The following is a 115343-nucleotide window of genomic DNA, read 5'->3' on the forward strand; positions in this document are numbered from 1 at the left end:
GCGCTGCCAACCCAGGCCAGCCCGGCGGCGATCACACCGCCGTGGAGAATTTTTTGCAACGCATTGCCGACCAATCGCTCCTGACGATCAAACACCAAAATGGCATGGTCGGCTTCAAACTCACGCAGTTCAAGCCCCAGTTCCCGGTTGAAGGGCATCTGATAAATAAATATGTCGCTGACGCGTTGGCGAACGCTCTCCTGAGGCAGCATGGCATCAGGGGGAAGCGAGTCATCCTGCTGGACAAGCGGTAATGACATAGCGGGCGGCCCCCAGTAACGATCGGAACAGAGAATAAGAATAGTTTAACGTTAAATTTTTGTTTGTTTTATGAGGCGTTTCTGTTTCTTTTGAGAAAAACATGAATAACTAGGAAGTGGATGATTCAAGTACAGATTATGAAGCTAGAATAATAACGAGCGTGTCTATCATTTTTCCTTACTTTCATGTTGGTCGGAGATACCGTATGCGCAAAATTGCGGGTGTAGTGGCGCTCTTGTTGGCGGCACAAGTTCAGGCAGAAGAAGCAAAAGTTCAAGTTGTACACGACAGGCCCGCAGTGCGTGGCAGCATTATTGCCAATTTGCTGCAAGACCATGATAACCCTTTTATCCTTTATCCTTTATCCTTACGAAAGCAAATATCTGCTTTATACCTACACCACCAACATCAATAAACAAGCGATCAGCAGTTACGACTGGGCCAAAGAAGCGCGTAAAGATGAAGTGAATTTCCAGTTGAGTCTGGCCTTCCCCATCTGGCGCGGCATCATGGGCGACAATTCGCTGTTGGGAGTCTCTTATACCCAGCAATCCTGGTGGCAGATGTCGAATGCCGATGAATCCTCACCGTTTCGTGAAACTAACTATGAACCACAGATATTTCTTGGCTGGGCGACCGATTACAGTTTGGGCGGATGGACATTGCGCGATGTGGAAGTGGGGCTGAATCATCAATCTAACGGCAAGGCAGATCCAACTTCGCGCAGTTGGGATCGCGTCTATATGCGCCTGATGGCGCAAAACGGCAACTGGAAGGTGGATCTTAAACCCTGGTTCCTGATCCCCGACCGCAAGGATGACAACCCGGATATCACCAAGTATCTGGGGTATTATCGAGTTCGTGTTGGCTACGTCTGGGGCGACAGTATTTTCAGCGTCGCAGGGCATTACAACTGGAACAGCGGTTACGGCAACGCAGAGTTGGGGTGGAGCTATCCGATAACCAGGCATGTACGCTTCTATACCAAGGTGTTTAGCGGCTACGGCGAATCGATGATCGACTACAACCATCGGCAGACGCGTTACGGTGTCGGTGTGATGTTGAACGATATCTTTTGAGGCGCGTTTTCAGAAAAAATAATTCTCGTGGTCAAAAGATTGCAGTTTTTATCACAGGCGCTGAAAATAGCGCCTGTTTGATTTTATCGGCCACGGGCTGATGTGATGCAAAGAGGATCGGGGAACGCGTGTCTACGGCGGAAGTGTTAAATAAGGAAGCGTTAGCGGCTCAGGTTCTACGCGATACGTTCGGTTATCAGCAATTCCGTCCCGGTCAGGATGCGGTCATTCGGGCTGCGGTCAACGGTCAGGATTGTCTGGTGATCATGCCGACCGGGGGCGGGAAATCGCTGTGCTACCAGATCCCCGCATTGGTGCTGGATGGCCTGACGTTGGTGGTGTCTCCGCTGATCTCTTTGATGAAAGACCAGGTGGATCAGCTTCTTGCCTACGGCGTGACTGCCGCCTGCCTGAACTCGACCCAGACTCGTGAGCAGCAGTGGGACGTGATGACCCGCTGTCGCAGCGGTGAAATCAAGCTGCTGTATATCGCGCCGGAGCGTTTAACCACGGACAGCTTCTTTGACCAGCTTGCTCGGTGGAATCCGGCACTGATTGCCATCGACGAAGCGCACTGTATCTCCCAGTGGGGGCATGATTTCCGCCCGGAATACCGCGCCCTTGGGCAAATCAAGCAGCGTTTCCCCACGCTGCCAGTGGTTGCCTTGACGGCCACCGCCGACGACGCTACGCGCAGTGATATTGTGCGCCTGCTCGATCTGCACGAACCGCATATTCACCTGAGCAGCTTCGACAGGCCCAATATCCGCTATACGCTGGTGGAGAAATTTAAACCGCTCGATCAACTGTGGATGTTTGTGCAGGGTCAGCGCGGTAAAAGCGGCATCATTTATTGCAACAGCCGGGCGAAGGTAGAGGATATCAGTGCGCGTCTGCAAAATCGTGGCCTCAGCGTGGCGGCCTATCATGCTGGCTTGGACAACGAACGGCGTGCGCAGGTACAGGAAGCGTTTCTACGTGACGATTTGCAAGTGGTGGTAGCCACCGTCGCCTTTGGCATGGGTATTAACAAACCCAACGTGCGCTTTGTGGTGCACTTTGATATCCCACGCACGATCGAATCCTACTATCAGGAGACCGGGCGTGCCGGGCGAGATGGCCTGCCTGCGGAAGCCGCGCTCTTTTACGATCCGGCTGACATGGCGTGGTTGCGCCGCTGCCTTGAGGAAAAAACGCCGGGCCAGCAGCAAGAAATTGAACGACACAAGTTGAACGCGATGGGGGCGTTCGCGGAGGCGCAAACCTGCCGCCGTCTGGTGTTGCTTAACTATTTTGGTGAAGGGCGGCATGCCCCTTGCGGTAACTGTGATATCTGCCTCGATCCACCTAAGCGCTATGATGGCCTGGTGGATGCGCAAAAGGCGCTCTCCTGCGTATATCGGGTGGGGCAGCGCTTTGGCCTGGGCTATGTGGTGGAAGTGCTGCGCGGGGCTAATAACCAGCGTATTCGCGAATGGGGACACAACAAGCTGCCTGTGTACGGCATTGGCCGTGAGCAATCGCATGAGCATTGGGTCAGCGTGCTGCGCCAACTGATTAACCTGGGGTTCCTCACGCAAAATATTGCATTGCACTCAGCGGTACAACTGATCGAATCGGCCCGTCCGGTGCTGCGCGGTGAGATACCTTTGCAGTTGGCGGTACCTCGCGTGGTTAACCTGAAGCCGAAAGCGAACCAAAAATCGTACACCGGGCTTTACGATCGCAAGCTGTTTGCCAAACTACGCAAAGTCATTGCTGATGAGGGCGATATCCCGCCTTATGTGGTGTTCAGTGATGCCACGCTGCTGGAAATGGCCGATCGCTTGCCGTCACCGGCAAGCGAATTGCTGACGATTAACGGCGTCGGGCAGCGTAAACTGGAGCGATTCGGTACGCAATTTATGTCGCTGATCCGTGAACATCTGGACGATGGTGACGATGTGCTCTGATCGGACTTGAATTTCTAGACTCTGTGGTAAAAAAGGAAAATATCATGATGTTGTTTTTGACCGTGGCGATGGTGCACTTCGTGGCATTGATGAGCCCGGGACCGGATTTCTTTTTTTGTTTCCCAGACGGCGGCGGGTCGCTCGCGCAAAGAAGCCATGATGGGCGTTCTGGGGATTTCTCTGGGGGTAATGGTGTGGGAGGCCATTGCGTTGATGGGGTTGCACCTGTTACTGCAAAAAATGGCGTGGTTGCACGATGCTATTACCATCGGCGGTGGATTGTATCTGTGCTGGATGGGATGGCAGATGTTGCGCGCAGCGCGTCGCAAAGGGGAGCTGCAAACGGTTGAAACGGTAGAGCTGCCTTCGAAAGGGAAAACCTTTATGCGCGGTTTGCTGACCAACCTCGCCAACCCGAAAGCGCTTATCTATTTCGGCAGCGTATTCTCTCTGTTTGTGGGCGACAGCGTTGGCACCAGTGCGCGCTGGGGGCTGTTTGCATTAATCTCTCTGGAAACGCTGCTGTGGTTTAGCCTGGTGGCAATGGTGTTTGCCTTGCCTGCAATGCGCCGCGGCTATCAGCGTTTGGCTAAATGGATTGATGGTCTGGCGGGGGTGCTGTTTACCGGCTTTGGGCTGCATCTGATTATTTCGCGCTAAGCGAGCATGGCGTAGCACTCCCGCTGTTTTGTCCTCGCCGCCGGTTGGCGGCGAGTGACGGATTACACCTTACGCGCCGTTGCCAGTAGCGCGCCGACCAGCATAAACAACGAGCCAAACAGCCGGTTGAGCAGGCGGATTTGGCGCGGCCCTTTCAGCCATACAGCAATGCGAGTGGCGAGCTTGGCGTAACCGACCATCACCACAATATCGACCGCCACAGTGGTCACCCCCAAAATCAGATACTGAGCAACCTGCGGCTGATGCGGCACGATAAACTGTGGGAACAGCGCCACCAGAAAAACGATGCTTTTCGGGTTGGTAAGGTTGACCAGAACGGCACGACGAAACAGCTGGCGGCGGGGCAGGGTGCCCGCCAGCGCATGCAGATCGAGTGAACCAGCCGCGCGCCACTGCTGGATACCGAGCCAGATCAGATAAGCGGCACCGAGCCATTTCAGAATGTCAAAAGCCAGCAGCGATTGCGATAGCAGCGCGCCAAGACCGATACCTACCAATACGATATGGATAGCCGGCCCGACTTGCAGACCGGCGATGGATGCCGCCGCACCGCGATAGTCGTGACTGATGGCAGTGCTCATGGTATTGGTAGCACCGGACCCCGGAGAAAGGCTGAGAATAAGCGTTGTGAGAAGATAGGTTAACCACCAGTCGAGGGTCATAGCTGCTTCCTGATTGCATGTTGTTGCATTGGCATTGTTTGCGATCGCCGCAACGGAGACTGAAGGGTTTACCGATGCGTTACGTGGTTAAACATTGCGACCGAATGTGCCACAATACGCCATTGCTGATTGTTGTGCCAGCGATCACAAAACTCTCTGGTAGTCCCCGCGTGGCAGGGGGCTAGCGCGGTGCCGTGCAGCAAGGAGAAACGTGATGTCACCCGAAATTTCCGGCCTATTATTAAGAGAAAAACAGTTTTCTGCCTTTTTCACCGGGACGCTGTTGGATTTCTGGCGTCAGCGTGAAGAGGGGGAATTTCCCGGCGTTGATGATGTGCCGATCCGCTTTGTACGCTTTACCGCTCCAGAGCACACGCGTTTGGTGGTGGTGTTTTCCGGCCGCATCGAAAGCTATGTAAAGTATGGTGAAGTCGCCTACGATTTGTTCCAGGCGGGTTATGATGTGCTGATCATGGATCATCGCGGCCAAGGGTGCTCCGGGCGTCCGTTCGCTGGTGGCAAGCGACTATGATCCGAGCTGGCGCAGCGTAAGTCGCGGCATCGTGTTGCTTGACCATGCCAGTCGCGACGGGTTGGAAGGGTTTGTCACCATTACCGGCGGCAAATTAATGACGTACCGCCTGATGGCGGAGAGGGTCACCGACAAGGTGTGTGAAAAGCTGGGGCACAGTGCGCGCTGCACCACAGCGGAACGACCACTGCCGGGCTCCTCCAGCGCGTCTACGCAACAACCTGCTGCCGCAACGTCTGGCACGCGCGCATTTTCTGCACCGCTGCGCGGGTCCGCGATTTACCGCCACGGCGATCGCGCCGCGCGCGTGTTGTCTGGCGAGTATGCCGACAGCAGTCTGGTGTGCGAATGCGAAGCGGGGACGGCGGGGGAAGTTCGCTATGCCGTGTAAGCACTAAAGGTTAACAACCTGATTGATCTGCGGCGGCGTACCCGTGTCGGGATGGGAACCTGCCAAGGCGAGCTTTGTGCGTGCCGTGCCGCCGGATTACTGTGCAAGCTGGGGCAATCGACACCGCCGCAAGCGTTGGCGCAGTTAAGTCAGTTTTTAAATGAGCGCTGGAAAGGCAGTTCGCCCCATCGCATGGGGTAACGCGTTGCGTGAAAGCGAATTCACCAGTTGGGTGTATCAGGGCTTGTGTGGGCTGAGTATTGAGGATCAGCAGGAGGAACAACATGCGGTATGACGTCGTCATTATCGGTGGCGGGTTAGCCGGGCTCACCTGCGGTATTCGTTTGGCGGAGCAAGGAAAACACTGCGCCATTGTCAGCTCATGACAAAGCGCTTTGCATTTCTCTTCGGGATCGCTGGATCTGCTGTCCTTTCTGCCCGATGGTGAGCCGGTTCACCATCCCCTTGAGGCGCTGTCAGCGCTGGCAAGTCAGGCTCCCGAGCATCCCTATTCGCTGATGGGTGAGGCCGCTGTACGCCGTTGGGTGCCAGAAGCCGAAGCCTTATTGGCGCGCTGTGGCGCGACCATGACGGGCAGCCATCAACAAAACCACCTGCGTTTGACGCCGCTCGGAAAATATCGCCCGTGCTGGCTGAGTCCACCGGAAATTGTCACGCGGGAACAGGGCAAACCGCTGGCATGGCGTGCTCCGCTGATTGTGGGCATTGAAGGCTTTCTGGATTTCCAGGCCTCTATCGTGGCTGATGCGCTGCAAACGCAGGGCATTGCGGCAAAGAGTGCCGATTTACGTCTACCCGCGTTGGATCGTCTGCGCGGTAACCCCAGCGAGTTCCGTGCGGTAAATATTGCTCGCGTGCTGGATCTGCCGGAAAACGCCAGCGCATTGCTGGCGGAATTGACGCGGTTGAGCGCTCATCACGATGCCGTCATTTTACCGGCTTGCCTGGGACTGGATACGCCGGATGCCGTGGCTATGCTGCAAAGTGCCTTGGGCAAACCTGTCAGTCTATTGCCGACACTTCCTCCGTCGTTACCAGGGGTTCGCTTGCATCAGGCGATAGTGCGCCGTTTCCGCCAATTGGGCGGCATGGTGATGCCGGGCGATAAAGTCGAGCGTGCCGTCCTGGGGGCAACAGAAAAGGCGCTTTATACCCGTAATCATGTCGAGATCCCGTTGCGGGCTCAGCAGGTGGTGCTTGCCAGCGGTAGCTTCTTTAACAACGTGCTGGTGGCAGAGTGTGATCGCGTTGTGGAGCCGGTGTTTGGTTTTGATGTGCACTATGCCGCACTGCGTAGCGACTGGAGCCGGAAACAGGTACTGGCACCTCAGCCGTATCGCCTGTTCGGTGTGAAAACCGACGAGAAGCTGCGCCCGCGTATCAAGGGCATCACGGTGCCCGGCGTCTATGCGATTGGCGCAGTATTGGCAGGGTTTGATCCTCTGGCGCAGGGCTGTGGCGCGGGGGTATCTTTATTGAGCGCGTTGTCGGTTGCCGATACGTTGCTGCAAGGGGAGGTTGCATGAGCCTGCTCAATGACACCAGTTTTGATGGACGGTGAACGCCTGCGTCTGAAAGATCCGGCGCTGTATGACGAGGCGCTGAAATATTGCACCAACTGCAAACGCTGCGAAGTGGCCTGCCCGTCGGATGTCAAAATTGGTGATATCATTCAGAGCGCCAAAGCACGCTATAACCCGCATCGTCCTTCACTGCGTGACACCATCCTCAGTCATACCGACCTGATGGGAACGGTATCCACGCCGTTTGCGCCATTAGTGAACGCGGCGACCGGGCAGAAACCGGTGCGCCAGTTGCTGGATAAAGCACTGAAAATTGACCATCGACGTCAGTTGCCTAAATACTCATTCGGCACTTTCCGCCGCTGGTATCGTCAACAAGCCGAAGCGCAAAAACAGTTTAGCGAGCAAATCGTATACTTCCACGGCTGCTACGTTAATTACAGCCATCCGCAGTTGGGCAAAGACCTGATCCGCATCTTCAATGCGATGGGGATTGGTGTGCAACTGCTGGAAAAAGAGAAGTGCTGCGGTGTACCGCTGATTGCTAACGGTTTTCATACCAAGGCCAGAAAGCAGGCGCAACAAAACGTGGGCTATCTGGAAGGCGCGGTTCAGGGTAAAAATCTTACCGTGGTAGCGACGTCATCAAGCTGTACGGCAACGCTGCGTGACGAATACCCGCATTTGCTGGGGGTCGATAACCATGCGGTACGCGATAGCATCACGCTGGTGACACGTGAGCTGTATCGCCTGTTAGAGCAAGGCAAAACGCTGCCGCTACGCGTGGCTTATCACACGCCGTGCCATATGGAGAAAATGGGGTGGACGTCCTACACACTGGATTTATTGCGCCGTATTTCCGGGCTGGAACTGGTAGTGCTGGAATCCCAGTGCTGCGGTATCGCCGGAACTTACGGTTTTAAAAAGGAAAATTACACTACCTCGCAGGGCATTGGCGCGCCGCTGTTCCGCCAAATAGAGGAGAGTGGAGTGGATATGGTGATCACGGACTGTGAAACCTGCAAATGGCAGGTAGAGATGTCGACCAGTAAACCTTGTGAGCACCCGATCACGTTATTAGCACGCGCACTGGCGACGGAAAAATAATCCTTTACAGACGCGAATGATAATGATTATTATTGTTATGCATTCCAGAGAGACGCACGCATGTCTTTTCATGCGTTGACGACCCCGCTGTGAAGGCACGACATTGCTCACATTGCTTCCAGTGTTTATTTAGCCAGCTCGGGTGCTGGCTTTTTTTGCCTATCCTCCCCGCCTCTTTTAAATTTTTTGAATTGAGCGATGAGTTTTTTACACTTTCTTATTCGCCACCTCCCGGTAGACTTAACATAACGACAACATTTGTGGGGGCGATATGATTTATTTATGACAGGCTTAGGAGCGTGGTCATGCGAACCACGGTTGGCTGGATAGCTGGCACAGTTGCTCCTTTGCAGACTACTACGATCCCAATATGGGGTTCTCTGCGTTACGTGTGATCAACGAGGACCGCATTGAAAGTGGGCAAGGGTTTGGCACCCACCCGCACAAAGACATGGAAATCCTGACTTATGTGCTGTCCGGCACGGTGGAACATCAGGACATTATGGGGAAACAAGGAGCAGATTCCGGCGGGTGAATTTCAGATCATGAGTGCAGGCACCGGGATTCGCCATTCGGAATACAATGCCAGTCAGGATGAGCTGTTGCATTTGTATCAGATTTGGATCATTCCGGAAAAAGCTGGTATCACTCCGCGTTATGAACAACGACGCTTTGACACACCGCAGGGCCGTCAAAGCGTCGTTGTCACCGGATGCACGTGAAGGTTCGCTGAAGGTGTATCAGGACATGACGCTGTCGCGTTGGGCGCTGAAAGCCCAAGAGCAGTCGGTATATCAGGTGCCGGCAGGCCGTCGCGTGTGGATTCAGGTGGTACGGGGAGAGGTGGAAATCAATGGTCAGGCAGCAGGCGAAAGCGATGCGCTGGCGATATGGGATGAAGAAACCCTCTCAATTCATGCCACGCAACAGAGTGAAATCTTGTTGTTTGATCTGCCGCCGGTGTAACCAAGAACGGTGCGTACCTGTGACGCACCGTTTTTTGCTTTTCTCAGGGAACCTCTGCGGGAAGCAGCGTGCAAAGTGCTGCACTGTCGGTCAACACCGCATCGACATCTTCATAGGATTGCGTGGTGATGACACTTTTCTCTTCATGCCAGGTATAGAGTGGCACGCCGGGATCGTCGTGGCTTTCCTGCAGCACGTAACGTTGCAGTTTAACCGGTTGCGCATCAGTTAAATCCTCTCCCACCTTCTCTGCGGTGATTAAACGCACCCCTTGCGTATAGCGCACCAGTTGAACATCGAAAATCTTCTGCCGCGATGCGGCAATACGATAATCAAACCAGATAAACGCATCGCTGTTGGGGATGGGGACGAGTGAATAACCATCCGGGGTTTTGATGTAAAAGCTCAAGCCTCGGTGAGGGTGTGAGGTGTTGTTTTCGAAGGTGGCAAGCACCGCGAAATCCTCTGAGGTCGAGTGTGCCAGCGCCAGATTATTCACACCCGGTTGCAGCTGTACCAGACTCAAACCCGTGGGGCTCGAAACCGCCGCACTCTGGCAGGCGGCTATCGTCGTACCGCTGTAAAACAGCAGGGCGGCGATGATGCGCCGAGCGTTGGTAAGCAAAAACATAGCGGTGATTATCCCTTTCATGCCCACGCTGGGCGAAAACCGGTCAGTAACCGTCTCATTTCATCAAGTAAGTACGGATGCCATCGAGGAACATCTGGGTCGAAAGCATGACCAGAATCAGCCCCATCAGTCGCTCCAGCGCGGCAACGCCTTTCTCACCCAGTAAGCGCAAAAAGAGATCGGACATCAACAGGATGATAAATGAAATCTCCCAGGCGATGCAGAGTGCGAGCGTTAAATGCGGCAACTGATCCGGATATTGATGCGATAACAGCATCAGCGCGGCCAGAATAGACGGTCCGGCGACCAGCGTGATTGCCATCGGTACCAGAAATGGTTCTTCCCCAGCTGGCAACCCGCTGCTGTTGCTTTACTGCGATGGGAATATCATGCGGATAGCGATTAAAAACAGCACAATGCCGCTCGAAATCGACACGGTTTCGGTACGCAGATTTAGAAACGCCAGAATACGTTCGCCCGCAAACAGAAAAATCAGCATCAGCCCAAGGGCGATCACCATCTCACGAATCAGCACCACCCGTCGGCGTTTCGGGTCCAGATGTTTTAGTACCGACATAAAAATGGGCAAATTGCCCAACGGATCCATAATTAACAGCAACAGAATGGTTGCTGAGATCATTTCGCTCATGATGGTGGTGGACTCCTGTTATCCCTTTAATGATGGCACCGCATTAGCCACATTGCTGAAAAAGCCGGTGTCATCGAATAAATTCACTTGCGACTTCTGATACATTTTGTAAGATTGATAGTCATCACTTTATGTAATATTTGCTGAGTTTGGTGATAAACCGATTTTTATTACCCCTCGCTCTGCCGTCATGATAGTCCTGCCGCCACGGTTTTCGCGCGTTTGCGTGTGGTAAACCTATTGTTCTGCAAGACATTCACCTGACGAGAACAGGGTAACAGAGTGTGTGTCGGCCGTCAGTACTGCCTGTGTGGCAGTCCAAATTCTTTATGTCATCCCAAGGCAGGATTGTTACCATGAAAAATGTTGGTTTTATCGGCTGGCGCGGTATGGTGGGTTCCGTTCTGATGCAGCGTATGCAGGAAGAGCGTGATTTTGACCTGATTCGTCCGGTGTTCTTTTCCACGTCACAACACGGTCAGGCTGCTCCGGTACTGAGTGGACAGCAGGGCACGTTGCAAGACGCTTACAATCTGGATGCACTGCGCGCGCTGGATATCATCATAACCTGCCAGGGCGGTGATTACACCAATGAGGTTTACCCCAAGCTGCGTGAAAGCGGCTGGCAGGGGTATTGGATCGATGCGGCCTCCTCGCTGCGTATGTGCGATGACGCCATCATCATCCTCGATCCAGTCAACCATGCTGTGATCAAACAGGGCCTGGATAACGGCATTAAAACTTTCGTTGGCGGCAACTGTACCGTCAGCCTGATGCTGATGTCGCTGGGTGGCCTGTTTGCGCACGATCTGGTGGAATGGGCCTCTGTGGCGACCTATCAGGCGGCATCTGGCGGCGGTGCGCGCCATATGCGCGAATTGCTGGTTCAAATGGGTCTGCTGCACAATGATGTGGCGAAAGATTTGCAGGACCCTGCCTTTGCCATTCTGGATATCGAACGCAAAGTCACCGCGCTGACGCGCAGTGGCACGCTGCCGACCGACAATTTCTGTGTACCGTTGGCTGGCAGCTTGATCCCGTGGATCGACAAACAGCTGGATAATGGCCAGAGCCGTGAAGAGTGGAAAGGTCAGGCAGAAACCAACAAAATTCTCGGCACCCAGTCCGTAATCCCAGTGGATGGTTTGTGCGTACGCATCGGGGCGCTGCGTTGCCACAGCCAGGCGTTCACACTGAAACTGAAGAAAGATGTTCCAGTGTCTGAAATCGAACAACTGCTGGCAACCCATAACGATTGGGTGAAAGTGATGCCAAACGATCGCGAGATCTCCATGCGTGAATTGACGCCAGCTGCGGTAACCGGCACGCTTTCCACGCCAGTGGGGCGTCTGCGTAAACTGAACATGGGGCCGCAGTATCTCTCCGCCTTTACAGTGGGTGACCAACTGTTGTGGGGCGCGGCAGAACCGCTGCGCTGTATGCTGCGCATCCTGCTGTAGTCCCCTCTGGATTGAATGCCCCGCGTTATGCTGGGCATGTTCTCTCTCACTTCCTGCCGTTGCTTTCTTTGTTCTACTATCGCTTGCCATGCTCTCCACCTTTTTAGCGGCATGCAGCATCAATACCGTTGATCTTTTCAGTGACATTTTCCCTGAGCAGGTTTTCGATACGTTGGGCAAAGGTATTTAGTGTCAGCCACTGTCGTGTGAGCGCCTGGCGATTTCCTGCCATGAGCTGTATGCGCAGTGCCTCTTCTTCTTGTGTCAGCCGGGAGGCATGTTCAAGCAGGGAGGAGGCGAAGCCACAGTCGGAAAAATAAGCGATCGCCTCGTTCCGGTTAGCGGGGTAATGGAGGCTTTGCCATTGCTGCAAGGGGCGGAGACAGCCGTGATCGGCCAGCTTTACCATAAGGCTTAATTGGTAATGTGCGCGCTGACCATAGCATCCGCTTACCAGATAGCCGCGTGCAACCTGGCGGATGGTATAGAGATTATTCAAAATGGCGTTCACGTTGTCTGACGGGCCGCCGGTCTGTGCAAAACAGAAGGGGCCAGCGAGGTGGCGAGTGCCGTTGAGCAAACCATAGCGGCGAAATGTGGGGTATTGTCGGATATTGTTGAGGCTATAGACGGAGAGCGAGAGTTTTTCGAAGCGGTGCTGTATGCGTCGAACCTGCTCCAACGTGGGATGGTCGACATTGTCGAACACCGCCATAAGGTCAATATCCGAATCCGGTCTCATATCGCAGTGTGCAGCGCTGCCATAGAGATAAAGCGATAGCAGGCGGTCACCGAAGGCGGCGTTGAGTGCACCGACGATCGGTGCCGTCATAGCGTGAATCGTTGCAGGGCGCGGTTTCAGCGCGTTGGGCGATGAGCTGCTGCCCATCAACGAACATCCGTTTGACGGTAGCTGGGGTTATCAGCCGCTCGGCCTGTATGCGCCGACGCGACGTTTTGGTACGCCGCAGGATTTCCGCTGTTTTGTCGACACCCTGCACGAGGCGGGCATTAACGTGCTGCTGTATTGGGTGCCGGGGCATTTCCCGACCGATGCCTATGGTTTGGCGCAGTTTGATGGCACCGCCTTGTACGAATATTCCGACCCGAAAGAGGGTTTTCATCAAGATTGGAACACCCTGATTTATAACTACGGTCGCCATGAGGTGCGTAACTATCTGGCGGGTAATGCGTTGTTCTGGATGGAACATTACGGTATTGATGGTCTGCGTGTGGATGCGGTCGCCTCAATGATTTATCGCGACTACAGCCGGGCACAGGGCGAATGGGTGCCCAATTATTACGGTGGCAAAGAGAATCTCTAAGCCATCGCCTTTCTGCGTTACACCAACAACATGCTGGGACATGCGTGTCCCGATGCCATCACCGTGGCCGAAGAATCCACCGACTATCCGGGGGTGACGTTGCCACCGGGCTGCAACGGCTTAGGTTTCCATTACAAGTGGAGCATGGGCTGGATGCACGACACGCTGAGCTATATGCAGCAGGATCCGGTGCATCGCAAGTATCACCACGACAAGATGACGTTTGGCATGCTCTACGCTTACAGCGAGAATTTTATTCTACCGCTGTCACTCGATGAGGTGGTGCACGGCAAGCGTTCACTGCTCGATCGTATGCCGGGCGATGTGTGGAAAAATTTGCCAATCTGCGCGCTTATTACGGCTTTATGTGGGCATTTCCCGGTAAAAAACTGCTGTTTATGGGCGGAGAGTTTGCGCAGGGGCGGGAGTGGAATCACGATACCAGCCTGGACTGGCATCTGCTGGATGAACCGGAAGGATGGCACCGTGGTGTACAGCAGTTGGTGAAGGATTTGAATCACTGCTACCGCGCTCAGCCGCCGCTTTATCAACTGGATTTTCAACCGGAAGGTTTCGAATGGCTGGTGGTGGATGATCGGGAAAACTCGGTATTCGCCTTTGTGCGCCGCGACAGGCGAGGCAATGAAGTGCTGGTGGTCAGTAATTTTACCCCGGTGCCACGCCAAGGTTACCGCATCGGTATCAATCAGCCGGGGCGTTGGTGCGAAATTCTCAACACCGATTCCTGGCATTATCACGGTAGTAATCTGGGTAACGGCGGTGGGCTGGAGAGCGAGGCCATCGGCAGCCACGGCCGAGCCCATTCGCTGATATTGACGCTGCCGCCGCTCGCGACGCTCTATCTGGCGAAGGAGGTGCCGTGATCGCACTACTGCCGGGCAAGCCCGCGCCATTGGGTGCCAGCGTCGATCAACAGGGCATTAATTTTGCGCTGTTTTCCGCCCATGCCGAGAGGGTAGAACTGTGTCTGTTTGATGCCCATCAGCAAGAACACCGCTTCACTCTGCCGTCCCGTACGGGAGATATCTGGCACGGCTATTTGCCACTAACAGAGCAGGAGCCCACTGCGCGCCACGGACTGCGGTATGGCTACCGCGTCTATGGCCCCTTTGCGCCGCAACATGGTCATCGCTTTAACCTGAATAAACTACTGCTCGATCCATGTGCCCGTCAGTTAGATGGCTGGGTGGTTGATGACGAGAGTCTACATGGGGTGATACGTCAGACGAGCGCGACAGCGCTCAGGTGATGCCAAAACCGTGGTGGTGGATGAAAGCTACGACTTGGACGATGACGCTCCGCCAGCCACCCCGTGGGGCGAGAGCGTGATCTATGAGGCTCACGTGCGTGGCTTGACTCAGCTACATCCCGAGATCCCCGCCGAATTATGTGGGACCTACAGTGGTGTGGCACATCCGGTCATGATCAACTACCTGAAAAATCTGGGTATCACCGCTATTGAACTACTGCCCGTGCAGCAGCACTCCGATGAGCCGCGCTTGCAGAAACTCGGGCTGCGTAACTACTGGGGCTACAACGTGCTGTTGCTGTTTGCCGTTGAAACCAGCCTGGCGGCGCGTGATGACGCGCTTAATGAATTCCGCGATATGGTCAAGGCGCCGCACCGTGCGGGTATCGAAGTGATCCTTGATGTGGTGTTTAACCATTCGGCGAAGCTGGATGTTGAAGGGCCGACGCTGTCGCTGCGCGGCATCGACAACCAGAGCTATTACTGGCTGACCGAACAGGGCGAATACCACAACTGGACCGGCTGCGGTAACGCGCTGCGTCTCAATCATCCTGCGGTGATTGACTGGGTGATGCAGTCCCTGATTTTTTGGCGCGGAGTATGTCATGTGGATGGCTTCCGTTTCGATCTGGCTACCGTTTTGGGCAGAACACCGGCATTTGATCCCGCCGAGCCTTGGGATATCGGCGGCGGTGGCTATCAACTCGGGCGTTTCCCCGCCCCCTTTGCCGAATGGAGCGATCGCTACCGCGACGATATGCGCCGCTTCTGGCTGTGCGGCGATGTTTCTCTGGGCGGCTTCGCCCGCCGCTTTGCCGCGTCGAGGGATATCTTTCAGCACCCTCCACGTTTACCGCATGCGTCGGTAAACAAGCTCACCGCGCACGACGGCTTCACGCTGCGCGATCTGGTCAGCTTCAACCACAAGCACAACCACGCCAACGGGGAAGATAACCGCGACGGCACAGACAGCAATTTCAGCAACAACCACGGCACCGAAGGGTTGGAAGCGGATAAGGCTACGCTGGCGCGTCGTGCCGCCAGCCAACGTGCATTGTTGACGACATTGCTGCTGTCGCAGGGCACGCCCATGCTGCTGGCGGGGGATGGACAGGGGCACAGCCAGCAGGGGAATAACAACGCCTACTGTCAGGATAACGATCTGACCTGGCTTAACTGGGAAACAGCGGATAACGCCTTGAGTGCTTTTACCGCCGGGCTGATTCGGCTGCGACGCGCCATCCCGGCGTTACAGCAGGATGCCTGGTGGCAAGATGGAGATGGCCGTGTACAGTGGCTGAACGAACGGGCGCAGCCGCTCACGCCGTCGGCCTGGGAGCAGGGAGAGCGCCGTTTACAAATCGTCCTGTCGTCTGATTGGTTACTGCTGATTAATGCGAGTGCGTCGCCGTGCGAGATGTCGCTGCCCGCAGGAGATTGGCTGGTGTCGCCGCCGTTCGAGGCCTCGAAAGCGCTGCGCGGCGGGTTTTGGCAAGGGAATGCCCAATCGGTGTGTCTCTGTACACGCCGCAGTAAGGAGTAGGCCATGGTAAATAATGAGAAGCATGATCCCTTGATGCTCGCACGGCAGCTTCCACTGAAATCAGTGGCGCTGATTCTGGCAGGCGGGCGCGGCTCGCGCCTGAAAGACCTGACCGCGCGGCGCGCCAAGCCCGCCGTCCATTTTGGCGGCAAATTCCGTATCATCGATTTCGCCCTCTCGAACTGTCTGAATTCGGGGATTCGCCGCATTGGCGTGATCACCCAATATCAATCCCACACGCTGGTGCAGCACATTCAGCGTGGCTGGTCTTTCCTCAATGCTGAAATGAATTTGTCGATCTTCTGCCAGCGCAACAGCGACAGGAGACCGACCACTGGTATCGCGGCACGGCGGATGCCGTCTGTCAAAACCTCGACATTCTTCGACGCTATCGTGCGGAATACGTGGTGATTCTGGCGGGCGATCACATCTACAAAAGATGTGGGAACGCTTGAGGCCTATTGGCGGGCTAACCTCGATTTGGCCTCAGTCACGCCAGAGTTGGATATGTACGACAGAAACTGGCCAATACGTTCCGCCATGGATCAACTGCCACCGGCCAAGTTCGTACAGGACCGCTCTGGCAGCCACGGTATGACCATGAATTCGCTGGTATCCGGCGGTTGTATCGTGTCGGGATCGGTGGTGACGCATTCGGTGCTGTTTCCCCGCGTGCGGGTGAACTCATTTTGCAGCATCGATTCGTCCGTGTTGCTGCCGGATGTGAACGTGGGGCGTTCGTGCCGCCTGCTGCGCTGCGTCATCGACCGTGCGTGTGTTCTGCCGGAGGGGACGGTGATCGGTGAAAATGCCGCAGAAGACAGCCGCCGTTTTTACCGTTCGGAAGAGGGGATTGTGCTGGTGACACGCGCCATGTTGGCGAAGCTGTGGTTCAAGAAGCTGTATTTAAGAGGCTGTCGTTCACGATGATGTGGTGCATGACATCGCAGGTGAGGGGAACGTGGGAGTAAGAATGCGGGTATTACATGTATGTTCAGAGCTGTTTCCGCTGCTGAAAACCGGCGGATTAGCGGACGTTGCTGGGGCGTTGCCAGCAGCGCAAATCGAAGCCGGGCTGGATGTGTGTGTTATTCTGCCCGCCTTTCCCGATCTGAAAAAAGGTGTAGGCAACCTGCAAACAGTGTGTGAGCTGGATACCTTTGCTGGACGCATGGCGCTGCTTTACGGCCACTTCAACGACGTAGGCATTTATCTGATCTATTTGCCGGAACTGTATGAACGTGCTGGCAGTCCATACCACGATCCAGCGCTGTATGCCTATGCGGACAATTACCTGCGTTTCGCTCTGCTGGGATGGGTGGGGTGTGAAATGGCCTGCGGACTCGATCCCTACTGGCGGCCCGAGGTGGTACACGCTCATGACTGGCACGCGGGGTTAACCTGCGCCTATCTAGAGGCGCGCCATCGTCCGGCGAAATCGGTATTTACCGTGCACAATCTGGCGTTTCAGGGTTTGTTCCATGCCCGTCATATGGCATATATTCAACTGCCGGGTGATTTCTTCCAGGTGTACGGCCTGGAGTTTTACGGGCAGATCTCCTACCTCAAGGCCGGGTTGTATTAGGGGTCCGCTTGGAAAACGGAAAATATCCCACGCTAAGACTATTTTTTAAACAGTAGGTATTTGCTGTTTTACTTTAACTCTCAGAATCGTTTGCCGTGTGGTTCTGAATTCCCGGGCAATAGCACTTATACTTACACCAGACTGAATTCGTTCGAGTACCCTTTGTTTTTGTTCTTCATTTAACACCGGTGGGCGCCCAAAGCGTTTTCCTGCATCCCGTGCTCTTGCTATCCCCGAATAGGTGCGCTCGAGTAAAAGGTCTCGTTCAAATTCAGCAACCGCTGAAATCACCTGCATCGTCGGACTGGTCAAATCAACGCCACCCAATGCACCCGAATACCTGATCCGGCCAGTTGCCCCACTGTTTTCCTGATATCCATCGCATTACGACCAAGACGATCCAATTTTGTGACAATCAATACATCGCCATTTTCCAGTCGGTCAAGCAACCGGTTAAAACCAGGACGTTCACCGGCCGCTACCGAACCACTGATTTGTTCTTCGATTATTCGCTGGGGTTTGACGCTAAAACCAGCGGTTTCGATTTCCCGACGTTGATTTTCGGTAGTCTGTTCCAGAGTAGAGACCCGACAATAGGCAAAAATTCGTGACATAATGAAATTTTCTGTACGAAATGGGTGTAAATATTATAATGCGTATCCGAAATTAATTTCACTGACTTTCGTACATATTTGTCAGGTAGTGTACGAAACCGACCGGTTAAATGCCATTGAGTCGCTGGCATTGCCTGACGGCATTGCGCTTTCCGTTCACCAGAACCGTTTACTGAAACTGGCACGCGAAGGCAGGAAAATGAGTAGCCGGGATCTGGCTAAATTCACGGATATCCGCCGTTATGCCTCGCTGGTTTGTATAATATCAGAGGCCAGGGCCACCCTGACTGACGAAGTTATTGATCTGCACGAGCGTATTCTGGGTAGCCTGTTCAACAGGGCAAAACGCACGCAGGCCGAACGGCTCCAGCAAACGGGAAAGCTTATTCAGAGCAAGCTGAAGCAGTTCATTACCGTCGGGCAGGCGTTACTTAACGCCAGAGAATCCGGCGAAGATCCCTGGGCCGCAATAGAAGACGTCATTCCCTGGCAGGAATTCATCAACAGCGTGGAGGAAACGCGGTTTCTGTCACGTAAGGACAACTTTGACCCGCTTCATCTGATCACTGAAAAATACAGCACGCTGCGTAAGTATGCCCCCGGATGCTTTCCGCGTTGCAGTTCAGGGCTGCGCCAGCCGCGATACAGCTTAGTGACGCGCTGGATACCGTCAGAGAGATGTATCGGAAACAACTCCGAAAAGTCCCGTCATCCGCGCCAATCGGGTTCATCCCAGAAAGCTGGCGAAAGGTAGTGATCACTCCCTCCGGTATTGACCGCAAATATTACGAATTTTGCGTACTTAATGAGTTGAAGGGGGCATTACGTTCTGGCGATATCTGGGTAAAGGGATCGCGCCGCTACAGGAATTTCGATGACTATCTGATCCCGTCTGACGATTTTGAAAAATCACTCCGGGATAATCAGCTATCCCTTGCCATTCTGACCGATTGCCATGAGTACAACCGTATGACGCTTCTGGCATCGCGCCTGGAAGAAGTGAATACGATGGCGCTGGCCGGTGATTTGCCTGATGTTGATATATCGGATAAAGGCGTGAAAATTACCCCGCTGGATAATAGTGTCCCTTCAGCAGCATCCCCTTTTGCCGATCTGGTTTATGGCATGTTGTCTCACCCTAAAATTACTGAAATGCTGGATGAAGTGGACGGCTGGACCGGTTTTACCCGCCATTTCACGCATCTTAAAAATAATCACGTCAGACCAAAAGACAGAAAGTTGTTACTGACCACCATCCTGGCCGATGGCATCAATCTGGGGCTGACAAAAATGGCCGAATCCTGTCCGGGAACAACAAAGTTGTCACTGGAGGGCATTCAGGCCTGGTACATCAGGGATGAAACCTATTCAGCCGCGCTGGCTGAGCTGGTTAATGCTCAGAAAAAGCGGCATCTGTCGGCATTCTGGGGCGATGGTACAACGTCGTCGTCTGACGGACAGAACTTTCTGGTGGGTAGTCACGGGCGTTATGCGGGTCAGGTCAATCTGAAATACGGGCAGGAGCCAGGCGTGCAGATTTACACGCATATATCGGATCAATACAGCCCGTTTTACACCAAAGTGATCAGCCGTGTGCGTGACTCCACGCATGTACTTGATGGTCTGCTGTATCACGAAAGTGATCTGGAAATTACAGAGCATTACACTGATACCGCTGGTTTTACGGAGCATGTTTTCGCGCTGATGCATCTGCTTGGATTCGCTTTTGCGCCAAGGATCCGGGATCTTCATGACAAGCGGATTTTTATTCATAGAAAGGCTGAGCGATATCCGGGACTTCAATCTGTGATATCCACAACCCAACTGAATCTTAAAGATATTGAGACGCACTGGAATGAGGTACTTCGCCTCGCAAGCTCGATAAAACAGGGGACAGTTACCGCATCGCTGATGATGAAAAAACTTGCAAGTTATCCTAAACAGAATGGCCTTGTAAAGGCATTGAGGGAAATCGGACGCATCGAGCGGACACTGTTTATGCTGGACTAGTTCCGAGATCCATCACTGCGCCGACGCGTACAGGCGGGGCTGAATAAAGGTGAAGCCCGGAATGCGCTTGCACGAGCGGTCTTTATGCACCGGTTGGGGGAGGTCAGAGATCTGGGGCCGGAGAATCAGAACTACTGGGCTAGTGGTTTGACGTTGCTGACTGCGGTGATCTCCCTGTGGAATACGGTATATATAGAAAGAGCCATAGATTCCCTGAGACGAAAAGGGCTCCCTATTAATGAACAACTTATTTCTCATTTGTCCCCGCTGGGATGGGAGCACATCAATCTGAGTGGGGATTACGTTTGGCGGACAAACCTTAAGCTGGGACAGGGTAAATACCGTTCGTTACGCTCAGTAGATAGTGGTCTGTACAAAAAATAGGCTTAGCGTAGGATATTTTCCGTTTTCCAAGCGGACCACTTTTATGCCGATTATGTCACCACCGTCAGTCCGACCTATGCTCATGAAATCACCTTGCCTGAATTTGGCTACGGGATGGAAGGGCTGCTGCGGACGCGGGAAGAGGAGGGACGGTTATCGGGCATTCTTAATGGTGTTGATGATGCCATCTGGAGTCCGGCGCACGATGCGCTGCTGTCGCATCCTTACGCCCGTGAAACGCTGGTCAATAAGGCGCATAACAAGCGCCAACTGCAAATCTCCATGGGATTGAGCGTGGGTGAGAAAATTCCGGTGTTTGCCATCGTCAGCCGCCTGACGCATCAAAAAGGGTTGGATTTGGTGCTGGAGGCGGTGCCGGAGCTGTTGGAGCACGGGGCTCAATTGGTGGTACTGGGCGCAGGTGATGCTGATTTGCAGGAATGGTTCCTGGCAGCGGCGGCAGAATATCCCGGCCAGGTTGGAGTCCTAATCGGCTATCACGAAGCGTTTTCGCACCGCATTATTGGCGGTGCTGATGTCATCATGGTGCCCAGCCGTTTTGAGCCCTGTGGGCTAACGCAGTTGTATGGGTTGAAGTACGGTACGCTGCCGCTGGTGCGTCATACCGGCGGTTTTGCGGATACCGTTGCGGATTGCTCGCTGGAGAATCTGGCCGATGGTCTTGCCACTGGTTTTTCCTTCAGCGATTGCAATGTCGGCGCGCTTTCCCGAGCGATTCGCCGAGTGTTTGTGTTGTGGTCTCGTCCCACGCTGTGGCGTTATGTGCAACGTCAGGCGATGGCGATGGACTTTAGCTGGCGGGTAGCTGCGCAGGCATATCGTGCACTTTACCAGCGCTTATGACCCTAAATACTTCGAGTTGCGGGAAGGTGGCAAGTGACGGAATCCCGATGAGCTTACACCGGTAAGTGATTCGGGTGAGAGAACGCAGCCAACGCACCTGCAACTTGAAGTATTTAGGGTATAGCCGTGCGTTGCATGGTGAGGACAACGTGCAGGGGCGTTAGCGATCTCGGTCAAACAACGCTTGTCGTAACACTCATGATTGGGAATAAACGTAATGAACTCTCCGTTTATCTACAACTCACCCACGCTCAGCGTGGACGCGCTAAAGCATTCCATTGCCTATAAGTTGATGTTCAGCATAGGTAAAGATCCCTCTATCGCCAACAAGCACGAGTGGCTGAACGCCACGCTGCTCGCGGTGCGCGACCGCATGGTGGAGCGCTGGCTACGCTCCAACCGAGCGCAGCTCTCGCAGGATGTGCGACAGGTTTACTATCTCTCGATGGAGTTCCTGCTGGGCCGAACGCTGTCGAATGCGCTGCTGGAGATGGGGCTGTACGAGGATCTAAAGCAGGCTCTGGACGACATGTGGCTGGATCTGGATGAGCTGATCGAGGAAGAGAACGATCCCGGGCTGGGTAACGGTGGCCTCGGGCTTTTGGCGGCCTGCTTCCTTGATTCGCTGGCGACGATGGCACTACCCGGCCGTGGTTATGGCATTCGCTATGAATACGGCATGTTTGCGCAAAAGATTGTCAACGGTCAGCAGGCTGAATCCCCGGACTATTGGCTGGAATACGGTAACGCCTGGGAATTCCCGCGTCACAGTACGCGCTATACGGTGCGTTTTGGCGGGCGTGTACAGCAGGAAGGGAGTAAGGCGCGCTGGGTGGAAACCGAAGAGATCATTGCCAGTGCCTATGACCAGATAATCCCTGGCTACGACACGGATGCGACCAACACGCTGCGGGTGCGCAGGCCAGCAGTGAAATCAATCTGGGCAAGTTCAATCAGGGTGACTACTTTGCTGCGGTGGAGGACAAAAACCACTCGGAGAACGTGTCGCTGGTGCTTTATCCCGATGATTCAACCTACTCCGGGCGCGAGTTGCGCCTGCGTCAGGAATATTTTCTGGTGTCTGCCACGGTGCAGGATATCCTCAGCCGTCACTGGATGATGCACAACACCTATGACAACCTGGCGGATAAATTTGCCATTCACCTCAACGATACCCATCCGGTGTTGGCGATCCCCGAACTGATGCGCTTGCTGATCGATGAACACAAATTCAAATGGCTGGATGCCTGGCAGGTGGTGACGAGTGTCTTCTCTTACACTAACCACACGCTGATGCAGGAAGCGCTGGAAACCTGGCCGGTGGACATGCTGGGCAAGATTTTGCTGCGCCATCTGCAACTGATTTTTGAAATCAACGAGCACTTTCTCGAAGAAGTGCAAAAGAAATTCCCGAAAGATAACGATCTGCTGGCGCGCGTTTCCATCATTGATGAAACCAACGGTCGCCGGGTGCGCATGGCCTGGTTGGCGCTGGCGAACCCGTCGTTGTCGAAAGTGCTGGATGACGCGATTGGTAAAAATTGGCGTACCAACCTCATCCAGTTGGAAGATATCAAGCCGCAGGCGGGTTTGTGCAGAAGGTGCGTAAGGCGAAGCTGGCGAACAAGCAACGTCTGGCGGAGTACGTGGCCGAGCATCTGGATGTGGTGATCGATCCTGAAGCGTTGTTCGATGTGCAGATCAAGCGCATTCATGAGTACAAACGGCAACTGCTCAATCTATTGCACATTATCACGCTGTATAACCGCATCAAGGATGAACCCAAGGCCAAGCGTGTGCCGCGCGTGGCGATTTTCGCGGGTAAAGCGGCGTCGGCGTACTACATGGCGAAGCACATCATCAACCTGATCAACGATGTTGCGGCGGTGATCAACCATGATCCTGACATGCATGACAAGCTGAGGTGGTGTTTATTCCCAACTACAGTGTCAGTCTGGCGCAGATCATCATTCCTGCGGCCGATCTGTCTGAGCAGATCTCGCTGGCGGGGACCGAAGCCTCCGGTACCAGTAACATGAAATTTGCGCTCAATGGGGCACTGACCATCGGTACGCTCGATGGGGCCAACGTGGAAATGTTGGAGCACATTGGTGAAGAGAACATGTTTATTTTTGGCAACACCACGGAACAGGTAGAGGCACTGCGCAAGAACGGCTATAACCCGCGTGAAATTTACGAGAAGGACGAGGAGCTACGCCGGGTGCTGACGCAGATTGCCACCGGGGTTTTCAGCCCGAACGATCCAAGACGCTACGGCGATTTGTTCGATTCGTTGGTGAATTTTGGCGACCATTGGCAACTGTTGGCGGATTATCGCAGCTATGTCGATACTCATGACAGAGTGGATGACCTCTATCGCACACCGGAAGAATGGACGCGCAGAAGCATCCTCAATATCGCCAATATGGGTAACTTCTCATCTGACCGCACTATTCAGGAGTATGCCGACGATATCTGGGATATCAAACCGATACGGCTGTAACGGTGGTGGGGGAGTACTGAAATGGTGCTTTCCCACACATCGTCTTCGGCTTCCCCCACGTCATCCTCGGCGAAAGCCGGGGATCTCTGGCAGAAGGAACACGTTTCCCCTGTAGGAGATTCCCGCTTTCGCGGGAATGACAGGTAGAGTGCGGGATTACCCGTGTGATTACTCCTCGGTACCGTAATACAGTTTCCCGATTTTAATCAGCGGTCTGCCCTGCGATTTGCGGTGCAGATTGCTGTCGCGCAGGGAATAAACGCAACCGCAGTATTCTTGCTGATAAAATTGCTCCCGCTTGCTGATCTCTATCATGCGCGCAGAGCCGCCCCCTTTACGCCAGTTGTAACCCCAGTACACCATACCAGGATAATGTGAGGCGGCCCGCTGGCCGCAGTCATTAATTTGCTGCATGTTTTTCCAGCGCAAGATGCCGAGCGAACTGCTGATCACCGTAAAGCCATTTTCCGCGGCATAGAGTGCGGTGCGTTCGAAGCGCATATCAAAGCACATGGTGCAGCGAACGCCGCGCTCCGGTTCCCACTCCATTCCTTTTGCCCGTTCGAACCAGTTATCCATGTCGTAATCGGCATCGATAAAGGGCACCCCATGCTTCTGGGCGAAGCGAATATTCTCTTCCTTGCGGATGAGATACTCCTTCTGCGGATGAATATTGAGGTTGTAGAAGAAAATGGTGTAGTGAAGCCCGGAGGCCTGAATGGCTTCCATCACTTCCCCTGAACACGGCGCGCAGCACGAATGCAGCAGGAGTTTGTCCGCCCCGTTGGGGAGCGTAAGAATCGGGCGTTTCAATGCAGTGCTGGTCATATATTCTGTTATGTGGCTGGCTATATTTACCTGAAGTGTAGCATTGCAAACGCGCAGGCTGGCTAACGACCTCACCCGGTGTGTTTTCTTGCAACGTTGGTGCGCGTTTTTTGCGCAGAACCATTTTCATGATCTGTCTCATTTCCTGTGTAAATGCCCCCCTTTTTCTGGGGAAATCGGTAGAATTTCCGGCCCTGATAACCCCCTGTGTTGAAGAGTTGACCGTGTCCACAAGCCTGATTGTTCCTGAACGCCATCTGTTTTCTTACCCACGCTACTGGGCTGAGTGCTACGGCACGGCGCCATTTTTGCCCATGAGCCGCGCAGAGATGGATGAACTGGGCTGGGACAGCTGCGACATTGTGCTGGTGACAGGGGATGCCTATGTGGACCATCCCAGATTCGGCATGGCGATCGTTGGCAGGATGCTGGAGTCGCAGGGGTTTCTGGTTGGGATTATTGCCCGGCCGGACTGGACGCAGAAGAACGACTTTATGCGTCTGGGCAAGCTGAACCTGTTTTACGGCGTGACGGCGGGCAATATGGACTCGATGATCAACCATTACACCGCCGATCGCAAAGCGCGCCATGATGATGCGTATACGCCAGATAATATTGCCGGTAAGCGTCCGGATCGCGCCACACTGGTTTATACCCAGCGCTGCAAGGAAGCCTTTAGCGATGTGCCGGTTGTGCTGGGTGGCATTGAGGCTAGCCTGCGCCGCATCGCCCATTACGACTATTGGTCAGACAAGGTGCGTCGTTCGGTGCTGGTGGATGCCAAAGCCGATTTGTTGATCTACGGCAACGGTGAGCGGCCGCTGGTGGAAGTTGCACACCGCCTGGCGGCGGGAGAGCCCATTAGTTCGATTGTGGATGTGCGCAATACCGCCGTGCTGCGTAAAACTGCGCTGCCCGGTTGGACATGGGTGGATTCCACGCGTCTGGATAGCCCCGGTCGCATCGAACCTATTCTTAATCCCTACGGCGAAGACTTGCCCTGCGTCGCGAATACGGTAAAGGGTTCCACCAGTGGCAAGCCCATCACCGTGCGGGCACACAAGCCAAAGCCGTGGGAAAAAACCTATGTGTTGTTGCCCTCGTTTTAGAAGGTGAAAAACGACAAGGCCATGTACGCGCATGCTTCGCGTATCCTGCACCACGAAACCAACCCGGGCAGTGCGCGTGCGCTGATGCAAAAACACGGTGACTGCTATGTGTGGATTAATCCACCGGCCATTCCGTTGCAAACGGATGAGATGGACGCGGTCTACGCCTTGCCGTATCAACGGGTGCCGCACCCCTCCTATGGCACATCGCGCATCCCGGCCTACGATATGATTCGCTTTTCCATCAACATCATGCGTGGCTGTTTTGGCGGATGTGCGTTCTGCTCGATCACCGAGCACGAAGGACGCATCATTCAAAGCCGTTCGCAAGAGTCGATTGTGCAGGAGATTGAAGCGATCCGTGATGAAGTGCCAGAATTTACCGGCATTATCTCCGATCTGGGCGGACCCACGACCAACATGTACATGCTGCGCTGCCAGTCACTCAAAGCGGAGCAAACCTGTCGCCGTGCTTCTTGCGTCTACCCAGAAATTTGCGCACACATGGATACCAACCATGAGCCGACAATCCAGCTATATCGCCGTGCCCGTGCCATGAAAGGTGTCAAGAAGGTGCTGATCACTTCTGGGGTACGCTACGATTTGGCGGTGGAAGATCCACGCTATATCAAGGAATTGGCCGAACACCACGTGGGCGGTTACTTGAAGATTGCGCCAGAACACACGGAGCAGGGGCCATTATCGAAGACGATGAAACCCGGCATGAGCAGCTACCACCGTTTCAAAGAGCTGTTTGACACCTATTCGCGTCAGGCGGGCAAAGAGCAGTATCTGATCCCGTACTTTATTTCTGCTCACCCTGGTAAGCACGATGAGGATATGGTCAATCTGGCGCTGTGGCTGAAAAAGAACCGCTTCCGGTTGGATCAGGTGCAAAATTTCTATACTTCACCTCTCGCCAGTTCTACCACCATGTATTACAGCGGTAAGAATCCGCTCAGCAAGGTGGATTATCACAGTGAAGAGGTGGTGGTGCCGCGTGGCGATCGCCAGCGCCGTTTGCATAAGGTGCTGCTGCGCTATCACGATCCGGCTAACTGGGCGCTGATTCGTGAGGCGTTAACTGCGATGGGCATGAAGCACCTAATCGGTAATCGCCGCGAATGTCTGGTGCCGGTAGCGACGGTCGATGAACGCCGCAATGCCAAGCCCTATCACAAGAGAGACACGGCGCAGGATAAAACCGCGCAGCCTGAGCTCACCCGCTTTATGGGGGAAGGGCGGCGGCCAGCGGCGAAGAAAAATGTTGGAAAAGCAAGCAATAAGCAGGGGCAGTCCGGCAAGCGATGAGTGAGCGGTCGCCTCACGCTTGTGTCACGGCCTGATAAAGCCACTGTAACCGGACGCGCAGAAACTGTACGGACTGGTGCTTACGTAACAGCAAAGTTTCCACAGGGACGCCGGTCTCCTGCGCCAGTTGTTTGAAGCTGTAGACCTGCAACTCGGTTTTCTCAAAGGCTTCTCGTTGCAGCGCTGCCGCCAGCTCTTCCCACACCAGTTGGTACAGATAGGCATCTTCTGTGCTATCCGGCGGGCTGAACAGAATATCGGCCAATTCATCGCCTTCCGGCCAGCTCTCCGTTGCCATTTCCGTGAGCGATATGTCGTGCTGCTTGCGCGAGCGATCGACCAACTCGTTGCGAGCAGCGCGAAATAGCCAGGCAGAAACATGCTCTATCGGATCGAGGTAGCTGTCGGCTTTGAGCTGCCGATAGCTGATTTCCTGAAAGATATCTTCCGCTTCAGCCGTGCTGCGCGTACGTCGAGAGATAAACGCACGCAGTCGTCGTTGACAGGCTTCAAGCGCAGTGAGCAGAACGTTTTGCCTTTGCATGGCGTCAGCCATTACTCCGTTTTTCCGCTTTGGTCGGCGGGTTTGTCGCTTGGCACCGGTGCGTCATACTGACTGTCATGACACGCCTGATGCCTACCACGACGGTGCGCGAAAGGGCCGTGATGAAAACGGTGACCGCAGCGCTCCCCGTGTGGGTCAAATCCCCGCTGGTGAAAAAAAGCGTCACGCTGTTCCTGACTCATGGCTAACCAACGCTCACGCATTTCGCGCCCATGGCGGCCAAAAAATCCCCGGTAGCCTATGCCACCAAACAGTATCTTACACAGGATCAGCAGCCCCAGCGCCTGGAAAAAGCCAATGCTTTGGACGCCAAAAATGGCGGGCAGCAAGGCATTCCACAGCAGCATTACCAGTGTGGCAATCGCCACAACCGCCAGCAGCCCGATACCCAGCATTTTAAATTTACGATCGTGCATGTCATCTACTCCGTGTTGTTCTGATAGTGAAGTAGACGAATCAGGCAGAGAAATATTTGCATCAGGCGGCAAATTTTTTAAAAAAATGGGATGTAGTCAGAGACGGTGCGTTGAAATAGCGGCGTGATACCGCTACTGTAGAGAGCATTAGCAGTTGACGCAGTCGGCGGGAGTGAGGTGTTGATTTTCTGCGTTATCCGCGAGCGGTTCTATCTTACCGTGCTCTGTCAGACGGTAGAGGATACCAGCAACAATGCCGTTTTCTCCTTCATAGGCGGTGACAAAACGCAGGAGTTTGCCGTCATGGTAGCTGAGTGCTGCACAGCCACCGACGCCCAGCGTGAACTGTTGCACGCTGCCACTAGAGCAAAACACGCTGTCGGCACCGCTGACCTGTAGCGTGACGTTATCTCCGCAGTTGGCAATGCGCGCGCGATCGCCCAACGCGCTGATGCGGCAGTTCTGCCCCGTATTGCTATTTTGGCGGCAAAGCCGCTGCTCACCAACTGGCAGCCGTAGCCTGCGCTGGCGATGCTGTCGTTATCACCGGATTGACCGATAAAGTTGCCGTTGCCGGTGGCGGCCAGATTGCTTTGAAAGCCGGAGCAGCCAATATTCAAAGCGTGAGCGCCGCTGGCAAATTGCAAGGTACACGACAGCATTGGCGTGAAGCGGCCACTGGCGTGGCCGAGTGGGGTAATGTGCAACTGTTCTGCCTGACAGCGTGTCAGCTGCGCTGCCAGGGTTCGCGCACTGCCTATCTCCTGTTCGAGAAACGGCCGGGCGCCAAAGTTGTGCGCGTAGGCATAATCCACCAAACTTTCCAGCCAGGCGCTGCGGCCATCGCCAATCAGCGCCTCGTGAATCGCCTGATAGTTGCCGCCCGTTGGAAAACGTTGCAGGAACCAGTGATACAAGTCGCGGCTAACGTGCAGCGTGCGCAACTGTTCACGAGTTATGTGCGGTTCTCCATGGGTCGGCATCATGGGTGCTCCATTAGTGCCTGTGGTAGTCATCGACCATACTACGGAAGGTCTGGGTCGGCGTGCGCCCTGTGGTGCACAGATAGAGATGCCCACAGATAAAGAACACGCTGAGTACCGCCAGCATAAAATGCACCGGCAGCAGCCAGGCTTTCACCAAGACCCATCCGGCGGGCAGCCACAGCGGGTTATGCAACAATACGCCTGAGAGCAGCAGTAGCGGCACCAGACTGTACATCACCCCCAGAAGCCACCTGCTAACTTGGCGCGCGGTGTGGCCGGGAATGGATGATCTTCACCTTTGATAATGCCGTAAAGATAAAAGCGCACTTGCAGAAAAGCCCGCTGGCCCCATCCCTGTCGCTCGATAACGTAGTGGTGCCCGTTGCCACCCAGCGCGTTAATCAGCACAAACGCCAGCCAGCACGCCAGCAACAGTATAAACAGCAGCGCGTTGCTCCAGTGCCACAAACGTACCGCCCGCGAGTAGAGATACACCTTCTCCTCGTGTCCGTCAGCATGCGGCGCAGCGAAGCGATAACGCAGGAAACCGTGCAGCGCCAACACGCCCAGCATGCCGACAAACGCCACGCCGGCCAGGATCAGCCAGATAGGCCAATAGTCGGGGGTGTAGAGATAAACATACTGATACAGCTGGGACTGAAATTGCTCAGCGTTAGGCATGATATTCATACGTTCACCTTCTTCACTTCATGGGGCCCGGCCGACGATAGAGGTGTGGTTTGCCCACATTTGGCAACTGATACTCATAGTAGTCGTGTGTTTTCAGCCAGTTCTGCACCACGTCACTGTCCTCCCGTCCAAAAATCAGGGCATTTTGTGGGCAGGCACTGACACAAATGGGCGGGAATCCTTTCATCAGACGCGATTCCAGACAGAAGTCGCATTTATCCGCCACATGGGTAACGGGGTTCAGATAGCGCACCTGATACGGGCATGCGGAGATGCAGTAGCTGCACCCAATGCACTTGGGCTTATCCACCCGCACGATCCCGTTGCTGTCGGCGCGTTTTCCTGCGCTGTCGGTGCATCGCTGTCTGCAACGTCCTCTGTGGCGGCAAGCGCCGCATCCGGCAATTCATCAGGAGGCGTTGTTTCGTTATCCACAACAGTTTTCATGATTGATGTCTTGTACTCAGGCCGGCAACAGGTTGTGCGCTGCCAAATCGTCTGCTACCTCTTTCAGATCAAGACGTTCCAAAACGGCACGCGTCGGGCAGCCCAGTTCAGGGTCCCAGCCCATGGCGCTGTAGAACATCGTCAACGATTTCTGCACGTCCTCGCGATCCATCTTGCCCGTGCCTTCGCTGAACGCGGGCAGTTTCGGGTCCTTATCGAACACCCAGTCACAGATCTGATCGTGCTCACGGCGCATATCCATGGTGTTCATCAGCTTCACGGTGTAGGCGCGGTGTAACGTGAAGATACGTTCTGCTGCCAGATCGAGGCTGGCTTCGGTGGTATCTTCGCCGGTCACAGCAGCAAAGAATTTCGCCTCCATTGCCAGATCGCCGCGATAGTTCCGGCTTTTGTGCGGTGATACCGTCATCGGCCACACCCAGTTACACAGCGTCGTGCGGGCAGCTTCTCAGCAGCGTCCACTTGGCGTAATCAATCTTGTAGCGGTTGATCGGGGTGTAGTTTTTGGTTTCGTCAAAAGCATCAGCAGAGCCGAACAGCTCAGCGGCGATCTCTTTTTGCAGCTTGAGCGGCAGGCCGCTGCCAATGTAGTTGATGTGGGTGTGAGTCATGGCATCACGGTTGAACATGCAGTTGACGATCGTCCCCACCTGCGCCGAAGCTTCGTTGGCATGGTGCACCGGGAAGCCCATGGGCGACCACAGCTTGTTTTTGGCGTAATTCCAATATTCTGGTCCCAGATTCCAGCGCTCCGCGATGAAATAGGATCCGTCGGACAAATGGCTGAACTCGCCAATGCGGTGGGCCAGGCGATGATAGATATCCTTGATAAAGTTCGGATCGCCTTCTTCCATCAACTTCCAGGGAATAGATTCATACTCTTCGGCGGGCAATACGCGTTTGAACACGCCGTGGGTATGGCAGTAGGTAAAGTCCCGGTGCAATTGACCGTAGTTACACCACAATCCCATGTCGTCGAAGATTCTCAGACCGACCAGGTTTCCGACCACGTTGCCATCGCCTTTTTCAGCGATATCTTTGGGGCCGTTGGGGAAAATGGTTGTGTGCACAAAGTTGGCTACACAGGTGTTGCCGCCGGTGGTCGGTCCACCAAACTGCTTGGCTTGCGGCACGTTAAGCTGCGACATACAGCGGATCGGGCAGGAGTTATATCCGCCCATTTTCACCGTGTATTTTTCCGCGGCTGGCCCCAGATCGAAGGTGGATTTCATGGTGCGGAAACCGACGGTGTTCTGGTTGCCAGGTGGGATTTCGCCGGTTTCAATCGGGCCGCCTTCCGCCGCTTGCCAGTACAGACCTTTGCGTGCGGTCCAGCGCGATTTCTGGTCTGAATATTCAGCCCATGCCTGCGGCGTGCTCGGGACAACGTGGTTATTGTTGGCACCGATGAGCTGCGTCATCATGTATTCGTTGAGCGCTTTGAGTTCTTCGCGATTCGCGACATTAACGCCGTGGCTACCCCACACAGCGATGGCTTTGAGGTTTTTGGAACCGAGTACGGCACCTACGCCCGCGCCACCGCTGTGGTTGCGGCTGTTAAGAATGCCGGAGAGCGGTACCAGATTTTCCCCCGCCGGTCCGATAGCCGCGACGCAGGTTTCTTCACTGGTGGCGCGACAAATTTCTTCGGTGGTGGCTCGTGTGCCTTTCCCCCACAGGAAAGCGGCATTTTCAATTTTGACTTCATCGTTCTGAATATTAATCCAGACCGGTTTTTCCGCTTTGCCTTCAATAATAATGGCGTCGTAGCCCGCATATTTCATGTAGGCGGCAAAGAATCCCCCATATGCGCATCAACAACCAGATGGCCCCGGGTAAAGGTCGACAGTGAGGTAATATTGACACGTGAACTGCACGGTGCGCCGGAACCGGTCAGTGGCCCGACGGCGAAAACGACTTTATTGCCCTCATCGAAAGGTTTTGTTCCGGCTGGCACCTCGTCGTACATGATTTTATAGCCAAAGACCATTCCGCCAACCATCTTTTTATATTGGCTGGAATCCTATTTGCTGATGGTGCCGGTGCTCAAGTTGATACGTAATATATTACCTGTCCAACCGTTAATCATAATTTTTCTTCCTGCGTATGAAACGCCGCGTGAATAAGGGGATAACGCCCGTTGCCGTTATCAGACGGTAATCTCTTTCCACTCGATAATGGATAATGCCCCGGTCGGGCACGCCGTCGCACATTCACCGCACAGAATGCATTTGCCCGATTTTTTGGTCTGCGGGTTAACGGTCGCCATCATCCAAGGACAGGCGGTGGTACAGGCGGCGCAGCCGATGCAGCGCTTGGTGTCCATGGCGATGCTGCCATGCTCTTCATTGAAGGCGATAGCCTTGATAGGGCAGGCTTTCATGCATTCGGGATCTTTACACTGCCGACAGGTGTCAGTGGTGAAATTGAGATCGCCGTACAGGCCGCCGCCGGAGCCAAGCCCACCGTCGCCGTAGTAGAAATGGCGATGGATTTTGACGCGTGAAAAATAGGAACCAACGCTACCGTCATTAAACGACGTGCAGGCGGTTTCGCAGCGATGGCACCCAGTGCAGCGGGCGCGGTTTGTCACCAGCACGCCTTTGGGGGTGGTCGTCAGCCCGATAACGCCGCTGTCGATCTGTTCCTGTCGGCACCCAAACAGTGAAAGCAGTGCTGGCGCAATAGTGATCCCTGCCAGGCCTTTGCCTGAAATCCGCAGGAATTCGAGTCTTGTTAGTCCCAGATCCAATAAAGGACGCTCAACCTGATTAGGCATTTAATTTTCATCCTCCGCATACCCGAATACATGAGCACGGAAATCAACGCAGTACAAAACACGCAACAAGGCGGCAAGAAATAACGTGACAGTAAACACTAACCGTTGTATAAAATAAGTAATAAAGATATCTCATCACAACGGCTTGTTACCCGCGTCTGTTTTGCGAACTGACTTACGATGCAATGTTGAATAGGACGGAGGTCATGATCTGCTATCAGCACTAATAATAGAGTACTTGATATGCAATTTATTACTCCGTTAATCATTAATAAGAATGGGTATTTTATTGTATTTATTCTGTGAGCTATATCGTAGAAAAATAAATAACCATTTATTTTTTGTGGGCATTGATTATTATTCTTATTTACATCCTGTCAGATATATATTTTATCCATCGCTTTCCTTCATGTGATAAATATATTCCTCAATTTCAAATTCTATTAACATAATAATAAACATTGTGCGCAATGTTTATTAGCATTCGTTTATTATTTACTGTTACTGACCCGGTTTGTTTTCTTGAGATGACACTGTTTTTGACTTGCGTCTGTGAGAACCGATTAGCGCGAAGCGGGGAAAAATGATTAACCACATTTTTTACATGGTTAATGGGCGTTGTATCCCGCGAAATGTTAACGTTTCTTTCGTGTAAAAAACGACAGGTTACCTTTCGGTAACCTGTCGTTGGAGGAGCGGTCTGGCAGGAAAATTATTGTGCGGCAACCTTGGATTGGCGATAGGCACTTAGCCAGTCAGCGACGCGCTGTTTCTGCTCATCATTCAGCCACATGCCCAGCTTGGTACGACGCCAGATGGTATCATCCACGCTGACAACCCACTCTTTGTCGGCCAGATAGCGCAATTCAGCTTCGTAGAGATCGTGTCCGAAGTTTTCGCCGAGGTCATGAATGCCTGTAGCGTTCGTCAGGATCAGCTCGCTGTGGGATCCGTAGGTGCGGGCATAGCGACGCGCCAGCGATTCCGGCGGATTGAAGCGACGGCGCAGCGCAGCCGCATATTCGTCGCGCGTACCGGCCAAATCGCCGCCGGGCAGTACCGCGTTTTGCGTCCAGGCCTGACCACTGTGAGGATAGTATTTTGCCAGCTTCTCCATCGCGTGTTCTGCCAGCTTGCGGTAGGTGGTCAGCTTGCCGCCAAATACCGACAGCAAAGGCGCTTTGCCGTGTTCATCCGCCACTGACAGCGTGTAATCACGGGTAATGGCCTGCGGAGAATCCGACTCGTCATCGCACAGCGGGCGCACGCCGGAATAGGTCCATACGATATCATCTCTCGTCAGCGTCTTTTTGAAGTGATCGTTGTAGACATCCAGTAGGTAGGCCACTTCTTTGTCGTCGATCTTCACTTCATGCGGATCGCCGTGGTATTCCACGTCGGTGGTGCCGATGATCGAGAACTCATCCTGCCACGGAATCACAAACACGATGCGGTTATCTTTGTTTTGCAGAATGTAGGCCTGCGGTTCATCGTGTACGCGAGGCACAACAATGTGGCTGCCTTTGATCAGGCGAATGCCATAAGGGGATTTCAGCTCCAGCCCGTGATCGAAGAAATCTTTCACCCAAGGCCCCGTGGCGTTGACCAGCCCTTTCGCCTGCCAGGTGTGGGTTTCCCCGGTTACGCTGTCGACGGCATCAATGATCCACAGATCGCCTTCACGACGCGCCCGCGTCACTTTGGTGCGGGTACGCACTTCGCCACCGCATTTCACCACTTCCTGCGCGTTCAACACCACCAGACGCGCATCGTCTACCCAACAGTCGGAATATTCGAAACCGCGCGTTAATTCGGGTTTGAGTACTGAATCTTTGCCAAATTTCAGGCCGTGGCTGGCGGGCAGGCTGACGCGTTTGCCCAGATTGTCATACATAAACAGCCCGATACGGATCATCCAGGCCGGGCGCAGATGCGGCTGATGGGGCAAACGGAAGCGCATTGGGAATATGATGTGCGGTGCCATCTTCAGCAATTTTTCACGCTCGGAGAGCGCTTCGCTCACCAAACGAAACTCGTAATGTTCCAGGTAGCGCAGGCCGCCGTGGATTAATTTTGAACTGGCAGAGGAGGTGGCGCTAGCAAGATCCTGTGCTTCCAACAGCAGCACAGACAAGCCACGGCCAGCGGCATCGGCTGCAATGCCTGCGCCGTTGATGCCCCCACCGATTACGATAAGGTCTTTGGTTTCCACGCGTTCTCCTCCGTGTCCAAAAAAAGGTCAAAGTGTTCATTTTAGAACATTATCATAATCGAAAACAAACACCACAGCCAAGGATTAACCAAATAAAAACATTTAGGCGTGATGCAGATAACATATTGTTGAAGGTTGTCACATAAAGTATAGGGGATTGGTGCGAGGAAGGGCCGTCAAGGCGTTATTTTGCCCGTAGTAGGCGTTCGGACCGTGTTTACGATTAAAATGCTTGTGCTGCAACGCACTATCGAGCGGGCGTAAATGGTGATTCAGCGTGCAGGCGAGCCAGGCCATGTGCGCCACCTCTTCCAGCACCACCGCATTGTGCACCGCTTCTTCTGCATCTTTGCCCCAGCAGAACGGCCCATGCTGGTAGGCAATCATGCCGGGTGTGTGCAGCGGATTGCGATCTCCCAGCGTCTGGGCAATGACCACACCGGTATTTTTTTCGTACTCATGCTCCACTTCTTGCGCCGTCAGTGGGCGGGTACATGGAATGTCGCCAAAAAAATAGTCGGCGTGCGTGGTGCCGAGCGCAGGAATGTCCAACCCCGCCTGTGCCCAGGCGGTGGCGTGGGTAGAGTGGGTGTGCACAACCCCCCCATTTGCGGATAGCGGCGATACAACTCCAGATGTGTGGGAGTATCCGAGGAAGGGCGATAACGCCCTTCAACTGGATTGCCCTGTAAATCGACCACCACCATATCGTCGGCCTGCATCACCTCATAGGCAACGCCGCTGGGTTTGATGACCACCAGACCGCGTTCGCGGTCGATCGCACTCACATTCCCCCAGGTGTACGTCACCAGACCGTGCTGAGGCAGGGCCATATTGGCTTCAAATACCCGTTGCTTCAGTTGCGCTATCATGCGGCTTCCTCCACGTGCAAACCGTCGCGTTCCATGCGCTGTTTCACCCAGTCGCGCGCTGCGAGCACCTCCTTGATGGGATCGGGGGCATTTTCGCTCCACATCTCAATCAGATAAAGGCCGCGGTAGCCGCTCTCTTTCAAGGTGGTAAAGCAGCGTTCGAAATCCACGACGCCAGTGCCGAAGGGCACGTTTTTGAAGACGCCAGGGCGGGTATCTTTCACGTGCACTGCGACAATGTGGCCTTGCCCTGCGCGCGACTCGCCATTTCTACCGCTTGTTGCAGGCCGTCACGAAAACGCTCGCTGGTGATCTCATTGGCCTCCTGATAATAGACATCGTAACCAGCCAACTGAATCACGCGAATCCCCACATCCTGCGCCAGCGCGATCGCTTTATGCATGATGGCGAGTCCTTGGCTGCGAATGGCGTCATCCTGCGAGCCGAGCGGGAAGCGGCGGTGCGCGCTTAGGCACATGGAAGGTACCCGAATGCCGGTGGTGGCGATGGCATTGACCAACGCCAGACGCTGTTCCCGATCCCAATCCAGCCGTGCCAAGCGTTCATCGGTTTCGTCCACCGACATTTCGACGAAATCAAAGCCCAGCTCGCGAGCCAACTGTAAGCGTGCCAGCCAATCTTCGCCGGGGGGCAACGCTTTTTCGTAGATGCCCAGCGGCACCGCTTTTGTCAGCATGTTACTTCCCTTAGCCCCACAGTTGGGCAATACGGCGTTTAAACTCACGGGCGGCATCGACCGGGCTTGCCGCATCGCGGATACTGCGCCCGGCAATAAAGACGTGAATAGGTATGCCCTGGAATAGCGGCAGATCGTCCAGCGCCAGACCGCCGGTGACAGTGACTTTAAAGCCCATTTCGGCCAGACGCTTGATGGCGCTGATGTCGGTTTCGCTCCAGGCGATGCCAGCGGCCTGTGCATCCCGGTGAAAGCGTGGTGATTAACTGCGGTTCGACGGCGTTTCTGTTGGAACGTGAGATTGTCGGGCGTGATATTCAGGTGATTACCAACTATCTGCCATTGGCGAATTTCCTGATTGAGCAAGAGCATGAAAGTGTGGTGATTATGGGCGGACAGTACAACAAGAGCCAATTGATCACTCTGGCACCTCAGGAAGGAGATGCGATCCTGTATGCTGGTCACTGGATGTTCACCAGCGGCAAAGGGCTGACGCCGGAAGGACTGTACAAAACCGATATGCTGACGGCGATGGCGGAGCAAAAGATGCTGAGCTACGTTGGTAAACTGGCGGTGGTAGTGGACAGCAGCAAAGTGGGTCAACGTGCGGGCATGCTGTTCAGCCGTGCCGATCAGATTGACGTGGTGATCACAGGGAAACAGGCTGACGCCACTATCGTAGAGCAACTGCGAGCGCAGGGTGTTGAGGTGATACTCGTATAATAAGTCTTATACTGGGACACTGAATTATCCTTGTATTTCTGTCAGTAGCGTGAGCGTTTCGTGCGCGTTTACCTGCGCCAGTTTCTGCAACCGTTGTTGCGCGCCCGATACGAGGCGCTCAATCGCCGCTGCCTCGTGGCTTCAGGCTTTTCGCAAGAAATCACGCCGCTAAGCGGTGCCTTCGGCGTTCGTGTCCGCTGCTCGGGCCGTTCCAGACGCGTTCCAGACGCGGCGGGAACTTTCGCCGCATCCCTGCGACTCACCCGGCGATCACGCCCGCCTCAGCGTGATTTTTTACGCGAGCAAAAGACCAAACCACATCTTCTGCATCGGCTTTTGGCGTTACCTTTAAACACACTACCAGGATCGTTACTGGGTTAGTGCCTTGGTAATTTTCTCAAAATCCTCAAACGAACAGAAACCTTTATCGTTGCTCGGGCACTCGCTAAGCGTTAGCGTCACACGCTGCGGGGGATTGGCGCGGTTGTGCGGTGCCAACGTGGCGAGCTGTTCAGTCGATTGATACACGTATTCCACTTTCAACAGCGCCTTGTTACTGGTGTTATCGCGCCAGCGTTGGAACACGACTTTGCCGCCGATCGGCGTGGTTTCCAATTGGTGCGGCAGATGGTACGGTTTCACGCCCAGTGCGGAGAACAGCGATGCAACGTTTGAATCGTGACCGACCAGGAAGGTGAATTTGGGCTGTTGCTCGCCAAACGAACCGGCCAACGCTTTGACCAGATTGGCCGAGACGGCTTTGGCAACCACCGGGGCGCTAAACACTACGCTGTTGTAGTACTCTTTGATCGACACCAAATCAGCCAGTTGCTTATCATCTTTGATGCGCCCCCAGCCGATTTTGTTAATTGGAGTGCCTTCGTAGTATTGCAGGATAAAGGCATCAGCAATTGAGGTGCCGGTTCTCAGCGGGCCAACCACACCTGGCTCTTTGCCAGCCTCAATCTTCACGTCAGTTTCCTGTGCCATCAGGTCGCACTGTTTACCCTGCTTGCAGTTGGCGGAATCCTTGTAGCGAATAATCTCCGCCATCTGTTGGTATACCGGTTTCAGCCGCTCATTAAGCCCTTTCACCCCACATTCACCGGCTTTTTGATTAATGGAATCGATGGCCTGTTGTTTAAACGTGGTGCTGTCGTTGCGGATGATCGGGTTAAAGGTGGCATCCATCGTGCCCAATTTTTCTTTGTGCACTACCGGCACCAGACAACCGGGGAACGCACACACTGCGAAATATTGTGCGGTGGAGATGGTGCGTTGCAGACTGTTGGCATAGAACGAGACGTCTTTATCCGTCGGGCAGGTATCGGCGGCCAGTAGGCGGTTATCCACCAATCATTCGCTAAAATAGTGGCCGAAATAGGCTTCCAATACGCCACCGCGCGTGGTCAGGTAACTGCTGGGGGTATCCCACTGTGGCCAGGCATCCGGCGTGACCTTGCCCAGTGCGCTACTTGGGCTGGCTAATGTGGCGCGTAGGCCGTGACGACTAAATACCACGACCTGTTCGAGCGTGTAGCCATCCTGCGCGGCGGCGGGGAAAGTGAGCGCTGCGGGCAGTAACAGCGGGAGACAAAACAGGGCCTTTCGTTGTAAAGACATGGTGATGCTCCTGGTGAGTGAATGACACATTCGCACATGACACGCGTAACGGATGCGTGAAAATGCGATCTTTCTCATCATGGCTATTTTTTCTCATAACGAAAAATGTTTTATTACAGAAATGTGACGATTGACTTACCTTACTGAAACAGTAGCATCTCTCTCACATTGGCGTGCGCTGTGCCGTAATGCCTGTTTTCTTTGTCTCGAGGTGGTATTCGTATGGAACAGTTTGAGTGTCTCAGCATTGAGCAAGCTCATGAGCGCTGGCAGAAACACGGCGTGATGGTGGATATCCGCGATGCGCAAAGTTACGCCACCGGACATGTGCCGCAGGCGGTGCACCTGACGAATGAAACGCTGTCTGATTTTGTGCGTGAAGCAGAACTCGATCAGCCGGTGATGGTGATGTGCTATCACGGCATTAGCAGCCGTAATGCGGCACAGTACCTGTTGAGCCTGGGGTTTGGGACGGTATACAGCGTGGATGGCGGTTATGAAGCCTGACAGCGTGATTTTCCACAAGATGTGGCGGCAGCGTCGGACAACGCGTGAAGTGGAACATCCCGACGCAATGACGCGTCGGGATAGGGCAAGGTTATTCCGCGGCCTGAAGCGGTTTTTTCACAAAGAAGCCTTAGCTGATGGCTCCCAGAATTAACAGGAAGGCACCAAACAGGAATACGTTGGTGAAGGTGGCCGTTGCATCAAGAATAATGCCGGTGACGATCGGCGCACTGGCAGCGCCGAGGAATCCGCCGAAGTTCTGGATGGCACCCAGAGAAGCCACCTGCGATTTCGGTGCGATATCTGTTGCCAATGTCCAGATAACTCCTAGACGGCATCTAAGAACAGAAGTAGCCCAGTGACAGCGTCGCGATACACAACGTGGTGTCGTGCACGAAGGGGATCGGTGCCACGAAGCAGGTGGCCAGTGCAGCGCCACACACGATCGGAATTTTACGTGCGGTAATGGTGTTAGTGCCGCGACGAATCAATCGGTCGGAAATCACGCCACCCACCAACACGCCCATGATCCCGGCAAAGAACGGGATGGAGGCCACCCAGCCGGTTTTCATCAGGCTGAAGCCGAGCGATCTCTCCAGATAACTTGGCAACCAGGTCAGGTACACCCAAATGGTGAACATGATGGAGGAGTTCCCCAGAATCATAAACCAGGTGGTTTTGTGTTTAAACAGAGAGCCCCAGCTTGCTTTGGGTTGATTCGCTTGTTGCGCCTCAGCGGCTTCCGCTTCGCCGTGGATCTGCACTTCTTCTGCGGGCGTCGGGTTACGGTACAGCTTCAGCCACACTAGCAGAATCGGGATACCAGCCAAACCGATGGCGATAAACATGCCGCGCCAGCCCAGCGTCAACAACAGGATGGTCAGGATCGGCGGTGAAACGGCGTTGGCGATCTGTGAGCCAGTATTGATGATGGCGGTGGGAAGCCCACGTTCATTGCTGGGGAACCAGCGATGGGTGATCTTGATGCCGGAGGTAAAAAACGGTGATTCAGAGATGCCCAGCATCATGCGCAGGCCATAGAACATCGAATAGCCGTTAACGAAACCCGCGAGAATGGTGAACCCTGACCACAGGCCGAGCGCCCAGGAAAACATTTTTTTGGCCCGAATTTATCAACCAGCCAGCACGCAGGCAGGTTGGCGAGCGCATAGGGCCACAAAAAGGCCGAAAGCAGCAGGCCCATCTGGGTGGAGCTAAAGCCGAACTCTTTGGAAATCGTGGTGTTGGCGATTCTGAGGTTGGTGCGGTAGAGGTAGTTCACCACGGCGGCGATCAGCAACACCAGAATAATACTCCAACGCAAACGGGATATTTTTTGCATTGGTGGTGTAACAGCAGCAGGTTGAGATAACGATATTGTCTCTTTCATTTTATTTATTTTCCGTGAGCAGGCTGAGAGGAATCTGCAAATAAACGATTCGCCGTGAGTCTGGCTGTAAGGACGTTGTTGTAGGATGCAGGGCGTGCTGTTCTTGCGCCCAATCACGTTGGTCACATACGATCATGCTGAAAATCCCCTGGTTTTTTTATTTTTCGTAGCGGGAATCACGAGGTGTTCCCGCTCGTTGTTGTTATTTTTTATTGCGCAATTTTTTTCTGATAATGCGCGGTGCCGTGGCGAATCTGGTCGAGGATCACGGTCAATCCACAGAATTTCTCCAGCACGTAATCCTTGTTTACCCGGCAGTGAATGCTGTCAAAGGTGCCACGGCGTTGATGGTAAATTTTGGCGTTTTTCGGATAGCCCAGCGTTTCAGTAACGGCAGACAGTGACAGGAAATCGGCCAGTTCATCTGCCAGCGCGGGGTTTTCCTGATGGTGGTGATACAGCCACACGTACAGTTCTGGGTGGAAGTTGGTGAACACGCCGCTGAAACCGCGCGAGCCCGCTTTCATTGCCGGGAAGGCAATGGCAGCATTGGCGTTGATGATATTAAGCGGGGTGTCCTGCACCAGTTTGACGCGGAGGGTTACGGTGTCCAAATCGCAGCTTACGTCTTTCAGCACCACAAAACGGCCGGTGTTAGCACAGTAAGTTAGCTCTTCGTCACTCAGCAGGCGATGATATGGCGCCGGGCACTCATACAGACCCAACGGCAGCGATTCCGGCAGTGCATCCAGAAGACTGTTCAGCGTACTGAAGAAGGTGTCACTGCCGGTTTTCTGCGGATCGAGGTGGTTAGTCACCAGCACCAGAGCATCAATGCCGGTTTTCGCCATGGCAGACAGCTCTTCGATTTGTGCACCGAGGTCGTCACTGATGTGACCGGAGGCGATCACTGGCACGCGGCCTTTCACATGGTCGACAACGAAACGGGCCCCCGCCACGCGTTCTTCCAGCGTCAGGAATTGCATTTCACTGGACTGGCATACGGCAAACAGCACATCGACCTTGTTTTCCAGATACCAGTCAATCAGGTTGGCCAGGCCGGGATAGTCTACGTCGTTCTGTTCGGTGAACGGTGTAAGCATGACAGGGACGATAACATCGATTTTTTTTATTTTTTATTTCTCCGAATACAGACTGTGCTGGCGCAGGCCCGCAGGCATTAACGTTGTGATAAACGTGCGATAACCTGTTGATGTTCTGGCATGTTTGAGGCACCTTCCCGCTCGACCGCTAGGGAAGCAAAGGCGGAGTCATAGGTAGCGGCCTGCACCATGCTTTGTCCGTTGGCCAGTGCGGCGGCAAAGGCACCGTTAAAGGCATCCCCTGCGCCGGTGGTATCCACACCGAGCGCCGGAAAGGCCGGAATGTGTTGGAACTGGTGGCCGTCATACAGCAGCGCACCGCGCGATCCCATGGTAATGATGACGCGCTTGGCACCCATACGTGCGATTTTCAGCGCGGCTTCTTTGGTGCTGTCAAAATCCTGAATGTCGATACCCGATAGCAGTGACGCTTCTGTTTCGTTAGGCGTGATCACGTCCAGATAATCCAGATATGGCAATATCTCGCTGGAGTAGGGAGCCGGATTGAGGATCACTTTTTTGCCCAGCGCATGCGCCACCTTGGCGACGATATCGACGTTGAACGATCCTAAAATACACACCTTGCCGTTCATCTTGTTTCCTTTCTGTTTGCTGGTTTGATGCCGGGTCTGCTTTTCCAGTCGCTTGAGCAGCACTTCAAAATTTTCACTGCGGGGAGCAATCGACCCAGACTGCAAACTACGCCGCACAATAATTGCACCGCCGTAGCAGCGCTGAACCAGATTCAAGCGCGCCAACTCGTTCAGGTCGCTGCGGATCGTCTCTTTGCTCACGGCAAATTCGGTGGCCAGATAATCAACACTGGCACGTTCGTGTTTGGTTAAATAAGCCAGAATTTGATTACGTCTTTCTTCCAGGAACATGGTCACCTCGCTGCTGGATATGAGCCTAAAGGAGCGGCTATGGTTAAAAAGTGACTATTGTCATAGGATAATGGGCAAAACGGAAGCAAACGGGAAGTGTGTATGTGGGTGATGTATAACGAATTGCCAGCGCCAGCGATGTTCGTGGCGTGGGTGTCAGGGTAAACAGCCAGTTTATCAGAACAATATTTCAACCCTCTTAATAAAACGATGTGATATTTTTATGACAAATCAATTTGCTAACGGATAAACCACGATGGCAATTCGCCTAACAGCCTTATCTCAGCCACGCTTGGCACAGGCGTTTGTCGACTATATGCAAACGCAGAATATTCAACTGGAGTTACGCTTCTCTGGGCAGGAAGCGGAACTCTGGCTGGACGATGAGGCGCGGTTGACCGAAGTACAACAGGCGCTTGAGGTGTTAATTCAGGACCCGATGCATCCGCGTTATCAAGAGGCCAGTTGGCAGGCGGGATCAACCTCTTCGCCCCTGCGCTATGCGAGTTTCTCTTATTTGCAGACGTTACAGCAGCGCGCCGGCCCGCTGACGCTGGGTGTGATGGTTACCTGCATTGTCGTTTATCTGTGGATGACGATATTCGGTAACGATCGTGCCATGATATGGCTCTCTTACCCAGACGCAGGACAACAAGGCCAGATATGGCGCTGGTTCAGCCACGCTTTCCTGCATTTCTCCTTGCTGCATATTTTGTTTAACCTGATGTGGTGGTGGTATCTCGGCGGGCCGGTAGAGAAAATTTTGGGGACGCGCAAGCTACTGACCTTGGCGCTGCTCTCTGCGGTTGCCAGCGGCTGGATACAATCATTCTTCAGCGGCATCTATTTCGGGGGCTTGTCCGGCGTGGTGTACGCCTTGATGGGCTACGTCTGGCTATACGGTGAACGCGTGCCGTCGGGCCCATTGTTCATGCAGCGCGGATTGATGGCCTTCGCATTGTTGTGGTTGATTGCCGGATATTTCGATATTTTAGGTCTACGCATTGCTAATGCCGCGCACGTCGTGGGTCTGGTTATTGGGTTGGTGCTGGCTTTTTGGGATACGCAGCAGAAAAAAGCATGATCGCAACCCGGTAGCATTACGGGGTGAGCGTTGCCAGCAGCACAGAGAAGTCTCAACCAGAGGGTTGAGTGGAAATCTGTTTTAGGGGAACAACGTGAGGCAAACACAGCGGCACGACGCCATCATTGAACTCATCATTGAACTGGTGCGTCGGCAGGGATATGTCAGTACCGAAGAGTTGGTAGGACATTTTGCGGTCAGCCCGCAAACGATTCGCCGGGATCTTAACGATCTGGTGGAGCAGAACAAGATCCATCGCCACCACGGCGGTGCGGCACTGCCTTCCAGCTCGGTGAATACGGCTTACCACGATCGCAAGATGATGTGGTCAGATGAAAAAGCACGTATTGCACTTAAAGTCGCCAGCCAAATCCCGGATGGTGCTACGCTGTTTATAGATATCGGGACAACGCCAGAAGCGGTTGCCTATGCGCTGTTGCAACATAAGGATCTGCGGGTCGTCACCAACAACCTGAATGTGGCGACGCTATTGATGGGAAAAGAGGATTGCAGGCTGATTCTGGCAGGCGGCGAAGTGCGCACCCGAGACGGTGGCATTATGGGTGAAGCGACGCTGGATTTCATTTCTCAGTTTCGTCTGGATTTTGGCATCCTCGGCATCAGCGGCATTGACATGGATGGCTCCTTGCTGGAGTTTGACTACCATGAAGTGCGCACCAAACGGGCAATTATCGAGAATTCTCGCTGCGTTATGCTGGTCACCGACCACTCCAAATTCGGTCGCAATGCGATGGTGAATCTGGGCAACATGGACCTGATCGACTATCTTTTTACCGATCAACTACCACCACCCAGCGTAATGAAAATCATTGAACAACATAAGGTGCAGTTGGAGTTGTGCTGAGCCAGACGTGCCTTTTTCTGATTGATAACAGGGGAGAGGTACGATGGGAAAGCTGTCATTCAACCACACGCTGTTTATTGCTGCATTGCACCGCCAACGACAACACTATGGCGTGGCGGCGCTGACCTGCCTCAGCGCCCAACAGCAGTGGCATGTTGTCAGTACTGCGCTGGCGGAGCAGGGACTTAACCTCAGCGATGTGCTGGAAGGCGAGACTGACCCGGCATTGGGTAACGGGGGGTTAGGGCGTCTGGCCTCCTGTTTTCTGGATGCGATGGCGACGGTGGGGCAACCGTCGATGGGCTACGGGCTGGACTATCAATACGGCCTGTTCCGCCAACGTTTCGAGGCCTGCCAGCAGCATGAGTATCCTGATGACTGGCAGCGCGATGCTTACCCTTTGGGACGACCGCAGCCTGAACTGAGCGTGAAGGTCGGTTTCGGTGGCGCTATCGAACAGCGCGATGGAGAGGTTGAAAAATGGCAACCAGCCTTTTATTTTCGCGGTGAGGCGCGCGATGTGCCGGTGCTGGGCTATCAAAATGGCGTGGTACAGGTGTTGCGGCTCTGGCACTCTACCGCAGAAACCCCTTTTGATCTCACAGCATTCAACGCCGGACGCTATCTGGACGCGGAGCGCGCCGGTGTGTCAGCGGCGAGCCTGACGAAAGTGCTTTATCCGAATGACAACCATGCCGCCGGTCGGCGTCTGCGCCTGATGCAGCAATATTTTCAGTGTGCCTGCGCCGTCGCGGACATTGTGCGGAGACACCTTCAGGCTGGGCGGACGTTGTCAGCGCTGCCAGAGTGGGAGGTGATTCAACTCAACGACACGCACCCGACGCTGGCTATTCCTGAATTGTTGCGCGTGTTACTGGATGAACATCATCTGGATTGGAACTAGGCGTGGGGTATCACCCAACGTATTTTTGCCTATACCAACCATACGTTGATGCCATAAGCGCTTGAGCGCTGGCATGATGGCTTGTTCCGTCGCCTTCTGCCCCGCCATTTTGATCTTATCGATGCCATTGATACACACTTCAAAGCGCAGGTGGAACAACAGTGGGGAGCACAGGCAAAGCATATCTGGCCGCGTGTTGCCATTCGCTATCAGCATCAGGTGCGCATGGCAAACCTGTGCGTGGTGGTCTGCTTTGCCGTTAACGGGGTGGCAGCACTGCATTCGCGTCTGGTTGTGAGCGATCTTTTTCCAGAATACCACCAACTTTGGCCGCAAAAATTTCATAACGTGACGAATGGCATTACGCCACGCCGCTGGCTAAAGCAGTGTAATCCGGCGCTGTCGGCACTGCTGGATGAAACGGTTGGCACGGCCTGGGCCACGGATTTACCCGTCTTGCGTGCGCTCGAACCTTACGCCGATGACAGTGCGTTTCGGGCGCGTTATCGCGCCATCAAGCAGCAAAATAAAGAAAATCTGACAAACTGGGTAAGCCAGAATCTGGGGATAAAACTGGACCCTCACTCCCTGTTTGACGTGCAGATCAAACGCTTGCATGAGTACAAACGCCAGCACCTGAATTTGCTCCATATTCTTTCACTTTACCGCCAATTGCGTAATAACCCGCATCTGGATATAGTTCCGCGCGTCTTTTTATTCTGGGCTAAGGCTGCACCTGGATATGTGCTGGCAAAAAATATTATCTACGCCATTAATAGCGTAGCGGAGAAGATTAATCGGGATAAGCATGTCAGAGATCGTTTGCGTATACTGTTTATTCCAGATTATCGTGTGTCGCTGGCGGAACGAATTATTCCCGCTGCCGATGTGTCGGAGCAAATCTTCACCGCCGGGAAAGAGGCTTCAGGCACCGGGAACATGAAGCTGGCATTAAACAGTGCGCTGACAGTGGGGACGCTGGACGGTGCCAATGTGGAAATGGCGCAGGAAGTAGGGGAAGAAAACCTGTTTATTTTCGGGCATACGGTGGATCAGGTTAAAAGCGTGCTGTCACAGGGTTACGATCCTGGTGTGGTGCTCAAGCAGGTGCCGCAGTTGACTCCATTGCTGGATGAACTGGGCAGCGGTGCGTTTAGCCACGGCGACAAAACGGCGTTTGCGCCGTTGCTTAAAAGCCTGCTGGATAAGGGCGACCCCTATCTGTTGTTGGCCGATTTTGCGTCCTATTGCCAGGCGCAGCAGCGTGTGGATGCGCTGTATCGTGAAACGGAGGAATGGACGCGACGGTGTGTGCTGAATACCGCGCGAATGGGTTTTTTCAGTGCCGATCGGGCGATTCATGATTATCAGACGCGCATCTGGCACGCGCGCTGTTGAGGAAAGGAAGATGTCATTCAAGGTAGATAACCCGAAGTTCGCTCCTGTCGGCGTTGCCGATACCTATACTGATGCATACGGTAAAACGCACCTTGTCGATGTTGCGGTGAAAAAACAACTGTTGGCCATGATGGCGACGAGCGGTTGCGAAAACGCACCGCTGCCTTCGGTTCGGGTTTTTCGTCAGGGCAAGGCGGCGCTAATTCCCCTCTCGGGTGACGGCGAGTTTGGTTGGACGCTGATGTATGAAAACGGGGGCAGGTTCAGGGCAACGTCACGGGCGGCAGTGAACTGCTGCTGCCGGATGCTTTATCACTGGGGTATCACAAACTGATATTGATGCGCGGTGAACAGCGCTGGACCTGCCGCGTGATTGTTGCGCCGCAGCGTGGCTATGAGCTGGAGCCCTTAACCCAAGGGAAACGCTGGTGGGGTGTTAACGTGTAGCTTTATACGCTGCGCTCGCAGGATAATTGGGGGATTGGCGATTTCGGCGATCTGCGCCAACTGGTAGAGCAAGTGGCACGACGCGGCGGCGCCTTTATCGGCGTGAATCCACTGCATGCGCTTTATCCTGCCGACCCCTAGGCTGCCAGTCCTTACAGCCCCTCTTCCCGTCACTGGTTGAACATCATTTATATCAACGTCAACCGTATTGATGATTTTCAACAGAGCAAAGAGGCGCAAGCCTGGTGGCGACAGGATGACACACAGCGTCAACTAGCGGCATTGCGTGCCGGACGCTGGGTTGACTACAGCGGTGTGATGGCGCAAAAACTGGCCGCATTGCGGCTGGCATACGACTTCTTCAAGACGCGCAACGTGCTCGATCCGCGCGTCAGCGCATTTCGTCAATTTGTGGTCAGCGGTGGACAAAGCCTGCAACGACAAGCCAGCTTTGATGCGTTGCAAACCTGGCTCAAACGTCAGGGTGAGAATTATGGCGATTGGCAGCAGTGGCCAACGCGTTATCACGATGTGCATGGCGACACGGTGAAAGCGTTTTGTCAGGAAAATGAGCACGAGATTGCGTTTTACTGCTGGATGCAATGGGTGGCTAGCGAGCAACTGGCTGAGTGTTTTGCGCACAGTAAACAGCTCGGGATGCCTATTGGCCTATACCGGGACATGGCCGTGGGCGTGGCGCAGGGCGGCGCGGAAACCTGGGATGAGCGTCAGCTCTACTGCCTGGAGGCCACCATAGGTGCGCCGCCCGACCCACTGGGGCCGCAGGGGCAAAACTGGTCGCTGCCACCGATGAACCCACTCGTGATGCAGGCGTAGGGATATCAGTCGTTTATCGATGTGCTGCGCAGCAACATGGCGCACTTTGGCGCATTGCGTATCGACCACGTGATGGGGCTGCTGCGCCTGTGATGGATACCCAAAGCCGAGCCAGCTACGCACGGTGCCTATGTACATTATCCGCTGGATGATTTACTGGCTGTGCTGGCGCTGGAGAGCCAACGCCAGCGATGTCTGGTCGTGGGTGAAGATCTGGGGGACGGTACCGGCCGAGATTGTGGATAAACTGCGCGACAGCGGCGTTTACTCTTACAAGGTGCTGTTTTTTAACAGGATGAGCGCAATCACTTTCGGGCTCCACTAGACTATCCGCGCCAGTCGATGGCGACTATTACCACACACGATCTGCCCACGTTGCGCGGCTTTTGGCAAAACGTCGATCTGTCATTGGGCAAAGAACTGGGCCTTTATCCCGATGAACGCACGTTGCAGCAGCAGATGGAACAGCGTGACAACGCCAAGCAGGGCTTGCTTGATGCGCTGCATCAGTATCAGTTATTACCGCAGCGCGTAGGGCGCAATGCGGCGTTAACCGCGATGGGTACGCAACTGAGCCGTGGTGTGCAGCGTTACCTGGCGGACAGCCGCAGTGCCTTGCTGTGGTTGCAACTCGAAGATTGGCTGGATATGGCGACACCGGTCAATATTCCCGGCACCACGCGGGAATACCCTAACTGGCGGCGCAAGCTAAGCAGAACGGTGACATCAATATTCAGCGATCGTCACCTGGAACGTTTGATTCGCGATCTCGATCTACGACGTGGTTTGGCGTTGCCGCCTGAAACGGCGAGTGAAGCCAGTGAGCGTTGATGGGTTGAGGCATACTCCCCACGGGGACGTGGGGAGTATGGCGATCAGTGGATCAATAGTATGAATGTTCGCCGCGCTGGTGCTCTGTCAAATCGCGCACGCCTTTCAGCTCAGGGAATTTCTCTAGCAGCTCTTTCTCGATCCCTTCTTTCAGCGTGTAATCGACCATTGAACAGCCGTTGCAACCGCCGCCGAATTGCAGGATAGCCAAGCCATCATCGGTGATTTCCATCAGCGTTACACGACCACCGTGCCCGGCCAACTGGGGGTTGATCTGGGATTGCAGCACATACTCAACGCGTTCCATCAACGGCGCATCGTCACCCACTTTGCGCATTTTTGCGTTAGGCGCTTTCAGCGTCAGTTGAGAGCCCAACTGATCGGTAACGAAGTCGATTTCAGCATCTTCCAGGTAAGGTGCACTCAGTTCATCCACGTAGGCGGAAAGTTTCTCGAACTTCAGTTCAGTGTCGGAAGCTTCCACCGCATCCGGCGGACAATAGGAAACGCCACACTCAGCGTTAGGCGTGCCAGGATTGATAACGAAGACGCGAATTTGTGTGCCTTCTTCTTGTTTTACCAGCAGTTTGACAAAGTGGTCTTGTGCAGAGTCGGTAATACGGATCATAGTTGGTTAACTCAATAGTTGACTACGCTTATCGGTCATAATACGCCCATCGTGGCGTTAACTCCAATTCATTCACGGTAAATGCCATTTATGGCAACAAAGGCGCTCACGCGCCGAGCAGCGTGCGGCACAGGCACCATACCTGAATATGCGCGACACCCTGCGCCTGTAAAACGCGGCAGATCTCTGTCACCGTATTGCCGGTGGTCACCACATCATCCACCAGCGCCACCCGCAGCCCGGAGAGATCCTGGTCGCAAGCAAACGCATGACGCAGGTTGTAGCGCCGCTCAGAGGCGCGCAGGTGCTGTTGCAGAGGTGTATGACGCACACGCCTGAGCGCATGTGTATGATAGCGACAGCGCAACCAACGTGCCAAAGGCTGGGCCAGTAACTCGGTTTGATTGAAGCCGCGCCGCCAGTGCTGACGGCGGTGCAGCGGCACGGTGAGCAGTACATCGGGTTTCTCAACGCGTTCAGGATCAAGGCGATATACGTTAAGCCAGCGCAGTAACATCTTTCGAGCGAGCACCTGCCAGAGTTCGATGCGCCCGTGGAATTTGAACTGTTTCAATAGCGTGGTGAACGGTGGACGGTAATCGGAGACAAACGTCAGGCTGTGCCAGCATGGTGGGCGATACAGGCAGCGGCCGCACGGCAACGTGGCATTGCCGGAGGGTAACCCGCAGCGCGGGCAGCATACTGGCTGAGCTGGAAGATGGCGCTAACAATAGTGGCAAATACCGTGGTGGTAATGATAAAGCGGTTGTTGGCATAGCCAGCAGTTAGCGCCGATGGTTAACATAGTAGCCTCGCAACAAAATATCGAACGACTAGCAGGAAGATAATTGATGACAACGCTCTACTGGCACACCGAAGGGGAGGGGAAATGCGATCTTGTGTTGCTGCACGGATGGGGGCTGAACGCGCAGGTATGGCAGGGTATTGCGGCGCGATTGGCCCCGCATTTTCGACTGCACTGTGTGGATCTCCCCGGTTATGGCCGTAGTGTGGGATATGGAGCGTTACCGCTTGCTGACATGGCTGATATCGTGCTGGCACAGGCACCCGAGCAGGCTGTCTGGTTGGGATGGTCGCTGGGCGGACTGGTTGCCAGTCAGGCGGCACTCAGTGCGCCTACGCGTGTCAGTGCTTTGGTCACGGTCGCGTCCTCCCCCTGTTTCAGCGCCAACGAGGAGTGGCCCGGCATTAAACCTACGGTGTTGTAGGGTTTTCAGCAGCAGCTTAGCGAAGATTTTCAGCGCACCGTGGAACGGTTTCTGGCATTGCAAACGCTGGGCACAGGCAGTGCGCGTCAGGATGCGCGCCTGCTAAAAAGTGTGGTGCTGGAGCAGCCGATGCCGAGCATTTAGGTGCTTGAAGGGGGCTTGGATATTTTGCGCCAGACCGACATGCGCGAGGCGATGGCGTCGTTGACGCTGCCGATGCTGCGTATTTACGGGGCGCTGGATGGGTTGGTACCGCGTAAAGTGGCGAGCCTGCTTGATGAACGCTGGCCTGATAGTGATTAAGTGGTGATGGCGCAGGCGGCGCATGCACCGTTTATTTCCCACCCTGATGCCTTCGCCGAAACGGTTTGCGCGTTTGCTGGTGTCTAACGCTCTGTTGAGTAAAGGCACAAAAAATGTGTCACCAACGTTAATTTACATATTCTCCTCATTTTCTCCACGATGTTGCGTGTGGTGACAGGGTAAAGTAGTATGTTATTTAAGATACCTATAAATAATCAACAATATGCGCCACGTATAAAATAGTCTGAAGGAGCGTTGTTTCGATGGCGAATTTTTTTATTGATCGCCCGATCTTTGCCTGGGTACTGGCCATCCTGCTGAGTCTGGGTGGCATGATGGCGATCGCCTCGTTGGCGGTTGAGCAATACCCCGATTTGGCACCGCCCAATGTGCGTATCACCGCTTCCTATCCGGTCGCTTCTGCGCAGACTATGGAAAACACCGTGACGCAGATTATCGAGCAGAGCATGACCGGGCTCGATCATCTGATGTACATGTCATCGCAAAGCAGCTCCGGTCAGACACGCATTACCTTAAGCTTTTATGCGGGCACCGATCCGGATAACGCCCGTCAGCAGGCGCAGAAACAGTTGCAATCCGCGATGCGAAAATTGCCGCAGGATGTGCAACAACAAGGGGTTACCGTCAACAAGACTGGAGACACCAATATCCTGATGATCGCGTTCGTCTAGACAGACGGCAGCATGGAGAAACAGGATATCTCTGATTACGTTGCCAGTAACGTACAAGAACCGCTTAGCCGCATCAACGGGGTGGGCAGCGTCGATATTTTCGGTTCGCAGTATGCCATGCGCATCTGGCTCGATCCGTCCAAACTCAAATCTTTTTCCCTGACGGCCAGCGATGTGGTGAGCGCCATTCAATCGCAAAACAGTCAGGTGTCGGTCGGTCAGGTCGGCGGCACGCCGTCTGTAGACTATCAGTCACTTAATACCGCCGTAAACGCGCGCTCGCTGTTGCAGACGCCCGAGCAATTCCGCGCCATTACCCTGCTTGTGAATAAGGATGGTTCAGCGGTGACGCTGGGCGACGTGGCGAAGATTGAACTGGGGGCAGAAAACTACGACTCGCTGAGCCGCCTCAACGGTCAGCCAGCCTCCGGGCTTGGTATCAAACTGGCGTCCGGGGCCAATGAAATCGAAACCGATAAGCTGGTGCGCGCGCTTGGCCGAACTGGCCCCGTTTTTCCCGCACGGACTGGAAGCGAAAATCGCGTTTGAAACCTCACCCTTTGTAAAAGCCTCAATTGAGGATGTGGTCAAAACGCTGTTGTAAGCGGTACTGTTGGTGTTTTTGGTGATGTACCTGTTCTTGCAAAATTTCCGCGCTACGCTCATCCCCACTATCGCAGTCCCCGTGGTGCTGCTGGGGACGTTTGCCGTGCTCTATGCTTTTGGCTTTAGCCTCAACACGTTGACCATGTTCGCCATGGTGCTCGCCATCTGGTTGCTGGTGGATGATGCCATCGTGGTGGTGAAAAACGTTGAGCGCGTAATGAGCGAGGAAGGGCTGAGCCCCAGAGCAGCGACGCGCAAATCAATGCAACAGGTGCAAAGTGCATTGGTGGGTATTGCGCTGGTGCTCTCTGCGGTGTTTGTACCAATGGCGTTTTTTGGCGGCACGACCGGCGCTATTTACCGCCAGTTCTCCAGCACCATCGTCTCTGCGATGGTGCTGTCAGTGTTGGTGGCGTTGATTTTAACCCCTGCACTGTGCGCCACGCTGTTGAAACCGCTGGCGAAAGGCGAACACCATGGCAAACGCGGCTTCTTCGGCTGGTTTAACGTCAGTTTAATCAGCTCTCTGAACGTTACGAGCACGGTGTTGGCAAGATAGTGGTCAAAAGTGGCCGCTGGTTTGTGCTCTACCTCGCGATAATTGGTGTTATGGCGTTCCTGTTTCGCACCTTGCCTACCTCGTTTTTGCCGCAGGAAGATCGCGGCGTCTTTATGACGCAGATCCAGCTACCGCCCAGCTCGACACAGCAGCAAACGCTGAAAGTAGTCGAGAAGGTGGAAGCCTATTACATGACACAAGAAAAAGAGAATGTGGTGTCTGTGTTTACCGCCGTCGGTAACGGTCCCGGCGGTAACGGCCAGAACGTGGCACAGCTGTTTGTACGTCTGAAAGATTGGGATGAACGTCCCGGTGCGAAAAACAGTGCAGGTGCCATCGTTGAGCGGGCAACGCGCGCCTTCCGCCGTATCAATGAGGCGATGGTTTTCGCCAGTACGCCACCGGCAATTTCCGGTTTGGGTAACGCATCCGGGTTTGATATGGAATTGCAGGATCGCGCAGGGTTGGGGCACGATGCTTTGATGGCGGCGCGTGACACGCTGTTGGCGCAGGCGGCTGGGGATGCGCGTTTGACCCGGGTTCGCCACAACGGTCTGGATGACAGTCCGCAAATGCAAATCACCATCGATCAGCGCAAGGCGGAATCGTTGGGGGTTTCCATCAGCAACATCAACAGTACGTTGAAGATTGGCTGGGGCTCCACTTACGTGAACGATTTTCTCGATCGTGGGCGGGTTAAAAAGGTGTATTTGCAGGCAGCCGCCCCTTATAGCATGCTGCCAGACGATCTCAACAAATGGTATGTACGTAATGACAGCGGTGGCATGGTGCCGTTCTCCGTCTTTGCGCAAACCTCGTGGATGACCGGCTCGCCGCGTCTAGAACGCTATAACGGTTTCTCCGCGTTGGAGATCCTTGGCGAATCAGCGCCGGGCGTCAGTACCGGTACAGCCATGGATGTGATGGAACAACTGGTGGCTAAATTGCCAGAAGGGTTTGGGCTGGAGTGGACCGGCATGTCGCTGCAAGAGCGCATGACCGGAGCACAGGCTCCGGCGCTCTATGCCATCTCCCTGCTGGTGGTATTTTTGTGTCTGGCGGCGCTGTATGAAAGCTGGTCCGTGCCGTTCTCCGTGATGCTGGTGGTGCCGCTGGGCGTGCTGGGCGCATTAATCGCAACCTGGGCGCGCGGGCTGGAAAACGATGTTTATTTTCAGGTTGGCCTGCTGACAGTGATCGGGCTCTCAGCCAAAAACGCCATATTGATCGTAGAGTTTGCCAATGATATGAACCACAAAGGCGTGGATATCGTCAAAGCCACGCTGGAAGCTTCCAGACAACGCTTGCGTCCCATCCTGATGACGTCACTTGCTTTTGTTTTTGGTGTGTTGCCGATGGCAACCAGCACCGGTGCGGGCTCCGCAAGCCAGCACGCGGTGGGCACCGGCGTGATTGGCGGCATGGTGGCTGCCACCGTGCTGGCGATTTTCTTTGTTCCCCTGTTTTTCGTCGTAGTACGACGCCGCTTCCCATTGAGAGAGAAAACGGAGTAGTGCTTATTGGTCTCTCTTTCCTTATCCCCGTGGGAGTCACGGGGATTTTTTTCCTGCCTGCCTCGTGACGAAGAAACATCTCCATCTATGTCAACATTCATCAAACTGTAAACAAAGGTAACTAGGTTATGTCCTGATTATATTATCGCTCAAGGACATGACCATGAACGCTCGTTGGCTACTGCCGTTGTTGTTTGCTTCCACCCTGCCGTGGTTCGTGCAGGCTCAAGCGATTTACCCTATCGACCGCGCCACCATGCTGGCTGGCGGTAAGTTTGACTTTAAAGTTGAGTTTGATTCCGTACTGAAACCCGCAGATGTCCGCATTCTGATCAACGGCAAGGATTACCAGCAAGTGCTGGGTAAATCCGCTACCTTTGTTGAGCGCGAAGACGGGCAGGATGTCTCAGCCGTGTGGATCCGCGATGTGTTCCTGCCGCAGGCAGGCAAGTATGAAGTAGGAGCGCAGGCTAACGGCAAAACGTCGAAAGTGACCTGGGATGTCTATCCCAGCGCGGAAAAACATAAAGCGAAGAACGTCATTCTGTTTATCGGTGATGGCCTCTCTGTGGCGCACCGCACCGGTGCGCGCATCCTTTCCAAAGGCGTGACCGAAGGGAAAGCCGATGGTCGTCTGGCGATTGACGATCTGCAATACATGGCGTTTGCCGGCACCTCCAGTACGGACTCTATCGCGGCAGATAGTGCGAATACCATGAGCGCCTACATGACGGGGCACAAATCTGGCGTGAATGCGTTGGGTGTCTATGTGAGCCGCAGCAGGAATTCGCTGGAACATCCGAAACAGGAAACGCTGGGCGAACTGATCACCCGTTCTTCCAAGATGTCGGTTGGCGTGGTCAGTGACGCCGAACTGGAAGATGCCACGCCAGCGGCGGTGGTGTCGCACACCCGCCGTCGCGCCGATAAAGCAGAAATCGTTGAGATGTTTTACAACGTGAAGCCGACAGTCATGCTGGATCAGTCAGTGGCCATTGCCAAAAAGTTTGCTGAGAAGAACCCGGATACGCTGATCATTGTTACTGGTGACCATACGCACGGCCTGTCGATTATCGGTACGGTGGATGATGATAAGCCGGGTACCGAGATGCGTGAAAAAGTGGGCGTGTATGAAGATGCCGGCTTCCCGAACTACAAAGATGCCAACAAAGATGGCTACCCGGATGACATCAACGTCTCTAAACGTTTAGCGATATTCTTCAACAACTACCCGGATTACTATTGAAACCTTCCGTCCGAAACTGGATAATCAGTTCGTTCCTGCCATCAAGAACGAAAAAGACCAGTATGTGGCGAGCAAGGCCTATGAAAACGTGCCGTGTTCCGTGAAGGCATTCTGCTGCGCTCTTCGGACACTGGCGTTCACGCCGTGGATGACATGGTGATTCAGGCCAGTGGCCCTGGCGGTGAAAAAATTCGCGGGTATATGGAAAATACCGAGTTGTTCCGCGTGATTGTTGATGCGCTGGCGCTGAAACCACAAGCCACCAAGTAACGCGCTGTAATGAAGTGCCTTACTTTAAATCCGGCGGGGAAGACCCCGCCGTTATTCTTCTCGGTGTTGTGGCGCATGGTCGGCGTTTGCGTGTTGATGCTTAGCCTGATCGGTACCGCGCATGCCGCATTGCCCACGCTCTCTTTCGATAAACTCTATGCCTCGTATGGTGTGCTGGGGTTAGAATTTTCCGATGAGGTAAAAAAACTCTCGGGAAAACGCGTCAAAATGCGCGGCTTTATGGCCCCACCGCTCAAGGCTGAATCCCAATTCTTTGTGTTAACCAAAATGCCGATGGCACTCTGCCCGTTCTGCTCTTCCGACGCCGACTGGCCGGAGGATATCGTGGTGGTCTACCTGTCAAAACGGCAAACCTTCGTACAGAACAACACCATTATCGATGTGGAAGGCGTGCTGGAGTTTGGCTCCTGGACGGACCCGGAAACTGGGTTTGTCAGCCTGTTACGCCTGCGCGATGCCCGCTTTGATACGCCTTAGGAGCCGCTGTGGCTGATTTGCATATTGAAAATTTAACGGTCTCTTTTCCTGATATGCCCAGTGCCGTGCTGGACATTGCCCAATTGCAGATTGCGGCGGGCAGTTGCGTGGCGGTAATGGGGCCATCAGGCTCGGGGAAAACCACGTTAGTCAATGCTATTACCGGCATGGAGTGTGAAGGCACTGGCTGTGTACGTTGGGGCGAGCTGGACATCCGCCAATTGTCAGAAGCCGAACGGGATCGCTGGCGCGCCCGTCATGTTGGTCTGATTATGCAAGATTTTCATTTATTTCCCGGCCTTGATGCACTGGAGAACGTTCTGCTGCCAGCTCGTTTTCACCATTGGCGTCTGCCGGCGTCATTGGCGGCGCGGGGGAAAATGTTGCTGGAACGCGTCGGTGTGAACACCGGTAATCGACCGATTGAAGTGCTGTCACGCGGTGAGAAACAGCGTGTGGCCGTAGCGCGTGCGCTCTTGGCGTCTCCGGAAATTATCGTTGCCGATGAGCCTATGGCCAGTCTGGATGCACACAATGGTGAGCAGATCGCCGATCTCCTCGTCACGTTGGCCCGGGAACAGCGCAGCACGCTGATTGCCATTACGCACGATAAACGGTTGGCTGCGTTGATGTCGCGCTGTATTCAGTTGGAAAAATGACAGCAAGTGGCAGATGACTCTCAGGAGGTACAGGGATGATCCCATGGCGTTTTATTATCGCAGACTGGCGTCGACTGTGGCCGGGCGTGGTGGTGGGGTGGTGGTGATACTGATTGCGTTGGCGACCGCGCTAAGTATTTCTGTGAATTTACAGGAGCGTGCTCTGCGCATGGGCAGTGCGAAGGCGGCTGACCGTTTCGATATGGTTATCGGTGCACCGGGGAGCGAAACGCAACTGGTGCTCTCGTCAGTCTTTCTCCAGCCTTCTGCATTGACACTGATTCCAGCGCAGGTGCTGTATGAGGTACAGAAAAACCCGCTGGTGGCCTGGGCGGCACCGGTGGCGTTTGGTGATTTCTATAAAGGCATGCCGATCGTGGGGACTAACGCGGCATTGGTGACGGATGGCGGGAAACGCCCATTGCTAGCCGGTCGGGTGTTTAACGATGGATTTGAAGCCGTAGTGGGCGCAGGGACCGGACTGTCGATTGGCAGCACCTTTAGCCCGGTGCACGGCCAGGTCGGGGAAGAGTGGGCCCATGCCCATGCGGAAGTACGCTATACCGTGGTCGGCGTGCTGCCCGCCGACGGCAGCGCCTGGGATAAAGCCATTCTGGTGCCAGTCAACGCGGTGTGGCGTGTGCACGGTATCCATGCACCCGGCGACCATGACGATTAGCACGAGCATCATGATCATGATGATGGGCATGAGCACGCCGAGGGCGATACACATGAACACCATGATGACAGTGAAGCGCATCACCATGAGGCTGGTGTTCCTGCCATCGTAGTAAAACCTTTAAGTATTGTAGGCGCTTACCAACTGCGCTCACTCTATCGTAGCACGGCGACGCAGGCGGTATTCCCGGGATAGGTGCTGGTGAAGCTCTATTCCATCCTCGGTGACATTCGTGCGTTGTTGATGTATATCGCGATGGGTACACAAGGGTTGGTGGGAATGGCGGTGGTGCTGGTGGCGGTGATGCATTTACGCCAACGCCAGAAACAAATCGGTGCATTGCGTGCTTTCGGCGCGCCGCGTACCGGTATTTTCCTGTTGATCTGGAGCTGATTGATGTCACTGGTGTTTGCCGGTGTGGGGCTGGGCTATGCCGCTGCCCAGGCAGTGGCGATTGTCATGACTGAAAAGAGTGGCTTTGTCTTGCCGATTACATTGGGCGAAGACGATCTGTGGTTCGTGCTGTTACTGCTGGCCGTGGCTGCCGTGGTGCTGACGCTTCCTGCCGTGCTCTCCTATCGACAGTCTCCTGCGGCGGCATTGCGCGTGGAATAATGGACATATACCCTAAATAATTCGAGTTGCAGGAAGGCGGCAAGCGAATGACAAATTTGTCTGGAGCAAATTTGAACAGCGCTTGCGCTGGCCCGAAGGGTGAATCTCAGGGATGAGATTCATTCATCCCAATGAGATTACTCAGGTAAGTGATTCGGGTGAGAGAACGCAGCCAACGCATCTGCAACTTTAAGTATGACGGGTATAGCAAGGGGCCGTTTGGCCTCTTGTCATGACCTGACAATATTTTCTCTCCGCGATTACCAATGATTGAATAAGGTGATAATGCCTTGTTTTAGTAGATTATTTTCTGAATGCATTTCCTCTCATCTCACCGTTATATTCTAAATCGATGACTGACGTTGATATTTGGCACCTTCATGTTTAAAAAATGACTCAGAAAAATGTGTTATTCCTATATTTTTCTGTTTTTGTGCGAGTTCACTTTTCTATAAAAATCATTCACGCATTTATTAAGGAATTGTTCATGCAGCAACAATACGTAATTCTCTACTGTGTTGCCGGTATGATGACGATATTTTCCGCTCAGGCCGAAAACACCGTTACCGCCGCAACAATAAGTGGGGCGTTGGGATGGTTAGAGGGAGAATCACACGAAAATGTTTACATGGAAAATGGAGATAAACTCAGCCAACTGGATTGGAAAATAAAGCAAACCCCGATTATGGAAATGGCGATTAATTGGGATATATCCCCGCACATAACATTGAATGCTCTGGGTTGGACAACATTCGCTGAGCGAAGCGCAAAAATGGATGACTATGATTGGCTTTATGACGATCAAGCGCACTGGAGTGAATGGTCTCATCATCCCAATAGTCGCCTGAACCATTCGAATGCGTTTGATATGGGGGTTCAGAGTTGGGTTATAATCCAGTCCAATTACCGGCTGGGAGGGATTGTCGGTTATCAACAGACGCGTTATAGCTGGACGGATCTAGGTGGGTTTTATCAGTACGATAATGGTGAAACGGTGGGGGCACTTGAACGGGACAGTAATCGTGGTGGTTACAGGCAACAATTCGATGTCCCGTACCTGGGGGTGACCGGGATAGTGCGCTATCAGAATTTTGAGCTGAGTGCACTTGCAAAATATAGCCCTTGGGTCAAAGCGCGTGATAATGATGAGCACTATTTTCGCCAATTAACCTTTCGCGATGAAGGCAATTATGGGCGTTATTATTCCGTGTTGGTGGACATTGGTTATTATCTGCATCCTGTGCCAAGGTATTTACCGCGCTGAGTTGTAATAAATATGATGAGAGTCGGGGAGGGATGCAAATTATCGATCAGGTTTCCGGGGAGCAGGGATATATTGGCGGCCACGCGGCGGGTATCGCCAATGAGTATTACATGGTGACAGCAGGTCTGACATACCGTTTTTAATCATCACCACGGGGTGCCAGCGTGGTTTGCGCTGTAGTGGGGGAGCCGGCCCCATCAACCGATGACGTCAGAATAACAGATCGAAACCGGTAATGATTTTTGTTCAAAAAAATTGACTTATCAAAGCAAATCACTTAGCTATTCATTACCGAGCAATGGCGCTATTCTTCTCTTCATCGAAAGCACTTCGCTTTCTACCTAACCACAGAGATAAGGATTAGCATCATTAAAAACATCAAAATTTTTGCAGTAGTATTGGCCCTGACTTCTCTCTCTTTCGGCACCTTCGCCGCAGAGCAGATGGGTACCGTTTCCGTGAGTGGCGCTAAAACGCTGAGCGGTTTTGAATCGCAAGTTGCCGCTAAAGCACAGGCAGCAGGTGCATCTTCTTACCGTATCGTTTCTGCTACCGGTGATAACCAACTGCGCGGCACGGCAGTTCTGTATAAATAAGTGAAGCCGAGCAAATGTTACAAGGGGAGCCAATGGCTCCCTTTGCTTATACCCGTCATACTTCAAGTTACATGTGCGTTGGCTACACTCATTCACCCGAATCACTTACTTGAGTAAGCTCATCGGAGTGAATGAATCTCATCCCTCAGATTCACCCTTCGGGCCAGCGCTTGCGGCCTTCCTGCAGCTCGAATTATTTAGGGTATACAAAAGCTAACGTTTTTTAAATGCGGCGGCCAGTGCATCGCTCATGGCGCTATTGCCTGCTGCGCTCTGCGGCTGTTTTGCACGCGGTGCATGATGAGCAGGGCGAGATCCGGTGTTGCGTTGGGCTCCGCTGGCGCTACGGCGTGACGGGGTGTCACCCGGCTGTTCATCGAGACGCATGGTCAGCGCGATACGCTTACGTTGCAGATCGACTTCCAGCACCTTGACCTTCACAATATCACCGGCTTTCACCACCTTGTGCGGATCATCGACATAGCGATCGGACAGCGACGAAATGTGCACCAAGCCATCCTGATGTACGCCAATATCCACGAAAGCGCCAAAGTTGGTGACGTTGGTGACCGCCCCTTCGAGCACCATACCCGGCAGCAGATCGTTGAGCGTTTCCACTCCTTCGGCGAACGCAGCGGTTTTAAACTCCGGTCGTGGATCGCGCCCCGGTTTTTCCAACTCTTTCACGATGTCTGTCACCGTGGGTAAGCCGAAGCGAGTGTCAGTGAAATCCACCGCCTTGAGTTTGCGCAGCGCGGCGGTGTCACCCATCAAATCGCGCAGTGTCTGGTGTGTGGCTTCCAGAATGCGTTCGACCACCGGGTAGGCTTCCGGGTGAACCGTCGAGGCATCCAGCGGGTTATCGCCGTGATTGATACGCAGGAATCCGGCACACTGTTCGAAGGCTTTTGGCCCCAGGCGACTGACCTTGAGCAACTGTTGACGGTTGTCAAAGCGTCCGTTTTCGTCACGCCAGTTGACAATATTCTGCGCCATCATTTTGCTAAGCCCAGCAACACGCGTCAGCAGCGCCACCGATGCGGTATTCAGATCGACGCCTACGGCGTTAACGCAGTCTTCCACCACCGCATCGAGCTTTTTCGCCAGTTGCACCTGGCTCACATCGTGCTGGTATTGGCCGACACCGATGGATTTTGGATCGATCTTCACCAGCTCTGCCAGAGGGTCCTGCAAGCGACGCGCAATAGAAACCGCACCGCGCAGGGAAACATCCAGATCGGGGAATTCCAGCGCCGCCAGCTCTGATGCGGAATACACCGAAGCACCTGCCTCACTGACAATCACCTTCTGGGCATTGATTGCCGGGAACTGTTTTTGTGTATCGAGGAAGAAACGTTCGGTTTCACGTGATGCGGTACCGTTACCGATCGCCACGAGTTCTACCTGATGCTTAACGCACAGTGCCGCGATGATAGGGGCCGCCTTGGCAGCCTGTCCGGTATGTGGGTAAATCGTATCCGTGGCAAACAGTTTGCCAGTTGCATCTACTACCGCGACTTTCACTCCTGTGCGCAGACCCGGATCGAGCCCCATGGTGGCGCGCATTCCGGCAGGCGCGGCCATCAGCAGGTCGTGCAGGTTGCGTGCAAACACATTGATGGCTTCTTCTTCGGCCTTTTCACGCACGGTGCCCATCAGCTCGGTTTCCAGATGCAACAGCACCTTGATACGCCAGGTCCAGTTGATCACCGCACGACGCCAACTATCGGCAGGAGCATTGTTGAACTGCAAATTCAGGTGTGAAAGGATGATCTGCTCACCCTGGCTTTCGCGCGGCGGCTCGTCAAACTGTGGGTCGGCGTTCATGGCGAGTTGCAGTACCCCTTCGTTGCGGCCGCGAAACATCGCCAGTGCACGGTGTGATGGCACGTTGGCGATCGGTTCTTGATGGGCAAAGTAGTCGCGGAACTTCGCGCCTTCATCCTCTTTGCCTTCGACCACGCGTGCGACCAGATGGGCATTTTTCCACAAATAGTCACGCACCTTGGCCAGCAAGATGGCATCTTCTGCGAAACACTCCATCAGAATGTAGCGCGCACCGTCCAGAGCAGCTTTGACATCGGCAACGCCTTTGTCTTCGGCGACATAGGCCAACGCCGCCTCTTCAGGCACCTGGCTTGGGTCTTGCCACAGGCTGTCTGCCAGCGGTTCCAGCCCGGCTTCGATGGCAATTTGCCCACGAGTACGGCGTTTGGGCTTGTATGGCAGATAGAGATCTTCCAGCTCAGTCTTACTCAGGGTGCCGTTAATCGCCAGAGCCAACTGCGGTGTTAATTTTCCTTGCTCTTCGATCGATTTCAGAATGGTCTGACGCCGTTCTTCCAGTTCGCGCAAGTAACCGAGGCGGGTTTCCAACTGGCGCAGTTGGGTATCATCCAACCCGCCAGCCACTTCCTTACGGTAACGAGCGATGAACGGTACGGTGTTCCCTTCGTCCAGCAGGCGGACAGCGGCGTCAACCTGCTCCTTTCGCGCCTGCAATTCGCTGGCGATAATCTGGCTCAATGCATCATTCATAATCGGAATTCAATCATCATCGAGGAGTGAGTTAACTAATCGGGGACAGTTATACGGATTGCGTAGCAAAAATGCCAGTCAGCATTATGACCTCTCAGAAAATTTACCTATGTCAATTTTTCAGCGAATTGTTCGAATTTGAAGCCTTTTTTCGCGTATTAAGGAAAGGTGCGGTACGGAGTGTGCTCTGGCTGTGTTACGGTAATGCCGCGCAGATTCGCGTTATGGGGTGTCATGTTGGTGAAAGGCGCATTCGGACGGGAGAAAGAATAATGACAGTCAAGAAATCCATCCTGACGATGGAAGGAAAAAAGAACATTGTACTCAATGTGCGCGCGGGCGTGTTGGGCAAAGAGGCCGTAGACATTCGTCCGTTAGGGGCGCAGGGGCTGTGTAGCTACGATCCGTGGTTTAATAACACAGCCGGGTGTGAATCCGCCATCACCTATATTGACGCCGCTAATAGCGTGCTGTTGCATCGCGGGTTTCCGGTGGAGCAACTGGCTGAGAAATGTGATTTCACCGAGGTGTGTTACATCATGCTGCACGGTGATGCGCCGAATCGTGAACAGTACGATCAGTTTGTCAACAGCATCACACGACATACCATGATTCATGAGCAGATCTCGCGTATGGTCAGTGGGTTTCGTCGTGACTCACACCCGATGGCGCTGATGTGCGCGGTGGTTGGGGCGCTGGCGGCGTTTTATCACGATGTACTGGATATTCACAACGAAGATCACCGCGAGCTGGCGGCACTGCGCCTCTTGTCGAAGATGCCGACGCTGGCCGCCATGAGCTACAAATTCTCCATTGAGCAACCCGCCGCCTATCCGCGCAACAGTCTCTCTTATACCGGCGGTTTCCTGCATATGCTGTTTTCCATTCCGGCAGAAAAATATGAGGTCAACCCGGTGCTGGAACGTGCGATGAACCGGGTGCTGATTTTGCACGCCGATCACGGCCAATGCCCCTCTACCACCGCAGTGAGAGCATCTGGTTCCTCCGGTGCTAACCCCTTCGCGTGTATTGCCGCTGGGCTTGCAACCATGTGGGGACCCAACCACGGCGGTGCCAATGAAGCCTGTATGCGCATGCTGGAAGAGATCAATACCGTTGAACGTATTCCCGATTTTGTCCGCAGGGCCAAAGATCGCCGCGACTCGTTCCGTTTGCTGGGCTTCGGTAACTCGGTATATCACCATTTTGACCCGCGTGCGGCTGTGCTGCGAAAAACCTGTCATGAGGTACTCAATGAGATGGGGCCGAAAGATAATCTGATGCAGGTCGCGATGGAACTGGAACATATCGCCATGACCGATCCCTATTTCCTTGAGCATCGCCTCTACCCGAGTGTGGATTTCTACACGGCGGTGATCTTGAAAGCCATGGGGCTGCCGCCCTCCATGTTCCCGGTGATCTCTGCGGTAGGTCGTACTATTGGTTGGATTGCCCACTGGAAGGAACTGCACACTCAGGAATCCAAAATCTATCGTCCATGTCAGATTTATACCGGCCAACCGCGTCGGGACTACGCATCACAGTTGAAATAATGCATCAGCCATCCTCCGTGAAAACGGAGGATGGCTGTATCAAAAAAGGAAAATGGCTACGCGTGCTCTTGTGCTGTCAGCTGTGGCTCCGGTAAGAAGGGAGCAACATAGCGCTGGTAGCGAGAGGGTTTGAGCTGTGTCATATCGACCAGCACCAGACCATCGATGCAGTTGTTAAAATCAGGATCGATACCGAAATCGATAAACTGCACACCGCCGGTTTCACACACCTCAGAATATTGCTTGTACAGCGTGGGAATCGCACATCCCATGTTGTTGAGCATGCTTTTTAGCCGCGTCAGATCTTGTTGATAGTCGGTGCCTTCAAACTGTTTTAACACATCGGGCAACGAGGCCGGATAAGGCCGACGTGAGGTAGCCATTGGCTGACTCGGGGAGAAGTACAGGCGATAAAAGGCAACCAGCAGATCCCGCGCGTGCGTTGGCAGGGTGCCGGAAAGCGAGACCGGGCCAAACAGATAGCGATATTGCGGGTAACGGGCGAGATACGCACCGATCCCCAGCCACAGATAGTCGAGCCCACGTTTTCCCCAATATTTGGGCTGAATGAAGCTGCGCCCCAATTCAATGCCCTGAGACAGAATCGGATCCATCTCTGCCCCATACTGAAACAGGCTGTGGCTATACAGGCCGTTAACGCCTTTATGGGCAATTTGCTGTTCGGTAGGTGTGAAACGGTAGGCTCCGACAATCTCCAGTTCCTTTTCATCCCATAAAATCAGATGCAGGTAGTCGTTGTCATAGCTGTCCAGATCACGTCGCTGGCCTGATCCTTCTCCAACGGCGCGGAACGCGATTTCGCGCAATCGTCCCAGCTCGCGCAGAATGGGCACATATCCTTCTTCACCGCGTCGATAGAGGTAAACCACTTTTCCGTCAGGGGTGGTGCCTAAGGTCTCACAAACGGCTAATGCGTGCTTCAGTGCGGCGCGATCCTCCGCCAGTGCAATGGGTTTTTCTCCCTGGAAATCTCCGGGTTTGCCCAAACCCAAACGATAGACATGGCGGCGGAAACGGGTAGCGACATAGTTGGCATTCCACTCCCCGTGGCTCCAGGTGGCATAGGGAATGCGTACGCCAATACGGATCTTGAGTTTCTGGCTGCGTTGTTGAAACATTTCCCGGACCAACAGCAGCGTTGAAAGCGGCCGGTAGAGCAAAGAAGAGAGGTAGAACAAGCTGCTGTTGCGTCCGCTGATATGAATGGGAACGACGGGCGCACGCGCTTTGCTTGCCATACGAATAAAACCGCTATGCCAATGCCCATCGCGAATTCCTTGCAGGCTAATACGTGACACTTCCCCTGCCGGGAACAGAATGACGGCATCTTCCTGACTGAGATGTTATTGTATGGCATTTATTTGTGAGCATTTTGTTCGATTGTTAACGTTATCGACGGCGAGCAGCACCCCTTTTAACGGGGTAATGTAGGAGAGCACCTGGCTGGCTAAAATACGTACGTCAGGACGAACGCTCGCCACCGCACGCAGAAGCGCCAGGCCATCCAATGAACCGATAGGATGGTTGGCGACCAGCACTACTGGCCCTTGGCTATGGATGTTTTCTAAACCCCCTTCCACCATTTCACAACTGAAATTGAAATAGTCCAGAATTTGCTCGACAAGGTCCAGGCCTTTCAAATGAGGGTAACGTTCGGCGAATTGCTGCATTTCGCGCTCAAACAGCAGTGCGCGTAGAAGAGAACGTTGCCAGGACGGCGTTTGACGGTGTGGTACAAGGTCTTGCAGGATGGCATCTACGCTGAACATATTCGAGTCTCCCGTGACACTTCTAGGCCAAATTAAGCGATCGAAGTGACACATTTATGTCAACACAAAAATAATCTTGTCCCTGCCACCTGTTAATTTGCATCGGTGTGGGCTGCACTCCTGCGCCTTCTTTCTACAACGCGAAGTATTTACGCAGATAGCGCACAAGCAAAGGCTTTCGGGGAGGGTGAATCCCGCGATGACGTGCATTATGCGTAATAAGCGTATCGTATTGGCGATCAGGGCATGGCAATTGCGAATTCATTCGCAATTGCCATGTTCAATAGGCGATCAGAACAGCAGAATAAACCGTAGGTAAGGAGATGAAGGCCAACGATGATTTTATTCTGAGAGTATTTATCCGACTTGTACTGTTTTTTGAAAAAGTTTTTGCATATAGTTTACTTGAGTTATTGTTCATCGCGGTATTTGCACGTTACCTCTTTTTTCAAATCGTAAAATTTTTTATTATTTATAGATTAAAGCTTTAATTAATTTAATTTTAATAGGTTTTGTGTATCGCATTACAGTAAAGAGAAGGGTTATACTCAATTTCGATGTCCACTATGTTCAACGGGTTAGTTCTTTTTTATTTTTTTGTTTATCTTCGGTTAGTATAAATCCAATCGCATTTTCTTTCAAAAAACGAGCTTGTATTTTTTAAGGAAATAACAATCTAAAACAGCTTTAAATAATCTTTGACAATAAACGAGCGAATTTTTATGCTACGGCTCAACTCTTTTTATGTCGTCATGTAAAGGTATGGCGCAAAGGTATTGTTTAAACTAATATTCTCATGGGCGTTAATGAGCAGTCTAAGATATATGTCGCAGGATTTCCATTTCCTATGTTTTGTGTAAATAAACATATCATCAATAGGGTTAGGTTATTTTTAAAATAATACTTGCTTATCCCAGAGGGTTTTATGGCCTACTTGATTAATCAAACCATCATTTTCAATGATGGGGAGGGAACTTTATCTTGGCGCGATCGTGAAGGTGAAGCTATTTCATTGAGCGCGCCTATTGCACGCATACTCGCTACTCTGATTGATAATCCGGGGGTTACATTAAGCCGTGAATTGTTGCTACGAGAGGCACTAGAAAAGTATTCACTATCTCCTTCTATCAGTAATCTCAATAATTATATCTCATTGCTTAGAAAGGTATTACGTAATTTCGGCTTGGCGGAGGCGATTGTCACTGTCCCGAAATCAGGTATTGTTTTTCATGTCGACAGTATTGAAGCTTATTCCAGACAACAAACGGATGTTCGCTCGGTAGGAAATACGGCAGAGACATCCATGAAAGAGCTGGCTTGTGGTGTAAATCTCCGATTGGCCGCGCCAGAAAAAGCATCTCCCCGGTTCCAGATAGGTTATACGACCAAGATTATTTTTATCATCGGCATGATTCTGTTATTTATTTTGATTATGGTGTCATTTTCTGGTCGTTTTCCTTATCGACCTTTCGTCAGAGTAAATATGATTAATAAGTGCGATGTTTTTTCATTACAGGATTCGGTCAGCTACGACTCGATCGCGGGTTATCAGGAACTCTGTGAGGATCATGTCTTGTTTATTTCATCAAAGACGATCCCGTTGCACAGTTCGGAAATGAAGAAGAATCGCATCATCATTGCATGTAGCAAACGTGGAAAGGGATGCACTACCTATGTTGAAAAATAATCTTGGTAATAAAATGGTATGGTTCAGCATGTTATTATTGGTAACGGTTTTATTAGTTGGTCCCTATTATTTTAAACGTCAGTCTTTTCACAAACCGGTGATTTGTTGTGGTGAAGTGAGAGTCAGTGAGGGGAATGAAAAATATAGAATAAGGAAAGAATACGATGTCAATGTTTATTTAAGCGATAAAAATCGTGCATTAATTTTTATTGATGGTGTGTTTATTTGTGAGGATGATATTCCCCTGACCGTACAGCGCACGTTCAGTTTTGACTCCGTTTGGAATGAAAACCATCTGTTAGTCAAGAATGTCGCACTGGATAAAAATCCGGAGGACAATGCACCCGATGACGCTTTCTCGATGATCGGAGAGAATGACATTCTGGAGTTCGAAATGCTGACGCGTGATGTCTACCTTATCAGTACAGCGTGGTCAAAATTGGCCTGCAATATCCGTTGATGCCGCCCCACAATCCCGTAACACCAGGGTGACAGAGTGGGTAAATACGCGGCTGGGCCATCACTCGGCTGGAGCATTATAGGTTATCTGGTTTACGTACCACGTTTTTTCGCCCGAAGGTGTTTTTACTTTCACCTCTTCGTCGCGTTCTTTCTTCAGCAACGCTCGCGCCATGGGGGCGTCGATTGAAATATATTCTTTACGCCCATAGATCTCGTCAGGGCCAACGATGCGAAAGCGCATCTGGTCGCCTTGCTCGTTTTCTACTTCAACCCAGGCACCGAAGAACACTTTGCCTTCTTGCTGAGGGGAGTAATCGACAACACGAACGATTTCCAGACGTTTGCGCAAGTAGCGCACCCGTCGGTCTATTTCGCGCAACAGTCGCTTGTTATATTGGTAGTCGGCATTTTCACTGCGATCGCCTAAACTTGCCGCCCAAGCCACTTTTTCTGTAATTTCTGGGCGACGTTCTTTCCAAAGATAGTTAAGCTCTTTGTAGAGCATGTCGTAACCTTCACGGGTGATAAGATCGGTTTTCATCGTTTGCTTTCATCATCGGTTATTACGAGTACGCATAGCGCGGCATTGATACACTGTGAGCAGTATAGGCGTTGCTACATCCTAAGGCGATTGCGCCTGTGAAATGAAGGAAATGATTGATTAATCCCTATTTTATTATGCTTTGTAACAATTTTGCCTGCAATATATACCAGAAACGACTGTCAGTAATTCATAGGTTTTTGAACAATACGGCATCGATTACGCTTTTGGAGAATGAAAATGCAAGAGAACTATAAAATTCTGGTAGTAGATGATGATATGCGCCTGCGCGCACTGCTGGAGCGTTACCTGACGGAGCAAGGTTTTCAAGTACGTAGCGTAGCCAATGCTGAACAGATGGATCGTTTACTGACGCGTGAGCCTTTTCACCTGATGGTGCTGGACCTGATGTTACCGGGCGAAGATGGGCTCTCTATTTGCCGCCGCCTGCACAGTCAAAGCAATCCGATGCCCATCATTATGGTGACGGCGAAAGGGGAAGAGGTTGACCGTATCGTTGGCCTGGAAATTGGCGCTGATGACTATATTCCTAAACCGTTTAACCCGCGCGAGCTGTTGGCGCGTATCCGTGCCGTGTTGCGCCGTCAGGCGAACGAGCTGCCGGGGGCGCCGTCACAGGAAGAGGCGGTGATCGCCTTTGGCAAGTTCAAGCTTAACCTTGGCACGCGCGAAATGTTTCGCGATGATGAGCCGATGCCGTTGACCAGTGGCGAATTTGCGGTGTTGAAAGCGTTGGTCAGCCACCCGCGTGAGCCGTTATCTCGCGATAAACTGATGAACCTGGCGCGTGGTCGTGAATACAGCGCCATGGAGCGCTCCATCGACGTGCAGATCTCGCGGTTGCGCCGTATGGTGGAGGAAGATCCGGCGCATCCGCGCTATATCCAAACCGTCTGGGGCCTGGGATACGTCTTTGTGCCGGACGGCAGTAAAGCATGAGACGATGGCGCTTTTCTCCGCGCAGTTCGTTTGCCCGGACGCTGTTGCTGATTGTTACTCTGTTGTTTGTCAGCCTGGTCACCACCTATCTGGTGGTGCTCAATTTTGCCATTTTGCCAAGTTTGCAGCAATTCAACAAAGTTTTGGCTTACGAAGTGCGCATGCTGATGACCGACAGGCTGCAACTGGAGGATGGCTCTTCGCTGGAAGTGCCACCAGCGTTCCGGCGTGAAATCTATCGCGAGCTGGGGATTTCCCTGTATACCAACGCCGCGGCGGAGGAGAGCGGCCTACGTTGGGCACAGCACTACAAGTTTTTTAGCCAGCAAATGGCCCAGCAGCTTGGCGTCCCGACGGATGTACGCGTTGAAGTCAGCAAGAACACCCCCGTGGTGTGGTTGAAAACCTGGCTTTCACCCGATATCTGGGTGAGGGTGCCCCTGACGGAAATCCATCAAGGCGACTTTTCTCCGCTATTCCGATACACGCTGGCGATTATGCTACTGGTCATCGGCGGGGCGTGGCTGTTTATTCGTTTGCAGAACCGGCCGCTGGTGGAGCTGGAGTATGCGGCGCTGCAAGTGGGGAAAGGCATTATTCCGCCCGCTTTGCGTGAGTATGGTGCCTCCGAGGTTCGTTCGGTAACGCGCGCTTTCAACCAGATGGCGTCAGGGGTCAAACTGCTGGCCGACGATCGCACGCTCTTGATGGCGGGCGTCAGCCACGATTTACGCACGCCGTTAACACGTATCCGGTTGGTAACCGAAATGATGAGCAAGGATGATGACTATCTGGCTGAGTCCATCAACAAGGATATTGAAGAGTGTAATGCCATTATCGAACAGTTTATCGACTATCTGCGTACGGGCCAGGAGATGCAGATGGAAGCGGCGGATCTGAACAGTATTCTGGGCGAGGTCGTGGCGGCTGAGAGCGGCTACGAGCGCCAGATTGACAGCGATTTCTCCGACGGTGAACTGATGGTGCGTATCAGTCCGCTCTCCATCAAACGTGCGGCGCTGAATCTGGTAGTCAATGCGACGCGCTATGGTAACGGCTGGATCAAGGTCAGCAGCGGACGAGAACTGCAACGCGTCTGGTTCCAGGTGGAGGAGGATGGTCCGGGTATCGATCCTGCGCAACTGGCACATCTGTTCCAACCGTTTGTGCGCGGCGACAGCGCGCGTACTACCAGCGGTACGGGATTAGGGCTGGCAATCGTGCAGCGTATCATTGATGCGCATGACGGCGCGCTAGACGTGGGTACCAGCGAACGCGGTGGGCTGTGCGTGCGTGCTTATCTGCCCTTACCCTATGATCGGACCAAAGAAGGGTGAAACACGGCGGTTTACGCAGAAGAAAAAAGCGCAGGCAAGCCAGCGCTTTTGCATTTTATGGTGTGATTTCCGCCCCAATTTCGGGTCAGGCGCTTACCAGCGCCTGACCCGCAGGGGTGTCGGTATACTTGTCGAAGTTGGTGCAAAAACGCTGTGCCAAATCTTCGGCTTTCTCTTGCCACTTCTCCCGACTGGCATAGGTGTTGCGCGGATCCAAAATCTGAACATCGACGCCGGGCAGTGAGCTCGGAATAGCCAGATTGAAGATTGGCAACGTATGCATTTCAGCATCATCAATGCTGCCATTGAGAATGGCATCAATGATGGCGCGGGTATCTTTAATCGAGATGCGTTTCCCTGAACCGTTCCAGCCGGTGTTCACCAGATAGGCTTATGCCCCTGCGGCTTTCATGCGTTTGACCAGAACTTCTGCATAACGAGTGGGATGGAGCGACAGGAACGTCGCACCAAAACAGGCGGAAAACGTCGGCGTAGGCTCGGTGATCCCGCGCTCTGTGCCAGCCAGTTTGGCGGTGAAGCCGGACAGGAAATGGTACTGCGTCTGGTCGGGCGTCAGGCGCGATACCGGTGGCAGAACGCCGAAAGCATCGGCCGTGAGGAAAATCACCTTACGAGCGTGTCCCGTTTTGGAAACCGGTTTGACGATGTTGTGAATATGGTAAATGGGATAGGCGACGCGGGTGTTCTCCGTTTTGCTGCCATCGTTAAAATCCACGCTGCCATCTTCCCGTACCGTGACATTCTCCAGCAGCGCATCGCGTTTGATGGCACCGTAAATATCCGGTTCTGCTTCTTTCTACAGTTTGATGGTTTTGGCGTAGCAGCCGCCTTCAAAGTTAAACACGCCGTCATCATCCCAGCCGTGTTCGTCGTCGCTAATCAACTGGCGCTTCGGATCGGTGGACAGCGTGGTTTTTCCGGTGCCGGGCAGACCTAAGAAAATGGCCACATACCCTTTTTCTCCGACGTTGGCTGAACAGTGCATGGAAGCGATGCCCTTGAGCGGCAGCAGATAGTTCATGATCGAGAACATCCCTTTCTTCATTTCGCCGCCGTACCAGGTGCCGCCGATCAGTTGGATCCGCTCCGTCAGGTTGAGGACGACAAAATTCTCTGAGTTCAGCCCCTGCTCCTGCCATTGTGGATTGGTACATTTCGCCCCGTTCATCACGATGAAATCGGGCTCAAACTGCGTGAGCTCATCCTCTTGCGGGCGAATAAACATGTTTTTGACGAAGTGGGCCTGCCAGGCAACCTCGGTGATAAAACGCACTTTCAGACGGGTATCGTTGTTGGCTCCGCAGAAGGCATCGATGACAAACAGACGTTTGCCGGACAGTTGCTCGGTCACCAGTTGTTTCAGGTGGCTCCAGACTTCTTGTGTCATGGGGTGTTTATCGTTCTTGCCTTTGCCTTGATCCGACCACCACACGTGTTCACGCGAGGTGTCATCACGAACGATATATTTATCTTTGGGCGAACGACCGGTAAAAACCCCGGTGTCGACGGCGATAGCGCCCAGCTTGGTTTCTATGCCGCGTTCATATCCCTCCAGGTCGGGAACGACCTCTTCCTGGAAAAGTACTTCATAACTCGGATTGTAGACAATCTCGCTGACATCGCGGATTCCATAAGCGGAGAGGGCTTGTGGTGCAATACCTTTGATCTGCATATCGCTACTCCTCAATAGTTATAGTCATACTGATAATCATTGTACGAAGTAAGCCTATTTTAGCTGGGATAACAATCATAAAATTAAATAACTTAAGACATAGTTTTGTTTAATTTTCGTTAAGTGAAACGATTCTCCTCCTGTGGAGGCGAAAAATGAAAACGGGCACCGAAGTGCCCGCTTAGTCAGTAGCTTGGTATTAATGATCTCTACGATTAATGCCTTGTGGCGTCTGCGCTGGCGTGACGAATGTCACTGAACTCGCTGGCGCTGAACAAGTAGTGAGTACCATAGTAATCGCAATGCGTATCGATTTCTTGTTCTTGCTCCAACATCTCATGCAGATAGGTATCCGACAGCGTCATTAATGCATCTGCGCAACGTTCACGCGAACAATGACAGTGAAACGATACGGTCTGCGGCTCGTAAAGCGTCACCGATTCCTGATGGTAAAGGCGATACAACACCTCGTTCGCAGGCAGGGTAAACAGCTCTTCGTTTTTGATGGTTGTTGTCAATTGCACCAGATGATCAAAATCGTCGTGGCCGACGTGCTGGGCGGGCAGCACTTGCAGCAGCATGCCTGCGGCAACCGGGCGGCCTTCATGCTCCCCGCTGCGAATAAACAACCGGGTAGGCAACTGTTCGGATTGCAGGAAATAGTTTTCCAGACAGCTGGCAACCGAATCGCCCTCCAGCCCCACCACTCCTTGATAGCGCTCACCTTCCTCGGGCGTAATGGTGATCACCAGATAGCCATTACCTACCATGTCACGCAGCGTAGCGTTAGGCGCAATCTCGCCTTGCAAGCGGGCAACGCCGCGCATTTGCTGCTGATTATTGCCGTTGATGACGGCGAGTTTCAGCGGGCCGTCGCCTTGAAGCTGTACGGTGATATCGCCATTGAACTTCAACGTCGCCGTCAACAGGCTGGTGGTGGCAAGCATATCACCCAGAATCAGGCGCACCGGGGCCGGGTAGTCGTGGTTTTCCAGAATCTGTTGTAGGTATTACTGATCGTCACCAACTCGCCGAGAATGGCATGATTTTCAAACAGATAACGGTGTAGTTGGTCATGGTTGGACATGGTTTCTCTCTTAATGGTCAGGAACTACTCTGAATCACTTTGTTTAAATTTTATCAGATCGCGCCGTTCTTTTTTATCGGGACGACGATCCGGGTGCGGCATCGTCAGGGCTTTCATCTTGCGAGCCAAGGCGACCTTTTCGCATTTTTCGACGCTTTGCTCGGTCTCTCGATACAGCAATTGCGCTTCAGGTGCCGAGCGACGTTGTGAACTGAGGGCTGAGACCAGTACAGCGCGTTCGTCGTTGCCCTGGCGCAGTTTGATTTCAGCATCCAGTTCTACCAGCTTGCTGGGCTTGGTGCGCTGCCCATTGTAATGCACCTTGCCGCCGTCGATGGCTTCGCGCGCGACAGCCCGGGTTTTGTAAAATCGAGCAGCCCAGAGCCATTTGTCCAGGCGAATACTGTCATCTGACTCGGTATTCTATTTCATATCAACCTCTTGCTCATATACGTCTGGAGCATAAAATGCATTATCCGGACGCGCGTTGCGCCATGCGTAAAGCGGGCAGGAACGCCAGATAATCATTCATAGCTGGATGGCGAGCAAAGGATTTCTCCTGCTGGCCTGAGTCAGGATTGGTGACTCCCAGGCAGTAGCGCAGGCCAAACGCTTTGGCAGCATCCAGAATCGGTTCGCTGTCATCGATAAACAGCGTGCGTTCAGGATCAAATCCTACCTGCGCGTGCGCCTGTTGCCACAGTTGCTGATGCTCCTTCGGATACCCATACGTATGGGTGGAAAGTAATAAATCAAGGTGTCTGTCGAGCCCGGTATGCGCCATTTTGACCGCCAGACCGTGTGGATGAGCGTTGGTAAGCAATACGCGCTGTTTACCACTAGCGGCCAATGCGGCGAGAAACGGCTCGGTATCGGCGCGCAAACAGGCGCGTGCGCCTATTTCACTGGTCATCTGATAGATATCAAGACCGAGGCGTTCGCTCCAGTAATCAAAGCAGTACCAGTTCAATGTGTTTTGGACGGCGTGATACTCCCGTTCAATCACCGCTTTGGCATCCCTCAGGGAGATATCCCTTTCCACGCTCAATCGCTGCGGCACCAGTTGCAGCCAGAAGTAGCTGTCAAAGGCCAGGTCCAGCAGGGTGCCATCCATGTCCAGGATAACGGTATCGATATCATTCCAATTGAGATCTTGCTGCATCTCTACTCCGGTAGCGGCGGTGGGGGCATCGTGCAGAAAAGCACCGCGTCGCACGGCGTCGGTAGCATGCTCTCTGAGGTCGTCAGCAACGGGTCGTGTTTAGACGCGCCTAATCATTCATCCGGTAGGCGCGGCCTTCCATCAAGATAGGTGTGGCGAGTCGGGTTGAAAAGCACGCATCGTAGTACTGTTTGATATCGCGTTCGCGCTGCTGACTTTTGCGCATTTTTACCAGCATCAGCGCCAGATTGGCAACCAGTACTACCGAGAGCACCAGCATCAATAACCCAGTGCCGAAATAGCGCCACAGCGTGATGGCGTCAGGATCGCTGCGTAAATTGATGTGCTGCGTTCCGTTGGCATCGGTGGAGAGTTGTGTGATAACCCCTTTGGCGCTAAAGGGCGTGTGCAGCAGCATGGCGGCAGCGGCAAGCCAGGGTATCACCGCCAACGGCGTCATCAGGCTGATAAACAACAGCAGAAAAGCCAATGAAATCAAAATCGATTCCCGAATGCTCGAGGCGTGATGCACTGCGTATTCTTCTCGTGTTTCCTTGCGAACGGCAACCAGCTCGGCGCGTTCATTCCCCTCTTCTCGAATCGAGGCATTACGTTCAGGTATTACCGGCGGCGGTAAAATGCTCTGATCGCTGTGCTCAACGCATTCACTCAAGGAATGTCCGTTGAGCGCAACGACCAGCGGAATTGAGCGGGTGTTAATCAGCTCAATATGGTTGTTCTCGGTGATGTACTGTTCCCAGTCAGCAGGCAGGTGTATCTATTGCGTATCAATAAAATAACGCCATTTGTTCGCCGTGTTGGTAGTGAGGCCATAACGCGTAATGCTGTGAGTGAGCACATAGACGCGCGGATCTTGGCGAGTACGCTGTAACACAGGCAACGTGCTGGGTGCTGACAGTTGCAGATTGGCGAGTGTCAAATAGCGCTCGATGGCGGCACGCTCATCGTGCGTTAATGTGCGTTCTCGCGCGTGCATGACGGCGAAGGACGGTTTTGTAAAGGGTAAATGGCGACGCATACGGTATCCAGTGTAACTTCCGATGACGATAAGACAGGCAAACAATAGGGATAAAAAGAATAACTATTGTGCTCATGCCATCCTCATTCCAACGCTGATAATTCGGATACTAGCAAACTTATCCCGAGAGTGATAATCCGTATGTCATTGTTAATCAGCTTGAATAACTAATTAACGCAATAAATTTTTCCTATATTTCTTCAATCTTACCAAGAGAAAATCAGAAGAAAACATGGGGAAAATCTGAATTTATTGCGATGTGTTGACTTTTATTTTTTTCGGGGAAAAGCCGTAATGTTTGTTATTTGTTGCAATTGCGTAAATTGAGTATTTTCAGAGTTGCGGTAAAATAATCTGTTAACGCACAATGTGAGCAGTATCAAAAAAGAAAATTAACGTTTTTTTTGCATTCTGCGGCGTTCCCGTTACGGAAAAAGAGGTGCCGGTTCCTCACCTTTTTTTGACGGACATCAGTTTTTTTGTTGTCGCAGGAATGCCTCGTAGGGCGAATATATTTATGGATAACAATCTGAAAAAACCGAAAATTCTGAACGTGGAGACGGTGGCTCGCTCGCGCCTGTTTAACGTGGAATCGGTTTATCTTGAGTTCAGCAACGGCGTGCGCCGCGTGTATGAACGGATGCACCCTTCGGGGCGAGAAGCGGTGATGATTGTGCCGATTATCGACAATCAACTGGTGCTGGTGCGCGAATACGCCGTTGGTATCGAACAGTATGAATTGGGGTTCCCCAAAGGGCTCATCGATCCTGGGGAAACCGTTTTTGAAGCGGCGAATCGTGAATTGATGGAAGAAGCGGGATTCGGCGCACACCAGATGTCGCTGTTGGCGACGCTGACGTTGGCGCCTTCCTATTTCTCCAGCCGCATGAATATCGTGGTTGCGCGTGACCTTTATCCGCAGACGCGAGAAGGGGATGAGCCTGAGCCGCTGATTCCAGTGCGCTGGCCGTTGGATAATCTGTTGAGCCTGTTGCAGGAACCGGATTTTCGCGAAGCGCGTAACGTCAGTGCGCTGTTTTTAACGCGCGAGTGGTTGGCAGGACAGACACTTTCATCGTCCCCGGCCTAGGCCGGGGAACGCTTGCAGAAATAATCCGTTTGGTTTGTAAGCGATTCCCGCCTGCGCGGGAATGACGGGAAGGTGCTCGTCCGTGGCGAAGCGTTAAAACAGCTCTTCGCTCTGACCGTTTTCCATCAAGGTGGTGCCTGCCTCGTGGACTTCAAACTCCGTAGGCTGCGTGCCATCGATAAAATATTCCGCACGGCTGTTGCTACCGTCGCTGGAGAGTTTACCAGTGTAGCGATCGATGGTGACGGTAACGACGCCCGGCGGCGGCGTCAGCGCCTGCTCTGCCACTTGCAAGGCGACTTTCATATAGTCATCCAGTCATCCCAAGCGGGTTGGGCGCTCTTTGCGCCGCCCTCATAACCCGATATCTGATCTTTAATTGCACCAGAAACCGTGCTGCGGCCCAGATTGCGGCGATGGTCATCAAAGCCAATCCACACCGAGGTGACAAGGTTGGGCCCGTAGCCGGAGAACCAGGCATCTTTGGAACTGTTGGTGGTGCCAGTTTTGCCGCCGATGTCATGGCGCTGCAAATCTTTACCAGCACGCCAGCCTGTTCCCATCCAGCCGGGTTCGCCAAAGACGTTACTGTTGAGCGCACTCTTCATCAGAAACGACAACGGCGTACTGATGACATGTGGTGCATACGGCAACGTACTTACCTGCGCTTCGGTTGGCGTGACGGCATCAATCTGTGGTTGAGGCACAGTGCCCTGCTGCTCTTGCGAAGTGGCGACGTTTTCCATGCTGTCCGTTGAGAGTACGGCTGAGAGCGGTGTTTCACCATAAACCAGCGGCAGATTGCAGGTGTCGCACACGGTTTTCGGCGTTGCGTTGAAAAGCGTGTTACCAGCGTTATTCTCGATACGGGAAATGAAGTAAGAGTCAACCAGGTAACCCCCCGTTAGCCATCACGGCATAGCCTCTGACTACCTGGAGCGGCGTGAAGGAGGCAGCACCCAGCGCCAGCGATTCGGTACGCACAATGTTTTGCTGCGGGAAACCGAAACGCTGTAGGTAATCAGCCGCATAATCAACGCCCATGGCGCGCATCGCGCGCACCATCACCACGTTTTTATACTGACCAAGCCCTTGACATAAGCGAATCGGACCGTCGTAGATTGCCGGAGAGTTCTTCGGACTCCAGTCTGAGCCAGCGTCAGCCCCTTATCCATGGCGGCGGTGTAGAAGAACGGTTTGATATTGGAACCAATCTGACGCAGCGCCTGCGTGACGCGGTTGAACTTGCTCTGATTGAAATCAAAGCCGCCGACCAGCGCTTCAATGGCACCGTTGGTCTGGTTCATGGACACCAGCGCGGAGTTGACGTCCGGCGCTTGTCCCAGCAACCAGTCGTTGCCCACTTTACGCACCCACACCTGCTGGCCAGTTTGCACCACATCGGTGACGCGGCGCGGCATCGCCCCTTGCAGTACGTCGGATTTAAACGGACGCGCCCATTTCATACCGGCCAGTGGCAGCACAACGCTGCTGCCATCGGCCACCAGCTTCTCATTACGCGCCTGATCGTACTGGGCCTGCGTGATGTAATTTTCATCGCGCATACGGGCCAGCACCACATTGCGGCGCGCCACGGCGCGATCGTAGGAGTAGAGCGGGTTAAAGGTGGATGGTGCTTTAGGTAAACCGGCGATGGTGGCCATTTGGCTCAGCGTCAGTTGGTCAACTGAGCGGCCAAAGTAGACGTGCGCAGCAGCACCCACCCCGTAGGCGCGATATCCGAGATAAATCTTGTTGAGATAAAGCTCCAGGATCTCGTCTTTGGTCAGCAACTGTTCAATGCGGATCGCCGGAAACACTTCTTTGATCTTACGGATCAGCGTGCGTTTAGGGCTCAAAAAGAAGTTGCGTGCCAACTACTGCGTGATGGTACTCGCCCCTTGCGATGCGTGCCCGGAGGTCAACGCAATAGTGGCGGCGCGCACAATCCCTACCGGATCGACACCGTGATGCTCGTAGAAGTGGCTGTCTTCGGTAGCGATAAACGCGTGGACCATTTCAGGCGGAATCTGACCCAACTTCAGCGGAATGCGGCGCTTATCACCGAACTGGGAAATCAGCTCACCGTCGGAGCTGAACACCTGCATTGGCGTTTGTAACCGGACATCTTTCAACGTTGCTACATCGGGCAACTGAGGCTCGATATAACGATATAGCCCATATATCGACGCGGCTCCAAGCAGAATGCAAGTCACTGCAAGGATGAATAAATACTTTACGAACTTCACCGGGAATTTTCCATTCAGTAGCGTGCGGACAGTTTCTAAACAATTGCCCGCTAGTATAAAGGTAAGCCTGCACTGTGGATACGTTCTTTTATTCAGCACACGTTTTCAGCAACGCGTGCCCTTCTCAACGACGAGGGAGAGGTCGCATTGAACATGGCTTATCACCATTGGCAGGTCGGATTAGATATACAAAACGGATGTCTGCGTGCCCTGGCCGTACAGCGCCGCCGCCATGGCTGGCAACTGCGTCAGTGGTGGCAAATCCCACTGCCTGCGGACACATTAAGGGAGGGGAGTTTACAGCATTCCGACGCGTTGTGCGATGTCCTGGCGCAATTGCGGCGGGTGCTACCGCGCCGAATATCGTTGCGCGTTGGCTTTCCGGCCCAGCGTGTGTTGCAGCAGCTTATGGCGGCCCCTGACAGCCGTCTGCGGGAGCCAGAGCGTGGCTGGTATATTGACCATCAGGCGGCGCGTCAGTTTCCCATTGGTCGAGAATCGTTGGTGCTCGACTATCGCAGTGAGCCCCAGTCACCGGGGGCGTTAATGATTACCGCGGCCAAACGTGAAGAGGTGGCGCAGTGGCAAGATTGCCTGCATCGTGCCGGGCTAACGCCGGATGTGTTGGATATTGTGCCCTGCGCGTTGTGCACCATGGCCCAATTGGCGGGGGTGGCTTCTGATTCCCTGCTGTTGCACCGCCTTGATACCGATCACTGGCTGTGGGTTTCGCCGTTATCTCAGCCGCTGTCGTTTGGTGTTATCTCGCAAGACGTGGTGACACAGTGTGGCGACATCGTCACCTGTGTGAGCAATCACTACCCTGGAAAGCGCGGTGAAATCACGTATTACAGTGGTGAATGCGGCGAGGACATTTCGTTCTCTGTGCACCAGCTGGCATCGTGGTCGCCGTTTGACATTTTGCATCAAGCCTATCCGCCGCTGCCGCTTAACCCGTCCCAGTTTGTGGTGGCGGGTGGTTTGGCCCTGCGGGCGGACGATTAATGCACACCTTTCGCGTCAATCTGTTGCCATGGCGTCAACGCCGATGGGTACGAGATACTCGCCGTTGGTGGCTGTGGCTGCTGTTTTTCCTGGGGAGCTTGTTGATCGCGCTGGCGGTGTGCCGTGGGGGGTTGACCAACAACGTGGCGCGATGGAGGAAACGCTGCGCACGTTGCAACAAAAGCACCTCGCCGACAGCGCACAACTGCGTGAGGTAGGACGGTTGATGGTCGCCCTGCAACAGTGGCACGCGTAGCAGCAAGCAGAAAACAACACCCGAGTGCTTAACCGGGGTTATGAACAGCTGTTAACGCAACTGGCGCAGTGGGTGCCTGATGGGCTGTGACTTACCGCCATCACCGTGCAGGATGGCAAGGTCTATCTGACGGGCAGAAGCCATGAGTATGCCGATATCGTGCACTTCAGCTCCCGACTCGCAACCGAAACAGCGCTGACGTCAGCACGTCTGATGCAAACATGGCAGGAAATAATGGCGTCACCCAAGGGTGACGTGCCGGGATTGACGTTTCACCTTCAGGTGGATTGGCGCGTTGAGCGCCTTTCTTTGCAGGACGAGCCCCATGATGAGTAGTGTGCGCTCTCTGTGGCTGAGGTTTATGGCAACCTCACAATGGACGCAGTGGTTGGTGCAAGGTCTGGTGATGGGAATGCTAGCTGCGTTGGGATATTACACGGTGCTGCAACCGGAACGTGCTGTCGTGTAGCGCTTGCGACAACATCTTGCGCACTCGAGTGAGGCGAACGCTGCGCTGGTGCTGCGTTTGGATGATTTCCCTGCATTGGCGACGTTGCAACAACAGTGGGATACCTTGCCGGATAAACCAGTTCATCACGCGACGGTGGCGCTGACAGAGCGCCTGCTGCTGCCGCTCTCTGCATCGAATGCAGCATTAATAACATTACAACCTCCGAATACCCCACATCTACAGCCGTGGAAAATGATAGTAAGTACTGACTTTTTTGGTGCGTTGATGCTTATTCAGCACATCACCGCATCTACGCAACCGCTGCATATACACTCGCTCTCCATTGATGTGCAACACGACGTGTTGCATCTGGAAATGCAGATTGCTGTTCCTGGCTCTGGTGAGGAGGCGCAACGGTGAAAGTGACTTATGGCTGGATACTGGTGCTGGCGCTGTACTCACCGGTAGCACTCAGCGATCTTGCACGCACAGGGCGTGATCCCTTTCAGCCAGTCGCTAGGCACACAGTCGATGGGGATGAAATTGTGCGATGGCGGCTGGAAGGTGTGATTGGGGATAGCGCAGGGTGGTCTGGCTGGCTTTCTACGCCAGGGAGCCTTGGCTCATGGTGAACGTGGGCGATGCGCTGGCATCAACGGGGTGGACCATTAGCGCCATCGACGAGCACGGTGTTCAGGTGGAAAAGTCGGTGGTGGATGTAACCGGACAAGCACGCCATTGGGTGCGAACGCTGCCTGTTGCACGGTCATCGCGCCATGGCGAGATACGCTGAGTTTTGCAGCGCTGCACACGGAGGGAAACAAGATGAAAAGGCCAGGGAAGCTGAGTGCTTTGGGGGTGTTACTGTGTACCTTGCTGGGATGGCATGCTGTATTTGCCAAGGCGCTGATGCCAACCATTTCATTAGCGTTTGACGATGCGCCTGTGCAGAAAATCGTGCAGGCGCTCGCTGAACACCAGCGGTTGAATGTGGTGGTTGCGCCTGAGGTTAACGGCGTGATGAGCCTGCGTTTAAACCACGTTCCCTGGCAGCAGGCGTTAGACATTGTTGCGCTTCAGGGCGCGCTGTCAATTGAGCGCAGGGGTAATGTGTTGCTGGTGTCTTCACTTGCGACAGAAACTCGTCAGACAGTGTTGGAAAATCGCCTTTTCACCCTGCAATACGCCGATGCGCAAGAGGTTGCCAACAGCGTGCTGGCACAGCGCAGTACGCTGTTATCGGAACAGGGTAGCGTGAGTGCTGATACGCGCACCAATACCCTCTTGGTGCGCGATGTTCAGGCGATAGTGCAGTCGTTACAGGCGTGGATTGACACGCTGGATAGGCCTGTTGCTCAAGTACAATTAGCCGCACACATTGTCACCATCAGCAGCGACAGTTTACGGGAATTAGGGGCTAGTTGGGGCATGGGCGAGCTGACGCAAGCGAGCCGAACGCTGCGCTTGAATGACTTTAACGTTAACCTGCCGGTGGAATCGCCCGCGGGTAGCGTTGGATTCAATCTGGCACGCTTGAGTGGCAGATTGCTCGATTTAGAATTGTCAGCGCTTGAGCATGAGAACCAGGTTGAAATCATCGCCAGCCCGCGTCTTTTTACTGCGCATAAGCAGATGGCCAGTATCAAGCAGGGTACGGAAATTCCCCAGCGGCACCAGCGGTGCGACCGCCATCCAGTTTAAAGAAGCGGTATTGGGTATGGAAGTAACGCCTACGGTGCTGCGTGAGGGCAAAATTATCCTTAACCTGAAAATCAGCCAAAACATGCCAGGGTTGGTGATTAAACAGAGCGACAATGTTGAAACACTCGCGATCGATAAACAAGAAATTCAAACCCAGGTTACGGTGTCTGATGGTGAGACGATTGTGTTGGGTGGGATTTTTCAACAACAAAAAATCGAGGGGAACGAAAAGTACCGCTGCTGGGTTCACTGTTTCAATATCAAAGAACTGAGCGTAGGCGACGTGAACTGGTAATTTTTATCACTCCGACATTGGTCGCCGCTTCGTCGTGATAGGTGTATAACGGTGTGCTCGGCGATCCACGTTTTACCCGTTCCCGCTTTCTCAGTTTGACGCTGCGCTGGATTTAGCATACAAGGTTAGCCCATTGAGCGCTGCGGTCTGTCGAAGCGGAATTATCTTACCGAAAGATGCCTAATTAATACGCTTTTTGCTGTTTGGCGCGGGGCGAGACATTTTATTCGGTTGCCAAATGCCCCTGAGTATTGAGATAATTTTCTGTCTGATTCTCGAACTATCGCTCATGAGGTTTCAGTTTAGGTCCCGCCGCTGGGTTGATTGGCGGGGCGGGTTATCATTAACGAATAGTCTTAGTAACACCAAAAAACATGGCAGAGAAACGCAATATCTTTCTGGTTGGGCCTATGGGTGCCGGCAAAAGCACTATTGGCCGTCAGTTGGCTCAGCAACTCAATATGGAGTTTTTCGACTCCGATCAAGAAATTGAGCGACGCACCGGGGCTGATGTGGGCTGGGTTTTTGATCTCGAAGGCGAAGAAGGTTTTCGCGAACGCGAAGAAAAAGTCATCAACGAATTGACCGGAAAACAGGGTATCGTACTGGCTACCGGAGGTGGCTCAGTAAAATCACGCGAGACGCGCAATCGCCTGTCTGCGCGCGGCGTTGTGGTCTATTTGGAAACCACCATTGAAAAACAGTCGGCGCGCACGCAGCGTGACAAAAAGCGTCCTTTGCTTCAGGTAGAGGATCCGCCGCGCGAAGTATTGGGGGCGTTAGCAAGAGAGCGTAACCCGCTGTATGAAGAAATTGCTGATGTCACCATTCGCACGGATGAGCAGAGCGCCAAGGTGGTTGCCAACCAGATTATCAGTATGTTGGATGGCAACTGAGTAACAACATCGCCCTGAGCTCCGGGGCCAAGCGGGTGAACCACGCGCATGGAAAGAATTACCGTAACATTAGGGGAACGCAGCTATCCCATTACGATAGCCGCTGGGTTGTTTGCTGACCCAGTTTCTTTTATGCCGCTGACCGCGGGCGAACAGGTGATGTTGGTGACCAACCAGACGCTGGCTCCGCTCTATCTTGAGGCAGTGAGCCGTGTGCTGGAACAGGCTGGTGTGAAAGTCGACCACGTCATATTGCCAGACGGCGAGCAGTATAAATCGCTAACGGTATTGAACGACGTCTTTACCGCATTGCTGCAAAAACCCCATGGTCGGGACACAACGATCGTTGCTCTGGGTGGTGGTGTGATTGGCGATCTGGCGGGCTTTGCTGCCGCCAGCTATCAACGTGGCGTGCGCTTTATTCAGGTACCTACAACGCTGCTATCACAGGTTGACTCCTCTGTCGGCGGGAAGACGGCGGTCAATCATCCGCTCGGTAAAAACATGATTGGCGCGTTCTATCAGCCCGCTTCTGTGGTTATCGATTTGGATTGTCTTCGCACCTTACCGGCCCGGGAGTTTTCCTCCGGCCTGGCCGAGGTGATCAAATACGGGATTATTCTTGATGGCGAGTTCTTCGTTTGGTTGGAGAATAATCTTGACGCTGTCCGTGCGCTGGAGCCTGCGGCGCTCTCTTACTGCATCCGCCGTTGCTGTGAACTGAAAGCCGAGGTGGTGGCTGCTGATGAACGCGAAAGCGGGGTGCGTGTGCTGCTTAACCTGGGTCATACTTATGGTCATGCAATCGAAGCTGAAATGGGGTATGGCAACTGGTTACACGGTGAAGCGGTGGCGGTGGGCATGATGATGGCCGCGCACTCGGCGAGAAGGCTAGGCCAGTTCAGCGTGTCGGACATCGATCGTATTCGCGCATTGCTCGAGCGTGCAGGATTGCCGATTCAGGGCCCGGATGCGATGTCGCCAGAATCTTATCTTCCCCATATGATGCGTGATAAAAAGGTACAGGCGGGCGAGCTGCGCCTGGTTTTACCTACCGCAATTGGACGCTCGGAAGTGCGTGGCGGCGTATCACACTATATTGTGTTGACGTCTATCGCTGATTGCCGGGCGTGAATGCGGTTTTTCGGGTATTTGCGGACATATTCACGCTGATGGTTTATGGTTAATAGAAGATAATGTCTTATAATTCAACAATTCGCTTACCGCGCAGCGAGTATATGTTTTTTATAGTTGGAGGGGTTTAAATGGACGAATTTAAACCAGAAAATGCGTTAAAACCGGATACCAGCGATCGGCGGCCACAACGTCAGCAACGCAGCCCCCGTCTTTCTGCGCCGCAGTTAGCGCTCTCTCGTCAACATTTGATGATTGGTATCGGGATCGTGGTGCTGGTGTTGTTGATCATCGGCGTAGACTCAGCCTTGCAATCGCCGTCTAAACCGGCGGAAGGCGCGCCAACGGCAGCGTCGGGTAACGGTGAGAAGAGTATCGATTTATCCTCTTCTTCTTCGATGGCGCAGGTAACGCCCGCCCAAGGGGACGCCGCATCAGGAAACGCTACCGCGCCGGGTCAGCCGCAAACCTTGAATGCGCCGCCGGTCGCAAGTTCACCGACACAAGCACAAGTCACGCCCCCGCCTGTCGGGCAGCAGCGTGTTGAGTTGCCGGGCAACATGACGGATGCGCTTTCGACGCAGCAAGAGAAGGTTAACGCCTTCTCGCAAGGAGCGACCTCGGGCTCCTCGCCGGTAACTACTCTGCCGATTGCGCCTGCTACTGTGGTTCCTTCAGCGAAAAACCCGCCGCACGTCTCAGAGAAGACGGCGCAGGAGAAGGCTGCACATGCTAAAAACGTTCAGGATAAGGCCGCACAGAGCAAATCAGTCCTAACGCCAGCGCAAAAAGTGCCGATGACATCAGGCAAGCCGACATCCTCTGGGAACAAGGCGACGGTTTCAGGACAGGGAGGATCGATTCAGAATGCGCCCGTCAGCCATTTCACACTGCAATTGAGCAGTGCATCACGTTCAGATACACTGAAAGCTTACGCCACACAGCACAACCTACCCAACGCCTGGGTTTATGAAACCAAGCGGGACGGTAAGCCCTGGTATGTATTGGTGAACGGTGTTTACGCTTCTTCTGCGGAAGCGAAACAGGCGGCGGCATCGCTTCCTGCGGCCGTGCAGGCACAAAAACCATGGGTTAAGCCGATCCGTCAGGTGAAGCAGGACTTGAATAAGTAACACCAATTTTAGCCATGATGTGCTGTCTGACACAGAGTACAATCCGCGGCTCTGAAATGTAATGATTAACTAACGACGGCATGAAGAAGAACCGCGCTTTTTTAAAATGGGCTGGTGGGAAGTATCCGCTGGTAGAAGAGATTCGCCGCTATCTACCTGAAGGAGACTGTTTAATTGAGCCGTTTGTCGGGGCCGGTTCGGTGTTTTTGAATACGGAATACGACCGTTACATCCTGGCGGACATTAACAGTGACCTCATCAATCTCTACGATATCGTTAAGACGCAAACCGACGATTTCATTCGTGACGCGCGCGAACTGTTCACCGATGAGTACAACGTGGCGGAAATATTTTATCTGTTGCGTGATGAGTTCAATCTTTGTACGGTGCCTTATCGTCATCGTCGTGCGGTACTGTTTTTGTATCTGAATCGCCACTGTTATAACGGATTGTGCCGCTATAACATGCGGGGCGAATTCAACGTGCCCTTTGGCCGTTACAAAAAACCGTATTTTCCCGAAGAGGAGTTACGCTGGTTCGCCCTCAAAGCGCGCAATGCCACTTTTGTTTGTGAGCATTATCAGCAGACTTTGCTCAAAGCAACGCAAGGTGCGGTGGTCTATTGCGATCCTCCTTATGCTCCGCTTTCCGCAACGGCGAATTTTACGGCGTATCACACGAATAATTTCAACAACATCGATCAACAGAGCCTGGCGACGCTGGCGTATCGGTTGTCGGTGGAGAGTGCCATTCCCGTACTGATATCCAACCATGATACTGAGCTGACTCGAGCGTGGTATCAGGAGGCGGCGCTGTATGTGGTAAGGGCGAGACGCACCATCAGTCGCAATATCATGGGGCGGAGCAAGGTTAATGAGCTGTTGGCGCTCTATGGTGCGCCACTGCGTTAATACCCGATGCGCGCGCATAGCGCTGGTTATCCTACAAACTGTTTGGAGATACGAATGAAGCCTTTCTTGATCGCTCCGTCCATCTTATCGGCCTACTTTGCCCGGTTAGGGGAAGACACCGCCAGTGTGCTGGCTGCTGGAGCCGATGTGGTTCACTTCGATGTCATGGATAACCACTATGTTCCCAACCTGACTATCGGGCCGCTGGTGCTTAAAGCATTGCGCAACTATGGCATTAACGCCCCTATCGATGTTCATCTGATGGTGAAACCGGTAGACCGTATTATTCCCGATTTTGCCGAAGCCGGTGCCAGCTTTATCACCTTCCATCCGGAAGCCTCCGAGCATGTCGATCGCTCGCTGCAACTGATCAAGGATCACAGCTGCAAAGCCGGGCTGGTGCTGAATCCGGCGACGCCGCTCAGTTGCCTTGATTATGTAATGGACAAGCTGGATATCATTCTGTTGATGTCGGTCAACCCTGGCTTTGGCGGGCAATCTTTTATTCCCGGCACGTTAGATAAGCTGCGTCAGGTACGCCAACGCATCGATGAGAGCGGCTATGACATTCGACTGGAAGTGGATGGCGGTGTAAAAGTCGATAACATTGCCCAGATTGCGCAAGCCGGTGCGGATATGTTCGTGGCAGGCTCTGCTATTTTCGGTCACCCCGATTATCGCGCTGTCATTGATAACATGCGCAGTGAATTGAGTAAGGTATCTCATGGCTGACATCAGTATGGTTCGCGGGTTGGCTTTCGATCTGGATGGCACGCTGGTCGACAGCGCGCCGGGTTTGGCGGATGCCGTTGATATGGCGCTGCAAGCGCTGAATCTGCCTGCGGCGGGTAAAGCGCTGGTTGCTACCTGGATCGGCAACGGTGCTGATGTGCTGGTGGAGCGGGCGTTGTGCTGGGCGGGAATGACGCCTACGGCGCAAGATACCAGCTGGCGTTAGTCACCAATAAGCCGACGCCTTTTGTCGCGCCGCTGCTGGAGACGCTGGGTATTGCCGGGTTGTTTAGCCAGATTGTCGGCGGTGATGATGTCAAAATTAAAAAGCCGCATCCTGCGCCGCTCTATCTGGTATTGGCACAGAAGGGGTTACTGGCATCCGAATTGTTGTTTGTCGGCGATTCGCGCAACGATATTCAAGCGGCACAGGCCGCAGGTTGCCCGAACGTGGGCATGACTTATGGCTATAACTACGGAGAAGCCATTGCGCTGAGTCAACCTGACGTGGTGCTTGAGCGCTCCTCACAACTTTTGCCCCTGGTGGGGCCACTTACGTCAAAAAATCAGGAAGCGTCAACATGAATAAGCCCATAGTTTTTAGCGGCACACAGCCGTCCGGTGAACTTACCATTGGTAACTACATGGGTGCATTACGTCAGTGGGTGAACATGCAGGATGATTACGATTGCATATACTGCATCGTTGATCTGCATGCCATCACCGTGCGTCAGGACCCCCAGCAGTTGCGCAAAGCAACGTTGGATACGCTGGCGCTCTATCTGGCCTGTGGTATTGATCCGCAGAAAAGCACCATCTTCGTTCAGTCTCATGTGCCAGAGCACACGCAACTGAGCTGGGTGCTAAATTGCTATTCCTACTTTGGTGAACTGAGCCGCATGACGCAGTTCAAAGACAAATCAGCGCGCTATTCCGACAATATCACTGCCGGTTTGTTTGACTATCCGGTGCTGATGGCGGCCGATATTCTGCTGTATCAAACCCATCAAGTGCCGATGGGTGAAGATCAGAAACAGCATCTGGAATTGAGCCGCGATATTGCTCAGCGCTTCAATGCGCTCTACGGTGACGTTTTCAAAGTGCCAGAGCCGTTTATTCCCAAATCTGGCGCGCGTGTGATGTCGCTGCTGGACCCCACCAAAAAAATGTCCAAGTCGGATGACAACCGCAATAACGTGATTGGACTGCTGGAAGATCCGAAAGCCGTAGTGAAAAAAATCAAACGTGCTGTGACGGATTCCGATGAACCGCCAGTAGTGCGTTATGACATTGTCAACAAGGCGGGGGTATCCAACCTGCTGGATATTCTGTCCGGAGTTACGAGAAAACCGATTCCTGAACTGGAAAAAGCCTTTGAAGGCCAGATGTATGGCCACCTGAAGGGCGAGGTCGCACAAGCCGTTTCCGATATGCTGACCGAGTTGCAGGCGCGCTATCATCATTTCCGCAACGATGAAGCTTTCTTGCAACAGGTGATGCGTGACGGTGCTGAAAAAGCGCGTCTCAAAGCCACTGCGACGCTGAAAAAAGTGTACGACGCGGTAGGTTTCGTCGCTCATCCGTAATCTGTGGGGCGGGCTGATTTATCGGCTCGGCCGCATTATATCTCTCTTTCTTCCGTCATTTCTGCGCGTGCAAAACTTCCTCTTTTGCACCTTTATTTCGTGTGGCATTATTTAACGTATCCATATCGAGTGGTTTCTGTTATTTATAAACAAAGATATAAAGTAATGTTTGTTCGTATACTCATGCGTTGAATCACAGGGTTATACGGTTAAAACTCAGTATTTTATTATTAAAACGATTTAATAATCAAAGTTCACTTAATAAATAGGTGATAAATAACACATGCCTCAACTCTACCTCTATATTTTATTATCAAGCTTGACCATTGCCAGTCCAGGCCCGGGGGTGTTGCTGACAATAACCAATATGCTCAACTTTAACCTGAAGAATGCTGTCGCCGATATATTGGGCATAGCAGCGGGCATGGGGGCTATCTCGGTGGTTGCGGCAAGCAGTGTTGGTGTACTTATCGTTTCATCCTCTTATTCTCTGATTGTTGTCAAAGTGGCAGGGGCTTCGTATCTCGCCTATCTGGGTGTTAAATTGTATAAATCGGCACCTAAGTTAGTAGATAAAAATCGGATGGTGAATATCAATGAAATGCCATCTACGATCGCCAGATTCCGACAGGGCTTTTTGCTTTCGCTGTTAAACCCTAAGCCGATTGTTTTCTTTATGGCCCTGTTTCCTCAATTTATTACTAATAACAACTCCTACGTTTTTCAATTTCTCGTCCTTTCATTAACCTTTTGTCTATTAGTTATAGTTATTCATTGTATTTATGGTGTTTTTGCCAGCGCAATAAAAAGAGAAATTTCATCTCACCATCTGCTTTCTGTACTCAACAAAGTCGGCGTAGTCATTTTTATGCTTTTCTCTGCCGGATTGTTCATTTCATCGTTGCTGCCGTTCTGGCAGTAGTTAAACGCTGTTGCCAGCCCTGTTTCGAGTCTGGCGATGGTTGAACCTTCGTGCCTAAGGGGCGGGAAATTTGGCCCGCCCATAGGCTGACGTTACGCTTGAGGAATTGGCGGAACCACGCCATCGGGAATCGGGTTCTCAAACGGTGTAACGCTCAATTTCTCGGCCAGTTCCGCTTTTGCTTGTGCCACCAGCGCCGGGTTCTGTAGCAAATCCACGGTTAATGACGCCATGGCTTCGGCTGCATAGGCGGTGCCTTTGTGCGCCGCGGGCGCTTTACCCTGCGCTACCAACTGCCAGGAGTGGGCCGGGGTGCCGATGGCGTAGGTGGCGGCACGGATTTGTACAGTAGGAACTACCCAGCTTACCGTACCGACGTCGGTAGAACCGATAAAGCTATCGTCTGGGCTGTAAAGCGGATAGATACCTTCATGCAGCGATTCGCCTGCTTTAGGTTTTACGCCAAAACGCGCGTAGGAATTGGCAATATCTTCTGCACTCATGGCAGTTTGGAATTTGGCGGCAAAAGCGCGATCCGCATCATCGAACTGGATGGGGTCAAGCGCCAGCAGATGTTCATGCATGCGCTGTTCCAACGGTGCGTTACCCAGTAAGTTGGCATCGCCGCTGATCACTTCCCAACTCACTTCTGTTTCGGTCATCAGCGCTGCACCTTGTGCGATTTTCTTCACACGTTTCACTAACTGGTGAAGTTCAGGTAACTGACGCGTCCGTACCAGATAGCGTACCGTTGCGTTGGCCTGAACGACGTTAGGTGCATGACCACCGCTGCCGGTGATGGCGTAGTGCACGCGCGCCGATGACGGCATGTGTTCGCGCATGTAGTTAACGCCAACGTTCATCAGCTCTACGGCATCCAGCGTACTGCGTCCCAGATGTGGGCTGCTGGCGGCGTGCGAAGCGCGGCCTTTGAAATAAAAGTTCAGTTCGTTGCAAGCCAGAGAATCCGGGCTGTTAACGCCGGTAAAGGTGGCTAGGTGCCAGCAGATGGCAATATCCACATCGTCAAATACGCCCTCTTTGACCATAAAACCTTTGGAGGAGCCGCCCTCTTCCGCCGGACAACCGTAAAAGCGCACGGTGCCGGATAACTGATGCTGTTGCAGGTAATCTTTTACCGCAGTGGCGGCCTGCAATGCGGCGGTGCCAAGCAAATTGTGGCCGCAGCCGTGACCGTTACCACCCGCATCGATAGGGCAAGGCTCAGCGACGCCCGCTTGCTGGCTCAGGCCCGGCAACGCATCGTATTCACCCAGTAGGGCAATCACCGGTTTACCGGAACCAAATTAGCCCAGCAAGGCGGTTGGCATCCCGGCAATACCCGTTGTCAGGCGAAAGCCTTCCTGCTTGAGTACCGCTTCATGCAGTGCAGCAGAGCGGGTTTCTTCATAGTTGAGTTCCGGTACATCCCAGATGCTATCGCTGAGCGCGGTGAACTGCGGATTTTTCGCGGCAATCAGTTCGCGCAGGGCGCTAACGGTGTGTGTCTATGGCGGGCAAGGTGTGTTGTTCTGATGGCGAAGTCATGGATCAGGTGCTCCTGCGGTGATAACCGTGAATACGGTGGGAAATAAAGAAGACGTGGCGTCAATCAGACGCCACGTTCGTGGTTCACATTAGGTTCGCGAGAAGGCGATCAGAGCGGGGTGGTATCCATGCCAAACCATTTTTCACTCAGCTTCTTGATGGTACCGTCTGCTTTAGCCTGGTCGATGGCTTTATCAAACATGGCTTTCAGCTCAGGATCGCTTTTACGCAGGCCGATGGATGAGCCGCTGCCCAAAATGCCGCCGATAAACTGCGGGCCAGCCATCACGATTTCGCCGTTTGATTTGTCAGCGGTATTTTTCATGTAAGGCGCTGAGCCGATAACCAGATCGACGCGACCGGCTTTCAGATCCAGATCGTGCTCTTGCATGGTTTTGTATTCGCGTACGGTCATCATGCCTTTGAAGTATTTATCCAACAGCGTGCTGGCGATCGAGGCAGACTGAACGCCAATGGTTTTGCCTTTAAGCAGCGGGCGCAATTTTTCAACTTCAGCGATGGCAGTGACTTCATCTTTCTCATTGAGGGAGAAACGGGTGCCCAGATCCGGCAGCGATGCCAGCGGGCTGGATTTCAGCACGGCAAAGGTTTGGCCCGCCTGCGTGTAGGGCTGGCTGAAATCGATCACTTCACGGCGCTTCGGCGTGGCAGACATGCCGGAGATGATGGCATCAAACTTACCGGCGTTCAGCGCCGGAATGCTGCTGACAAACGGCTGCACCATGATCTCGCATTTTACTTTCATGTTGTCGCACAGCACTTTGTACAGCTCAATTTCCATGCCATCCAGCGTACCGTCTGGCTTGGTGAAGTTGTACGGGTGATAAGCACCTTCAGTGGCGATGCGCACGGTGCTCCAGGTTTTACCGGCTTCTGCCGCAGCATTGAATGACGTAGAGAGTGCGCCAGCCAGACAAAGCGCATAGGCGGCGGCAGCGAGTTTGGTTTTTATCATTGAGGTATCTCCTGGTGGTTGTCTGTTGTGTTCTTAAGACTAGCATTGTGTTGATAAACGCAGTTCTGTTACCAACTGGCAATAAACTGGCGGAAACGAGCTGACTGGCTGGCAGTAAACATCTGTTCCGGCGTGCCTTGTTATTCGATCTCACCCTGATGCAGGAACACCACGCGGTTAGAGACTTCACGCGCAAAGTCCATTTCATGGGTTACGACCAGCATGGTCATACCTTCATAGGCTAACTGGCGCATCACGCGCAGCACTTCTCCGACCAACTCCGGATCCAGCGCTGATGTGGGTTCATCAAACAGCATCACCTTGGGTGACATGGCCAGCGCACATGCAATCGCGGCACGCTGTTGCTGCCCACCAGAAATGTGGGAAGGGTAGTAATGACGTTTATCCGCCAGCCCGACCTTCTCAAGCAACTGCTCTGCATGCTCTTTGGCGTCCTGCGGGGCGCGTTTCAGTACGTGGATCGGCGCTTCAATCACGTTTTCCAGTACGGTTTTGTGCGACCACAGATTGAAGTTTTGAAACACCATGCCAAGCTGGGTACGGATACGGTCGATCTGTTTCGCGCTGGCTGGACGGTTTTGACCTTGGCGATTCACTTTCATCGCGATGGTTTCGCCGCCCACAATAATTTCGCCATGATCGGGGATTTCAAGCAGGTTGGTACAGCGCAGCAGGGTGGATTTGCCCGAGCCGGAAGAACCCAGAATCAAGACGACCTCGCCATGACTGGCTTAAAACGAGATCCCTTTCAGGACTTCCAGTGAGCCGAAACGCTTGTGAATGTTGCGCAGGCTGATAGCGGCGGTACTCATGATGGGTTTCCTTTCATATTCTTAACTTCAGCCAGCGACTGCGGTGCGCGCAGATACGGCGTCATACGGTGTTCGACAAAAGCCAGCAGGCTGGTAAGCACCAAATTGATCAGCAGATAAATGGCTCCCGCTACCAGAAACACTTCCAGTGCGCGGTAGGTTTCCGCAATCAAGCGTGCCGCGATGCCGGTGATTTCCATCAGCGTGATGATGGACGCAAGCGAGGTGGATTTGATCATGGAGATCAATTCGTTGCCGTAGGCAGGCAGGACCTGGCGAATGGCGAGCGGAAACACGATGCGGGTAAATATTTTCCAGGATGGCATGCCACAGGCGCGCGCCGCTTCGATCTGCCCGGCGGGCACCGATAGCAAACCACCACGAATGATTTCGCTGGCGTAAGCGCCGGTGCAAAGCGTCAATGACAGTAGCGCACACCAATATGGTTCGCGCAGTATTGGCCACAGCACGCTTTCTCGCACCCAACTGAATTGCCCTAAACCGTAGTAGATAAGGAACAACTGCACCAGTAGCGGTGTGCCACGAAAGAACAGCACATACAGGCGTGCGACCGATTGCAGCAGCCGGTTACCAGAAAGTTGCATCGCGGCCAGCGTCAAGGCTAAAAAGAAGCCGAGCAGCACCGATCCCACCGCGAGTTGGAGTGTGAGCGGTATGCCGGGAATAATCTCCAGGAAGGTTTCGTAGAAAAAAGTAGCGTCCATTACCGTCTAACACCTCGCGAATAGTGTACCTCCGCGCGGCGCATCAGCCAGCCGGAAAAAATCGAAATCACCAGATAAATCATGGTGGCAGCCATGTAGAAATCAAATGGTTTGCCTGTGGAACCTGCGCCGATCTGGGACTGGGTCAACAGTTCTGCCACGCCGGTTACCGACACTAGCGCCGAGGCTTTCAGCACCAGTTGCCAGACGTTGCCGAACGCGGGAATGGCATGGCGCAGCAGCAGCGGAATAATAATGCGGCGCAGGCGCAGCAGGATAGGCATACCGCAGGCTTTAGCGGCTTCTATCTCGCCTTTGGCTACGGCGTAGAATGCGCCGCGAAACACTTCTGTTTGCTGTGCCCCTGAGGATATGCCGACGGCAATGACCCCGGCGATATAGCCGGGAAAACCGATAAAGCCGCTGTGGCCAAACAGGCTTGCCAGCAGCGTTAGTGCAGAGCTACCGCCAAAGTAGAGCAGGAAAATAATCAGCAGATCGGGAATGCCGCGTGTCACGGTGGTGTAGCATTCCGCCACAAAGCGAAGTGGCCGATTACCAGCTATTTTTGACCAGGCACCGAGGGTGCCGATGAGTGCGCCTAATAAAAAACCGCCTAATGCCAATGCCATGGTCATTCCAGTCCCCATCAGCAGCCAATCTTCCCCAGCCATTCTCACCAAAACTGATGAGTTGCCAAAATGTCATTTGTTCCACGTATTACTCCAATTTTCTTTTTGCAGGCATAGCTCCGCGCGCGGCCTGAACGCTGCTGGTGACCCTTGACCGGACTCTCTCGCATTAAGCAGAGAACGTGGTAATCAAAGCAATATTCAGGCCACGTTTTTATTATTGTTGAAACGATTAATTATGCATATAAATTGCTTATTAATCAGTATTTCATTTTATTGTTTTGGTGACTACTCACACTTTATGGGGCGGTAGCAGCTGAAAACGCCGTATTGGCACCAATATGGTGCATTAAAATGCACTGAATTAGTGCGATGTGTGATTTTGGTGCGGTGTTCGCGCCTGGCTGTTACATGGTTAGCCTCTCGCGCAGGCTTACCGTCTCGACCATGATCGTCAAACTGGAGTGGTTGGCCGTTGCGCAGCACACCAAAAGTAGCGGCATTATCCTCGCATATTGTGCGGGTAATCCGAACCGTTGGTGATGTTGTTCACAGGCTTATGGGCACTTGCACAAATATTTGCGCCGGATTTTCTGCATTTGAAAGAAATTGCCTAATGACTCACCAGGTTGTAACACCAATAATTACAAATAATAAAACGATATTTTTATTTAATTAATACATCATTTCTTTTGTGATCGCGGTCTCAGTCGCACTGGCTGGGTAGCGATAGTACAAATCGGGTTTGTCGCTCGCCGTCGGCCTGAATGTTGTTTTCTCTATGTTATTGAATTTTAAGGTAGGTAATCGCGTGAAAATTGAATCCATTTATGTCACCGTTTTTACGTATCCCACTCGTCGCGTGTCCGACAGTGCGGGACATTCGCATCCAGGAGAAGAGAATCAGGCCAAGATGGCCCTCTTGACGCTGACCACCGACGATGGACATCAGGGCTATGCATTTGCACCACCAGAAGTGGTTCGTCCCCATATTATCAACGCGTTCTTCCGCAAGGTGCTGATCGGGCAGAACCCGTTTGACAGAGAACGTCTGTGGCAAGATCTGGTGCATTGGCAGCGCGGCAGCGCCAACCAACTGACCGATCGCGCCATCTCTATCGTGGAATCTGCGCTGTGGGATCTGCAAGGCCGCTTCCTGAATATGCCAGTACACAAACTGCTGGGCGGTTTTCGTGAAAAAGTGCCAGCTTACGGCAGCACCATGTGCGGCGATGAGCTGGAAGGCGGCCTTTAGACGCCGGAAGAGTACGGCCAGTTTGCCGAGAAACTGGTGGCGCGCGGCTATAAGGCGATCAAGCTGCACACCTGGATGCCGCCGGTATCCTTCGCACCCAGCCCGCAGATGGACGTTAAAGCCTGTGCTGCCGTGCGTGAAGCGGTGCGCTACCTCATCGATTACGACGGTATCAACAAGACCGTGATGCCAGGCTATGGTTTCTACCACCAGCGCCCGATTCAGGCGGGAATGGACGCCACGCTGCCTAACCCCGGTTACAAGCTGGACGTGCCGAAGGCCAAGGCGCTGCTGGCGGAAGCGGGTTATCCGAACGGCTTTGAAACCACGCTGCGGGTGCTGTCCGATCAACCTTTCCTCAACCTGGCGACGTCGGTGCAATCCACTCTGGCGCAAGCCGGTATTCGAGCCAAGATCATTTCCGGCACCGGTAATCAGGTTTATGGCGCGATGCGCGATCGTAAATTCGATATGCTGGTCGGACTCGGTGGCGGCGGGGTTGATCCCCATCCGCACTCCAGCCTGCGCTCAGTGGTGTATAACCCGGATAACAGCGATGAAGCCAAACTCACCAACTTCCAGGGGTGGAGAACCTCTTTCTACGATGCGCAACTGAACGAGATGATCGATCAGGCGCTGCTGGAGAAAGATCCCGCCAGGCAGAAGCAGCGCTATGCCGAGATACAGGACCGCTATGAGGCGCTTTATCCGGCCATCATTCCTGTCTCGCAAATGGTTGATTCCGTGGTGCAACGCAAAGATGTTGTAGATTTTGTATCACATCCGTCATCGACCACCCGCTTGTATCTGGTGCACAAGCAACGCTGAAGCCTGAGTAAAGCGTGGGGGGCGTTTCCCCTCACGCCTTCATCCATTGACGCTCAGCAACCTGCGTGAGGGAAACGGCACGCTGGCAGAGGTCACCTTCCCGCCGCTGCTTTCCTGACGAGGCATCATAAAAAAAGCCGCGGGTTACCCCACGGCCTACGTGACTGACAAACTGCCTTAACGCTGTCATTCCCGTGCAAGCGCGAATCTCTCTCACGCTAAACGCGCACCCTCTGTACCGGGTCCCCGGCCTACGCCGGGGACGAAGAGATAAGGATGGATGTTGTCAGTTAGCCACTACGGCTTACTTTGCGCTTTTCTCGGCAGCAGGTTTTTCTGCTTTAGCAGCCGGTTTAGCATCAGCGTCTGCCTTGATATCCAGCAGCTCCACTTCAAACACCAGCGTAGAGTTCGCCGGAATACCCGGAACGCCATTTTCGCCGTAAGCTAACTCTGGCGGAATAACCAGTTTGATTTTCCCGCCTTTTTTAACCTGCTTCAGCCCTTCAGTCCAGCCTGGGATAACGCCGTCAAGACGGAAGGAGAGCGGTTCGCCACGTTTGTAAGAGTTATCAAACTCGCTACCGTCAACCAGCGTACCTTTGTAGTTAACCACTACGGTATCGCTCTCTTTCGGCGCTGCGCCCGTACCCTCTTTTTCTACCTGATACAGCAGGCCAGATTCCGTTTTCTTCACGCCTTTTTCTTTGGCAAATGCATCACGGAATTTGGTGCCTTTTTCTGCGCTTTCTTTAGCATCCTGCTTCATTTTCGCTTCTGCTGCGGTTTTCACGCGCGTTTCGAAACCTTGCAGGGTCTTCTCAATCTCTTCATCGCTCAGCTTGCTCTTGTCAGCGAACGCGTCCTGAACGCCGGCAATCAACTGGTCTTTATTCAGCTTAATGCCCAGTTTTTCTTGCTCTTTCAGGGAATTATCCATGTAACGCCCCAAGGAAGCCCCCAGCGCATAAGCGGCAGCATCCTCATCGCTCTTGAATTTTGCCGCTGTGGCCGCATCGGACGCTTTGGTCGCTTCTGCTGCCATTACCAGGTTAGCATTCAGCGTCAGTGCCATCGTCGTCGCTAACAGCGTTACTTTAAATAGTGATCTCATCTATCATCTCCCGGTCTGGAACGACAGGCTCCAGAAACATTAATCGTAAATGCGCGACTACTATAACTTTGGGTATCGAGACAACACAACGACACACACAACAATCCTTTGATAAAATTCCCTGAATTATTCATAGGCCCATTTTCCGACCTCGTCGATGTCCGGAGGTTCCGAATATTCGGCTAGATATGACAAAATACAGAGAAATCGTAATGCCCCATACGCAACTCGAGCAACGTATTGAAATGCTTGAAAGCAAGCTGGCTTTTCAGGAGCTCACCATTGATGAGTTGAATCAGACGGTCGTCCAACATGAATTGGAAATGGCGAAAATCCGTGAGCACCTACGCCTGTTAGTGGAAAAATTGAAAGCGACGTCCCCTTCTCTTCTCGCCCCGCAGTCCGAAGAGACGCCACCGCCACACTATTAACCAATAACGCTGGCGCATCCGTGCCTCTACGGTTGCGCCAGATCACATTTATCACATCATCCCAGGCGTTACACACGGTTTTCTGCACGCGAGAAAAACAAATAACCAATTGATTTAAAACATATAAACTAAAAAACCCCTGCCGTTAGACAAAAATCCTTACAGCAAATCGCTCTTGACAGTCCCTTCAGAAAAACCAAAATGCAAACGTTCACGAGAACGTTATTAATCGTTCTTTCATTTTTCCGATGACACTAAAAAGAGAACATAATGACCAAAATTAATATCGATTTACGTGGCCCGAACCCTGCCCCTGTCACACCGTTCAAACGTGATGGTTCCGTGGATTACGCCACGTGTAAAAAACTGGGTGCCTGGCTTGCCAGCATCGATGGCGTAAAAAGTCTGACCGTATTGGGCCACGCTGGGGAAGGCACCTTTATGTCTCAGAGCGAGCAAATGAAAGTGATTGAAGCTTTTGCGGAATCGGTGAACGGCGCCATTCCAATCATTGCGGGTATCACGCTCGAAGGCACCGAAGTGGCAGCCGAAGAAGCCAAGCGCGCCGTCAGCGCAGGGGCCTCTGCGGGCCTGCTGTATCCTTCTCACGGCTGGCTGCGTTTCGGCTATCAGAAAGGGGCACTACAGGATAAATACCGCCAGGTATATGAAGAAAGTGGCCTGCCACTGATCCTGTTCCAGTATCCCGATGCCACTAAGTGCACCTATAGCCTAGAAACGTTGCTGGAAATTTCGGCTCAACCCGGTGTGTTTGCCATGAAGAACGGCGTGCGCAATATGCGTCGCTGGGACACTGAGATCCCGGTAATCCGCCGTGAGCGCCCAGACCTGCAAATCCTGAGCTGCCATGACGAATATCTGCTCTCAACGGCCTTTGATGTAGACGGTTTCCTGGTGGGCTATGGCAATATTGCACCAGAACTGCTGGTAGAGATGATCAAAGCAGGCAAGGCGAAGGATTACAAAAAAGCCCGTGAGATCCATGACCGCCTGCTGCCTGTGACCAAAAGCGTGTATCACCGTGGTTCGCACATGGAAGGTACCGTGGCACTGAAGCATGCGCTGGTGGCGCGCGGCATTCTGGATCACGCCACAGTGCGTTCTCCGCTGCTGCCACTGGAACCCGGCGCAGAAGAGGAAATCAAAGCCGCAAAACGGGTTGGTCGCTGTGCGGCCTCTGGCTCACAAACGGCGTTTCCAGGCAGACGGAATACTGCAATCAGCGAGGCAAGCCGCGCGACCTGCGCTTCCAATGCTAAAGCCGCAGAGGTGGAATCACTGACCATCGCTGCATTTTCCTGAATGGTACGATCCATGTCCGTCACAGCATAACCAATTTGTGCAATACCTCGACTCTGCTCGTCTGACGCCACTGAAATATCGTTCATTATGCGATCGACAGCACCAATTGACGTCACAATGTCATGCATGGCGCTCCCCGCTTTTTCTACCAACACAGAACCCTCATCCACTCGCGTCACGGACTCTGCAATCAAGGTTTCAATCTCTCTGGCCGCCTGTGAACTGCGCTGCGCCAGATTACGCACTTCGCTGGCGACTACGGCAAAACCACGCCCTTGTTCTCCGGCCCGTGCCGCTTCCACCGCCGCATTCAGCGCCAATATGTTAGTTTGAAAAGCAATGCTGTTGATGACCGATGTGATATCCGCGATTTTCCGCGAGCTGCCGGTAATATCCGACATCGTTGTCACCACCTGCTTAATGATCTCACCACCGCGGTTGGCGTTGCCCGATGCCTGACGCGCCAGTTGTCCGGCGTGCCGCGCGTTATCCGCATTGTTGGTCACCGTCGCGGTCAACTCCTCCATGCTGGCAGCGGTTTCCCGCTTGTTGATCGGTACGTGAGGACAAATTGCGGTTACCGTCGGCAATGGCGGAAGAGGCCGTAGCCACCTGATGCGCACTATCTCGAATATCCACCATCAACCCGCACAGCTTTTGCGTCATCCCCATCATGGCATGTGTCAACATCCCAAGTTCATCACGGCGAACCTGACCGACCACGACAGAGAGATCGCCTTGTGCAATGCGCTGCGCCAGTTCAAGGTTGCCGCGTATCGATCTCGCTATCAGGCGAGTCACCGATACGGCGATCAATATTCCCAGCAAAACGGCACAAATACCGATAACAACGATCTCCGCGACTGAATGATTGATAACATACTGATTTTTCTCACCAAGCTGGCTCGCAATACGGCTAAGGGTATCGGTAACGGCAAACCCCGTTTTAATGGACTGCGTATCGGCCGCCTTGAGGCGCTGCCACTGTGCGGTATTCTGTATGTTCTCCCCGACGGAAACGACATGCTTCTGCCCACGCAACACAGTCGCTGCGAGCACGATCTTTTCCAGTTCATGTTGATATTGCGTCAGCTGTTCGCTCAGGCGTTGGAAATGCTGCACATCGCTTTCTTGCCAACGCAATTGGCGCGCTTTTTCCTGCTGCGCAATTATCTGGGAAACATATTTCATCATATTGCTGGCGTTCTCTTCATCCAACGTATAAAAGAGTTTCACTCGGGCAATTTTTGACTGATCGAGATAATGGTTTATCTCAGAGACCAATGTCGTCTTGGTATATAAATCACGAATTTCAGAAAAACGTAATGCACTGAAGAACACAGCGAAAATAATTAATGATAAGACGATAAAAAAACCGCCATAGAGTTTCTTGGTGATACTGATTTGAAGCATTCTTTCCCATAGTGCACGCATTCTTTCCTCCTGATAATAATATCTTCCGTCACCGATGATAAAGATGAACACGAGCTAAAATAGACAAACCGGATAACAGGCATGTCACCGTATTTATCCGGATAAGAATTAATAGTGATGTTTTTTTAATTAGTGCCGTTACGCTGCGCTGCAAGCCCGTTTTCGGGTGGTAATGCTGTTATGTAAACAGCCAATATGTTCAATTTCAACGATATCGCCTTCATGCAAAAAGAGAGGCGGTGTACATTTTTTTCCCACACCACCGGGGGAACCAGTAATAATGACATCGCCGGGCGATAATTCGCTGAAAGTACTGATATATTCAATCAGCTCTTCAATGGGGTGGATCATACTGGCAGTGGTATCATTCTGCACCCTGTTGCCATTAAGCCGGGTTTCTATATGCAGGTTTTGTGGTTCCGGCACGTCATCGCGCGTTACCAGCCATGGACCAAACGCACCGGTATTCTGCCAGTTTTTTCCGGCGGTAAACCAGGTATGCTGCCAGTCGCGTACGGAGCCATCCATATAGCAACTGTATCCGGCAATATAAGAGAAGGCATTTGATGCTGAAATTTCCTTGCCTCGTTTCCCGATGATGACAGCCAGTTCCCCTTCATAGTCAAATTCGTTTGACTGGGCGGGTTTTTCCACATCGCAATTATGCCCAACCTGAGAATCTGGAAAGCGAATAAATAAGGTAGGGGCCGAATTCATTTCACCAAACTCGGCCCGTTTCTCCGCATAGTTCATTCCGACACAGAAAATTTTCCTCGGATTATTAATCACCGGAAGAAACACCACATCCTCTTCTTGATAATCAGGCTTGGCCTGTAAAAAACGTCTGGCATCAGCAATACCCTCGTCTTCAATCAATGCTCGCAGATCGGGATAACGCGCCCCTAACCTTTTGCCTAAATCGATAATCCCCCCCTCTCTACCTTTATAAACCATAGGTTTCTTTCTGGCCGACCCTAAAACTTGCTAATTTCATTTTATACCTCAACGGTGAAACACAGTGCGCACTGCCTGCCAGCCGGAATATGCGCAGCACGAGCTACGCATATTCCGAGCGCCAATTCGGAATTTATCCACCTGCATTCGGCTACGGTGACAACTCTTCTAGCACTTGACCTTTGGTTTCAATGGCATAACGCATTGTCACTACCGCCCATATCAGGGCAATCAGCGCAAAAGCGATAAACACGTAGCGAATACCAAAGTTGCCGACAATAAACCCAACCAGGATCGGTCCCACAGCAGAACCGGCGCGCAGCTAGGCGCTGCCCAAACCGGTACCAATCGCACGCAACCGCGTTGGGTAAGGCTCTGAAGAATAGAGGTAAAGCGAGAAAGTGATGGTTTGCAATATGGCATAAGCCGCAGTGGCACATACCACAATTTGCAACGGATTGGTTGCACCCAGTACCGTCAGGGTAACCAGTGGCACAATCGCCAGCAGGAAAGCAGTGGCATACCAGGCCTTGCGCCCAACCTTATCAATCGACAATGCATAAACGATCGAGGCTAACACTCCAAACGCCGATGTCGTCCAACCGTAAGCCAGTGCCGTTTGAATCGGTAATCCGAATACACTTTTGTACAGCGTAGGCAGCCAGGTCACCAGACCGTTGTTAATCATATAGCCACACACCCACAGCGCCCAAATGGTGAAGGTCCGCTTGCGGTAGATGCCGGTAAACAGCTCACGCCACCCTTCACTGGTAACGGTTTTTTTCTCTATAGTACGAATAACCGGTTCAGGTAACGTTCCCCCGCGACGCAGCACCTCATTTTCCAGTTTACTCACCACTTTATTAGCTTCGGCTAAACGGCCTTTCGAGGCTAACCAACGCGGCGATTCAGGCATTAGACAACGCAGGGGAACCGTGATTATCGACGGAATAAGGCCGACGATGAACATGGCCTTACAGCCATAAACAGGGACCAGAAAATACCCCGCAATTCCTGCAAACATCATACCGATAGGGAAAATCACCTCGTACAGCAGGAAGAAGCGCCCACGCTTTTTGGCACCAACAAATTCATTGATATAGGAACTCGCCACGGGTACTTCCGCGCCAATCCCAACCCCTTGCAAAAAGCGAAAGGCCATCATCGACAGTCCACTCCAGGCAAACAGACAGGCCGCATCCATGATCACAAACAGGATGATAGTGATCTTCAGCACGCCCAATCGTCCAATTTTCTCGGCCAGAGAACCGAAGAAAACGGCACCAAACAGTTGCCCAACATAGCTGCCAGCAATAATCAGGCCGATATCTGCTGCGCTCAACCCACATTCCGCGGCGAGCTGTGGCATGGCGAAGGCGATAGCCAGTACGGTGTAAGCATCAAAAAAGGTAGAAAGACCGACCACCACGTGAATGGTCAGCAGTTGACGTGTGATCGGCATCCGTTCAAGACGGGCGACCAATTCGGCATTGGATGTCCAGCTTGCGGCGACAGTACTGGCGTTTGCATTGATCACACCGGCACTCATGTCATGCGTTGACATAGTTTGTTCTCCAAAAAGGATAGTGTGTTAGCCGCGATACGCTTGCACAGCGGCTCTGCATGCCATTAGTCGACGCGCGGCAGTTCAGCATCACGATGAAGGGGCGTGAAGGATGTAGGGTTCAGGCCACATAACTCGATATTCATGTTGATCATGGTAGAGGTTCTCTTTCCTGGATGTTCTAGGGTGTATTTTATTAATATAACGTTATCGGGAACGTTTGCAGATTGTTCGCCAAAGCACCGATAAGTGTCAATAAGCCCTCCGAGGCTTTTAACCGGTTATGTGATGAACATCCCTAGTTGGGCAGAAAAGCAGGAAAGCGCAATGCGAAAATAACACGATGAAAGATGGGCAAAATCAACACGTTCAGTGCTAATGGTGTAGGTTGTAACACGAAAAAAACCCGGCCGCGCCTGGCGCTCCGGGTTTGTAACGGTGAGGACATGCCTCACGGGCATACGCCGAAAATCAATGGCAACCGCAGCCGCCATGACCGCCGCAGCCGCCTTTACCGTGTTCGTGATCGTGGTCGTGACCATGACCACCACAGCAACCTTCACCGCGCTCATGATGGTGATCGTGCTCGCCGTGTACGTGACCGTGTGCGATCTCTTCTTCCGTGGCTTCACGGATAGCAACCACTTCGACGTTGAACTTCAGGTTTTGACCTGCCAGCATGTAGTTACCGTCAACCACTACGTGGTCATCTTCCAATTCAGTGATTTCAACCGGTACCTGACCCTGATCGGTATCAGCCAGGAAACGCATGCCCACTTGCAGCTCATCAACGCCCATGAAGACGTCTTTCGGTACGCGCTGCACCAGGTTTTCATCGTATTCGCCGTAGGCGTCGTTAGAGCCGACAGCAACGTCAAACTTGTCGCCCACTTCGCGGCCTTCAAGCGCTTTTTCCAGGCCAGAAATCAGGGAACCGTGACCGTGCAGGTAGTCCAACGGCGCGCTCACCGGAGACTCATCAACCAATACACCATCTTCTGTACGTACCTGGTAGGCCAGGCTGACCACCAGATTTTTTGCAACTTTCATGACATCTCTTACCGTTGGAAATCAAAACTGGCGCAAATTGTAGCTGAAAAAAATCCCCATGTACCGTTTGGGATAAAAAAATGACCCACCAATCAATCAGGATGAAAAATGCCGATGATATGCTCGCCCTGCCGCTCTGGCGCAGCAGGAGGCGGATCTGACTGGCACTGACGATAGCCGCATTTGACGCAGGTGACCACATCTACATGATCTTCCTGCCCTACGGCCAGCGTATCCTGCGCCCGACACTGAGGACACACGGCACCCGCGATAAACCGTTTACGTTGCATCTTGCCTTCCTCGCTGCATGCGACGCATGCTATTCGTACTCATCCCAGTCATCCAGACGACGGCGCTCGTGCTGCATTTCGCGTTGGAAAATGTCTTCCAGCTCCCGCCGCGCTTCTTTGACGCGCGAAACCTGCGCCACATCGGCATCCCCCTGACGTATCGGCATCAATTCACGCAGCATGCGCATATCCAAGCGCCGAAAATGCTGCTGTGCCCGATAAGCCTGATGAGGATGCATCCCCACCGACGTCAACGTTTTACGCCCCAGTTCCAGCGCACTCGAAAAGGTTTCACGCGCGAAATGTTTGACACCAGACTGCAATAATTCATGGGCCTCAACACGTCCGCACGCCCGCGCCAGAATTTCCAGATTGGGAAAATGCTTTTGGCACAGGTGCACAATGGCCATGGTGTCTTCCGGCTCATTACAGGTGATCACAATCGCGCTTGCCTGTTCAGCGCCGGCCGCCCGCAGCAGTTCCAATTCAGTGGCATCACCGTAGTACACTTTGTAACCATAGCTGCGCATCAGGCTGACGGCGCTGATATCACGTTCCAATACCGTGATGCGCATTTTGTTCGCCATCAGCAAACGCCCGATCACCTGCCCAAAACTCCCAAACCCGACAATGATCACCTGAGGCTCGTCATCTTGCACATAAGGCTTTTCGTCATGCTCCTCCGTAGCGTTATAACGATGCGCCAGAATGCGGTCTATCCCCTGCATCAGCAGCGGCGTGGTCATCATGGATAGGGTTACCGTGACCAGCGGCAACGGAAGCTGTTCACCCTGTAACACCCTGTGCGCTGCTGCCGCAGAAAACAGCACAAACGCAAACTCCCCGCCCTGACTCAGTACCCCGGCGAACTGAAGCCGTTCAGAACGCCGCATCCGGTTCACACGAGCCAACACGTACAGCACGATGCCCTTCACCGTGACCAGAAGGAATACTCCCAGCAACACTTCGTCGATGTGGGTAAACAACACCCCCAGATCGAGCGCCATGCCAACGGAGATAAAAAACAGTCCGAGCAGCAATCCCTTAAAAGGCTTGATGGAAATTTCCAGCTCGTGGCGATACTCACTTTCCGCCAGCAACACGCCTGCGATAAAGGTGCCCAACGCCATTGAGAAGCCCAGCGCATCCATAAAGACCGCAGAGCCAAGCACCAGCAACAGCGCCGCGGCGGTAAGCACTTCACGCACGCCGGAGGCGGCTATAAACCGGAATAGCGGACGCACCAGATAGCGTCCACCGATCAACATGCCGATAAAGGCAGCGACCTTGATGGCAACGTCTTTCCAGTCGGTCACTTCGCCCTGCACACCGGCCAGCACCGGCACCAACGTCAGAGCGGGGATGACCGCCAAGTCCTGAAACAGCAGCACTGCGAAGCCCAACTGGCCGGATTTGCTGCGGTTCATTCCTTTCTCGCGCATCAATTGCAGCGCCATCGCGGTGGAAGACATTGCCAACCCAACGCCACCAAATCAGCGCTGATTGCCAGGAAAAGCCGGTCAGGTAGAGTAAGCCGCCAAGGACCACCGCGCTGAACCCAACCTGCGCGGCACCAATCCCGAAGATGGATCGCCGTAATGTCCATAACTTTTGCGGATTCAGCTCCAGCCCGATGATAAACATCAGGAACACCACGCCAAGCTCAGATAAATGCAGGATAGCGTCAACGTCGCGGATAAAGCCCAGCCCCAAAGGACCAATGGCGATACCTGCAATCAAATACCCCAATACCGCACCAATGCCCAATCGGCTGGCGATAGGTACCATCAGTACAGCGACAAACAGAAACAGAATGCCCGCACTCAGCAGGGGGGATCTCCATCACTCACCCTCCATTTTGGGTAACGGGGAAGCCAGCCATTCGCTATACGCCTCGGCATAGCTTGCCAGCACATCGGCGGGCAACCTGCGCGCCCAATAAACCATCAGCGGCGGTAGCCAATGCATACGACACATGGCCTCCGTCATTTCAAACGGACGCAGCACCTCTTCCATACTGAAGCGGTTATTACCTTCCAGGTGATAGCTCTCTTCCGGCTCACCCGTGGTGATTACCGAACGCCAATATTTGCCCGCCAATGCATTACCGCCGATACCATTGGCAAACCCGCGCGACAGCACGCGGTCAAACCACTCCTTTAGCAGCGCCGGGCAACTGTAGGTATAGAGTGGATGCTGAAACACAATCACCTGATGTTCGCGTAGCAGCTGTTGCTCGTAGTGAATATCAACAAAAAAGTCCGGATAGTGAGCGTACAGATCGTGTACGGTAACATGGGCTAACTGATGCGCCGGTTGTAGCAAAACCCGGTTGGCTATCGAGTCTTGCGATTCCGGATGGGCACACAGCAGCAAAATCTTCGGTGGCTGCGACATCATTCCCATCCAAAGCGTCGTCATGAGCGCGGTTTTCCGCTACCATGCTGCGCGATAACGATACGACAAACAGGACGTTCGCGGTCCCAAGATAACCGTGATAATTTAACATACTCTGAACATGTGACGCTTTATGATTGTTTTCTCCGCTTTGCAAATTCGGCGCGGCGTGCGTGTCTTGCTTGATAACGCCACCGCCACCATCAATCCAGGCCAGAAGGTTGGATTGGTCGGTAAAAACGGCTGCGGCAAGTCTACGCTACTCTCGTTGCTAAAAGGCGAGATCGGTGCCGATGGCGGCAGCGCCACGTTTCCGAGTAACTGGGCACTGGCCTGGGTCAATCAGGAAACGCCCGCGCTGGATGTGCCTGCCATTGACTATGTTATTGACGGCGATCGTGAATTTCGCCAGTTAGAAGCTGAACTTCAACACGCCAACGACATTAACGATGGTAACGCCATCGCCCGTGCACACGGCAAACTGGATGCGATTCAAGCCTGGAGTATTCCGGCGCGCGCCGCCAGCCTGCTCGATGGCCTTGGCTTTACTCAGGCCCAATTGCAGCAGCCGGTACGTGATTTTTCCGGCGGATGGCGTATGCGCCTCAATCTGGCCCAGGCGCTGATTTGTCGCTCCGACCTGCTGCTGCTCGACGAACCGACCAACCACCTCGATCTGGACGCGGTGATCTGGCTGAAAAGCTATCCGGGAACACTGGTGCTGATCTCCCACGATCGCGACTTCCTCGATCCTATCGTCAACAAGATCCTGCACATCGAGCAGGAGACGCTGTTCGAATACACCGGGAACTACTCCTCGTTCGAACGCCAGCGCGCTACGCGTTTAGCGTAGCAGCAGGCGTTGTATGAGCATCAGCAAGAGCGCGTGGCGCACTTGCAACACTATATCGATCGCTTCCGCGCACAGGCTACCAAAGCCAAGCAGGCGCAAAGCCGGATTAAAATGCTGGAGCGCATGGAGAAGGTGAGCGCAGGCTACGTTGACAAACTGATTCTGGAATCCATCAAGCTCAATCTGGTGCCTGGTTCACGCATTGGCCTGCTGGGGCACAATGGTGCTGGTAAATCGACGCTAATCAAGTTGCTAGCGGGCGAACTGGCCCCGTTGCACGGCGAAATGGGGCTGGCGAAGGGCGTTAAGCTCGGCTATTTCGCCCAGCATCAGCTTGAGTTTCTGCGTGCGGATGAATCCCCGCTGCAACATCTGGTCCGTTTGGCGGAGCGGGAAACCGAGCAGCAACTGCGCGATTATCTCGGCGGCTTCGGTTTTCAGGGCGACAAAGTGACGGAAGTGACTGAGCGTTTCTCAGGCGGTGAAAAAGCCCGTTTGGTGCTGGCATTGATCGTGTGGCAGCGCCCTAACCTGCTGCTGCTCGATGAACCGACCAACCATCTCGATCTGGACATGCGTCAGGCACTGACAGAAGCGTTGATCGATTTCGAAGGCGCGCTGGTGGTGGTCTCCCACGATCGACATCTGATCCGATCCATCACGGGCGATCTCTACCTGGTACACGATCGCAAAGTGGAGCCGTTTGATGGCGACCTGGAGGATTACCAGAAATGGTTAACGGACGTACAGCGCCAAAACAGCGCCGCTGAATCCGTCGAGAAACCCGCCTCAACCAACAACGCACAGGCACGCAAAGATCAAAAGCGGAGCTGCGCACCCAAACCCAACCGTTGCGTAAAAAGATTACTCAGTATGAGCAGCAGATGGAGAAACTCTCCGATGCGTTGGCAAAAGTCGAAGCGCGTTTATCGGACAGCGAACTGTACGACCAAAGTCGCAAAGCCTAACTGACGGAATGCCTGCAACAGCAGGCCAAACTCAAAAGCGAACAGGAAGAGGCAGAGATGGCCTGGCTGGACGCGCAAGGGCAGCTAGAACAGATGCTGAATGAGGGGTAGTACAGCAGTTACTCACGTCCCGCCAGTCATTCCCACTACCTCCGTCATTCCCGCGGAGGCGGAAATCTCTCGCAGAAGATAAGCGTTTATTCTCTCAGAGATCCTCGGCTTACGCCGAGGATGACGGGCTGGCTCCGCTAGTGCCAGAAGTAGTACACAGGCCGCGGTAAGCACGCCCATCGAGACGTTAAAAATCACCCATGCTTTGCGGCTACGCAATAAACGGCCAATCGCCGTGCCGAAACCCAGCCAGATAACGCCTGAAACCAGATTAACCAACACAATGCCAAAACTTATAAGCAGCACCGAATGGTTATAGCCGCTGCGCGCCAGACTGAAACTTGCGACCGAACCCAGCGCCATTAGCCAGGCTTTGGGATTTAGAAACTGAAGCAGCCAGCCTTGATACAGTCGCAGCAGCGGCGGTGCACTGGCCTCCAGCCGCTCGTAGGCCGTCGTGGCAATTTTCCACGCCAGCTACAGCAGGTAGAGACTGCCGAGTACTTTAAGTATCAGGTGCAACGAGGGATGGAGCAGGATCATGCCGCCCACGCCAAATGCCACCAGCAGTAAAATGCTCTGCATGCCGAGCATGATACCCACCATCAGCCACAGCGATCGCATAAAGCCGAAGTTGGCACCGGAGGTCGTCAGCAGCATGTTATTCGGGCCAGGCGTGATCGCCGCCACCCAGAGAAAAGCCAACATCGATAAAAATAAGCCCTGTTCCACGTTTTGACCGCCCCTTGTCCCCACCGTTACGGTATGATTTATTGACCTGACTGAACGTTAGCCTGCCTGTTACACTGCAATGCTCGCTGAGCGGCGCAAGCAGGTTAGCGCAGTGTGATGAATATCGCACAATTATTTCCCGAGGTCGTTTCGATTCCCATGTTGTCCTCAACATTTCGCCCGTTACGCGGGGCTGATAACCCGCATATACAAACGCTGTTGCCGCGCTTGATTCGCCGCCGTGCCCGTTTGCAGCCGGTGTGGCAACAACTCGATCTGCCTGACGGCGATTTTGTCGATCTGGCCTGGAGCGAAGCGCCGCAAGGCGCGCGCTATAAACCCCGCGTGGTGCTATTTCACGGTCTGGAAGGCAGCTTTCACAGCCCCTATGCGCACGGTTTGTTACAAGCGTGCCGTGAGCAAGGCTGGCTGGCGGTGATTATGCATTTTCGCGGCTGTAGCGGCCGTCCCAACCGTCTGAATCGTATCTACCATTCTGGTGAAACCGATGATGGCAGCTATCTGCTGCGCTGGATGCGGGATACGCTAGGCGAAGCACCGACTGCTGCCATCGGCATTTCTCTGGGCGGCAATATGCTGTCTTGCCTGCTGGCTAAACGGGAAGAAGCCCGGTTGCTATCAGCTGCGGCGATAGTCTCCGCGCCGTTTCATCTCGACGCCTGTAGCCGCAGGATAGAAAAGGGATTTTCCCGTATTTATCAGCGCTATCTGGTCGGACAGTTAAAGCAGAATGCCCGGCGTAAGCTGGCATGCTATCCGGGTTCGTTACCGATTATCCCGGCACAGTTGCAACGTATAAAGGGATTGCGTGAGTTTGATGATGCGATCACCGCCCGTATTCATGGTTTTCAGGATGCTGCCGACTACTACAATCAGTGCAGTGCACTGGCGTTGCTGCCCACCATTCGCACGCCGACGCTGATCATCCATGCGCAGGACGATCCTTTTATGACACCCGAGGTGATCCCGGACATCAGCCACCTGCCCGACACCATCGAATACCAACTGACAGCGCACGGCGGGCACGTCGGGTTTGTCGGTGGTACATTACTGAAACCGGAAATGTGACTGGAACAACGCATTCCGGCCTGGTTCACGCGCTTTCTATCTATCGGCGGACACCGCAGAGGCAACAGCATGATGATTCTCTGGCAGCAGCTTGATAGCGATACGCTGCAAAATATTATTGAATCCTTTGTATTACGTGAAGGCACAGATTACGGCGAGCAGGAGCGTTCACTGGAGGAAAAAGTCAGGGATATTCGTCGCCAGCTTGCCTCGGGCAACGTGGTGCTGGTGTGGTCAGAGCTGCATGAAACGCTGAATATCATGCCGCGCACCCAGCTAAACGAAAATACGCCGTAACGTGATAAATCGTCGTTTCCTGACGCGCGCGGGGTCGTCTTGCGTCACCGGGTCTGTTATACAGTTAGAGCCATGTTAGTCAAACGCCTAATCCGACGGAGTGCAACCGCATGTCGCAACAACACCCGATCATTGCCGTTACCGGCTCCAGTGGAGCAGGCACCACCACGACCAGCCTCGCGTTCAGGAAGATCTTCCAGCAGTTGCAGATAAAAGCCGCTTCACTGGAAGTCGATAGCTTTCACCGTTATACCAGGCCAGAAATGGACATGGCGATTCGCAAAGCGAAAGATTTGGGCCGTCATATCAGCTATTTCGGCCCAGAGGCCAACGATTTCAGCCTGCTTGAACAGGCGTTTATCGAATATGGCCGCAACGGTACCGGAAAAACACGCAAATACCCGCACACTTACGATGAGGCGATCCCCTACAATCAAGTGCCCGGTACCTTTACTCCGTGGGAGCCGATGCAGCATCCTACCGATATGCTGTTTTATGAGGGTCTGCACGGCGCGGTGGTCACCGACCAGTACGATGTTGCCCAGCACGTTGACCTACTGGTCGGCGTGGTCCCCATCGTCAATCTGGAATGGATTCAAAAGCTGGTTCGCGATATCAACGAACGCGGTCACTCACGTGAAGCCGTGATGGATTCGGTGGTGCGTTCCATGGAGGATTGCATCACCTATATCACGCCGCAGTTTTCTCGCACCCATATCAACTTCCAGCGCGTACCGACTATCGATACCTCAAACCCACTTGCAGCCAAGGCAATCCCTTCGCTGGACGAGAGCTTTGTGGTGATCCATTTCCAGGGCGTCGAGCATATTGACTATTCCTACCTACTGGCCATGCTGCAAGGCTCGTTTATTTCACACATCAATACGCTGGTGGTGCCGTGGGGGGGATGGGACTCGCCATGGAACTGATCATGGCACCGTTGGTAAAACGGCTGGCAGAAGGGCGTAGCGCGGGCTGAGATAAAACACACAGTCCGCCAGAAAACTATGCGACAGCGATGATTTCGTGGCTGTGAGTAACCTTCACCGCCTTTTCTAACATTAGCGCCACTGAACAATACTTCTCCGCCGACAGCGATACCGCCCGTTCAACCACTTTATCCGTCAACCCCACGCCCGTGACGACAAAATGCAGATTGATATGGGTAAACAGACGCGGCGCTTCTTCACGACGCGTGGAGGATAATTTGACTTCACACCCGGTAATCGTATTGCGACCCTTTTGCAAAATGGACACCACATCAATGGCGCTACAGCCTCCTGCCGCCATCAACACCATCTCCATCGGACTGTGAGCTTTATCACCAGCATTGCCATCCATTAGGATCTGATGCCCGGATGACGACTCACCGAGAAAGGTCAGATATTCGACCCATTTTACGCGCGCTTGCATCCACAACTCCTCAAATTTATTTGAAAATTACTCACTGTTATATATAAAAACCGCCGATAACTAGAGCTTAATCATGCTGAAGCGAGACAACACGAGACAGGCTCGTCAAGCTGTGTTACAAACAGGAATAGAATCCGTTCCTTCAGTTTTATACTGACGGTAAGAACAGGTCGTGACGTCGCCATACAGAGGCCAGTATATTCCCTGACGTCAGTCCGCCAACACGGAATTTTTACTACTAGCACGTTAATACGCCGTACAGGGAACTCTGAACCCTGTAATTTGCGCAGTGAATTACAACAGAGGATAACAGCGAATGGTTCTCGGCAAACCGCAGACAGACCCGACTCTTGAATGGTTCCTTTCTCATTGTCATATTCACAAGTATCCATCGAAGAGCACGCTGATTCACCAAGGTGAAAAGGCAGAAACGCTTTACTACATCGTGAAAGGCTCAGTGGCTGTGCTGATCAAGGATGAAGAAGGCAAGGAAATGATCCTCTCCTACCTCAACCAGGGGGATTTTATTGGGGAACTGGGCCTGTTCGAAGAGGGCCAGGAACGCAGTGCATGGGTGCTGGCAAAAACTGCCTGTGAAGTCGCTGAAATCTCCTATAAAAAATTCCGTCAGTTGATCCAGGTCAACCCGGATATTCTGATGCGTCTTTCCTCACAGATGGCGCGTCGCCTCCAGGTGACGTCTCAGAAAGTGGGCAACCTGGCCTTCCTGGATGTCACGGGTCTCATTGCGCAGACGCTGTTGAACCTGGCGAAGCAACCCGATGCCATGACGCACCCGGATGGGATGCAAATCAAGATCACGCGTCAGGAAATTGGTCAGATTGTTGGCTGTTCTCGCGAAACGGTAGGCCGTATTCTGAAAATGCTGGAAGATCAGAATCTGATCTCGGCACACGGCAAAACCATCGTGGTGTACGGCACACGCTGATATCACCAGCGCCGTTTAGACAAAAGCACGTTGCGCACCGCGCAGCGTGCTTTTTGACCCGGCGAGCTACGCCGCTTTTACTACCGCTTCCACCGCCCGCGCGAACCGCGCCATGCCCTGATCGATATCTTCCAGATCAATCACCAGCGACGGCACAAAACGCATCACGTTAGGTCCCGCGACCAGCACCATCACGCCTTGCTCTGCGGCAGCGGCAAGGAACTTGCCCGCCTGACCGTGCCATTTTGGCTTCAGTTCTGCGCCAATCAGCAGGCCCATACCGCGAATCTGCTCAAAAATACCGTGCTCTTCATTAATTGCCTGAAGAATCGAAACGAAACGCTCGTGGCGCGCTTGTACACCGGAAAGCACCTGCGGGGTGTTGATGGTGTCCAATGCTGCTTCAGCCACCGCACAAGCCAGCGGGTTACCGCCGTAAGTGGTGCCGTGTACGCCGACGGTCATCA

At 53.3% G+C, this 115343-nt stretch carries 67 protein-coding genes and 50 pseudogenes (2 of these 117 cut by a window edge); 65 read left to right on the forward strand and 52 right to left on the reverse strand.

Annotation, left to right across the window (positions count from 1 at the left end; translation table 11 throughout):
- Positions 1–260, reverse strand: the 5' portion of a protein-coding gene (locus tag JZM30_RS19395; RefSeq protein ID WP_438801526.1) for a thioesterase family protein. Its footprint begins 229 nt before the window's first position; the window shows 260 of its 489 coding nt (coding positions 1–260); it begins with the start codon at positions 258–260; its stop codon lies off the left edge, out of view.
- Positions 261–466: 206 nt separating this feature from the next.
- On the opposite strand from JZM30_RS19395, the pseudogene pldA reads away from it, so the two are divergent.
- From pldA to rhtC, 3 genes and pseudogenes are all read left to right on the forward strand, one after another.
- Positions 467–1340 (forward strand): annotated as a pseudogene (pldA, locus tag JZM30_RS19400) (phospholipase A).
- A gap of 128 nt (positions 1341–1468) precedes the next feature.
- Entirely contained in the window at positions 1469–3292 is a 1824-nt protein-coding gene (gene recQ / locus JZM30_RS19405; RefSeq protein WP_252320765.1) for an ATP-dependent DNA helicase RecQ, read from the forward strand.
- A 41-nt stretch (positions 3293–3333) separates the two neighbouring features.
- Positions 3334–3952, forward strand: a pseudogene (rhtC, locus tag JZM30_RS19410) (threonine export protein RhtC).
- A 62-nt stretch (positions 3953–4014) separates the two neighbouring features.
- On the opposite strand, the gene rhtB reads toward rhtC, so the two are convergent.
- Positions 4015–4635: a homoserine/homoserine lactone efflux protein gene (gene rhtB, locus JZM30_RS19415; RefSeq protein ID WP_252320767.1), complete on the reverse strand. Its 621-nt coding sequence runs from the start codon at positions 4633–4635 to the stop codon at positions 4015–4017.
- Between the two features lie 214 nt (positions 4636–4849).
- On the opposite strand from rhtB, the pseudogene JZM30_RS19420 reads away from it, so the two are divergent.
- The 5 pseudogenes from JZM30_RS19420 to JZM30_RS19440 all read left to right on the forward strand — a co-directional run.
- A pseudogene (locus JZM30_RS19420) lies at positions 4850–5161 on the forward strand (serine aminopeptidase domain-containing protein); the annotation flags it as partial.
- Positions 5136–5853 (forward strand): annotated as a pseudogene (locus tag JZM30_RS19425) ((2Fe-2S)-binding protein); the annotation flags it as partial. The pseudogenes JZM30_RS19420 and JZM30_RS19425, both read left to right, overlap by 26 nt.
- Positions 5843–7105, forward strand: a pseudogene (gene glpB / locus JZM30_RS19430) (glycerol-3-phosphate dehydrogenase subunit GlpB). The pseudogenes JZM30_RS19425 and glpB, both read left to right, overlap by 11 nt.
- 27 nt (positions 7106–7132) lie before the next feature.
- A pseudogene (gene glpC / locus JZM30_RS19435) lies at positions 7133–8209 on the forward strand (anaerobic glycerol-3-phosphate dehydrogenase subunit GlpC); the annotation flags it as partial.
- 322 nt (positions 8210–8531) lie between these two features.
- A pseudogene (locus tag JZM30_RS19440) lies at positions 8532–9175 on the forward strand (pirin family protein).
- A 43-nt stretch (positions 9176–9218) separates the two neighbouring features.
- Here JZM30_RS19440 and JZM30_RS19445 read toward each other — a convergent pair.
- Positions 9219–9806 (reverse strand): carbapenem self-resistance protein CarG family protein, encoded by a 588-nt coding sequence (locus JZM30_RS19445; protein ID WP_252320771.1) that lies wholly within the window; start codon positions 9804–9806, stop codon positions 9219–9221.
- 55 nt (positions 9807–9861) lie between these two features.
- Positions 9862–10455 (reverse strand): annotated as a pseudogene (locus JZM30_RS19450) (YhgN family NAAT transporter).
- A gap of 356 nt (positions 10456–10811) precedes the next feature.
- Here JZM30_RS19450 and asd point away from each other — a divergent pair.
- Positions 10812–11915, forward strand: a complete 1104-nt coding sequence (asd, locus tag JZM30_RS19455; protein ID WP_252320773.1) for an aspartate-semialdehyde dehydrogenase — start codon at positions 10812–10814, stop codon at positions 11913–11915.
- 103 nt (positions 11916–12018) lie between these two features.
- Here the strand turns inward: asd and JZM30_RS19460 are convergent, their stop codons facing one another.
- Positions 12019–12804: a nucleotidyltransferase domain-containing protein gene (locus JZM30_RS19460; protein ID WP_308167195.1), complete on the reverse strand. Its 786-nt coding sequence runs from the start codon at positions 12802–12804 to the stop codon at positions 12019–12021.
- Here JZM30_RS19460 and glgB point away from each other — a divergent pair.
- From glgB to JZM30_RS19480, 4 pseudogenes are all read left to right on the forward strand, one after another.
- Positions 12770–14124, forward strand: a pseudogene (gene glgB, locus JZM30_RS19465) (1,4-alpha-glucan branching protein GlgB); the annotation flags it as partial. The gene JZM30_RS19460 and the pseudogene glgB sit on opposite strands and share 35 nt — an antisense overlap.
- Positions 14121–16053, forward strand: a pseudogene (gene glgX / locus JZM30_RS19470) (glycogen debranching protein GlgX). The pseudogenes glgB and glgX, both read left to right, overlap by 4 nt.
- 3 nt (positions 16054–16056) lie before the next feature.
- Positions 16057–16983: pseudogene (locus tag JZM30_RS19475) on the forward strand (GlgC family sugar phosphate nucleotidyltransferase).
- Between the two features lie 43 nt (positions 16984–17026).
- Positions 17027–17635 (forward strand): annotated as a pseudogene (locus tag JZM30_RS19480) (glycogen/starch synthase); the annotation flags it as partial.
- Positions 17636–17683: 48 nt separating this feature from the next.
- Here the strand turns inward: JZM30_RS19480 and JZM30_RS19485 are convergent.
- Positions 17684–18252: pseudogene (locus JZM30_RS19485) on the reverse strand (recombinase family protein).
- Between the two features lie 85 nt (positions 18253–18337).
- Between JZM30_RS19485 and JZM30_RS19490 the strand changes: the two are divergent.
- From JZM30_RS19490 to JZM30_RS19500, 3 pseudogenes are all read left to right on the forward strand, one after another.
- Positions 18338–20646: pseudogene (locus JZM30_RS19490) on the forward strand (Tn3 family transposase); the annotation flags it as partial.
- Positions 20647–20682: 36 nt separating this feature from the next.
- Positions 20683–21510, forward strand: a pseudogene (locus JZM30_RS19495) (glycosyltransferase); the annotation flags it as partial.
- Positions 21511–21727: 217 nt separating this feature from the next.
- Positions 21728–24013 (forward strand): annotated as a pseudogene (locus JZM30_RS19500) (glycogen/starch/alpha-glucan phosphorylase).
- 168 nt (positions 24014–24181) lie between these two features.
- Here JZM30_RS19500 and JZM30_RS19505 read toward each other — a convergent pair.
- Entirely contained in the window at positions 24182–24841 is a 660-nt protein-coding gene (locus tag JZM30_RS19505) for an epoxyqueuosine reductase QueH (protein ID WP_252320775.1), read from the reverse strand.
- A 224-nt stretch (positions 24842–25065) separates the two neighbouring features.
- Between JZM30_RS19505 and JZM30_RS19510 the strand changes: the two are divergent.
- Positions 25066–27261 (forward strand): annotated as a pseudogene (locus JZM30_RS19510) (YgiQ family radical SAM protein).
- Positions 27262–27274: 13 nt separating this feature from the next.
- On the opposite strand, the gene JZM30_RS19515 reads toward JZM30_RS19510, so the two are convergent.
- The 11 genes and pseudogenes from JZM30_RS19515 to JZM30_RS19580 all read right to left on the reverse strand — a co-directional run.
- The gene (locus JZM30_RS19515; RefSeq protein ID WP_252320777.1) at positions 27275–27817 is read right to left on the reverse strand and encodes an RNA polymerase sigma factor; all 543 of its coding nucleotides are present in this window, start codon (positions 27815–27817) and stop codon (positions 27275–27277) included.
- Complete coding sequence (locus tag JZM30_RS19520; RefSeq protein WP_438801527.1) at positions 27817–28242, reverse strand: hypothetical protein; 426 nt, start codon at positions 28240–28242, stop codon at positions 27817–27819. The genes JZM30_RS19515 and JZM30_RS19520 overlap by 1 nt, the downstream gene beginning before the upstream one ends.
- 227 nt (positions 28243–28469) lie before the next feature.
- Positions 28470–29228 (reverse strand): YdhT family protein, encoded by a 759-nt coding sequence (locus JZM30_RS19525; protein WP_252320779.1) that lies wholly within the window; start codon positions 29226–29228, stop codon positions 28470–28472.
- Between the two features lie 10 nt (positions 29229–29238).
- Positions 29239–29918, reverse strand: a pseudogene (gene phsC, locus JZM30_RS24865) (thiosulfate reductase cytochrome B subunit).
- Positions 29915–30309 (reverse strand): annotated as a pseudogene (locus JZM30_RS19540) (4Fe-4S dicluster domain-containing protein); the annotation flags it as partial. The pseudogenes JZM30_RS19540 and phsC, both read right to left, overlap by 4 nt.
- Before the next feature lie 72 nt (positions 30310–30381).
- Positions 30382–32475, reverse strand: a pseudogene (locus JZM30_RS25020) (aldehyde ferredoxin oxidoreductase).
- A 60-nt stretch (positions 32476–32535) separates the two neighbouring features.
- The gene (locus JZM30_RS19560) at positions 32536–33165 is read right to left on the reverse strand and encodes a ferredoxin-like protein (RefSeq protein WP_291831868.1); all 630 of its coding nucleotides are present in this window, start codon (positions 33163–33165) and stop codon (positions 32536–32538) included.
- A gap of 712 nt (positions 33166–33877) precedes the next feature.
- Complete coding sequence (gene glpD, locus JZM30_RS19565; RefSeq protein WP_252320784.1) at positions 33878–35377, reverse strand: glycerol-3-phosphate dehydrogenase; 1500 nt, start codon at positions 35375–35377, stop codon at positions 33878–33880.
- Between the two features lie 138 nt (positions 35378–35515).
- Positions 35516–36246, reverse strand: a pseudogene (locus tag JZM30_RS19570) (L-ribulose-5-phosphate 4-epimerase).
- Positions 36246–36946: pseudogene (locus JZM30_RS19575) on the reverse strand (L-ribulose-5-phosphate 3-epimerase). The pseudogenes JZM30_RS19570 and JZM30_RS19575 overlap by 1 nt, the downstream one beginning before the upstream one ends.
- A gap of 10 nt (positions 36947–36956) precedes the next feature.
- Positions 36957–37193, reverse strand: a pseudogene (locus JZM30_RS19580) (beta/alpha barrel domain-containing protein); the annotation flags it as partial.
- Between JZM30_RS19580 and ulaR the strand changes: the two are divergent.
- Positions 37184–37669, forward strand: a pseudogene (gene ulaR / locus JZM30_RS19585) (HTH-type transcriptional regulator UlaR); the annotation flags it as partial. The pseudogenes JZM30_RS19580 and ulaR sit on opposite strands and share 10 nt — an antisense overlap.
- A 369-nt stretch (positions 37670–38038) precedes the next feature.
- Here ulaR and JZM30_RS19590 read toward each other — a convergent pair.
- The gene (locus JZM30_RS19590; RefSeq protein WP_252320786.1) at positions 38039–39022 is read right to left on the reverse strand and encodes a histidine-type phosphatase; all 984 of its coding nucleotides are present in this window, start codon (positions 39020–39022) and stop codon (positions 38039–38041) included.
- Positions 39023–39025: 3 nt separating this feature from the next.
- Positions 39026–39292, reverse strand: coding sequence for a hypothetical protein (locus JZM30_RS19595; RefSeq protein WP_252320788.1), 267 nt, complete (start codon positions 39290–39292; stop codon positions 39026–39028).
- A 222-nt stretch (positions 39293–39514) separates the two neighbouring features.
- Here JZM30_RS19595 and glpE point away from each other — a divergent pair, with 222 nt between their 5' ends.
- Complete coding sequence (gene glpE, locus JZM30_RS19600; protein WP_252320790.1) at positions 39515–39799, forward strand: thiosulfate sulfurtransferase GlpE; 285 nt, start codon at positions 39515–39517, stop codon at positions 39797–39799.
- A gap of 130 nt (positions 39800–39929) precedes the next feature.
- Here glpE and JZM30_RS19605 read toward each other — a convergent pair.
- The 3 genes and pseudogenes from JZM30_RS19605 to JZM30_RS19615 form a co-directional block, all read right to left on the reverse strand.
- Positions 39930–41189 (reverse strand): annotated as a pseudogene (locus tag JZM30_RS19605) (MFS transporter).
- Positions 41190–41398: 209 nt separating this feature from the next.
- Positions 41399–42322, reverse strand: a complete 924-nt coding sequence (locus JZM30_RS19610) for a dihydrodipicolinate synthase family protein (protein ID WP_252320931.1) — start codon at positions 42320–42322, stop codon at positions 41399–41401.
- A 47-nt stretch (positions 42323–42369) separates the two neighbouring features.
- On the reverse strand, positions 42370–43176 hold the full coding sequence (locus JZM30_RS19615; RefSeq protein WP_252320791.1) for a PfkB family carbohydrate kinase: 807 nt from the start codon (positions 43174–43176) through the stop codon (positions 42370–42372).
- 256 nt (positions 43177–43432) lie between these two features.
- Here JZM30_RS19615 and glpG point away from each other — a divergent pair, with 256 nt between their 5' ends.
- From glpG to JZM30_RS24445, 5 genes and pseudogenes are all read left to right on the forward strand, one after another.
- Positions 43433–44260, forward strand: a complete 828-nt coding sequence (gene glpG, locus JZM30_RS19620; RefSeq protein WP_252320793.1) for a rhomboid family intramembrane serine protease GlpG — start codon at positions 43433–43435, stop codon at positions 44258–44260.
- 94 nt (positions 44261–44354) lie between these two features.
- Positions 44355–45125: a DeoR/GlpR family transcriptional regulator gene (locus JZM30_RS19625; RefSeq protein ID WP_252320795.1), complete on the forward strand. Its 771-nt coding sequence runs from the start codon at positions 44355–44357 to the stop codon at positions 45123–45125.
- A 43-nt stretch (positions 45126–45168) separates the two neighbouring features.
- A pseudogene (gene malP, locus JZM30_RS19630) lies at positions 45169–47427 on the forward strand (maltodextrin phosphorylase).
- A gap of 10 nt (positions 47428–47437) precedes the next feature.
- Complete coding sequence (locus tag JZM30_RS19635; protein WP_252320797.1) at positions 47438–47761, forward strand: hypothetical protein; 324 nt, start codon at positions 47438–47440, stop codon at positions 47759–47761.
- A complete protein-coding gene (locus JZM30_RS24445) occupies positions 47743–47874 on the forward strand; it encodes a hypothetical protein (protein WP_368858846.1) in 132 nt (43 codons plus the stop codon). The genes JZM30_RS19635 and JZM30_RS24445 overlap by 19 nt, the downstream gene beginning before the upstream one ends.
- Here JZM30_RS24445 and JZM30_RS19640 read toward each other — a convergent pair.
- Positions 47836–47991, reverse strand: a complete 156-nt coding sequence (locus JZM30_RS19640) for a hypothetical protein (RefSeq protein WP_252320947.1) — start codon at positions 47989–47991, stop codon at positions 47836–47838. The genes JZM30_RS24445 and JZM30_RS19640 overlap by 39 nt on opposite strands.
- Between JZM30_RS19640 and malQ the strand changes: the two are divergent.
- Positions 47935–49542 (forward strand): annotated as a pseudogene (gene malQ / locus JZM30_RS19645) (4-alpha-glucanotransferase). The gene JZM30_RS19640 and the pseudogene malQ overlap by 57 nt on opposite strands.
- Before the next feature lie 52 nt (positions 49543–49594).
- On the opposite strand, the gene nfuA reads toward malQ, so the two are convergent.
- Together nfuA and gntX are read right to left on the reverse strand one after the other, a co-directional pair.
- Entirely contained in the window at positions 49595–50170 is a 576-nt protein-coding gene (gene nfuA / locus JZM30_RS19650) for a Fe-S biogenesis protein NfuA (protein WP_252320799.1), read from the reverse strand.
- Between the two features lie 106 nt (positions 50171–50276).
- Positions 50277–50975: pseudogene (gene gntX, locus JZM30_RS19655) on the reverse strand (DNA utilization protein GntX).
- Positions 50976–51021: 46 nt separating this feature from the next.
- Here gntX and bioH point away from each other — a divergent pair.
- The 9 genes and pseudogenes from bioH (at position 51022) to JZM30_RS19700 (ending at position 60900) form a co-directional block, all read left to right on the forward strand.
- Positions 51022–51789 (forward strand): annotated as a pseudogene (gene bioH / locus JZM30_RS19660) (pimeloyl-ACP methyl ester esterase BioH).
- A gap of 176 nt (positions 51790–51965) precedes the next feature.
- Positions 51966–55073 (forward strand): annotated as a pseudogene (gene acrD / locus JZM30_RS19665) (multidrug efflux RND transporter permease AcrD).
- A gap of 163 nt (positions 55074–55236) precedes the next feature.
- Positions 55237–56319, forward strand: a complete 1083-nt coding sequence (locus JZM30_RS19670; protein ID WP_252320801.1) for an alkaline phosphatase — start codon at positions 55237–55239, stop codon at positions 56317–56319.
- 93 nt (positions 56320–56412) lie between these two features.
- Positions 56413–56589, forward strand: a complete 177-nt coding sequence (locus tag JZM30_RS19675) for a hypothetical protein (protein WP_252320803.1) — start codon at positions 56413–56415, stop codon at positions 56587–56589.
- Between the two features lie 9 nt (positions 56590–56598).
- Positions 56599–57087, forward strand: a complete 489-nt coding sequence (locus JZM30_RS19680) for a hypothetical protein (protein ID WP_252320805.1) — start codon at positions 56599–56601, stop codon at positions 57085–57087.
- 8 nt (positions 57088–57095) lie between these two features.
- The gene (locus tag JZM30_RS19685) at positions 57096–57746 is read left to right on the forward strand and encodes an ABC transporter ATP-binding protein (RefSeq protein ID WP_252320807.1); all 651 of its coding nucleotides are present in this window, start codon (positions 57096–57098) and stop codon (positions 57744–57746) included.
- Positions 57747–57781: 35 nt separating this feature from the next.
- Positions 57782–59040, forward strand: a pseudogene (locus tag JZM30_RS19690) (FtsX-like permease family protein).
- Between the two features lie 628 nt (positions 59041–59668).
- Positions 59669–60447 (forward strand): annotated as a pseudogene (locus tag JZM30_RS19695) (omptin family outer membrane protease).
- 225 nt (positions 60448–60672) lie between these two features.
- On the forward strand, positions 60673–60900 hold the full coding sequence (locus tag JZM30_RS19700; protein ID WP_252320933.1) for a YdgH/BhsA/McbA-like domain containing protein: 228 nt from the start codon (positions 60673–60675) through the stop codon (positions 60898–60900).
- Between the two features lie 213 nt (positions 60901–61113).
- Here JZM30_RS19700 and JZM30_RS19705 read toward each other — a convergent pair whose 3' ends face one another.
- Positions 61114–63438, reverse strand: coding sequence for a Tex family protein (locus tag JZM30_RS19705; protein ID WP_252320809.1), 2325 nt, complete (start codon positions 63436–63438; stop codon positions 61114–61116).
- A 272-nt stretch (positions 63439–63710) separates the two neighbouring features.
- Here JZM30_RS19705 and JZM30_RS19710 point away from each other — a divergent pair, with 272 nt between their 5' ends.
- Complete coding sequence (locus JZM30_RS19710; RefSeq protein ID WP_252320811.1) at positions 63711–64991, forward strand: citrate synthase; 1281 nt, start codon at positions 63711–63713, stop codon at positions 64989–64991.
- A 56-nt stretch (positions 64992–65047) separates the two neighbouring features.
- Here JZM30_RS19710 and olsF read toward each other — a convergent pair.
- Positions 65048–66781 (reverse strand): annotated as a pseudogene (gene olsF, locus JZM30_RS19715) (bifunctional ornithine lipid synthase OlsF).
- A gap of 925 nt (positions 66782–67706) precedes the next feature.
- Between olsF and JZM30_RS19720 the strand changes: the two are divergent.
- The gene (locus JZM30_RS19720; RefSeq protein WP_252320812.1) at positions 67707–68468 is read left to right on the forward strand and encodes a winged helix-turn-helix domain-containing protein; all 762 of its coding nucleotides are present in this window, start codon (positions 67707–67709) and stop codon (positions 68466–68468) included.
- Positions 68455–68928, forward strand: coding sequence for a FidL (locus JZM30_RS19725; protein WP_252320814.1), 474 nt, complete (start codon positions 68455–68457; stop codon positions 68926–68928). Before JZM30_RS19720 ends, JZM30_RS19725 begins: the two co-directional genes overlap by 14 nt.
- Positions 68929–68988: 60 nt before the next feature.
- On the opposite strand, the gene greB is transcribed toward JZM30_RS19725, so the two are convergent.
- A complete protein-coding gene (greB, locus tag JZM30_RS19730; RefSeq protein WP_252320816.1) occupies positions 68989–69471 on the reverse strand; it encodes a transcription elongation factor GreB in 483 nt (160 codons plus the stop codon).
- Between the two features lie 240 nt (positions 69472–69711).
- Here greB and ompR point away from each other — a divergent pair, with 240 nt between their 5' ends.
- Positions 69712–70431 (forward strand): osmolarity response regulator transcription factor OmpR, encoded by a 720-nt coding sequence (gene ompR, locus JZM30_RS19735; RefSeq protein ID WP_252320818.1) that lies wholly within the window; start codon positions 69712–69714, stop codon positions 70429–70431.
- Complete coding sequence (gene envZ, locus JZM30_RS19740) at positions 70428–71768, forward strand: two-component system sensor histidine kinase EnvZ (protein WP_252320820.1); 1341 nt, start codon at positions 70428–70430, stop codon at positions 71766–71768. Before ompR ends, envZ begins: the two co-directional genes overlap by 4 nt.
- A gap of 85 nt (positions 71769–71853) precedes the next feature.
- On the opposite strand, the pseudogene pckA reads toward envZ, so the two are convergent.
- The 6 genes and pseudogenes from pckA to JZM30_RS19770 form a co-directional block, all read right to left on the reverse strand.
- Positions 71854–73461 (reverse strand): annotated as a pseudogene (gene pckA / locus JZM30_RS19745) (phosphoenolpyruvate carboxykinase (ATP)).
- A 215-nt stretch (positions 73462–73676) separates the two neighbouring features.
- Positions 73677–74548, reverse strand: a pseudogene (gene hslO, locus JZM30_RS19750) (Hsp33 family molecular chaperone HslO).
- A 24-nt stretch (positions 74549–74572) separates the two neighbouring features.
- Positions 74573–74950, reverse strand: a complete 378-nt coding sequence (gene hslR, locus JZM30_RS19755; protein WP_252320935.1) for a ribosome-associated heat shock protein Hsp15 — start codon at positions 74948–74950, stop codon at positions 74573–74575.
- 70 nt (positions 74951–75020) lie between these two features.
- The gene (gene yrfG / locus JZM30_RS19760) at positions 75021–75710 is read right to left on the reverse strand and encodes a GMP/IMP nucleotidase (RefSeq protein ID WP_252320937.1); all 690 of its coding nucleotides are present in this window, start codon (positions 75708–75710) and stop codon (positions 75021–75023) included.
- A 109-nt stretch (positions 75711–75819) separates the two neighbouring features.
- The gene (locus JZM30_RS19765; protein ID WP_252320939.1) at positions 75820–76128 is read right to left on the reverse strand and encodes an IgaA/UmoB family intracellular growth attenuator; all 309 of its coding nucleotides are present in this window, start codon (positions 76126–76128) and stop codon (positions 75820–75822) included.
- Between the two features lie 3 nt (positions 76129–76131).
- Positions 76132–76797, reverse strand: a pseudogene (locus JZM30_RS19770) (IgaA/UmoB family intracellular growth attenuator); the annotation flags it as partial.
- Positions 76798–77266: 469 nt separating this feature from the next.
- On the opposite strand from JZM30_RS19770, the gene nudE reads away from it, so the two are divergent.
- Positions 77267–77839 carry an ADP compounds hydrolase NudE gene (gene nudE / locus JZM30_RS19775; protein WP_252320822.1) on the forward strand — a complete coding sequence of 191 codons (573 nt, stop codon included), beginning with the start codon at positions 77267–77269 and terminating at the stop codon, positions 77837–77839.
- Between the two features lie 93 nt (positions 77840–77932).
- Here nudE and JZM30_RS19780 read toward each other — a convergent pair.
- Positions 77933–80088, reverse strand: a pseudogene (locus JZM30_RS19780) (transglycosylase domain-containing protein).
- Positions 80089–80241: 153 nt separating this feature from the next.
- On the opposite strand from JZM30_RS19780, the gene pilM reads away from it, so the two are divergent.
- The 16 genes and pseudogenes from pilM (at position 80242) to JZM30_RS19860 (ending at position 91110) form a co-directional block, all read left to right on the forward strand.
- Positions 80242–81093 (forward strand): type IV pilus biogenesis protein PilM, encoded by an 852-nt coding sequence (pilM, locus tag JZM30_RS19785; protein WP_252320824.1) that lies wholly within the window; start codon positions 80242–80244, stop codon positions 81091–81093.
- Positions 81094–81136: 43 nt separating this feature from the next.
- A complete protein-coding gene (locus JZM30_RS19790) occupies positions 81137–81349 on the forward strand; it encodes a hypothetical protein (protein WP_252320826.1) in 213 nt (70 codons plus the stop codon).
- A 105-nt stretch (positions 81350–81454) separates the two neighbouring features.
- A complete protein-coding gene (locus tag JZM30_RS19795) occupies positions 81455–81685 on the forward strand; it encodes a hypothetical protein (protein ID WP_252320828.1) in 231 nt (76 codons plus the stop codon).
- A complete protein-coding gene (locus JZM30_RS19800) occupies positions 81675–81818 on the forward strand; it encodes a hypothetical protein (RefSeq protein WP_252320830.1) in 144 nt (47 codons plus the stop codon). The genes JZM30_RS19795 and JZM30_RS19800 overlap by 11 nt, the downstream gene beginning before the upstream one ends.
- A gap of 48 nt (positions 81819–81866) precedes the next feature.
- Positions 81867–82220 (forward strand): hypothetical protein, encoded by a 354-nt coding sequence (locus JZM30_RS19805; protein ID WP_252320832.1) that lies wholly within the window; start codon positions 81867–81869, stop codon positions 82218–82220.
- Positions 82217–82432, forward strand: a complete 216-nt coding sequence (locus JZM30_RS19810; protein ID WP_252320834.1) for a hypothetical protein — start codon at positions 82217–82219, stop codon at positions 82430–82432. The genes JZM30_RS19805 and JZM30_RS19810 overlap by 4 nt, the downstream gene beginning before the upstream one ends.
- A complete protein-coding gene (locus JZM30_RS19815) occupies positions 82426–82593 on the forward strand; it encodes a hypothetical protein (protein WP_252320836.1) in 168 nt (55 codons plus the stop codon). Before JZM30_RS19810 ends, JZM30_RS19815 begins: the two co-directional genes overlap by 7 nt.
- A gap of 116 nt (positions 82594–82709) precedes the next feature.
- Positions 82710–83834: pseudogene (gene pilQ / locus JZM30_RS19820) on the forward strand (type IV pilus secretin PilQ).
- Positions 83835–84170: 336 nt separating this feature from the next.
- Positions 84171–84692 (forward strand): shikimate kinase AroK, encoded by a 522-nt coding sequence (gene aroK / locus JZM30_RS19825; protein ID WP_252320838.1) that lies wholly within the window; start codon positions 84171–84173, stop codon positions 84690–84692.
- Between the two features lie 48 nt (positions 84693–84740).
- Positions 84741–85826 (forward strand): 3-dehydroquinate synthase, encoded by a 1086-nt coding sequence (aroB, locus tag JZM30_RS19830; RefSeq protein ID WP_252320840.1) that lies wholly within the window; start codon positions 84741–84743, stop codon positions 85824–85826.
- Between the two features lie 131 nt (positions 85827–85957).
- Entirely contained in the window at positions 85958–86959 is a 1002-nt protein-coding gene (locus JZM30_RS19835) for an SPOR domain-containing protein (protein ID WP_252320842.1), read from the forward strand.
- 80 nt (positions 86960–87039) lie between these two features.
- The gene (gene dam, locus JZM30_RS19840; protein ID WP_252320844.1) at positions 87040–87870 is read left to right on the forward strand and encodes an adenine-specific DNA-methyltransferase; all 831 of its coding nucleotides are present in this window, start codon (positions 87040–87042) and stop codon (positions 87868–87870) included.
- A 54-nt stretch (positions 87871–87924) separates the two neighbouring features.
- Entirely contained in the window at positions 87925–88602 is a 678-nt protein-coding gene (gene rpe / locus JZM30_RS19845; RefSeq protein ID WP_252320846.1) for a ribulose-phosphate 3-epimerase, read from the forward strand.
- Positions 88595–89187: pseudogene (locus tag JZM30_RS19850) on the forward strand (HAD family hydrolase). Before rpe ends, JZM30_RS19850 begins: the two are co-directional and overlap by 8 nt.
- Complete coding sequence (gene trpS / locus JZM30_RS19855; RefSeq protein ID WP_252320848.1) at positions 89184–90188, forward strand: tryptophan--tRNA ligase; 1005 nt, start codon at positions 89184–89186, stop codon at positions 90186–90188. The pseudogene JZM30_RS19850 and the gene trpS overlap by 4 nt, the downstream one beginning before the upstream one ends.
- Positions 90189–90471: 283 nt before the next feature.
- Positions 90472–91110 (forward strand): LysE family translocator, encoded by a 639-nt coding sequence (locus JZM30_RS19860; protein ID WP_252320850.1) that lies wholly within the window; start codon positions 90472–90474, stop codon positions 91108–91110.
- 92 nt (positions 91111–91202) lie between these two features.
- Here JZM30_RS19860 and JZM30_RS19865 read toward each other — a convergent pair.
- From JZM30_RS19865 to JZM30_RS19885, 5 genes and pseudogenes are all read right to left on the reverse strand, one after another.
- Positions 91203–92658, reverse strand: a pseudogene (locus JZM30_RS19865) (M20 family metallopeptidase).
- Between the two features lie 109 nt (positions 92659–92767).
- Positions 92768–93634, reverse strand: coding sequence for a transporter substrate-binding domain-containing protein (locus JZM30_RS19870; RefSeq protein ID WP_252320852.1), 867 nt, complete (start codon positions 93632–93634; stop codon positions 92768–92770).
- Between the two features lie 68 nt (positions 93635–93702).
- A pseudogene (locus tag JZM30_RS19875) lies at positions 93703–94467 on the reverse strand (ABC transporter ATP-binding protein).
- Positions 94464–95192, reverse strand: a complete 729-nt coding sequence (locus JZM30_RS19880; RefSeq protein ID WP_252320854.1) for an ABC transporter permease — start codon at positions 95190–95192, stop codon at positions 94464–94466. The pseudogene JZM30_RS19875 and the gene JZM30_RS19880 overlap by 4 nt, the downstream one beginning before the upstream one ends.
- Positions 95192–95909, reverse strand: a pseudogene (locus tag JZM30_RS19885) (ABC transporter permease). Before JZM30_RS19885 ends, JZM30_RS19880 begins: the two are co-directional and overlap by 1 nt.
- Positions 95910–96196: 287 nt before the next feature.
- Here JZM30_RS19885 and JZM30_RS19890 point away from each other — a divergent pair.
- Positions 96197–96367: a hypothetical protein gene (locus JZM30_RS19890; protein ID WP_252320858.1), complete on the forward strand. Its 171-nt coding sequence runs from the start codon at positions 96197–96199 to the stop codon at positions 96365–96367.
- Between the two features lie 268 nt (positions 96368–96635).
- Positions 96636–97907, forward strand: a pseudogene (locus JZM30_RS19895) (ABC transporter substrate-binding protein).
- Between the two features lie 304 nt (positions 97908–98211).
- Here JZM30_RS19895 and fkpA read toward each other — a convergent pair.
- Positions 98212–99021, reverse strand: a complete 810-nt coding sequence (gene fkpA / locus JZM30_RS19900; RefSeq protein WP_252320860.1) for an FKBP-type peptidyl-prolyl cis-trans isomerase — start codon at positions 99019–99021, stop codon at positions 98212–98214.
- 212 nt (positions 99022–99233) lie between these two features.
- Between fkpA and JZM30_RS19905 the strand changes: the two genes are divergently transcribed.
- Positions 99234–99452: a protein SlyX gene (locus JZM30_RS19905; RefSeq protein WP_252320862.1), complete on the forward strand. Its 219-nt coding sequence runs from the start codon at positions 99234–99236 to the stop codon at positions 99450–99452.
- Positions 99453–99722: 270 nt separating this feature from the next.
- A pseudogene (locus JZM30_RS19910) lies at positions 99723–100631 on the forward strand (dihydrodipicolinate synthase family protein); the annotation flags it as partial.
- On the opposite strand, the pseudogene JZM30_RS24870 reads toward JZM30_RS19910, so the two are convergent.
- The 7 genes and pseudogenes from JZM30_RS24870 to kefG all read right to left on the reverse strand — a co-directional run.
- Positions 100559–101750, reverse strand: a pseudogene (locus JZM30_RS24870) (methyl-accepting chemotaxis protein); the annotation flags it as partial. The pseudogenes JZM30_RS19910 and JZM30_RS24870 overlap by 73 nt on opposite strands.
- 597 nt (positions 101751–102347) lie before the next feature.
- Positions 102348–103163 (reverse strand): fumarylacetoacetate hydrolase family protein, encoded by an 816-nt coding sequence (locus JZM30_RS19920; protein WP_438801529.1) that lies wholly within the window; start codon positions 103161–103163, stop codon positions 102348–102350.
- A 151-nt stretch (positions 103164–103314) separates the two neighbouring features.
- Positions 103315–104712: pseudogene (locus JZM30_RS19925) on the reverse strand (MFS transporter).
- A gap of 486 nt (positions 104713–105198) precedes the next feature.
- Entirely contained in the window at positions 105199–105777 is a 579-nt protein-coding gene (gene slyD / locus JZM30_RS19930) for a peptidylprolyl isomerase (protein ID WP_252320864.1), read from the reverse strand.
- Between the two features lie 92 nt (positions 105778–105869).
- A complete protein-coding gene (locus JZM30_RS19935) occupies positions 105870–106067 on the reverse strand; it encodes a YheV family putative zinc ribbon protein (RefSeq protein ID WP_252320866.1) in 198 nt (65 codons plus the stop codon).
- A 29-nt stretch (positions 106068–106096) separates the two neighbouring features.
- A pseudogene (gene kefB / locus JZM30_RS19940) lies at positions 106097–107855 on the reverse strand (glutathione-regulated potassium-efflux system protein KefB).
- 54 nt (positions 107856–107909) lie between these two features.
- Complete coding sequence (gene kefG, locus JZM30_RS19945) at positions 107910–108464, reverse strand: glutathione-regulated potassium-efflux system ancillary protein KefG (RefSeq protein ID WP_252320941.1); 555 nt, start codon at positions 108462–108464, stop codon at positions 107910–107912.
- A 133-nt stretch (positions 108465–108597) separates the two neighbouring features.
- Here kefG and JZM30_RS19950 point away from each other — a divergent pair.
- Positions 108598–110396, forward strand: a pseudogene (locus JZM30_RS19950) (ATP-binding cassette domain-containing protein).
- Positions 110397–110540: 144 nt separating this feature from the next.
- On the opposite strand, the pseudogene JZM30_RS19955 reads toward JZM30_RS19950, so the two are convergent.
- Positions 110541–111128 (reverse strand): annotated as a pseudogene (locus tag JZM30_RS19955) (LysE family translocator); the annotation flags it as partial.
- A gap of 117 nt (positions 111129–111245) precedes the next feature.
- On the opposite strand from JZM30_RS19955, the gene JZM30_RS19960 reads away from it, so the two are divergent.
- The 3 genes and pseudogenes from JZM30_RS19960 (at position 111246) to JZM30_RS19970 (ending at position 113493) form a co-directional block, all read left to right on the forward strand.
- A complete protein-coding gene (locus JZM30_RS19960; RefSeq protein ID WP_438801530.1) occupies positions 111246–112217 on the forward strand; it encodes a hydrolase in 972 nt (323 codons plus the stop codon).
- 69 nt (positions 112218–112286) lie between these two features.
- Entirely contained in the window at positions 112287–112514 is a 228-nt protein-coding gene (locus tag JZM30_RS19965; RefSeq protein WP_252320868.1) for a YheU family protein, read from the forward strand.
- 110 nt (positions 112515–112624) lie between these two features.
- Positions 112625–113493, forward strand: a pseudogene (locus JZM30_RS19970) (phosphoribulokinase).
- 26 nt (positions 113494–113519) lie between these two features.
- Here JZM30_RS19970 and JZM30_RS19975 read toward each other — a convergent pair.
- The gene (locus JZM30_RS19975; protein WP_252320870.1) at positions 113520–113927 is read right to left on the reverse strand and encodes an OsmC family protein; all 408 of its coding nucleotides are present in this window, start codon (positions 113925–113927) and stop codon (positions 113520–113522) included.
- A gap of 316 nt (positions 113928–114243) precedes the next feature.
- Here JZM30_RS19975 and crp point away from each other — a divergent pair, with 316 nt between their 5' ends.
- Entirely contained in the window at positions 114244–114876 is a 633-nt protein-coding gene (crp, locus tag JZM30_RS19980; RefSeq protein ID WP_252320872.1) for a cAMP-activated global transcriptional regulator CRP, read from the forward strand.
- A gap of 66 nt (positions 114877–114942) precedes the next feature.
- Here the strand turns inward: crp and argD are convergent, their stop codons facing one another.
- Positions 114943–115343, reverse strand: the 3' end of a protein-coding gene (argD, locus tag JZM30_RS19985) for a bifunctional acetylornithine/succinyldiaminopimelate transaminase (protein ID WP_252320874.1). The gene runs 823 nt beyond the window's last position; only the last 401 of its 1224 coding nucleotides appear in the window; its start codon lies off the right edge, out of view; the stop codon is at positions 114943–114945.

Source organism: Candidatus Symbiopectobacterium endolongispinus (assembly GCF_018777385.1).
GTDB lineage: Bacteria > Pseudomonadota > Gammaproteobacteria > Enterobacterales > Enterobacteriaceae > Symbiopectobacterium > Symbiopectobacterium endolongispinus.

Bases quoted from the DNA above. Each gene is read 5' to 3' on its own strand.
- slyD (WP_252320864.1), bottom strand. From the start codon at position 105,777: ATGAAAGTTGCAAAAAATCTGGTGGTCAGCCTGGCCTACCAGGTACGT.
- JZM30_RS19815 (WP_252320836.1), top strand. From the start codon at position 82,426: ATGGTGAACGTGGGCGATGCGCTGGCATCAACGGGGTGGACCATTAGC.
- JZM30_RS19965 (WP_252320868.1), top strand. From the start codon at position 112,287: ATGATGATTCTCTGGCAGCAGCTTGATAGCGATACGCTGCAAAATATT.
- asd (WP_252320773.1), top strand. From the start codon at position 10,812: ATGAAAAATGTTGGTTTTATCGGCTGGCGCGGTATGGTGGGTTCCGTT.
- JZM30_RS19640 (WP_252320947.1), bottom strand. From the start codon at position 47,991: ATGCAGTGGATTCACGCCGATAAAGGCGCCGCCGCGTCGTGCCACTTG.
- nudE (WP_252320822.1), top strand. From the start codon at position 77,267: ATGGATAACAATCTGAAAAAACCGAAAATTCTGAACGTGGAGACGGTG.
- JZM30_RS19790 (WP_252320826.1), top strand. From the start codon at position 81,137: ATGGGTACGAGATACTCGCCGTTGGTGGCTGTGGCTGCTGTTTTTCCT.
- kefG (WP_252320941.1), bottom strand. From the start codon at position 108,464: ATGTCGCAGCCACCGAAGATTTTGCTGCTGTGTGCCCATCCGGAATCG.
- aroK (WP_252320838.1), top strand. From the start codon at position 84,171: ATGGCAGAGAAACGCAATATCTTTCTGGTTGGGCCTATGGGTGCCGGC.
- nfuA (WP_252320799.1), bottom strand. From the start codon at position 50,170: ATGATCCGTATTACCGACTCTGCACAAGACCACTTTGTCAAACTGCTG.
- ompR (WP_252320818.1), top strand. From the start codon at position 69,712: ATGCAAGAGAACTATAAAATTCTGGTAGTAGATGATGATATGCGCCTG.
- envZ (WP_252320820.1), top strand. From the start codon at position 70,428: ATGAGACGATGGCGCTTTTCTCCGCGCAGTTCGTTTGCCCGGACGCTG.
- glpG (WP_252320793.1), top strand. From the start codon at position 43,433: ATGGCAATTCGCCTAACAGCCTTATCTCAGCCACGCTTGGCACAGGCG.
- JZM30_RS19615 (WP_252320791.1), bottom strand. From the start codon at position 43,176: ATGTTCCTGGAAGAAAGACGTAATCAAATTCTGGCTTATTTAACCAAA.
- JZM30_RS19960 (WP_438801530.1), top strand. From the start codon at position 111,246: ATGAATATCGCACAATTATTTCCCGAGGTCGTTTCGATTCCCATGTTG.
- JZM30_RS19520 (WP_438801527.1), bottom strand. From the start codon at position 28,242: ATGCACGATCGTAAATTTAAAATGCTGGGTATCGGGCTGCTGGCGGTT.
- JZM30_RS19710 (WP_252320811.1), top strand. From the start codon at position 63,711: ATGACAGTCAAGAAATCCATCCTGACGATGGAAGGAAAAAAGAACATT.
- yrfG (WP_252320937.1), bottom strand. From the start codon at position 75,710: ATGCAGCAAGATCTCAATTGGAATGATATCGATACCGTTATCCTGGAC.
- glpE (WP_252320790.1), top strand. From the start codon at position 39,515: ATGGAACAGTTTGAGTGTCTCAGCATTGAGCAAGCTCATGAGCGCTGG.
- JZM30_RS19800 (WP_252320830.1), top strand. From the start codon at position 81,675: ATGATGAGTAGTGTGCGCTCTCTGTGGCTGAGGTTTATGGCAACCTCA.
- JZM30_RS19515 (WP_252320777.1), bottom strand. From the start codon at position 27,817: ATGGCTGACGCCATGCAAAGGCAAAACGTTCTGCTCACTGCGCTTGAA.
- JZM30_RS19920 (WP_438801529.1), bottom strand. From the start codon at position 103,163: ATGGTTTATAAAGGTAGAGAGGGGGGGATTATCGATTTAGGCAAAAGG.
- greB (WP_252320816.1), bottom strand. From the start codon at position 69,471: ATGAAAACCGATCTTATCACCCGTGAAGGTTACGACATGCTCTACAAA.
- JZM30_RS19720 (WP_252320812.1), top strand. From the start codon at position 67,707: ATGGCCTACTTGATTAATCAAACCATCATTTTCAATGATGGGGAGGGA.
- JZM30_RS19860 (WP_252320850.1), top strand. From the start codon at position 90,472: ATGCCTCAACTCTACCTCTATATTTTATTATCAAGCTTGACCATTGCC.
- JZM30_RS19445 (WP_252320771.1), bottom strand. From the start codon at position 9,806: ATGTTTTTGCTTACCAACGCTCGGCGCATCATCGCCGCCCTGCTGTTT.
- crp (WP_252320872.1), top strand. From the start codon at position 114,244: ATGGTTCTCGGCAAACCGCAGACAGACCCGACTCTTGAATGGTTCCTT.
- JZM30_RS19680 (WP_252320805.1), top strand. From the start codon at position 56,599: ATGAAGTGCCTTACTTTAAATCCGGCGGGGAAGACCCCGCCGTTATTC.
- JZM30_RS19835 (WP_252320842.1), top strand. From the start codon at position 85,958: ATGGACGAATTTAAACCAGAAAATGCGTTAAAACCGGATACCAGCGAT.
- JZM30_RS19595 (WP_252320788.1), bottom strand. From the start codon at position 39,292: ATGTCTTTACAACGAAAGGCCCTGTTTTGTCTCCCGCTGTTACTGCCC.
- trpS (WP_252320848.1), top strand. From the start codon at position 89,184: ATGAATAAGCCCATAGTTTTTAGCGGCACACAGCCGTCCGGTGAACTT.
- JZM30_RS19870 (WP_252320852.1), bottom strand. From the start codon at position 93,634: ATGATAAAAACCAAACTCGCTGCCGCCGCCTATGCGCTTTGTCTGGCT.
- JZM30_RS19935 (WP_252320866.1), bottom strand. From the start codon at position 106,067: ATGCAACGTAAACGGTTTATCGCGGGTGCCGTGTGTCCTCAGTGTCGG.
- dam (WP_252320844.1), top strand. From the start codon at position 87,040: ATGAAGAAGAACCGCGCTTTTTTAAAATGGGCTGGTGGGAAGTATCCG.
- pilM (WP_252320824.1), top strand. From the start codon at position 80,242: ATGGCTTATCACCATTGGCAGGTCGGATTAGATATACAAAACGGATGT.
- rhtB (WP_252320767.1), bottom strand. From the start codon at position 4,635: ATGACCCTCGACTGGTGGTTAACCTATCTTCTCACAACGCTTATTCTC.
- JZM30_RS19460 (WP_308167195.1), bottom strand. From the start codon at position 12,804: ATGGGCAGCAGCTCATCGCCCAACGCGCTGAAACCGCGCCCTGCAACG.
- JZM30_RS19670 (WP_252320801.1), top strand. From the start codon at position 55,237: ATGAACGCTCGTTGGCTACTGCCGTTGTTGTTTGCTTCCACCCTGCCG.
- JZM30_RS19505 (WP_252320775.1), bottom strand. From the start codon at position 24,841: ATGACCAGCACTGCATTGAAACGCCCGATTCTTACGCTCCCCAACGGG.
- JZM30_RS19890 (WP_252320858.1), top strand. From the start codon at position 96,197: ATGTGTGATTTTGGTGCGGTGTTCGCGCCTGGCTGTTACATGGTTAGC.
- fkpA (WP_252320860.1), bottom strand. From the start codon at position 99,021: ATGAGATCACTATTTAAAGTAACGCTGTTAGCGACGACGATGGCACTG.
- JZM30_RS19560 (WP_291831868.1), bottom strand. From the start codon at position 33,165: ATGCCTAATCAGGTTGAGCGTCCTTTATTGGATCTGGGACTAACAAGA.
- JZM30_RS19525 (WP_252320779.1), bottom strand. From the start codon at position 29,228: ATGATGCCGACCCATGGAGAACCGCACATAACTCGTGAACAGTTGCGC.
- JZM30_RS19765 (WP_252320939.1), bottom strand. From the start codon at position 76,128: ATGCTGCTGCACACGCCCTTTAGCGCCAAAGGGGTTATCACACAACTC.
- rpe (WP_252320846.1), top strand. From the start codon at position 87,925: ATGAAGCCTTTCTTGATCGCTCCGTCCATCTTATCGGCCTACTTTGCC.
- JZM30_RS19635 (WP_252320797.1), top strand. From the start codon at position 47,438: ATGTCATTCAAGGTAGATAACCCGAAGTTCGCTCCTGTCGGCGTTGCC.
- JZM30_RS19905 (WP_252320862.1), top strand. From the start codon at position 99,234: ATGCCCCATACGCAACTCGAGCAACGTATTGAAATGCTTGAAAGCAAG.
- JZM30_RS19975 (WP_252320870.1), bottom strand. From the start codon at position 113,927: ATGCAAGCGCGCGTAAAATGGGTCGAATATCTGACCTTTCTCGGTGAG.
- aroB (WP_252320840.1), top strand. From the start codon at position 84,741: ATGGAAAGAATTACCGTAACATTAGGGGAACGCAGCTATCCCATTACG.
- JZM30_RS19705 (WP_252320809.1), bottom strand. From the start codon at position 63,438: ATGAATGATGCATTGAGCCAGATTATCGCCAGCGAATTGCAGGCGCGA.
- JZM30_RS19880 (WP_252320854.1), bottom strand. From the start codon at position 95,192: ATGGACGCTACTTTTTTCTACGAAACCTTCCTGGAGATTATTCCCGGC.
- JZM30_RS19725 (WP_252320814.1), top strand. From the start codon at position 68,455: ATGTTGAAAAATAATCTTGGTAATAAAATGGTATGGTTCAGCATGTTA.